Genomic DNA, 110822 nt, shown 5'->3' with positions numbered 1-110822 from the left:
TCTCGCCGTGGCGGAGGAGGATCAGCTTGTACGGTGCGTCGGCCATGCGTATGAGCGTAATCCAAGGGGTCGATCCCTTGTACGTCCGCTCGGCAGGCGGACGGTTGACGGGGATCTGTTAATTGGGTGGCCTGCGACGACACCGGGGTCGTAATGTGTGCTCGCCGCCTGAGCCGCTTACACCCGTTGCATCCGTGGGGGGATCCGCCATGTCCGTCGCCGCCCTGAGACGTGCCACCCGTGAGACCGTCTCCGGCCTCCCCCGCGAGTTCTGGTGGCTGTGGACCAGCACGCTCGTCAACCGGCTCGGCGCGTTCGTGGCCACGTTCATGGCTCTCTATCTCACCCTTGACCGCGGGTACTCCGCCACCTACGCCGGGCTCGTCGCCTCGCTGCACGGCCTGGGTGGGGTCATCTCCTCCCTCGTCGGTGGCGTGATGGCCGACCGGATCGGGCGGCGGCCCACGCTGCTCGTCGCCCAGACGTCCACCGCGGCCTCCGTGGCCCTGCTCGGGTTCGTGCACCACCCCCTCGCGATCGCCGGCGTCGCCTTCCTCGTCGGGATGGCCTCCAACGCCTCACGGCCGGCCGTGCAGGCGATGATGGCGGACATCGTGCGGCCCGAGGACCGGGTGCGGGCCTTCTCGTTGAACTACTGGGCCATCAACCTCGGGTTCGCCGTCTCCTCCATGGGCGCCGGGTTCATCGCCGAGGTCAGTTATCGCGCGGGCTTTCTCATCGAGGCGGGGATGACGGCCGTCTGCGCGGTCGTGGTGTTCCTGAAGCTTCCGGAGTCGCGGCCCACCGCGCAGAAGAGCGAGGCCGAGTCGACCGTCGACGTCGGCCTCGGCACCGTCCTGCGCGACGGGCGCTTCATGAGCGTCGTCGGGCTGTCCTTCCTCGTCGCGCTGATCTTCCAGCAGGGCGCGGTCGGCCTCCCGGTGGCCATGGGCGAGGCCGGGTTCACACCCGCCGACTACGGCCTGGCGATCGCCGTCAACGGCGTGCTGATCGTCGTGCTGCAGATCCCCGTCACCCGGTTCATCGAACACCGGGACGCCAAGCGGCTGCTGGTCGTCTCGTCTCTGCTCGCCGGATACGGCTTCGGGCTGACCGCCTTCGCCGGGTCGATCGGCGTCTTCGCCCTCACGGTGTGCGTGTGGACACTGGGCGAGATGATCAACGCGCCGACGCAGACGGGTCTCGTCGTCCGGTTGTCGCCGGTCCACGGCCGAGGGCGCTACCAGGGCATGTACACCCTGTCCTGGGCCCTCGCCGCCCTGATCGCCCCCCTGATGTCCGGCGTCGTCATCGACCACTTCGGCGCCGAGTGGCTGTGGGGGCTGTGCGCGGTCGTCGGGACGGTCGCCGCGGTGGGGTTCGGGACGCTGATGCGGCGGCTGCCTGCACCGGACACGGCGAAGAACGGGGTCCTGACGGATTCAAGAGCGGAGGCGCAGACCACCTGATCCCGGGGCACGTCCGCCCTGCCACCCGCTTCGCCGACTTACCCCTGTCCCGCGGTGCCGCACGGTATACAGGAAGCAGCGGTGAGGGGCCGCTGGGGTGGGAGACGCGTATGACCGACAGTTCCACAAGTACCGAAGGCTCCGCGGGGTCCGAGCGAATCTTCGTCAGTCATGCGGGACCGGACAGCCAGTGGGCCGAGTGGGTCGCGTGGCATCTCGTAGAGGCCGGGTACGAGGTCGAGCTCGACGTGTGGGACTGGCCCACCGGCGCCGACTTCGTGAGGCGGATGAGCGACGCATTGGAGCGGGCCTCCGCCGTCGTCGCCCTGTTCTCCCCGGACTACTTCGCCGCCGGCCGCTACACCGAGGAGGAGTGGACCGCCGTTGTGGCCCGTCGCGGCCGGTTCCTTCCGCTGGTCGTCCGGGAGGTGACGAAGGACCAACTGCCCGCGATTCTCGTGCCGCGCATCCGCACGGACCTGCACGAGCTCAAGGACGAGAGCGCCGCCGTCCAGGCCCTTCTGCAGGCCGCACGAGGGCCTGCACGCCCCGTCAGCAAGCCGGACTACCCCCTGGCACCGACCACGCCGGCGCCGAGAACCCCGCACGGTCCCCAACCCCGTTTCCCGTCCGGCACCGACTGGCCGGCGGTGTGGGACGTACGACGGCGGCGGAACCCGCACTTCACCGGCCGCGACGTCGTCATCGAAGAGGTACGGCGCACCCTGCTGGCTGAGCGCCAAGCTGCCGTCCGTGCCCTGCACGGCACCGGTGGCATCGGCAAGACCCAGGTGGCGTTGGAGTACGCCTACCGCTTCGCCGGCCAATACGACGTGGTCTGGTGGGTCGACGCAGAACAGGGCGAGCAGGTCCCCGCCCGCTACGCGGAACTCGCCGCCGAGGTGGGAGTGGCCAGGCCGGGCGCGGGCGTCGAGGCCAACGCGCGGTACGCCCTGGAGTACCTGCGCGCCCACGACCGCTGGCTGGTCGTGCTGGACAACGCGGAGGACCCGCAACAGCTGCGGACCTGGCTGCCCGAAGGTCCCGGTCATCTGCTGGTCACCGCCCGCAACCCGGCCTGGACGAAGATGGTGCCGGGACTGCGGCTCGGCGTCTTCAGCCGGACGGAATCGCTGGCCTACCTGACCGGCCAGCTACCGACGCTGACCGGCGAGCAGGCGGGCTCGCTGGCCGAGGCCCTAGGCGACCTGCCGCTGGCGCTGGCGCAGGCCGCGGGTGTGCTCGGCGACGGCATGCCGCACGACCGGTACCTCTGGCTTCTCGAAGCGAACACCCCCCAGCTCCTTGACCACGGGGAAGTGCACGACTACCCGGTCACGCTGGCCGCAACGGTCACCATCGCAACGGAACGGCTCGACGCCGACCAGCCTGAGGCGACGGCCGTATTGCGACTGGCGGCATTCCTGGGGCCCGAGCCGATTCCGACGGCCTGGCTGATCGCCGGGCGCACGGCCCTGCGTACCGTGCCAGGGGACCCGGGCGACTTCCGCTGGCCGGGCAACGCGCTGCAGCCGCTCGCCCGTTACGGACTGGCCGTCGTGGAACCGGACGCGTTCCAGGTGCACCGCCTGACCCAGGCGGTACTGCGGCACAAAGCGGGCAGCGACTTCGCGGCCACGGTGCGGGACGACGTGGCGGCTCTGCTCACCGCGGTCGATCCCGGTGACCCCGACCTGCCCGAGTCATGGCCGCAATGGGCGTCGCTCACCCCGCATCTGACGGCGGCGCTGCCTGCCCTTCTCGACCGTCCCGAGCTGCGGCGCGCCCTGCTGAACGCTGCCAGGTACCTCGTCCGCAGAGTTCAGTACCAGGCGGCCCGAGCCCTGGCCGAGACTCTGCACGAGACGTGGGCCGCCTCTCTCGGCGAGGACCACCCCGACACCCTCCACGCCATGCACATGGTGACCTGGGTCCTGGACGGCCTGGGGGCTTATCAAGAGGTCCTGCCTCTGGTCGAGGACCTTCTGGAGCGACGCCGCAGGGTACTGGGCGAAGATGATCCCGACACTCTGCGCTCCGCCCACGACCTCGCCATCACGATGAGCAATCTGGAACGCTGGTCCGCGGCGTACACCTTGCAACAGAACGTCCTGGAACGACGCCGGGCAGCACTGGGCGAGGACCATGCCGACACCCTCAACTCCGGCGCCGTCCTCGCGGGTATGCTCAGCGATCTCGATCAGAACGAAGCAGCTCAGCAGGTCATCACGGATGTCCTGGAACGGCGGCGTAAGACACTGGGGAACAATCACCCGGACACCCTGGACAGCATCCGCATCTTCGGACGCGTGCTGCAGGGCGTCGGCCGGTTCGAGGAGGCTCGCCGGCTCCTGGTGGACGTACTGGAACGACAACGACAACTGCTGGGCGACCATCCCCACACTTTCAATACGGCCGCAGTTCTCGCAGAGGTGCTGCTCCGGCTCCGCCGTTACTCCGAGGCGGAGCAGCTCGCGAGGAGCACGAGGGCTCGCATGCGCAGTCTCGTCAGCAACAACCACCGCGTGAGCAGGGGCATCGACGAGATCCTGGCCTCCACGCTCAAAGCCCAGGGAAAAAAGCACGAAGCCCAAAAGCTGACGTCGAAGAAGAACACCAAGAAGCCGGCGTCCGGCAAGAAGAAGAAGCGCCGCCGCTGACCCTCACGGATGCATCCGCGCCCCCTTCACCACCTTGTCCACCGCGTTCCGCGGCCCGTACACCGCAAGCCCCACCAGATCCAGCTCCCCCGTCGACACCGCCCGCACCGCCGCCCGGTTGTCCCGGTCGTTCCCCGTCGAGAAGAGGTCGGACGTGAACAGCGCCCGCGGCAGCGCGCGGGACAGCACGCGCGCGTGGGCTGCTGTCAGGGTCTCCTTCGTGGCCTCGAAGACCATGACGGGCTGGCGGAACATCGGCAGGTAGGGCACGCCTTCGGCGTCCTCGTACGGTTCGCCGATCACCTCGGGGACCTGTGTGCCCAGGCCGCTGACCAGGAACGCGGTGACGTTCAGGCGTTGCCAGGGCTCCAGGTCCTCCCGCAGCAGGACGGCGATCTTGGTGTCGAATCGGATCGGCGGGGTGGGTTCGGTGCTCATGCAGCGAGACTGCCGAACGTCGTACGACACCGTCTTGTACGTTTTTTGCATGGCCACTCAACAGGCCCAGCCGGCTCGGCGCGACGTCTCCGCCTGGCGCCCGGCCGTCCCGGGCGTCGTGGAGGTCTTCCACGCCCATTTCACGGAGTACGCGTATCCGATGCACGTCCATGAGGCGTGGACGCTGCTCATCGTGGACGACGGGGCCGTACGGTACGACCTCGACCGGCATGAGCACGGGACGCCGCACGACACGGTGTCGCTGTTGCCGCCGCATGTGCCGCACAACGGCTCCCCCGCGACTGCGGACGGTTTCCGCAAGCGGGTGCTCTACCTCGACGGGACGCATCTCACCGACGACCTCATCGGGGCCGCCGTCGACGGGCCCGACCTGCGCGATCCCGTGCTGCGTCGGCGGGTCGGGCAGTTGCACTCCGTGCTCGTGCGGCCCGGCGAGGAGCTGGAGGCGGAGAGCAGGCTGACGCTGATCGGCGATCGGCTGCGGGACCTGTTGCGGCCCCGGCTGGTGACGGAGCCCGCGCGCCACGACCCCGTCCTGGCCGGCAGGCTGCGGGAACTCCTCGACGAGCGGGTCGTCGAGGGGCTCTCGCTGAAGGAGGCCGCGGGGCTCGTCCAGGCTCATCCGGCCCATCTGGTCCGGGCGTTCAGCGCCGCCTACGGCATCGCACCGCACCAGTACCTGAACTCCCGTCGCGTCGACCGGGCCCGCCGCCTGCTGCTGGAGGGACGACCGCCGGGCGAGGTGTCGGCGGCGACCGGTTTCTTCGACCAGTCCCATCTCACCCGGCACTTCCGGAAGTTGGTGGGAGTCACTCCGGGCCGCTATGCACGGAAGCCGCCCGTCCGCTGATCGCCTGCGGTTAGCGTCACCTCATGGATGACACGGAGAACACGCAAAACTCACAGGAACAGCAGATTTCTCACAACTTATCCACCACGCATCGCTCTCTACGGCTCAGACGCGTCTCGGCCGCCGTCGCGGGTGCGGCCACCCTCGTGGCCCTCAGCGTCGGTGTCGCCCTCGCGGCGACCTCGGAGGACGGGCCCAGCCCGGTGCCGACCTGGTCGGAGACCCTGCCGCCGGGCACGGATCCCGGCGACGGCAGCACCGACGGCAGCACGGGCGGGGTTTCAGGCGGGACCTCGGGCACCACCGACGGCGGCAGCACCGGCGGGACCGACCCGAGCCCGACCTCCACGTCTCCGGACGACCCCACCGACGAGCCCTCCCCGCCGAGCGACCTGGACGAGCTGAACCGGCGTATCACCGAACTCGACCAGAAGGTCGACCAGTTGCCCACCAAGAAGGAACTGGCGGACGCCCTCCGCGCCTTCGCCGACGAGCTCGACAAGTCAGGCACGCCCGAGTCCTAGAACGACGCCCGGGACCCGGGGTCAGTCGGCGGGGCGCTGCGTCAGATGCGCGAACGCGTCCAGGTTGCGGGTCGGCTCGCCCCGGGACACCCGCCACTCGTACTCCTTGCGGATGGCGCTCGCGAAACCGAGCTCCAGGAGGGTGTTGAAGCTGCCGTCGGCCGCTTCCAGGACCTGGCCGAGGATGCGGTCGATCTCCTCGGCGGTGACCGCGGGCAGGGGCAGTTTGCCGGTGACGTAGACGTCGCCGAGGGAGTCGACGGCGTAACTCACGCCGTACAGCTTGAGGTTGCGTTCGAGGAGCCAGCGGTGGACGCCGGACTCGTTCTCGTCGGGGTGGCGGATGACGAAGGCGTTCAGCGAGAGAGAGTGGCGACCCACGAGCAGGGACACCGTCGTCGACAGCTTGCGGGTGCCGGGGAGCTTCACGACGAAGTTGCCGGGTGCGGGGCTCTCCCATTCGAGTTCGGCGTCCTTCAGCACGCCCTCGATGACCTGTGCTGCCTTCTGTGCATCAGCCATGGTGGGAGCGTACGCGACGTCGATGGGCCACGGCCGCGGCCGTGTAGACCTCCGCCGTCGCGGCGGCCGCGGTGTCCCAGCCGAAGGACTGGGCGTGCCGGGCGGCGGCCGCACCCATCCGGGGGGACAGGTGCGGGTCGTCGGCGAAGCCGGCCAGCACGCGCGCGTAGTCGGCGGGGTTGTGACCCTGTACGAGGATCCCCGTCCGCCCGTCGTTCACGGCCACCGGCAGCCCGCCGACCGCGGCCGCGATCACCGGCGTGCCGGCCGCCTGGGCCTCTATGGCGACCAGGCCGAACGACTCGCTGTAGGACGGCATCACGAGTACGGACGCGGCCCGGAACCAGTCGGCGAGCTGCTCCTGGCCGACGGGCGGGTGGAACCGTACGACGTCGGCGATGCCGAGGCGTGCGGCCAGCTTCTGCAGACCCTCCGGCTTGGCGAGGCCGCTGCCGCTGAGGCCGCCGACGACCGGCACGAGGAGGCGGGAGCGCAGCTCGGGGCGCTCCTCCAGCAGCACGGCCACCGCCCGCAGGAGGACGTCCGGGGCCTTGAGGGGCTGGATGCGGCCCGCGAAGAGCGGGATCAGGGCGTCCTGCGGGAGGTCCAGGCGGGCGCGGGCGGCGGCGCGGCCGTCGGCGGGGCGGAAGCGGTCGAGGTTCACGCCGGGGTGGACGACGGCGACCTTGTCGCGCTCGGCCGCGTAGTGCCGTACGAGTTGCTCGGCCTCCTCGGCCGTGTTCGCGATCAGGCGGTCGGCGGCGGCGACGATCTGGGTCTCGCCGATCACACGGGCGGCGGGTTCGGGGGTGTCGCCGTCGGCCAGGTTGGCGTTCTTGACCTTGGCCATGGTGTGCATGGCGTGCACCAGGGGGGCGCCCCAGCGTTGCGCGGCGAGCCAGCCGACGTGTCCGGAGAGCCAGTAGTGGGAGTGGACGAGGTCGTAGTGGCCGGGGCGGTGGCCGGCCCACGCCTGCATCACACCGTGCGTGAAGGCGCACAGCTGGGCGGGGAGCTCCTCCTTGGCGAGGCCCTCGTAGGGGCCGGCGTCGATGTGCCGGACCAGGACGCCCGGCGCGAGTTCCACGGTCGGCGGCAGGGCGGCGGTCGTGGACCGCGTGAAGATCTCCACCTCGATGTTGATCGCGGCGAGGCGCTGCGCGAGCTCCACGATGTACACGTTCATGCCGCCCGCGTCCCCGGTGCCCGGCTGGTGGAGCGGTGAGGTGTGCACGGAGAGCATGGCGACCCGGCGGGGCCTGCGGTGCAGGCGGAGCCGGGAGGGTGCGGCCGACGAGCGCCGCCCGAGCCTGCTGACGTACTGGCTCACGGGGCGTTCCTCCTCGCTGCGGGCATGCCTGACGGAGGGTGTGGGGCGCCCTCCAAGGTGATGCAACGCCGGAGGGGCCCACTCCATTTCCTCCGGGCCGGGATTTGCCGAATCATTACCGGGGATCGCTCAACCGTTCGAGGTCGGGCTGCGTAGCGCCACCAGGGGGCGTGCCGCCTACCACTCCGAATGCCCGCATACCCTCGTACGCATGACTCCCCGCGCCGCCACCCGCCCCGTGGGCACGGTGACGCGCGGGACGACCAACCCCAACCGGCTGCGGCGCATGGACCGCTGGATCGCGGCGACGCACGGCGCCGAGCTGCGCCGGGCGGCGGACCCCGTCGCCGTCGACCTCGGGTACGGCGCCGCTCCCTGGACGGCCGTGGAACTGCTGCACCGCCTCCGTACGGTCGCGCCACGCGCGGGCGTGGTGGGCGTCGAGATAGAACCGGCGCGGGTCGCGGCGGCGAAGCCGTACGAGCGTGACGGACTCGTCTTCCGGCACGGCGGCTTCGAGATCCCGGTCCCCGGGCGGTTCCATCTCGTCCGTGCCGCCAACGTCCTGCGGCAGTACGACGAAGGCGAGGTGGCCGCCGTCTGGGAGCGGCTGTGTTCCCGCCTCGCCCCCGCGGCCGGAAGCTCCCGCGGCGGACTGCTCGTCGAGGGGACCTGCGACGAGATCGGGCGCCGGCACGTGTGGGTCGCGCTCGGCCCGGAGGGGCCGCGCACGGTCACCTTCGCGACCCGGCTGGGCTCGCTGGAGCGGCCCTCGGACCTCGCCGAGCGGCTGCCGAAGGCGCTCATCCACCGCAATGTGCCGGGCGAGCCGGTGCACGCCTTCCTGCGTGACTTCGACCGCGCGTGGGCCGCTGCCGCGCCCTACGCGTCGTACGGCGCCCGCCAGCGGTGGATCCGGGCGGTGCGGGACCTCGGCGCCGACTGGCCGGTGACGGACGGGCCGGTGCGGTGGCGGCAGGGGGAAGTGACAGTGCCGTGGGGGGCGTTGGCGCCGCGGGTGTGAGCTCTTCGCGCTCCCGCCACCTGCCCTCTGCGCTCCCGCCACGGGGAACGATCTCGGTGAGTCGTTCGTCACACCGGCGGGGAGATCGTTCACGCCGGGGGTGGAGGGGTGGGAAGGGGGGAAGCACTGGGTCTGTCGACGCGTGCGGCGACCTCTGTCGCTTTGCGTGGGTACGTGGCACGATCCCCCAGACATCCGTAAGTTACTGACGGTTAATCAGTTGTGGGGGCAGGGGTATGGGGACGGGCAAGCGTGGCCTGATCGCGTCGGGCGTGACCGTGGTCTGCGCGGTCACCGTGCTGGCGGCACCGGGCACGGCGTTCGCGAGCCCGGCACCGACACCGACACCGACAGCCGGTGCGAGCGCGTCCTCGACCGCCATGCCCACCAAGGACCTTGAGGCCGTACGCGAGAGGCTCGACAAGCTCTACCGCGAGGCGGCCGCCGCCACGGACGCGTACAACGCGGCCGAGGAGAAGGCCCAGAAGCAGTCCGCCGAGCTCGTGGAACTGGCGAAGAAGATCGTCCAGGGCAAGGAAGAACTGGCCGAGTTGAAGGACCGCGCCGGCGCCGCGGCCCGGGCCCAGTACCGCAGCGGCGGACTGCCGGACGAGGCCCACCTGATGCTCAGCGACGACCCGCAGGAGTTCCTCGACGGCGCGGGCCGGGTGCTCCAGGGCCAGCACGCCACCAAGGGCCTGATCGCGGCGATGACCCGCACCCAGCAGGACTTGGAGCAGTACGCCGAGGACGCCTCCGCCCAGTGGAAGAAGCTGGAGGCGGGCCGCAAGGCCAAGGCCTCGGCCAAGAAGAAGATCGAGAAGCGGATCGCGACCGCCGAGGAACTCGAGTCCCAGCTGGAGGAGAGCGAGAAGAAACGCCTTGCCGAGCTGGAGAAGCAGGCCGCGCTCAAGGCACAGACCGCCTGGCTCGACTCCGGCGTCCTCGACGAGATCAGCGGCAAGGCGACCGAACAGGGCAAGAAAGCGGTGGAGTACGCGACCGCGCAGATCGGCAAACCGTACGAATGGGGCGCCGAGGGCCCGAAGACCTACGACTGCTCCGGCCTGACCTCACAGGCCTGGGCGAGCGCCGGCAGCCCCATCCCGCGCACCTCGCAGCAACAGTGGCAGCAGCTCAGCCGGGTCGACGTCAAGGACATGCGCCCCGGCGACCTGATCATCTACTTCGACGACGCCAGCCATGTCGCCCTGTACGTGGGCGACGGCACCATCGTCCACGCCCCGCGACCGGGCCGGACCGTGACGCTCGCGGGGGCGGGGTCGATGCCGATACTCGGGGTGGTGCGGCCGGGGGCCTGAGGTGTGCGGGGGTGCGGGGCGGCTCCGCGAGGGACGGACGCGCGGCGGTGCGGCGCCTGAGTGCCGCCGCCCGGTGGCCCGTGACCCGCGCCACGTGACCTGGCCCACCCTCAACACTCCCCCAAACGCCCTACGGACGTGACGTTCGTCATCCCCGGTCCGGGACCGGCCTGTCCAACTGCGGTAGGGATCGCGGCATATGACAGCGGCGAGCGGCCACACGGCGTGTCTCACGCCATTCCGTTGCGGTGCCGACTACCGCTATGGTCCCCGTCGGTAGGTCGAGGCCCCTCGCCCTGCCGTGCCCTCGGGGGGAGGGAAGGAACCCAACACGATGCCCGTACCCGTACCGCGGCAGAGAGCGATCCCGGCCGTGGAGAGTGGTCAGGCGCAGGCCGCGTCCCCAGGCGGCGGCCCCTCCAAGGCAGGGGCCCCGCGCCAGGCGGACCCGACCGGGAACACGACGGCCGGGGACACCGGACGTACCGCTGCCACCCACACGAACGGCGTGACCGCCGCAAGCGCCGGTGCCAGCGACTCGCACGGCACCTCCGGCTCTCCTCTCACCCTCCTGGTGATCGAGGACGACCCCGGCGGTTCCACCGTCGTGCCCGAGCTGCTCGACTCCGCCGGCAAGCCCATCCGCGTCCGCACCGCCCGCAACCTCACCGAGGCCGCGCGGCTGCTCACCGACGACGTCCAGTGCATCCTGCTCGACCTCGCGCTGCCCGCCACGGGCCGCCCCGGCGACGACGAGGAGCTCGCCGTGCTCAAGCACGTGCTGGAGCTCGCGCCCCGGCACGCCGTGATCGCGCTCACCACGTCCGGCGACGCCCAGCGCGGCACCGAGGCGGTGCGCGTCGGCGCCCAGGACTATCTCTTCCGCGACGAGCTGGACAGCCGGCTGCTGAGCCGGGCGATCCGGTACGCGGTGGAGCGGAAACGTTCGGACACGGCCGAGCGACGGCTCGCCGAGGGCCGGATGCGCGCGCAGGAGAACCGCCGTCTGGAACGCGGCCTGCTGCCCACCCCCCTGCTCGAGGGCTCCTCGCTCCGCTTCGCCGCCCGCTACCGCCCCGGCCGCTCGCGCGCGCTGCTCGGCGGCGACTTCTACGACACCGTCCGCACTCCGGACGGCACCGTCCACGCCATGATCGGCGACGTCTGCGGCCACGGCCCGGACGAGGCTGCGCTCGGCGTGGAGCTGCGCATCGCCTGGCGCGCGCTGACACTGGCGGGCCTGTGCGGCGACCAGTTGCTCGGCACGCTCCAGCAGGTCCTGGAGCACGAGCGCTCCGACGAGGAGATCTTCGCGACGCTGTGCACGGTCGACATCGCGCCCGACGGCCGCCGCGCCGGCCTCTGCCTGGCCGGCCACCCGTCCCCGCTGGTCGCCCGCCCGGGCCGGCCGGCACAACTGCTGCCGTACGACAACAACGGCCCCGCCCTCGGTCTGCTGCCGGGCGCCCGCTGGCCGCGGATGCAGGTGGAGCTGGGTGCCGAGTGGAGCCTGATGCTCTACACCGACGGTCTGATCGAGGGCCGCGTCGGCGACAGCGGCGAGCGGCTCGGCCAGGACGGCATGGTGAGGATGGTCCGGCGCCAGCTCTCCGAGGGCCTGCGCGGCGAGCAGTTGCTGCGGGCGGCGGTGAACGAGGTCCGCGACCTCAACGGGGGCGAACTGACGGACGACGTGGCGGTCGTGCTGCTGGACCGGATGCCGTAGGGGCCCTGCGGGGTCAGCGTCCGCCGTTGTACGGGCCGTAGGGGCCGTCGCTGCTGGAGCCGCCCCGTCGGCTGCGGCCGCCGCCCGGCAGACCGCGCAGGGCGGGCCGTACGTCGACCATGTACACGATCGTCGCGATGAGGCCGATGATCGGCAGGAACGACAGGATGTTGAAGATCAGGTTCACCACGAAGGCCAGGGCGAGGACGATCAGCCAGAACGGCTTGGTCTTCTTGTCGGCCGCACGATAGGCGTCCTCGCGGCGCGTGGCGGCGTCGATCAGCGCGAAGCCGCTGAACACGATCAACGCCATGCTCAGCAGCCACATGAAGCCTGCGAACCCCTGCATCAGCACTACGTCCACCACCAGACTCGGCTCGTCGTCACGCGGTCACCGTACCCGTTCCCGCATGCGCCTTACCCGCACAACGGGCCGGGCACTCCGAGAGTGCCCGACCCGTGATCCCTGCCGCGATGAGCTACTTCGCGGGCGGCGTGGTCTTCTTGGCGGTGGTCTTGCGGGCGGCCGGGGCCTTCTTGGCCGCGGTCTTCTTCTCCGCGGCGGGCTCGGGCTTGATCTCGGCGGGCGTCGGCACCGCCTTGACCTGGACCGGCTCCGACGCCGGCTCGGCCTTCGGCTCGACGGCGATCGCCAGTTCCTCGATCTCCTCGGCGGCCTCGCCGCGCCAGGTCTTCACGGTCTGCTCGCCGTGCTCGGCGACCTTCTCGTAGGTCTCGCGGGCCTTGACGGCGTACTCGGCGGCGACGCCGACGCTGCGGAGGGCGAAGTCCTGGGCGGTCTCGCCCAGCTTCTTCAGGTCCGCGTCGAGGGTGCTGCCGATCTTCTTCAGGTCACCGTCGAGGGTGCCGATGAACTCGCCGACCTTGGTCTGGATGCTCTCCTGAGCCTCCTTGGCCTTGGCGCTGGCCTCCTTGGCGCGCGCCTGGGCCTTCTCCTGCACGGTCTTCGGGTCGGTGTTGCGCACGGCGTCGATCCGCGCGGGGGCCTCGGCGCGCAGCTGCTCCACCAGGCCGGGCACCTTCTTGGCCTGCTGCAGAGCCAGGTCGGCGGTGCCGGCGGCGAAGTAGAGCGGAGTCGGGTCGCTGAAGGTCTTGCGCAGGTCGTCGGTGATGGCCATGGTGATGGTCCTCCCGGATTCGCTTTCGGCTGAGGGTTTTGTGGTCCGCAGTCAGGCGGCCGGTGCCCTGGTCCGGCTCAACTGGCCGTCTGCTGCGGGTCGGCGTCATTGCCGCCGGTCGTGCGGGTGGTGCGGGTACGGCGTGCGGCGGGCTTGCGCCCACCTTCCGCGCGGGTTTCCCGTACGGCGGTCTCGCCGTCCTGGGCGTCTATGGCTCCGTCGGTCCGTGCACCGGTGACGGCCGCGTCGGGCGTCTCCGTCTCGTCACCCGCCGCGTCGATCCCGAATCCGTTCTCCTTGCGGAAGGACTCGTAGATCTGGAGCAGCACCTGCTTCTGCCGCTCGTTCAGCGTGGGATCGGCGAGGATGACGGCACGCGTCTCCACCTCGTCGAGCTCCCGCTCGGCGTCGAGGATCCCGGCCCGCACATACAGCGTCTCGGCGGAGATCCGCAGCGCCTTGGCGACCTGCTGCAGCACCTCCGCGCTCGGCTTGCGCAGTCCGCGCTCGATCTGGCTCAGATACGGATTGGACACCCCGGCGGCATCGGCGAGCTGCCTGAGCGACAGCTGCGCGTTGCGCCGCTGCTCGCGCAGGTACTCACCGAGATTGCCGACGTTGAGCGTTGCCATGCCTCCACCTTGCCCCACTCCCGCTAACTATTGCAAGCACCTGCTTGCAAAAGTGTGCCGCGCCACGCCGCGGGGTCAGGATGTGGGGCCACGACCCGGCGCCACGGTAGCGAGGTCACGGTGCGGGGTCACGCCGCCCCGCCTGCCGCCCTCCCCGACCGCGCGCTCAGCCGGCCGCAGCGCCGAACCACTGGGGCAGGCGGCTGAGCAGATCCTGCTGGTCCTCACCGACCCACGCCACGTGGCCGTCCGGTCGCAGCAGCACCGCGGGCACGTCCAGTTCCTCGCTGAAGTCGACGACGTGGTCGACCCGATCCCCCCAGCCCGCCACCGAGAGCCGGCCGGTCCCGTCGAGCAGCAGGCCGCGGGCGCCGTGCATCAACTCGTAGAGGCGCCCCTGCTTCAGCCTCACGTCGCGCAGCCGCCGGCCGAGCAGGTCATGGCCCTCGCCGAAGTCGTAGCGGACCCCGACCGCGGTGATCATCCCGGTCACGTACCGGTTCACCTCCTCGAAGTCCATCAGCGTCGTGAACAGCTCGCGCAGCGCGGTCGCGCCCGGATCGGTTCCCAGGAGCGTGATCTGCGCGCGGGTGTTGTCCAGTACGCGGGCGCCCACCGGGTGCCGTTCGGCGTGGTAGCTGTCCAGCAGTCCCTCCGGTGCCCAGCCGTTGACCGCGGCGGCCAGCTTCCAGCCGAGGTTGAACGCGTCCTGCACGCCGAGGTTGAGCCCCTGTCCACCCGTCGGCGGGTGGATGTGCGCCGCGTCGCCGGCCAGCAGCACCCGGCCGACCCGGTAGCGCTCGGCCTGTCGGGTGGCGTCGCCGAACCGGGACAGCCAGCGCGGCGAGTGCACGCCGAAGTCGGTGCCCGCGACCGCCCGCAACCGCTTCTTGAAGTCCTCCAGGGTCGGCGCGGTCCCACGGTCCTCGGCCACACCCTCGGCGGGTACGACGACGCGGTACGCCCCCTCCCCCTGGGGGACGACACCGAACCGCAGCTGGGTCTTGCGGACTTCCTCGACGACGGCGGCGATCGTGGCCGGATCCTCGGTCGCCTTCATGTCGCCCAGCAGGGTCTCGACCTTGGCGGGCTCGCCGGGGAAACCGACGCCTATCAGCTTGCGCACCACACTGCGTCCGCCGTCGCAGCCGACGAGGTAGCGCGAGCGCAGGTGCGTGCCGTCGGCCAGCTCGACGGTCACCCCGTCCTCGGCCTGGCTCAGCCCGACCACCTCGCAGCCGCGCCGGATGTCGGTGCCGAGTTCGAGGGCGCGTTCGTTGAGGAGCCGCTCCGTGACCGGCTGCGGGGTGGCGAGGCCGTACGGGTGTGACGTGTCCAGACGGTCGGGCCACGGCTTGGCGATGCCGCCGAAGAGACCGCCTACCTGGAACTTCTCACTGACCGCGAGGAACCGGTCCAGCAGGCCGCGCTGGTCCATGATCTCGACACTGCGCGCGTGCAGGCCCTGGCCACGGGACTGCTCGGTCGGCTCGGTCAGCTTCTCCAGCACGACCACCCGCACATCGGCCAGCCGCAGCTCACTGGCCAGCATCAAGCCGGTCGGTCCGCCGCCGACCACGATCACGTCCATCATCAAAGCGCCCCCATGTGCCGAGAGATACGACGCCAAGCCGACGTTTCCGCAGGTCCTGGCCCTGGCCGACGATTCTGCGGCACGACCCGGGCCTTGCCGCAAGCCCTCAGCTGCGCTATACGTTGAGCATGGCAAGGAGTGGGCGCACCGGCCGTGCGATGCTGGTCCGGTGACGCTTGTGGACCTGGCTCGGCTCCGCCGGGCCCGCGACCAGATGGACCGCGACTACGCGGAGCCCCTCGACGTCCCCGCACTCGCCCGCGCGGCCCACATGTCGGCCGGCCACTTCTCCCGCAGCTTCCGCGCCGCCTTCGGGGAGACCCCGTACAGCTATCTGATGACGCGCAGGATCGAGCGGGCCAAGGCACTGCTGCGGCGCGGCGACCTGTCGGTCACCGAGGTCTGCTTCGCCGTCGGGTGCACCTCGCTCGGGTCGTTCAGCTCGCGGTTCACCGAGCTGGTGGGCGAGAGCCCGAGCGCGTACCGGGCGCGCCGGCACGACCAGGGCGCGGCCATCCCGGCCTGCGTCGCCAAGATCTTCACGCGACCGGTCAGGAACGCGGAAGCGGCCAGGAAGCCGGCAGCGGTCAGACACGCGGCACCGGCAGGGAACGCGGAAACTTTCACGAACGCCGAACCGGTGGGAACCGCGGAAACGGGCAAGAACGCGGATCCGCAGGGCACCGTGGAAACGGTCGACAACGCGGAACCGGCGGGCATCGCGGAACCTGTCAGAAACGAAGAAGCGAAGGACGCCGCCCGCCCGTAGCGTGGCCGCATGGACGTCAAACTTTCACAATGCTTCATCGCCGTCGACGACCACGACGAGGCGCTCGCCTTCTATCGGGACGTGCTCGGACTCGAGGTCCGCAACGACGTCGGGTTCGAGGGAATGCGCTGGGTGACCCTCGGCTCGCCGTCGCAGCCCGACGTGGAGATCGTCCTCGAGCCGCCGCTCGCGGACCCGAACGCCTCGCCTGCGGACCGGCAGGCCATGGCGGAGCTGCTGGCCAAGGGCATGCTGCGGGGCGTCATCTTCTCGACCGACGACTGCGACGCTACATTCGAGCGCATCCAGGCCTCGGGCGCCGAGGTGCTGCAGGAACCGTTCGACCAGCCGTACGGGGTGCGCGACTGTGCCTTCCGCGACCCCGCGGGCAACATGCTGCGCTTCAACCAGCGCCCCGCCGAGTGAGCCTGCGGCAGGCCGGCCACCACACCGGCGATCGCACCCGCCAGAGACCGCGCAGACGCCCCGCCCGACAGATGGAGGATCGATGAGCACGGTCACGAGGACGGACACGCAGCCGCCGGCGCTGCACGTCGCCGACAGCCACGATCTGATCCGCGTGCGGGGCGCGCGCGTGAACAACCTCAAGGACGTCAGCCTCGAGATCCCGAAGCGCCGGCTGACGGTGTTCACCGGCGTCTCCGGCTCGGGCAAGAGCTCTCTGGTCTTCAGCACGCTCGCCGCGGAGTCGCAGCGGATGATCAACGAGACCTACAGCACCTTCGTGCAGGGCTTCATGCCGACGCTGGCGCGTCCCGAGGTCGACGTACTCGAAGGGCTGACGACGGCGATCATCGTCGACCAGCAGCGGATGGGCGCCGACCCCCGCTCCACGGTCGGCACCGCCACCGACGTCAACGCCCTGCTGCGCATCCTCTTCAGCCGGCTCGGGAAGCCGCACATCGGCCCGCCCAGCGCGTACTCCTTCAACACCGCCTCGGTCCGGGCGAGCGGCGCCATCACCGTCGAGCGCGGCGCCAAGAAGGCGGTGAAGGCGACGTACAACCGCACCGGCGGCATGTGTACACGCTGCGAGGGCCGGGGCACGGTCTCCGACATCGACCTCACCCAGCTCTACGACGACTCCAAGTCGCTCAACGAGGGTGCGCTCACGATCCCCGGCTACAGCATGGACGGCTGGTACGGCCGCATCTTCGCCGGCTGCGGTTTCTTCGACCCGGACAAGCCGATCCGCACGTACACGAAGAGGCAGCTGCACGACCTCCTCCACAAGGAGCCGACCAAGATCAAGGTCGACGGCATCAACCTGACGTACGAGGGTCTGATCCCGAAGATCCAGAAGTCGATGCTGTCCAAGGACATCGAAGCGCTGCAGCCGCACATCCGCGCGTTCGTGGAGCGGGCGACGACGTTCGCCGTGTGCCCGGAGTGCGACGGCACCCGGCTCAGCGAGGGGGCCCGGTCCTCGAAGATCGGGAAGATCTCCATCGCCGACGCCTGTGCGATGGAGATCAGGGACCTGGCCGCCTGGCTGCGCGATCTCGACGAGCCGTCGGTGGCGCCGCTGATCGCCGCGCTGCAGCACAGCCTCGACTCGTTCGTGGAGATCGGTCTCGGCTATCTCTCGCTGGAGCGGCCGTCGGGCACGCTGTCGGGCGGCGAGGCGCAGCGCGTCAAGATGATCCGCCATCTCGGCTCCTCGCTCACCGACGTCACCTACGTCTTCGACGAGCCCACCATCGGGCTGCACCCGCATGACATCCAGCGGATGAACAACCTGCTGCTGCGGCTGCGGGACAAGGGCAACACGGTGCTCGTCGTGGAGCACAAGCCGGAGACGATCGCGATCGCCGACCACGTCGTCGACCTCGGTCCCGGTGCCGGTACGGGAGGCGGCACCGTCTGCTTCGAGGGCACCGTCGAAGGGCTGCGGACCAGCGGCACCATCACAGGCCGCCATTTCGACGACCGGGCCTCCCTCAAGGAGACGGTGCGCAAGCCCACCGGCACGCTGGAGATCCGCGGCGCGTCGGCGAACAACCTGCGCGACGTCGACGTCGACATCCCGCTCGGGGTGCTTGCCGTCGTCACCGGCGTCGCCGGCTCCGGCAAGAGCTCGCTGATCCACGGGTCGATCCCGGCCGGCGAGGGCGTGGTGTCGATCGACCAGAGCGCGATCCGCGGCTCGCGACGGAGCAACCCGGCGACGTACACCGGACTGCTCGACCCGATCCGCAAGGCGTTCGCGAAGGTCAACGGCGTGAAGCCGGCCCTGTTCAGCGCCAACTCCGAGGGCGCCTGCCCGACCTGCAACGGCGCCGGCGTCATCTACACCGACCTGGCGATGATGGCCGGCGTGGCCACCACCTGCGAGGACTGCGAGGGCAAGCGGTTCGAGGCGTCGGTCCTCGACCACCACCTCGGCGGCCGCGACATCAGCGAGGTGCTCGCGATGTCGGTGACCGAGGCCGAGGAGTTCTTCAGCACCGGTGAGGCGCGCACGCCGGCCGCCCACCGCATCCTCGACCGGCTCGCCGACGTCGGGCTCGGCTACCTCAGCCTCGGCCAGCCGCTCACTACGCTGTCCGGCGGCGAGCGGCAACGGCTCAAGCTGGCCACCCACATGGCCGAGAAGGGCGGCGACCGGCTCGTCTACGTGCTCGACGAGCCGACCACCGGCCTCCACCTCGCCGACGTCGAGCAGTTGCTCGGCCTGCTCGACCGGCTCGTCGACTCCGGCAGGTCGGTCATCGTCATCGAGCACCACCAGGCGGTCATGGCGCACGCCGACTGGATCATCGACCTCGGCCCCGGCGCCGGCCACGACGGCGGCGAGATCGTCTTCGAGGGCACGCCCGCCGAGCTCGTCGCCGCCCGCTCCACCCTCACCGGCGAGCACCTCGCGGCCTACGTCGGCACCTGACCGGCCCCCTCGCGGGCAGCGGGCGAGCCACGGCGGTCGGGCCGCCCGCGCCGACGCCCCCGCGAGGGCCGGACGTAGCTGAGACGGGGCGCCAAGTACCCACTTTTTTGTGGGTACTTGGCAGCTCCGGCGGCACGGACGAGGCTGGTGGTGGCCGGACAGCCGTCGGCCGTCAAAGGGCCGCCAGCTTCTCCAGGCGACGGTGGCCCCAGTCGGAAAGGGGGGCCAGTGCCTCGGAGAGTTCACGGCCGAATTCGGTCAGGGAGTACTCGGTCCTGAGCGGCAGCACGTCGTGCACCTCCCGGTGCACCAAGCCGTCCTCCTCCATCTCGCGCAGCGCCTGAGTCAGCACCTTCTCGCTGAGCCCGGGCAGCCGTCGCCGCAGCTCACCCGGCCGGTACGGGCCGGACTCCAGCAGCCACAGCAGCGCGGTCTTCCACTTGCCGTCGATCACCGAGATCGCGGCGGTCACTCCACACACGTTCAGGTCCCGGGCACGCGCGCGCGTCATCCTCGCCCCATTCCTCACGAATCGTCACTTTTACGCATCGTCACTGTTCTCAAAGGAGTTCAAGCATGTCCAAGTCCACCGACCAGTCTGCCGTCACCGTCCTCGGACTGGGGCCGATGGGCCGTGCCCTCGCCGGCGCGTTACTGGACGCGGGGCTGCGGGTCACGGTCTGGAACCGCACGCCGGGGAGGGACCGGGAGCTCGTCGACCAGGGGGCCGTGGACGCGCGGTCGGCGGCGGAGGCGGTCGCCGCGAGCGCGCTGACCGTCGTCTGCGTGGTGAACTACGACGCGGCCGACGCCGTCCTGCGGGACGAGGCGGTCACCGACGCCCTCAAGGGCCGCACCGTCGTGAACCTGACCGCCGACACCCCCGACCGCGCCCGGAACACGGCCGGCTGGGCGGCCGACCACGGCATCCGCTATCTCGACGGCGCGATCATGACGCCGACCACGACCATCGGGACACCCGAGGCGGTGTTCCTCCACAGCGGCCCCGAAGAGCTCTACCGGGAGCACCGGGCCGTGCTGGACGCGCTGGGCGGCACCCACACCCACCTCGGTGAGGACATCGGCCGGGCCGCCTCCTACGACATCGCCCTGCTCGACATCTTCTGGACGGCGATGGCGGGTTACGCGCACGCCCTGGCGGTGGCAGGGGCGGAGGGCATCACCGCCCGGGAGCTCGCCCCCTTCGCCCAGGGCATCGCCGCGATCCTCCCGCCGCTCTTCGAGGAGTTCGCGCGGGACGTCGACAGCGGCACCTTCTCCGGCGAGCTCAACCCGATCACCTCGGCTGCGTCGTCGATGGAGCACATCGTCCGGGCCTCCGAGTCCCACGGCATCGACGCGAACGTGATGCGCGCGACCGAGGGACTGGCCCGCCGAGTCATCGCACTCGGCCACGGCACGGACGGGTTCATGCGGGTCACGGAACTGCTGAGCCGTCGCTGAGGGGTTCCGCCGAGGGCTCCGGCCACACTCGATGGCGGCAGTCATGCGCGGGGCCGCTACCCGTGCCCCCCATGACTGCCGGGTCGGCCTCGAGCCGCGAGCAAGTCAGGTGCCCGGCCTCCGAGTGACGTCGTGGTGGGCCAGGGCCCGCCTGGAGGACAGGGACCCGGCCGCCGCGGTGGGCCAGGGCCCCGCCCGGAGGACACGGACCCGGCCGCCGCGGTGGGCCAGGGCCCCGCCCGGAGGACACGGACCCTGCCGCCGCGGTGGGCCAGGGCCCCGCCCGGAGGACACGGACCCGGCCGCCGCCCACGTCGCGAGGCCGAGCGCCCGGCGGCGGGGCTGAAGGCCCATCCGACGTACGAGGAGGAGAAGTAGCTCCCGCTTCCCTACGCGTCAGGGGTAAGCGGCGGGCGTCTAGAACGGCAGCGGCCGTCCGTGCACCACCTCCAGCCGGGACACGGCCCGCGTAAGCACCACGTACAGCCGGTGCAACCCCCGCTCCTCCGCCTCCGCGACGGCGGCGGGCTCGACGGCGACGACATGGTCGTACTCGAGGCCCTTGACGAGGGTCGCGGGGACGACGCTCACGCGGGCGGCCGGCGCGTCCGGGCCCGCGGCCGGGATCCCGGCCGCGTCAAGCGCCCCTCGCACCCGGTCGACGTCCGCGTCGGCCGCGATCACCCCGACGGACCCCTCGTGCGCCGACGCGTCCCGTACGGCGTCCACGACCGCGCCGAGCAGGTCACCGGCCGGAACCGGGCGGATCCGCAACTCCCCGTCCCCGCGCAGCGACTCCCCCGCCGGGACGTCCACGTCCAGCCTCGCCAGCAGCCGGTTGGCGAGGGCCACCACGGCCTTCGGCACGCGGAAGCCGGTCGTCAGCGGTACGACGGCCGCGTCCGGTTTCCCCAGGTGGCGCAGGGTCGTGAGCCAGGACCGGGCAGCCCAGGGCGTGGTGCCCTGCGCGAGGTCGCCGAGGACCGTGAGCGAGCCGAAGGAAGCCCGGCGGGCGATCGCCCGGCACTCCATCGGGGAGAGGTCCTGCGCCTCGTCGACGACGAGATGGCCGTAGGCCCGCGGATGCTCGACGAGCCCGGCCACCTCGTCGAGCAGGACGAGGTCGGCGGCCGACCAGCGGGCCGACTTCCACGAGCGCGGTGGCCTCGCCCACAGCAGGGCCTTCTGCTCGTCGGCGTCCAGCAGCCCGTCGGCGGCGGCCGCCAACACCTCGCGGTCGGTGAGGAGTTCGGCCACCACCTCCTCGGGCCGGACCCGCGGCCACACGGCGTCGACGTACCCCCCGACCGCCCGCGACCGCGAGATCCGCTGCACCCAGGCGGCGCTCTGCGGCCCCGCCCGCCGTTCGGCCCGCAGCTGCACACTCCGCACGACCCGGCTGCGCACCCGCTCCCGCCCGACGCCGTACGGCGGCTCCTCCGCCCGTACCCCGTCCAGGATCCGCGCGAGTTCACCCGCGGCCACCCGCCACCGGGACGACCCGTCGGGCACCGCGAGATCCCCGGCCGCCCCCTCCCCCGACACCCGTGCGTACAGCGCCCGCCGCAGCACCCGCGCCATCCGGACGTCGTGCTTGACGACGGCCGTCCGCTCGTCGTCGGCCCCGCCGACCGGGTGCCGGGCGATCTCCTCCAGGAGCGTGGACTGCCTCACGCCCGTCTCGCCCAGGGCGGGCAGCACCGCCGCGATGTACGACAGGAAGGTGCGGTTGGGCCCGAGGATCAGCAGTCCGCCGCGCCGGATGCGCTGCGGGTGGGTGTAGAGCAGGTAGGCGGCCCGGTGCAGGCCGACCGCGGTCTTGCCGGTGCCCGGGGCGCCCTGCACGCACACCGACATGGCCAGGTCCCCTCGTACGAGATCGTCCTGCTCGGGCTGGATGGTCGCGGCGATGTCCCGCATGGGGCCGACGCGGGGACGCTCGATCTCCCGGGCGACGATGTCGCTCGCCCGGCTCTCTCCCCTGCCGAGGTGCTCGTCCTCCAGCCCCGTGAGGTCGGCGGAGTCGCCCAGGCTGCCGGGCGCCCAGCCGAAGCGGCGGCGGACGGCGACGCCCTGCGGGTCACCGGCGCTCGCCTGGTAGAAGGCACGGGAGACGGGGGCGCGCCAGTCGACGACGAGGGGCGGCGCGGCGGGGTGCTCGCTGATCCGCAGCCGCCCGAGGTGATACTCCTGCCCGGCGTGCTCACCGTCCGCGAAGTCCAGCCGCCCGAAGAACAAAGGCCCTTCGGGCAGTTCCCGCATCTCCTTGGCCCGGCTGCGCAGCCGGTACCCGAGGACCTCGGCGTCGGCACCGGAGGCGGAGACGTCCTCGCCGGTGACGACGTGTTCGCCGGCCCCGTCGACCATGGCGGTCAGGGCGGCGCGGCAGCGGTCGTGGTGGGCGCGTTCGCGGCGGAGGGAGTCCCGGAGGGAGGGGTCGGGTGACGTCATTCCAGCGAGCGTAGCGGAATAACGTAACCGAGTTAATTTTTTTACCGAGACTCGAAAGGCGCGAGCCCCTCTCTTATGCCAAGTGCGGCAACCCCGCCTCCAGCACCCCGAACGCACGCTCCGCCGCGGCCACCGCGTCCCCCCTCACGTCCGCCACCCGCTCCCCGTCCGCGATCCGCCGCCAGTTCTCGAGCGCGAGGATCCGCTGTACGGCCACGATCTGCCCGGCTGCCAGACGCGCGTCCAGGTCACCGCCGAGCGCCCCGGCCAGCGCGGCCTCCGACCGCTCCTGGTACCCGTACAGCCGGGCGACCAGCGCGGGCGTCCCGTAGAGCAGCGCGTGGAAGGCGAGCACCTGGGGATGGTCATTGAGCCCGGTGACGGGGTCGTCCCGCTCCAGCCCGGCGAGGAAGTGCCGCCGCAGCGCCACGAGAGGCGGCGCCTCCTCCCGCTCCACCACCCGCGCGGCCTCCCCCTCGTGATCGGCGAACCGGTACAGCACGAGGTCCTCCTTCGCCGGGAAGTACCGGAAGAGGGTCGGCTTCGAGATCTCCGCCGCGGCCGCGACCTCGGCGACGGAGACCGCGTCGAACCCCTTCTCCAGGAACAGCCGGATCGCGAGGTCCGACACGACCTGGTACATCCGCTGCTTCTTGCGCTCGCGCAGTCCCACGTTGCCGGTACTCATGACTGCGCAGCGTAGCTCCGGCGCCAGCGCGTCAAGGCGACCGCCGTCTCCCACGGAGTCGGTACCGCGGACAGACCGAGCGGCTCGGCGCCGGCTCGCAGAACCCTGCGCAGCCGTGGCACCGTGGCTCTGAGCGTGGCGCCGTTGCCCAGGTCGACCGCCGCTCTGATGACGTCCGTGAAGACGGACTGCGCCCGCTTGAAGGCGAGGATGCGCGGCAGATCGGCCTGCCAGCCGCGGGAGGCACCCGCGAGCGTGGACTCGATCGACCGCGCCCAGCGTTCGGCGACGTGGCGGTGCTGGTACTCGGGGTAGCGCATCAGGTACAGGTGCGTCGCAAGGTCGTACAACGGGTCGCCGAACACGGCCAGCTCCCAGTCGATGGCCCACAGCCGGGCGCCAGGATCGATGATCAGGTTTTCTCGGTGCAGATCCCCGTGCAGAAGGTGGAACGGACGCTCGGAGACTCCCGCCACACACATGCGCAGCCGCCTGAACGCGTCCGCGCCGATTCCGAGGTCCCGGAAGAGGCTGCCGAACCTGTGCTCATTGCGGGCGTACACGCCCTCCTCGGCGAAGAGCACCAGTCGCTCGATGAAGCCCTGGCTGTCACCGTCGACGTTCTCCTCGGCCAGACACCGGACGGGCAGGGAGTCGGGGCGTATCGCGGCCAGCTCCGCCACCAGTTCCAGGAGCTGCGACACGACAGCGGCCGGTACCCGAGTGCCCGGCTGGAACCGGGAGCCGAGCGTCTCGCCCTCGATGTATCTCTGGAGGACCACCGACCCGACGCGGATCACCTCCGGAACGCCTCCGACCCGGCCGGCCAGGGCATGCAGGAGTTCCTCCTCGTCCGCGAAACTCCGCCGGTCGAACCAGATCAGGTTCGGCCGCGGTTCCCGCACCTTCCACCGGCCCCGGCCGGTGTCCGACCCGTTCGGCGGCAGGAGGAAGGCGTACATCTCATGGTGGTAGCCCTCAAGGGGACCAAGCAGGGGCTGGCCCCCGGCCACCTCGCTCGCACGCCGACGGGCGCGTCCAGCGGTATCAGGTGCCGCGTCGTCACCTCTCATCAAGCCAAACAGCATACGAGTTGAGCACCACCGGGGCCCCTGCACCGCGCAATTCCGACTCCTTGTGGCTGTTGCGCCCGAACCCGATGAAGCGGACTCCCGCCCGCCGGGCCGCGTTCACGTCGGCCGGCGAGTCGCCGATCATCACGGCTTCCTCGCGGCGCAGCCCCAGGCTCCGCAAGGCACGGACGACGACGTCGGGATGCGGTTTCATGAGGTCGAGGTCGCGGGTACGTCCGTGCACCACGTCGAAACAGCCCTGCAGACCGTGGGATTCGAGGTAGGAGGAGGCCGCCCGGGCCGAGTTGTTGGTGACCACGGCGAGCCGCAGTCCACGCTGGGAGAGTCGCCGGATCAACTCGGCCGCGCCGGGCGTGGGCCACGCCTTGTGGGCGGCGGCCACCTCCCTCACACTCACGTGCTCCTCCAGCGCGTCGACCAGATCCTCGCGCTCCGGGCTCGCCCGGTGCACGGCTCGCAGGACCGCATGGGGGTCCTTGCCCTGTTCCTCGCGTGCCGTCAGCAGTTGCTTGGCGCCCGCCCTCGCCAGCAGCGCCCTGAGTTCGTCGGCGACGGGCAGCGACGACCCGTTCGGAAAGAGCCGGCAGACCGGACCGTCGAAGTCGAACAGAACCCCGCGGACCCCCGAGAGCAGTGCTCCGCCACCCCTTACCGCGTCGACCTCAACAGCCATGCCTCTCCAGGCCTTCCACCAGTAGCTCCCCGACATCGACGGCCGATTCCTGCACCTGCGGCCTGCGCAGTCTCCGGGCGGTTCCTCTGGGGTGATCGGCGTCCGGACACCGCCGGCCGACGGCCCGCGCGGGACGCGCCCGGTCGGCCCGACCGAAGAAACCCCGGTCGGTTGCGTCCGCGCGGTCCTTCTCGTGCCACTCGCGCACCGCCTCGGCGGCCGTCGACTCGTCCACGGGTTCGCCCTTCAGCCCGAGCGGCGCCCAGGCTCTTCCCAGGGCACCGCACACCCGCTCCGCCGCCTGCGCGAAGTCCTCGGCCGCGGGATCGTCAGGCAGGGCGAGCGCCGCCCGCATCACGTCGGGGAACACGGACTGCACGTATTCGAAGCCCAAGTAGTGGTCGAGATCCTGGTCGATGCCCGCCGTCTTGTCCCCGTGGCCCGCCTCCCGCATCGCGTCGGTCCACAGTCCGACCATGAGCTCGTGCTCGCTGCGGTCGTAGTCCATTCGGACGAGATGGGTCGCGAGGTCGTGGAGTGGATCCCCGTAGAGCGTCAGTTCCCAGTCGATGACGGAGAGCTGCTCGCCCTCGTCCGTCGGCGTCACCACCACATTGGCCCGATGGACGTCCGTGTGCAGAAACGCGAACGGCCGTGGTGTGAGTTCGGGTACGGACCGCAGAAACTGGCTCACCATGTCGCGCGGCACGCCCACCGCATCGAACAACCGCCCGAAACGCGGCCGATTGGCCAGGTGAACCTGGTGCTCCGTGAACCGCGCCAGGCGGTGCAGGAAGCCGATGCTGTCACCACTTCCGGGCCAATCGGACGGAGGATGCGGCAGAGCGTCGTGCGGCACACCGACAAGGCGGGCGAAGAACTCCGCCAGCGCCGACAGCCGGCCGACGCCGACCGGCCCTTTCGGCGTCTCGTCGGCCAGCGCCTGCCCCGCGAGGTAGGCCTGCAGCGACCAGGCTCCGAAGTCCGCCAGACAGCGCGGAACCTCACCCACCCGCGGACTCATCGCCCGTAGTACCTCCGACTCGCTCCACAGCCGCGGTACGACCTCCACCGTTTCGACGGGCACCCGGAACTTGGCACGGATCTGTCCGGAATCCATACCCAGCAAATACGCGAGCGGTTGCCCAAGGGGCAAAATGTGGTTTCTGTTGTGGTGGCCGATGACCACTTCGCCGCCGGAGCGACGCCGTTGCAGCTCCGCGAAGAGGCGAACCAGTGCCTGGTGCGCTCCGCGGGGCAGAGGGGACGACATGGGCGCAGAGAGTAGCGGTTCGTGTGATCCTTCTCACCGATAGCCACTATTTGGACACCTTTCCTGTCGGGATTGAAGGAGGGCGTCACCACCTGCGGATTTCAGCCGCGATCAGCCGCTACCGGGCGCTCAGATTCCAGCGACTGTCGAACCACTCTCGGTAGTCGCCGTACTGCGAGTCGTCCTCGGGCCCCTCGACACGCCTCTTGTAGTGGTGGAGGTTGACCCCCACGCCCTTGACATCTATGGCCCCGTTGACGCTCGTGCCGTCGTCGAGCCTGATGGGGCCCACGACCGGGGAGTAGAGGCCCACCAGGGCGTCGGTGTCGTTGAGGAGAATCAGCTTGAACTGCGGGGTCCACGGCCTTCTGCGGATCTCGAGATCGGTTTCGACCCCCTTCGCCCTCAACCGGTCACAGAAGTCCCCCATCTCCGCCGCGTGTCGGCGCACCCTGTTCCGCCACCGCTGACGGACGCGGTCGTCCTGCGGATCCAGAGCCCGGGGATACTCCAGGTCCGCCTCCTCGGACGGGAGCAGCATCCGCACACTCACGCGCTGCGGAGTGAGCCGTCCCGCCTCGACCAGTTCCGTCTGCGAGTTGAAGTGCCCGATGAAGGACTCCGCAGTCAGCGCCACCACTTCCAGTGACACCTCGGACTCCTTGAAGGCCTCGCCGATGTACTCGTAGAGCGTGGGCCGCACCTGCGCGTCATCGCCCTGCACGGCACCGTCCACGGGCCGTTTGACGACCCTGCTCCCGCTGCCCCGCTTGGAAACGATCCAGCCCTCTTGGGCGAGGTCCTTGAGCGCCCTCTGCACGACGTCCCTGGAAACCTGGAAGTCGATCTCGAGGTCACGCTGCGTCGGCAGCACGTCGCCGACCCGGTACGTCCCGTCCACCAGCCTCAGCCAAAGGGCGTTGTACACGCGGCTGTACTTCCGCCCGCCACCTTCGCGCCTCTCCGGAACAGTCACATACCGAACCTACCGCCTTGCGGGTTCGATGACACCACCACGAGCCAATAAACCTCTTCTTTGGACGGGCAGTTAGCCGATCAAGCATCCAGGGAACAGTCAACTTGCCAGGCTAAGCAGTCCAATTGACAGGCAAGTTGACAGAACGGGGGGCGCCATGAAGGCCAAGGAGGAGCTGGAGCTGCTGGGGGGTGTGACCTTGATCGTCGTGGAAACGACAGTGCAGGGCGCGTACGGCGCCTTGGGGGCCGTAGGTTTTCTGCTCCTGGTAATTGGGCTGAAAGCGGCCAACACCACGTGCGCCGCCACGGGCGCCGTCCTCCTGCTCCTCCTCATGACCCAGGCCTAGCCGGACACCTTCGGGATCGGCCTGACGGAGATCAGGAATGCTCACGCACAACAGACAGCAGCGGCTCCAACGAGCGCAGGACGTTCTGGGCCCCAGCCTTACGCAACTGCTGCTCCCTGGCGGACGTACGCGCGTAGCCCAGGAAGGGGACACCCGCGGATTGCGCGGCGGCGTGATCCGAGACGGTGTCACCGATCATCAGCGAGCTCTCCGGAGGCGCCCCCATCGCTCGCAACGCCCGATTAAGGGTTTCGGGATGCGGCTTGAGCAGGCTCAGATCCTGTGTCCGGCCGTATATGTGCGGGGCGAAACAGGCAATGAGCCCTCTCCCGTTCAAGTAGGAGTGCACCGTACGGGCCGAGTTGTTGGTCGCTATGGCGAGTCGCACGCCGACGGCGACCCAGGTACGGATCAGCGGGTCCGCCCAGGCTGTGGGCATGGCATCGCGTATGGCCTTCAACTCGTGCTGGGTGAGCTGCTCTTCGAGTTCGACCACCAGGTCGCTGTCCGGGGGCTGACGACGAGCGACCGTGCTCAGCACGCCGTGTGGGTCCGGGCGCACCCGCTCCTCCTCGGTCAGCACCGCGTACAGCCCGCGCTTCCTCAGCCATTCCACCTGGTCCCGCGCGATGGCCTCCGCCGAACTGCCGGGGAACAGACGACAAATCGGACCGTCGAAGTCGAAGAGGACATACCGTGCTTGAGCGACCAACTCCTGCAGGCTCTCGAACTCGCTTTCCATCACGTCGGTCTGTCCGGTCTCAGCAGTCACTAAGCGAGTGTCGGCGAATCCGCGATCGATTCCCAGAGGGCGTCGAACCATTTCCGGGTCTCCGCCACGAACGCCGGGTCGCGCCGGACGAACAGCGGCGAACTGAGACCTCGCACGTCACGGACGTCGATCTGGCCGACGCCCTGGACCTCCTTCGGATAGGTGTCGATGTGGTACAGGCCTTCGAGCACCGTCGTGCCGTTCAGGATGTACCTCTTTGTCAGGGGCGTGTTCCTGATCCGGCGGAAGGCCGCGCCGGCATCCAGTCCGTGCACCTCACGCAGGGAACGGAAGGCGCCTCGCATGATGCGGATCTGGTGATCGATCTGGAGCATCACCTCCCGCTGCACCGCCTCCCTGTGCTCCGGCTGACTCACCGGGACCGGAAACGTCAGTTCGCTGTCCGGGCTCGGGAGCAGGCACCGCACCCTGACCGAGCGGGGGCTCACCTTCCCGTCCTCTATGACCGTGCGCATGTGGTTCAACCCGTGCATGAGCGTCTCGGCGGTGAAGCAAAGTGCGTCGATCTGCACGTCGGGAAATTCGGGATCGGTGAACGCCGCCTCCAGATGAGGCCCCAGGGACACCAGGGCCGCTCTGGGCCCCTGCACGTCCTCTGCGGGCTCCGCCACTCGCGCGCGACTTCCCCTGCCCCGGTGATCCAACAGACCGTCCGCCTGGAGCGCTTCCAACGCCTGACGGACCGCACCGCGTTCCACGCCGAACTCCTCGGCGAGTTCAGCCTGGGTGGGCAGGCGCTCCCCCGGCTTGAGAACGCTTGCCCTGATGCGCTTACGAAGCTCCGCGGCGATCTCCTGGGGCGAGGCTTTACGGCTGACGTTCACTGTCGCGTTCTCCGGGTTCACGGTCGGGCTCCGCTCGGTGCTACGGCTGCCGAGGGCTGCCTGCGACATCCGTCAGAAGAGTGTCAGGTCCGTAGTAATGGTTTCCCAGAGGGCGTCGAACCACTTCTGGGACTCCTCCACGAACGCGGCGTCGCGTTGGCCGGCCCGTGTCTCGAAGGAGAAGAGCAGGGCCTCGGTGCCGATGACGTCGTACATGTCGATCGTTCCCCGGTCCGAGGACTCCTCCCTGCGCGTGATCATGTAGTACGCGATCAGGGCCTCCTCCTGGTTGAGGAGATACAGCTTCACCGGCGGCGTGAACGGCAGCGCGCGGAACGTGACGCGGACATCGATGCCGTGCGAGGAGCGCAGGGCATGCAGGTTGTGGCGCAGGACGTGGCCCTGGGCGTTGCGCATCTCCAGCCAGCGCTGGTGTACCGGATCGTCGTCACCGCGCCCCTCCACGGGCACCGGAAAAGCCAGGTTGATGTCCCGGGAGGGCAGCAGAATGCGGACATCGATCGACTGGGGGTGGATGCGACCCTCGTGGATGAGGCGGAGCGGCTCGCTCATGCCCACCAGGAGGGTCTCAGCGGTCAGGCAGGCAGCGTCGACCCGGACGTGCGGCACCGCAAAGGCTTCTGCCAGGCGAGGAGCCAGGCCCACCATCGTCGGCTGAGGATCCGTCCTGGCGGGTGCCGGTTCCGCGATCCGCGGCGGACTCCCCTTGCTCACGTTGCTGAGCAGCCCGTCCTCCTGGAGTACCCGCAGGGCCTGTCGCACGGTGCCCCGCTCCACGCTGAACTCGTCGGCGAGTTCCGCCTGGGTGGGGAGGCGTTGGCCCGCCTTGAGGTCACCCACGCGGATGCGTTCGCGCAGGATGTCGGCGATTTCCTGAGGGGAGAGCCTTCTGCTGCCGTTCACTGCCACGTTCTCCTGGGTCACGACCAAACGCTACAACTTCGATCCATCTGTGGGGAGTTGTTTGAAAGTTGTTTATGGATAGCTGCCAAGTGGGGACAACATAACCATAGTTGGTTGCCAACTTGGTCGAGTTGGCGGAAGTTTTGCCTCCTGATCCGTCCCGCCCCGGAAGCCCGAAGGGGGAACCACCGTGCCTGTCCTCGCCCTCCTCTGCGCCGTGTTCGTCGTCGGCGTCGAGCAGACCGTCCAGTGGAAGTACGGCATGGCCGGCATCATCGGCCTGCTGCTGCTCACCGTAGGCATCAAGGCCAAGAGCCCGGCCGTCAGCTCCGTCGGGGCGGTCATGCTCGCACTGCTGGTCACACGGCCCGCCCTGTGACCGACCGGTGTCCTCGTCCGAGCGACCGGTGCCCCGATCAGCCACTGTGGGAGACATCAGCTCGTGAGCAACAGCTCCGAACTGATCGTCTCCCACAGTGCGTTGAACCACAGGTGGGACTGTTCCACGAACGTCGTGTCGCGCAGGCCGGCGCCCTGCGCGAAGGCGAACAGCATCGACCGGGTGCCCTCGGCGTCGTACATCTCCAGCTGCTCGTGGTCGAACTCCGCCGCGCGCCGGGTCAGCGTGTAGTACGCGAAGAGGGCCTCCTCTCCGTTGAGCAGGTACAGCTTCACGGGTGGGGTGAAGGGCAGCGCTCGGAAGGAGACACGCACGTCGATGCCGTGGGTGGAGCGCAGGGCCAGCAGGTTGTGCTTCAGCACCTGCCCCTGGGCGTTGCGGTGGGCCAGCCAGCGCTGCTGGACCGGGGGCCCGTAGCCGTGGTCCTCGACCGGGACCGGGAAGGCGAGGTCGATGTCCCGGCTCGGCAGCAGCACCCGGACGTCGATCTTGGCCGGTTTCAGCTCCCCGGCGTGAATCCGGCGCAGCGGCTCACCGATGGCCAGGGTGAGGGAGACCGAGGTCAGGCAGAGGGCGTCGATCTCGACGTGCGGGGCCGCGAAGGCGGCCGCGATACGGGGGGCGAGGGCCGCCGTGGTGGGAAGCGGCGGGGCCCCGGGACCGGCCGGCGGCCCGCTCAGGCCCAGGTCGGGAGCCACGGTCGCCGGGCTTCCCTTGGAAACGTTGGTCAGCAGGTGCTCCGACTGCAGGATGTACAGAGCCTGCCGTATGACCCCCCGCTCGACCCCGAACTCGTCGGCCAGCCTGGCCTGGGTGGGCATGCGCTGGCCCGGCCGCAGTGTCCCGGACCGGATCCGGGCACGCAGCTCGTCGGCCACCTCGCGATGTGTCCTCTGTGGCCGCTGTGACCTCTTCCGCCCATTGACGGCGGGGTGTTTCGGGTCCACGACCAAACACTACAACTTCCCGCCATCTTTGGGCAGTTCAAGGGAAGGTGGTTATGAGTCGCTTCCAAGTGGAGAGAAGTACAGTGAAGTTGGTAGCCAACTTGAGCAACATGGTCAAACTTCCACAAGGTTGGCCACCGTCCCGAAAACAAGGGGGACCGCCATGCCGCTCATCGCCCTCGTCATCGCCGCCCTCGCGGTCGGCTTCGAAGCGCTCGTCCAGTGGAAGCTGGGCGCGATGGGCATCGTCGCCTTCGTCGCTCTCACCGTCGGCGTCAAGACCAAGAGCGCCGCGATCGGCGGCATCGGCGCAGTGATCCTCGTGATGCTGCTCGCCCAGTCCGGCTGATCGGGCTCCCTTCCGGAGGGGAGCCGGGAGCCCGGTCGGTCTGCACAGCCACAACTGAACACCGTCACCACCGAGCCCAGCCACAACTGAACATCGTCAGCACCGTCAGCACAGTCACAACTTCACAGCTCGCTACGGATACCGCACAGCCACAACTGAACAGCTCGCTACGGATGCAGAGCAAGCACCAATGAGCAAGCAGCGATCAGCACTGTCGTCGGCAGAAAGGAGGTCTCAGAACATGTCCGGGCACCAAGGCCGCCTGGACGTACGCAGCAGGGCGTCGGCCAACCGGCCGGCGCCCGCTCGTCCTTCCCGGACCCTGCCCAGCGCCGCCAGCCGCACCGCGGACTCGTCGCCCAGCCACAGAGCCGACAGGTCGCCGACGTCGAGCGTGAGGTCGGCGTTCCGCTGTGTCGGCGTGCAGGAGGCACCCGCCTCCGACGCGTCCAGCCGGTACCGCCCGCCGGTCAGCCCACCGCCGTCGACCACCTCGAGCACGAGCGAACCCTCCCCCGCGTACGTCCGCGCCTCCAGCGCTCGTACGACGTCCAGGATCCGCACCCACAGCCAGTCGCCCTGCGTGGTGGCCGTGGCCGCCCTGGGGTTCGGCAGGACGAAGGGGAGCAGGTCGTCGGGGGCCCGCCAGCCGCTCTTCACCTTCGTGACCCAGTCGATCGAGCAGAGGTAGCGCCACAGGGCGCGTTCGGCCGCCGGGGTCTCCGCGAGCAGCCACTGCACGGACACCGTGTCGTGCGGCAGCTTGCCGTGCCAGTTGTCGTCGGCCGCGTACGCGACCAGACCCTCGACCTCGCCGTTCGCCGAGCGGTACACCGCGTAGTACGGCTCCTTCCATGACGGGTCGAACCGTAGGACACCGGTGTTGACCCGCCACCACGTCTCGTCGCGGCTGACCGCGCCGGGCTGGGCGCGGCGCACCCGCTCGTGGAGTTCGGGGCCGAGCTTGCGGACGTCCTCGCCGTCCACGAGGTCGATACGGCCGCCGTCCTCGGGGCTGCCGGAGCGGCGGGGGTCCAGGCCGGTGCGCGCGACGTCGACCGTCCACTCGGTCATCCAGGTGGCGGGGCCGAAGCCGTAGCGGCCGTAGATCTGGTACTCGGCGGCGATCAGGGTGGCGACGACGTCACCGCGCTCCTTCGCTGCCGCCAGGTCCTGGGCCATCATGCGGGTGAGCAGGCCGCGACGGCGGTGGGTGGCGGTGACGGTGACGCCGGTGACGGCGTCGGCGGGAACGGCCCCGCCGCCGACGGCCGTGAGTTCCTGACTGAAGGACTTGAAGGTGGCGACGCAGCGGCCGTTGTCGAAGGCACCCAGGTAGCGCCCGGCCTCGCCGGTTTCGAACTGGGCGCGACGGGCTTCGAGCTCGATCTCGGAGGGGATGGGCTCGCGCAGGAAGCCGGTGTTCACCGCGCGGATCCAGTCGGGGAACTCGGACTCGGTGATGGGTCGGACGTCGATGGCGGGGTGCGGGCGCGTCATGAAGTCACGGTAGGCGCCCGTCTGTGAGGTGTCTCGGGATTTCCTCGCCGCCTCGGGAGACTCCGCCCGGGAAGACTCCCGAGGCGGCGGGGACTCCCCGCCCGGGAAGATTCCCGAGGCGGCGGAGGCTCCGCCCGGAAACCTCCCAGGAGGAGGAGACCCCGCCTCGGGAGAGACAGCCGCGCCCCGTCAGAAGGCCGCCCGGATCTCCCCCACCACCCGGCCCCCGCCCTCCAGCGGCGCCCGCCCGATCCGCCGCACCACCGGCGAATCCACCCCCAGCAGTTCCAGCGCCCGCGCCAGTACCGGACCCAGTGCCCGGCCGCCGCCGTCCTCCACCTTGAAGGCGAGGGCGCGTCCGTCCGGAAGGGCGACCGCCTGTACCGCCTCCGCGCCCATCTTGGAGAGGGTGCCGGGCAGCTCGCGCATCAGCCAGGTGTCGGGGCGGCGGGTGCCGGCGACGTACTCGGGGTGGGCGCGCATGGCGTCCGCGACCCGGCGTTCCGCCGTGCCGGGGTCGGCGTGGACGAAGGTGCGGTAGGCGCGGGCCAGGCCGGTCAGGCTGATCGCCATCAGGGGCGCCCCGCAGCCGTCCGTGCCGACCGCGGCCACCTCCTCGCCGGACGCCTCCTCCACAACCCCGTGGATGAGCCGCTGCAACGGATGATCGGCCGCGAGGTACGTCTCCGGCGGCCAGCCGCGCAGCGCGCACACCGCCAGCATCGCCGTGTGCTTGCCGGAGCAGTTCATGGTCACGCGGGAGCGCACCGCGCCCGACGCGAGGTAGGTCTCCCGCTCCTCGGCGTCCAGCGGCAGGTCCGGCGGGCACTGGAGCGAGTCCTCGCTCAGCCCGTGCTCGTCCAGCATCTTCTGGACCAGGTCGCGGTGGAAGGGCTCCCCGGAGTGGCTGGCCGCGGCCAGCGCCAGGCGCTCGCCCGCGAGGTCCAGGCCCGCCCGCAGTACGCCCGCCGCCTGCATGGGCTTGTTGGAGGAACGCGGGAAGACCGGGGACGTCACGTCGCCGAGTGCCAGTTCCACCGACCCGTCCGCGTCCAGCAGGACCAGACTGCCCCGGTGCCGCCCTTCGACGAACCCGGAGCGCACGACCTCGGCGAGGACGGGGGGTATGGCGGGCAGGGCAGCGGAACGGGACGCGGACATCGGCGGTGGCCTCCGGAGATCGGGTGACCCGCCCCGACAGCGGGCCCCGGGATCGCCGGTACGGCCACCGCCTCAGGTGAGCAGGTCGTCGACTTGAGCTTCCCCCTCACGGTACCTGCGGGCGATCTCCGCACTGCAGTCGTCGGCCGTGCGCTGCAGCCGCTGCCGGCGCCGGGACACCTGCTGCTCGTGCCGCACCAGCCGGCCCATCGCGGTGTTCAGCTCCAGGTCGGTGCGCGCGTCCAGGTCCGACAGCTCGACCTCGGCGAGCATCTCCGCGGCCAGCAGCCGGTACTCCTCGCTGTGCGGGGTGCCCAGCGTCACATGACGGGCGGAGGAGCGGTGCCGGGCCGGCGCGTCGGTGAGGATCTCCGACAGCCGGTCGAAGACGGCCGCAGCCCCCGCGGGAGACCGCCGGGCAAGCTCCGCCCGCAGGATGTCGATACGGCCCTGGAGCAGCCGCCGCAGGTAGCTGAGGTCGGCCTCGTCCCGCTGGGCGTCCCGGCGCAGGGTGCGCAGCTCGGGCAGGCTCAGCAGCGACAGGTCGGGTTCGGTGGGGTCCGCGGGCAGCAGCGGGCTGCCTGTGCGTTGGACGGGCGGCCGCTGAGTTCCCAGCCACCCCTCGATACTCGATGTGCTCATGTGTCTCTACCGTCCCCTCGACCGGATGTGGAAGCATCGTGCCACCCCAAGTGGCCGCTATGTGAACGAGTGCCCCCGAACGGCCCCAGATGGGCGGTTAAGGAACAGAAAACGGCACGTGCGGAGCACTGGCCGCCGCCCGGCATGATGGTCGTATGCGTGCAGTGGTGCAGAGGGTGGACGGCGCGAGCGTCGTCGTGGACGGCGAGACGGTCGGGGAGATCGACGGCGAGGGACTGTGCGTCCTGGTCGGCGTGACCCACGAGGACACCAAGGAGAAGGCGGCCCAGCTCGCCCGCAAGCTGTGGTCGATCCGCATGCTGGCCGACGAGAGGTCGTGCAGCGACATCGACGCCCCGCTCCTCGTCATCAGCCAGTTCACCCTTTACGGCGACGCCCGCAAGGGCCGCCGCCCCACCTGGAACGCGGCCGCCCCCGGCGACGTCGCCGAGCCGCTCGTGGACGAGGTGGTCGCCCAACTGCGTTCCCTCGGCGCGACGGTGGAGACGGGCCGCTTCGGCGCGAAGATGCGGGTGTCGCTGACGAACGACGGCCCGTTCACCGTGCAGATCGAGATCTGAGGCCCGAAGAACCAGAGCTCGAACCAGATCTCGAATCAGAGCTCGGAGTAGGGCTCGAACTAGGGTTCTACGACGACTTCCTGGGCCGCGGCCGTCGTGTCGGCCATCAGTCGCGCGTCCACCGGCACGTTCCGCTTCACCAGTGCCAGCGCGACCGGCCCCAGCTCGTGGTGGCGTACGGACGTCGTGATGAAGCCGATCTTGCGGCCGTCGGGGCCCTCGTCCGCGAGGCGGATGTCCGTGCCGGCCACCGGGAGGTGGACCTCGCTGCCGTCGAGGTGGAGGAAGACGAGCCTCCTCGGCGGCTTCCCGAGGTTCTGCACCCGGGCCACCGTCTCCTGGCCGCGGTAGCAGCCCTTCTGGAGGTGCACCGCGGTGCCGATCCAGCCCAGCTCGTGCGGGATGGTGCGGTGGTCGGTCTCGAAGCCGAGACGGGGGCGGTGCTGCTCGACGCGCAGCGCCTCGTACGCCAGGATCCCGGCCGCGGGGCCGGTCTTCTCGGCGTACGACTCCAGGTCCTCGCGCGGCAGGAACAGATCACGGCCGTACGCCGTCTCACGGACCACGACGCCCTCGGGCACCCCGGCGATGGAACCGGCCGGCAGGTGGACGACCGCGAAGTCGGCGGTGCGGTCGGCGACCTCGACCCGGTTGAAGAACTTCATCGACTCCAGATAGGCGACCAGCGCGTCCTGGGTACCGGGCTCGACGTGCGCCCAGACCGTCACACCGTCGTCCACCAGGTACAGGGCGTGCTCGATGTGGCCGTGCGCGGACAGGATCAGCGCCTCGGCGGCCTGCCCGGTGGGCAGGTCGCTGACGTGCTGGGTGAGCAGCAGGTGCAGCCAGCTCAGCCGGTCCTCACCGGTGACGGTGACGACCCCGCGGTGCGAGAGATCGACGAAACCGGTGCCGCCGGCGAGGGCGCGCTGTTCGCGGAACAGGTCGCCGTAGTGGGCGGCGACGCCTTCGTCCACACCCTCGGCGGGGACGGCGCCGGACAGGGACAGCAGGGGGCTCTTCATACGGCTAAGCCTACGACTCGGTAGTTGAACCCTTGAGCGCAGAACTCTGGGCTGCCTTGCGGGAACAGTCGTTGCACCGGCCGAAGATCGCGAAGTGCTTCATGTCGGTCTCGAAGCCGAACTCCTTGCGGAGCTTGGCGGTGAACTCGGCCGCCACCGAGATGTCGGCCTCGATGACGTTCGTGCAGTCGCGGCAGACCAGGTGGATGTGGTGGTGCCGGTCCGCGAGGTGGTACGTCGGCGCGCCGTGCCCGAGGTGGGCATGGCTGACCAGCCCGAGCTCCTCCAGGAGCTCCAGCGTCCGGTACACGGTCGAAATGTTGACCCCCGACGCGGTCTTCCTCACCTCGATGAGGATGTCGTCGGGGGTCGCGTGTTCCAGCGTGTCCACGGCTTCGAGCACGAGTTGCCGCTGCGGCGTCAGCCGGTAGCCGCGCTGCCTGAGGTCGCTCTTCCAGTCGGTGCTCACCACACCAGAGAGTCTAGGACCAATGGCGAACGCGATTCCTACTGGAGAACTCCTACTTGAAGAACGCGATGCCGTCGTCCGGCATGTCGTCGGGGAGGGCCTTGGCCCAGCGCTCGACGTCCTCGGGGGTGACGACCTTCTTCAGGTGGGCCGACATGTAGGGGCGCAGCTCGACCTCGGGGGTCTGCTTCTCGCCGACCCACATGAGGTCGCTGTTGACATAGCCGTACAGCCGCTTGCCGCCGGTGTAGGGGCCCGAGGCGGCCGTCCGGGCCACGGCGTCCGTGACCAGGTCGATCTGCGGCTTCTTGGCGGCCAGGTCGCCGTACCAGACCTCGACGACACCGTCGTCGCGGACCATGGTGACCTCGACCTTGCGGTCGGCGTCGATCCGCCAGAAGCCGGACTCGGACTCCAGCGGCCTGACCTTGTTGCCGTCGTTGTCGAGCACCCAGGTGTGGGAGTGGTACTCCAGGAAGTCCCGACCGTCGTGCGTGAAGGTGACCTCCTGTCCGAAGTTGCACTTCTCGGAACCGGGGAAGTCGTGCACGCCCGCGCCCGCCCAGTTTCCGAGCAGGAAGACGAGGGGGACCAGGTCCTTGTGGAGGTCGGACGGGATCTCGATCATGAGCAGCAGTTCCTAGACGTGGGTCAGCGCTGGCCCTGGTACAGCTTCTTCACCGTCAGTCCGGCGAAGGCGAGCACGCCGACGCAGACCAGGATCAGCAGGGCTTCGAAGAAAACCTCAAGCACGGAGTGCTCCTCGGACGATCGTGGATGGCAGTACACAGTGGGATGGCAGTACACAAAAGCCGGGCCCCAGCTTACGCGGCCGGGGCCCGGCCCTCTCCGTGAGGTGTGCCCTCACCGAGGTCACCCCAGCAGCTGGCTCTGCAGGGTCACCGTCTGCTGGAACGGAACGGCCTTCGCCGTGCCCTTCCGGGACTGGATGATCACGGCGAGGACGTCACCGGCGGCCAGGTACGCCTGCCGGACCTGCTCGGCGCCGTACGGCTTCGCCTCCGTGTACACCGAGCGCTGGACGTCGTCGACGCGGGCCGACTCCGGGAAGTCCTCGTCGAAGACGGAGGAGCCCGCACCGCGCAACAGGCGGCCGGGGCTGCTGTACGGGGCGATGTCCGCGGAGAACGCCTCGTCCACGACGGCCGCGGTGTCGAAGTGCAGGAGGTAGATCCGCGTGTGCGTGCCCTCCTCGGTGGTCCACCCGCGGGCCGCGATGTGCCGCAGTCCGTCGTCGACGAGCTCCTGCTGGAACTCCTCGCGATCCTCCGGCTCGTACTCGGCCAGGAAGTCCTTCGTCGCCAGCCAGCCGTCCGAGCCGCGCAGCGCCTTGTCCTGCGTGGCCCCCGCGGGGGCGGGCAGCAGCAGGGCACGCAGGTCGGCGTAGTGCGCGCCGGCCTTGTTCGCCTCGTCGAAGGGCTCCGGGCTGCCCGACGGCAGCGGCGGCTTCACCAGCTCCGGGTAGTCCCACCGCCCGTCCGACTCCGTCGCCAGACCCGGTACGTCCGTCCGCTCCATCCGCGTGATGCCGTACGCGGCCGACGCCCCGACCGCCGCGAAGACCACGACGGCCGCGGTCCAGCGCAGGACGGCACGCAGGACGCGGCGGTCCTTGGGGGCGGGGGGTGCGAGGGATACGAGGGGTGCCTGGAGGGGCGGGTCGGTGGGCGGCGGGGGCGGAGGCGGGGACAGGACCGACTGCGGGTGGGTCGCTGTCGGCTCCGCGACCGTCGCCGGCTCTGTGACCTGCGGCTGCTCGGTCATACCGCCTCCCCCGGCTCGGCTATGCGGTCGAGCTGCTCGCTCAGCAGCATCGCGACCCCCTTGGTGTCGAGTGGCTTGACGCCGTCCGCGGTGGCGGTGACCAGGACGTCGCCCTGGTAGGCGGAGCAGTACATGGTGTCGAGGTCCGTGTCGTCGTCCTCGGGCGGCAGGAAGCACTCGGCGTTCTTGTGGCCCTTGACCTCGGGGCCCTTGCGGAAGACGTCCAGGGCGTCGAGGAACTCGTTCTGGAACGTGGCCATGTCGCGGACGGCCGCACGGCTCTCCATCTGCGCCAGCACGATGCTCACCGCGAAGGTGCCCTCGTTCTCGCTGAGGGCGCTGGCGTCCGAGCTGAGGTAGCTGCGCATCGCCATGCCCTTGATGCGCTGCCGGTCGATCTCCTTCTCCAGCTTCCTGCGCTGGCTGCGGGGCAGGCCGCTCAGCGACTCCTTGCGCAGGGCGGTCGCCTGGGCGCCGCTGAGCTCCGCGTCGGAGCCGTACTCGCCGAGGTCGGGGCCACGGCTCCAGCCGTCGGTGCCGTACGGCACGAGGACGCCGGCGAGGCCCTTGGCGGTGGCCGCCTTCTTGTCCTCGGCCGTGGTCTTCGGGAGCTTCCAGACCGGGGCGCCGGCGTCACGGTCTGCGTCGTTCACGGTCACGACGGTCTGGCCGACACCGGCGACCACGGCACCGACGAGGACGAGGGATCCGGCCACAGCGGCGATACGGCGACGCGGGAAGGCTTTCTTGGCGGGCGGCGGCGGGACGGGCACGCCGTAGGCGTCGAACGCGGCGGGCACCGAAGACTGCCCGGACTCGACCGGCTCGCTCTGGACCGGCTCGCTCTGGACCGGCTCGCTCTGGACCGGCTCGTTCTGGTTCTCGGTCACAGCCGCTCCAACTGCCGCTCGGCCAGGCCCATGATCTTCTTCTTGGAGATCGGCTTGGTGTCGTAGATCCAGATCTCCATGACGATGTCGCCGCGCCAGGCGTGGGCCTCCGCGCTGTAGAGCGGCAGGTACCCGGCCTCGCGCTCGGGCTTTGTGTGGACGTACGCCATGCCGTTGCCGGTGCCGGGGACGGTCCAGCTCTCGGTGGCCGCCTCGGCGTCCGCCCAGTACTGGCTGTCGTCCACCATGTCGGCGGCCGCGGGGGCCTCCTCCTGGCGGAACTGGATCAGCCGGATCTCCAGGGTGGTCGTGCCGGACTCCCAGCCGGTGACGGCCGCGCGGCGGAACTCGTCGCCGACGAGGTCGCCGAAGATCTCGTCCGGCGACTTGTACAGGTCGGCGTAGGCGGCCAGGTCCATCCAGCCGTCGGTGCCGGACAGCCAGTCGGCGTTCTTCGCGCCGCCCGGCTTCTTCAGCAGCAGCTTGCGCAGGTCGCCGTCGGTCCGCACGCGGCGGTCCTGGGCGGCGGACAGCGGCTCGGGGCCCTTGCCCTTCGCCTGCGCCAGCGTCGGCTGGGAGAGCGAGGGCAGTTTCGTCGGCTCGCGGTCGGCCTGCACCACGTAGCCGGCGCAGGTGCCGGCGACCAGGCCTAGGACGGCGGCACCGGCGATCAGCAGCGCGGTACGCCCGCGCCGGCGGGGCCGGGGCGCGACCATCGGGTTTACCGGAGCAACCGGGGCGACTGGGGCGTCGGCTACTTCTTCGGGTACTTCCAAGACGTCCCCCCACAGAACGTGAAGTGCGCATTCCGTATGCGCGCTCACAGGAGACTCATGGTCGGAGCACCGAGTTGTAGCGGCGTTGATTACGATTCGACCATGGCAAAAAAGCTCGTGATCAAGGTGACGGCCGGGGCGGATGCCCCCGAGCGGTGCTCGCAGGCGTTCACGGTGGCGGCGGTGGCCGTGGCCAGCGGCGTCGACGTCTCCCTGTGGCTGACCGGCGAGTCCGCGTGGTTCGCCCTCCCGGGCCGTGCCGCCGAGTTCGACCTGCCCCACGCGGCCCCCCTCCCCGACCTCCTCGACTCGATCCTCACAGCAGGCCGCGTCACCCTGTGCACCCAGTGCGCGGCCCGCCGGGACATCACGGAGAACGACGTCATCAAGGGCGTACGCATCGCGGGAGCCCAGGTGTTCGTCCAGGAGGCACTGGGGGACGAGACGCAGGCGCTCGTCTACTGAGACGGCACGTCCAGGCCCGCACCGACGCCGGTCGGCATCGGTCCCGGCTTCCTACTGCCGCCGCCTCTTCCCGTCCAGCTCGTCCCACCAGTCGTCGGACTTCGGGTCGCCGGAGGGGTCGTCCCACCAGCGGTCGTCGGGTCCTCGGCGGTTGGCGACCATGGCGGCGAGCGGGGGGATGACCATGGCCACCACACACATGCCCACCGCCACGGGGATCGACCAGAGGCGCACGACCCCCCAGGCCAGGACGAAGAGGCCGATGCAGGTCCCCATCATGGCGAAGTACACGTGCCGGCGCCGTGCGTACATGGCACCAGGGTAGATCCGCCACGGCGCACCTGGGCCGGCCCTGCGCCCGGCGCCCGCACGCCGCGGCGCCGGAGTGGCCGGCGTGGCCGGCGGCCGCGGACCCGACCGGCGGGCTCACGCCGAAGGGCCGCACCCCCCGGTGTCCAACCCGTGGGGTGCGGCCCTTCAGTCGTCAGGTCTGTCTCAGACCGCGATCGCGACCTCCGCGAGGCCGCCCTTCTGGGCGACGACCGTGCGGTCGGCGGTGCCGCCGGGCACGAGGGCGCGGACAGTCCAGGTGCCCTCGGCCGCGTAGAAGCGGAACTGGCCCGTCGCGGACGTCGGGACCTCCGCGGTGAACTCTCCGGTCGAGTCCAGCAGCCGGACGTAGCCGGTCACCGGCTCGCCGTCGCGGGTCACCTGACCCTGAATCGTGGTCTCACCGGGCTTGATCGTCGAGGCGTCCGGGCCGCCGGCCTTCGCTCCACACATGTCTGTCTCCAGAGGTCGTTCAGGTCGGATTACTTGTTGGCGCCGAGCTCGATCGGCACGCCCACGAGGGAGCCGTACTCGGTCCAGGAACCGTCGTAGTTCTTGACGTTCTCCACGCCGAGCAGCTCGTGCAGGACGAACCAGGTCAGCGCGGAGCGCTCACCGATGCGGCAGTACGCGATGGTGTCCTTGGCGAGGTCGACCTGCTCCTCGGCGTAGAGCTCCTTGAGCTCCTCGTCCGACTTGAAGGTGCCGTCGTCGTTGGCGTTCTTCGACCACGGGATGTTGCGCGCGGACGGGACGTGACCCGGGCGCTGCGACTGCTCCTGCGGCAGGTGGGCGGGGGCCAGCAGCTTGCCGGAGAACTCGTCGGGCGAACGGACGTCGACCAGGTTCTGCGAGCCGATCGCGGCGACGACGTCGTCGCGGAAGGCACGGATGGCCTTGTTCTGCGGCTTGGCCTTGTAGTCGGTCGCGGGGCGCTCGGGCACGTCCTCGACCAGCTCGCGGGCGTCCAGCTCCCACTTCTTGCGGCCGCCGTCGAGAAGCTTGACGTTCTCGTGGCCGTACAGCTTGAAGTACCAGTAGGCGTACGACGCGAACCAGTTGTTGTTGCCGCCGTAGAGGATCACCAGCGTGTCGTTGGCGATGCCCTTCGCGGAGAGGAGCTTCTCGAAGCCCTCCTGGTCGACGAAGTCACGGCGGACCGGGTCCTGGAGGTCGTCGGTCCAGTCGATGCGGATCGCGTTGCGGATGTGGTTCTTCTCGTAGGCGGACGTGTCCTCGTCCACCTCGACGATGGCGATGCTGGGGTTGTCGAGGTTGGCCTCGACCCAGTCGGCATCGACCAGGACGTCGCTGCGGCTCATGCTCTTTCTCCTCCGGGGCAGTTACGGCGGGGCGTGCAAGTGAGAGGCGTGCGCGTGCAGCCGTCGGAAGGCGCGTGCGCACGAATGCCCTGGGCAGGGCGGGGGGATGCGGAGGGCTGCGCTTCCGCTCAGAAAGTGCGACAGAGCATGGCGGAGACGCGGCACAGGTCCACTGCCCGCCGCTTCGTGAGATCCGCCTGTCGCTTCATGGCCTCGATCGTAGGGACGGACAGGCGCGCGTGTCACCGGTGTGTCGTATTTTGAGACGCGATCGTCCGCGATGTGAGAACAGATGTCCGCCCGGGCCGTGGGGGCACGGTTCCCGGGCGGATGTATCCGTCGTCACATCTACGGTACGGACGGCAGCGTCTCGCTTGCCGGACAGCCCCGTCTCATGCCTGTCCTGTGCCTGTCCCAGGCCCGTCCCGCGAGCCCTGGCCTGTTTACCCGGCCAGCCGGACGTTCGAACCCTTCACCGTGATCTCCACACCGTTCTGCGCCGCCTGCACCTTGTCGAGCTGGATGCCACCGGGCAGTCCGTCGATCTTCTGCTCGAAGTCGGTGACCGTGCGGGCGCGGCTCTCGGCGAGGTCGACGCCGCCGAAGGAGGGCAGCTTGTCGGCGTGCACCTTCACGACGTCGCCCTCGGCGGTGACCGTGCTGAGGACGTAGACCGGCTCCGGCAGCTTGGTGCCGAGCACCGTCGCCTCGATCTCGACCTTGATCTTGCCGTTGCCGCCGTCGGAGAGGCCGACGACGTTGGCGGTGACGCCGGGGGCGACCTGGGTGGGCTCGGACTTGGCGGTCTTGAGCAGTTCGTCGTACGTGATGGACGCGGTGCCGGTGGCGCTGTTCGCGGTGGCGGAACTGTAGTCGCCGGAGAACTCGACGCCCCTCATGTTCGCCTTGAGGTCGTCGATACGGATCGTCTGGTCGCCGTTGCCGGTGTCCGCCTCGTAGTCCTTGATGCCGACCTCGATGTCGTCGAGCTCACCGCCGACGACCTGGGTGAGGAACGGGAAGCCCTTGATGGAGACATCGGGGGTGACGGCCAGACCCTCGGTGGTCTTCAGCTTGCCGGCCGCCTCGTCCTCCGCGAAGTTGACCGCGAGGCGGTCGGCGAGGACGAACAGGCCGCCGAAGATGACGACGAGGATCAGAAGTATTCGCAGTGCGCGCATGCGGTGTCCCCCACGACGGCGGTCAGACGACGGTCGGTTGACGGACCGGGTGGCCGTCGAGCGTGAGACTAACCCCGCACCGTGCGGGGCTGGAAAACTGTCGATCACCTGTGACAGGAGGGCAGGGGCCGGTGCCGCACAGGAGCCGGGCCGCCAACTCGGCACCCTCCCCAGCGACACGACGGCCCGCGCGCTGACCCGACGCGAGCTGAGCCGCAGGCGAATGGCAGGCGAATGGCGCAGGCTGTCCGAGACGCGTGCGGGCGGGCCGGTGCCCCGGCGCCACAGCGAGCGGGCGCCGGCTGCCCTCGGCCGGCGCAGGCGACCGGGCGCCGCTGCCCGGGCCCAAGCGGCCGGGTGCGGAGACATGCGGACCACCGCCCGCTCGCCCACCCCTGTCGCCCCGGCGCCACACCGCCCGCACACCGAGGGCGCGAGCCGAGGCGCCGGCGGACAACGCCGAGTACCGGTGGGGCGGGCAGGCGACGACATCGGCTGCCACAACTCTGACGGGCCGACGGCAACCGCCCTCGGCTCGCACCGGCGGGTGCGGCAGACCGCGGCTCGCGGCCCACCGTCCGACCGCGCCTTACCCCAGCGCCCGGCCCAGCACGTAAACCGCCGGGGCGGCCGTTGCCAGGGGCAGGGCCACGCCCGCCGTGAAGTGCACGAAGCGCGACGGGTAGTCGTAACTCGCGACCCGGTGGCCGATCAGCGCGCACACCGCCGCGCCCGCGCCGAGCAGCGCGCCCTGCGGGCCGAGCCCGGTCATGGCGCCGACGGCGACGCCCGCGCCCGCCGCGGCGAGCAGGGAGACGATCACGGAGGCCGGGGTCGGCAGGGGCAGTGCGCGGGCGAGGACGGCGACGGCCACCGCGGCCGCGCCGACCGCGACCGCGTCCGGGTCGGCGGCGAGGTGGCCGGCCGCGACGATCGCCAGGGCCGCGGAGGCGACCGTGGCCATCAGGCCGTACATCCGCTCGTCCGGGTCGGCGTGCGAGCGGAGTTGGAGGACGAGGGACAGGAGGACCCAGACGCCCAGCGTGCCGAGGATCGCGGCGGGCCCGTTCTCACGGCCGGCGGCGAGCAGTACGGCGTCCGCGACCAGCGCCCCCAGGAAGGCGAGGGCGATGCCCTGCCGGGCGGGCCACATGCCGTTGAGCCGGAACCAGCCCGCCGCCGTGACCGCCTGGAGGACGACGAGCGGCACGAGGAGGGCGTACGACCCGATGGCCGCCGTACCGGACAGGAGCAGGCCGAGCAGCGCGGTGAGCGCGGCGGGCTGCATGCCGGGCTCGATGATCGGGGAACGTCCCTCGAGGCGGGCCCGCTGCGCGTCGCTGATCCGGGCGTTCCCGGCGACGGTGGCGGGGCCGTAGCCGGCAGCCGGTTCCGGGGACGCCGAGGCCTGAGCCTGCGCCTGCGGAACCTGGGGATGCTGGGCCTGGGGCTGCGGAACCTGGGGCTGGTGAGCCTGACGCTGCTGGGGCGCCGGCTGAGGCGCCTGCAGGGCCCCGTAGGCGTCGTACGTCGGCTGCACAGGTGCCTGCTGCGGCAGATACGCCGTCTCCGCGGCCGACACCGGCTGCTGCACCTGCGTCTCCCAGGTCTGCCCCTGCCACTCCTGCGTGGACTGCTGGGCGGCCTGCTGGTCCTCGTAGGCCTGCTGCCAGTAGGGGTCGTATCCCTCGTACCCCTGCTGGGGCCGGTACGGAGTACCGCCCTCGTACGGCTGGTCGCTCATCGTCACCCTCCTGCGAACGGCGGCAGCACCTCGACCGTGCCGCCGTCGGCCAGCCGTACCGTCTCATGTGCGCGAGTGCCGACGGGGTCGCCGTCGACGAGGAACGAGCATCGCTGCAGGACGCGCACGAGCTCGCCGGAGTGTCGCCCGCGCACGGCGTCGAGCGCCTCGGCGAGCGTGGCCGCGTCGAACGGCTCCTCGGCGATCCCGGCCGCGGCCTTCGCGGCGGCCCAGTAGCGCACCGTGACCTTTGGCATCGGTTCCTCAATCGATCGGCGGTGTACACGGTCAGGCTAGCCCGGCCGCGAGACCGCCCAGTCCCCGATCCGGGCCAGCAGCTCGTCGGTGGCCGCGTGCTCCGCGTGCCCCATGCCGGGCTCCAGCCAGAGTTCGCCCTGGTCACCGGCGGCGGTGGCCAGCATGCGGGGGTGGTCGAGGGGGAAGTAGCCGTCCCGGTCGCCGTGGACGATGAGCAGGGGCCTCGGGGCGATCCTCGGCACCGCCTCCACCGGGGACAGCGGTACCGGGCTCCACTCCCGGTGATGGATCCGCGTCCGGAGTCCGTAGCGGCCCACCAGACGGCCCTCGGGGCGCGTCACCAGCCAGTGCAGGCGACGCATGGGGGCCGTGCCCCGGTAGTACCAGCGGGCGGGAGCGCTCACCGAAACGACCGCGTCCGTATGCGCTGCCGTATGCGCTTCCGTGCGCCCCTCGCGCCCCTCGCGTTCGTCGCGTTCGTCGCGCCCCCATCCTCCCGGCGGGTGCAGCGCCGCGTGCCGCAGTACCACCGAGCCGCCCATGGAGAAGCCGACGGTGGCCACACGCGCGTGCCCGAAGGAACGTGCCCACTGCACCGCGGCGGCGAGATCGAGCACCTCGCGGTCGCCGACCGTGGAGCGCCCGCCGGAGGCGCCGTGGCCGCGGAAGGAGAACGTGACCACGGCGCCGTACCGGGCGAAGGCACTCGCGATCCGGCGTACGTGCGGGCGGTCCACATCGCCGGTGAAACCGTGCGCGATCACGAACACGAGGTCACGGGAAGATGGCCTTCCGGCGTCGTATACGGCCGCACCCCGGTCGTATACGGAATCAATGGAAATGCCGTCGGCCGTGTGCAGAAACGTCCGGATAGGTGCGCGTCTGCTCGTCTCGGAGTGCGGACGAATGGTGGAACGCGCCACATGACCTGCCCGACCAGTGCTCATGTGGGCTATTCTCCTAGGCAGAGGACTCGGGCAGCGTAGCCCCCGGGTCCTTTTGTGCTTTCGGACGCGTCGTATACGAAGCGGAAAACCGCAGGTGTACGAGGCCCCGGGAATGCAGAGCAGTCCGCAGTGCCGCAGTGCCGCAAACGTCCTCGCAGGGACCGAGGAGGAACCAGACGTATGAGTTCTCTGCTGCTCCTGACCAATGCCCTCCAGCCGTCGACGGAGGTGCTTCCCGCCCTCGGCCTGCTCCTGCACAACGTGCGAGTGGCTCCGGCCGAAGGCCCCGCCCTCGTCGACACCCCGGGCGCCGACGTCATCCTCATCGACGGGCGACGCGACCTCCCGCAGGTCCGCAGCCTGTGCCAGCTGCTGCGGTCCACCGGGCCCGGCTGTCCGCTCATCCTCGTCGTGACCGAGGGCGGTCTCGCCGCCGTCACCGCCGACTGGGGCATCGACGACGTGCTCCTCGACACCGCCGGACCGGCGGAGGTCGAGGCCCGCCTGCGACTGGCCATGGGCCGGCAGCAGATCGTCAACGACGACTCCCCCATGGAGATCCGCAACGGCGACCTGTCGGTCGACGAGGCGACCTACTCCGCCAAGCTCAAGGGCCGCGTCCTCGACCTCACCTTCAAGGAGTTCGAGCTCCTGAAGTACCTCGCCCAGCACCCGGGCCGCGTCTTCACGCGCGCCCAGCTGCTCCAGGAGGTCTGGGGCTACGACTACTTCGGCGGCACCCGCACGGTCGACGTCCACGTACGACGCCTGCGCGCCAAGCTCGGACCCGAGCACGAGTCGCTGATCGGGACCGTCCGGAACGTCGGTTATCGATTCGTTACTCCCGAGAAGGGTGACCGCGCCACCGACGAGGCGAAGGCCAAGGCGGCCCAGTCAAAGCCGGAGGATGCGGACGAGGCGGCCGCCCTGGACGGTGCGGAGATCCCCGCAGAGGCATAGCGGACGCCCGAACGCTCGGGCCGGGCGCCGTTTCCGCACAGGGAGCCTGCTTGATGCCCTGCCCAGAGCGGGTCCATCCGCGTAGACTCCGCCCGTGGCCAAGGTAACCAGGGATGACGTAGCACGACTGGCAGGGACGTCCACTGCCGTCGTCAGCTATGTCATCAACAACGGACCCCGGCCGGTTGCCCCGGCCACGCGCGAGCGTGTCCTCGCCGCGATCAAGGAACTGGGGTACCGGCCGGACCGCGTCGCTCAGGCGATGGCGTCCCGGCGCACGGACCTCATAGGCCTGATCGTGCCGGACGCGCGCCAGCCCTTCTTCGGGGAGATGGCGCACGCGGTCGAACAGGCCGCGTCCGAGCGCGGAAAAATGGTGCTCGTCGGCAACTCCGACTACATCGGCGAGCGCGAGGTCCACTACCTGCGCGCCTTCCTCGGAATGCGCGTGTCTGGACTCATCCTCGTCAGCCACGCGCTGAACGACAACGCCGCCGCCGAGATCGAGGCCTGGGACGCCAGGGTCGTGCTGCTGCACGAGCGGCCCGAGGCCATCGACGACGTCGCCGTCGTCACGGACGACCTGGGCGGCGCCCAGGCCGCCGTGACCCACCTGCTGGACCACGGCTACGCGTACGTCGCCTGTATGGGCGGCATAGCCGAGACCCCGTCCGTCGGCGACCCGGTCTCCGACCACGTGGAAGGCTGGCGGCGCGCGATGGCCGAGGCCGGGATCCCCACCGAGGGCCGGCTCTTCGAGGCCCTGTACAACCGCTACGACGCCTACCAGGCCGCCCTCAAGATCCTCGCCGGGCCCAACCGCCCGCCCGCGATCTTCTGCTCCACCGACGACCAGGCGATCGGCCTGCTGCGCGCGGCGCGCGAACTGCGTATAGACGTACCCGGCGAGCTGGCCGTGGTCGGCTTCGACGACATCAAGGAAGCGGCCCTCGCCGACCCGCCCCTGACGACGATCGCGTCGGACCGCTCCGCGATGGCGCGGGCCGCCGTGGACCTCGTACTCGACGACGGGTTGCGGGTGGCGGGCTCCCGTCGGGAGCGGCTGAAGGTGTTTCCCTCGCGGCTGGTGGTACGGCAGTCCTGCGGCTGCGCGTAAGGCCCCGGCGGCCTTTGTGAGAGCTCTCTGAGAGACATCGCCGAGCTGCGAGAGACGTCTTTATATCGGACGTACGAGGTTCTGCCGGGGTTCTCAGGGAGCGCTCAGGGAGCTCTCATGGTCGGCGGACAAGCTACGTGTCATGACCGAGAGCTTCCGCCGCAGCGGCGAGTACGAGAACCCCCAGGGTCACGGCGACCAGTCTTCCGACCCCCTGCAGTCGGCGTACCCCCAGCAGCAGGCCTCCGCCTCCCCCGTGAACCCGGAGTGGCCGCCCCCGCCGGCGCACCAGCCCGGGCAGCCGGTCACCGTCGAGCCGGGCACCACTGTCTGGCCGTCCCAGGCCTCACAGGCGTCCGCACCGACCGGATTCGCGGCCGGAGGCGCCTACGGAGGCGCCTACGGAGGCGGTGCCGGCAACGGCGGTGGTCCGGGCGTGATGACGGGCGTGCCCGCCGAGCCCGCGGCGCCGACTCCGGCTCCGGCTCCCAAGAAGCGCACCCGCGGCCCGCTCGCCCTGCTCGCCGCCGTGGCGATCGTCGCCGCGGCCATAGGCGGCGGTACCGCGTACGGCATCCAGGAGCTGACCGGCAACGACACGGTCGCCACCAGCAGCACCAGCACCAACGTGATCCCGTCCGCCGCCAAGGGCACGGTCGCCGGGGTGGCCAAGGCGGTCAGCCCGAGCATCGTCGAGATCAACGCCACCTCCAACGCCGGCGAGTCCACCGGCTCCGGCGTGATCATCACCAGCGACGGCGAGATCATCACCAACAACCACGTCGTGTCCGGCGCCTCCTCGATCAAGGTGAGCACCAGCGACGGCAAGACGTACACCGCGAAGATCGTCGGCACCGACAGCAAGAAGGACCTCGCCCTGATCAAGCTGGAGGACGCCTCCGGCCTGACCGTGGCCACCCTCGGCGACTCCAGCGGCGTCCAGGTCGGCGACACGGTCGTGGCGATCGGCTCCCCCGAGGGTCTGACCGGCACCGTCACCAGCGGCATCGTCTCCGCCCTGAACCGTGACGTGACCGTCTCGACCGACGAGAGCCAGGGTCAGCAGCAGGACGGCAGCGGCCAGTGGCCGTTCGAGTTCGGCGGCCAGCAGTTCAACGGCGACACCGGTTCGTCGACGACCACGTACAAGGCGCTCCAGACCGACGCCTCGCTGAACCCCGGCAACTCCGGCGGCGCGCTCATCGACATGAACGGCAACATCATCGGCATCAACTCCGCGATGTACTCGGCCGCCGACGCCACCAGCTCGTCGAGCGCCGGCAGCGTGGGCCTCGGCTTCGCCATCCCGATCAACACCGTCAAGTCCGACCTGGCCTCGCTGCGGGCCGGCGGTTCCGACAGCTGAGCCCGACCCGACCCAGTCCGTAGGGAGTACGTCATGATCAAGCAGGTTTCGCACCCGGCGACCGGCATCGACCCGGCCGGCTTCACCCTGGCCCTAGAGGTGGCGTACGAGCTGCACGCGCCGGTGACGCGGGCGCCCGAGGTGGCCGCCGTCGCCCATGGCGCGGGCCGCCGCGCGAGTGCCGCGCGCAGCCGCCGCCGTACGGTCCGGGGCTGATCCCACCCGACTCGGCCCACAGCGCCGGCCGGGAACCATGCGAGGCTGAAAGCGTTCAGAGACTTCAGCCCTACTGTCCCAACGCACCCGAGGAATCCACGCCCATGAGCCCCGCCGATGGCGACCGTGACACCCAGCGCATCCTGATCGTCGACGACGAGCCGGCGGTGCGCGAAGCACTCCAGCGCAGCCTCGCCTTCGAGGGCTACGACACGGAGGTCGCGGTCGACGGCGCGGACGCCCTGGAGAAGGCGACCGCGTACCAGCCCGACCTGGTCGTCCTGGACATCCAGATGCCCCGCATGGACGGCCTGACCGCCGCCCGCCGGATCCGCGGCGCGGGCGACACGACCCCCATCCTGATGCTCACGGCCCGCGACACGGTCGGCGACCGGGTGACGGGGCTGGACGCGGGCGCGGACGACTACCTGGTCAAGCCCTTCGAACTCGACGAGTTGTTCGCCCGCGTCCGTGCGCTGCTGCGCCGCAGCTCGTACGCGGCGGCGGCCGGGGCGGGCGCGGTCGAGGAGGACGAGGCGCTGACCTTCGCGGATCTGCGCATGGACCTCGCGACGCGGGAAGTCACCCGTGCCGGGCGGCCCGTGGAGCTGACCCGTACGGAGTTCACGCTGCTGGAGATGTTCATGGCGCACCCGCGCCAGGTGCTGACCCGTGAGCAGATCCTCAAGGCGGTCTGGGGCTTCGACTTCGAGCCGAGCTCCAACTCCCTCGACGTGTACGTCATGTACCTGCGCCGCAAGACCGAGGCGGGCGGCGAGCCGCGGCTCGTGCACACGGTTCGGGGCGTGGGGTATGTGCTGAGGCAGGGCGGGGCGGAGTGAACAAGGTCGCACGCCGGTTCCGGTCACTGCCGATCCGGTCGCGGCTGGCGATGCTGGTGGCGGCGGCGGTGGCGTTCGCGGTGGCGGCGGTTTCGGTCACCTGCTGGTTCATCGTGCAGGGGAAGTTGTACGAGCAGCTCAACAGCGACCTGCAGAGGGGCATGAAGGGGCCGGGCCAGATCCAACAGGCCCAGGCCGCCCTCGCCAACTGCTCCGCCACCCCGCAGGGCAATGGTTTCTTCCGGAACAACTACTCCCAGGTGGTCACGGAGACCGGAAAGGTCTGTGTCACCGACGACTCCACGGGCACGGTCAAGGTCACGCAGTCCGACAAGGACAAGATCAAGGCCGGCGACATCAGTCGGATCTACTTCCGCAACGGCACCGACGAGGACGGCAACGAAGTCCGCGTGATGACCCGGCCGATGGGTCCCACCACCACCGTCACCGGGGAGGCCGGCCCCAACGTCGGGCTCATCGTCGCCGTCCCGCTGAAGAGCACTCAGTCCACCCTCAACGAACTCGCCCTGATCCTGCTCCTCGTTTCCGGTGTGGGAGTCGTCGGCGCGGGAGCTGCCGGCCTCATGGTCGCCCGTGCCGGCCTCCGTCCCGTCGACAAGCTGACCGAAGCCGTCGAACGCGTGGCCCGCACGGAGGACTTGAACATCCGCATCCCCGTGGACGAGGACAGAGAGGACGAGGTCGCCCGTCTCTCCCGCTCCTTCAACTCGATGACGTCCTCCCTCGCCAACTCCCGCGAGCTCCAGCAGCAGCTCATCGCCGACGCCGGTCACGAGCTCCGCACCCCCCTCACCTCCCTCCGCACCAACATCGAACTCCTCACCCGCAGCGAGGAAACCGGCCGTCCCATCCCCGAGGCCGACCGCAAGGCACTCCTCGCCTCCGTCAAGGCGCAGATGACCGAGCTGGCCGCCCTCATAGGCGACCTGCAGGAGCTGTCCCGTTCGGAGGGGCAGCGGGGTGAGCGTCTGCAAGTCGTCGCGTTGGAGGACGCCGTCGAGTCGGCCCTGCGCCGGGCGCGGCTCCGTGGGCCGGAGCTGACCATCACGGCCGATCTCCAGCCCTGGTTCGTCCGCGCGGAACCGGCCGCGCTGGAGCGCGCGGTCGTCAACATCCTGGACAACGCGGTGAAGTTCAGTCCCGAGGGCGGCACCGTGGAGGTGCAGCTCGCCGACGGCGTGCTCACCGTCCGCGACCACGGCCCCGGCATCCCCTCCGAGGAGCTCCCGCACGTCTTCGACCGCTTCTGGCGCTCCCCCAGCGCCCGCGCCCTGCCCGGTTCGGGCCTCGGCCTGTCGATCGTCGCCCGGACGGTGGAACAGGCCGGTGGCGAGGTCACCCTGGCCCGAGCGGAGGGCGGCGGCACGGTGGCGACCGTACGACTGCCGGGGGCGCCGACGCCTCCGCCCGCCGAGCCGGTAGCGGCCCCGCTCCCGTAGGGTGCCCGGATGATCCCGGTACCGGAGACGTTCGTACGGTGCACTACAGAGCGCGAGGGCGAGGCGGGGGCGGCGTGGATCGCCGCACTCCCCGACCTCGTCGACCAGTTGCTGGACCGCTGGGACTGCGTACCGGACGGCGAGGTGCTGCACGGGGGCGTCGGCGTGATCGTCCCCGTGCTGCAGAGGCAGGGCGATGGGGCGGGCGCCGTACTGAAGGTGTCGTTCCCGCATCCCGGCAACGTCCATGAGCCGGACGCGTTCGCCACGTGGGACGGGCGGGGGGCCGTCCTGCCGTACGCCCGCGACGACGAGCGGTTCGCGATGCTGCTTGAGCGGGTCGGGACGCGGACCCTGGGGGAGGTCGAGGACGGTGACGAGGACGGGATCGTGACCGTCGCGGGGCGGCTCAACCGGCGGTTGGCCGTTCCGGCGCCGGCCGGGCTGCCCCGCCTGCGGGAGCGGGCCGACGGCTGGGAGGAAGAGCTGCGCCGGGACGCCGGGGAACTGGAACACGGTCTGCCGGGCCGCGTGCTGGATGCCGCCGTCGCGACCGTCCGTGAACTGGGGCGCGTCCAGCCGGACACCCTGATCCACGGTGACCTGCACGCCCGGAACATCCTGCGCGCCGACCGTGAGCCGTGGCTGGCCGTCGACCCCAAGGGGTACGCGGGGGATCCCGCCTACGACGGCGGCACCCTGCTCAAGTCGCGCGCCCTGGCCCTGCTGGCGGCCGACGACCTGTCCAAGGCCGTGCACCGCGCCCTGGACGTCTTCACCGAGGCGGCGGAGCTCGACCGTGAACGGGTGCGGCGGTGGGCTCAGTTCCACGCGGTCCAGACCGCGTTCCACGGGCGTCGGCACGGGTTCCGGGTCGCTCGCGGAGGTCCGCGTCGAGACTGGTTCGTGCACTTCGCGGAAGGGCTCGCTGAGTTGCTCACGTGACTTGCTCACGTAAGCGGGCAAAAACCGACAGGTGGCGCCGCTTCCCTGTCAATGTCCTGTCATTCCTCACGCAATTCCGACCCTACTCGTGAGTTCTCTGCAATCTTCCTGGGCTGTCAGACAGGTGCCCCACGCACCTGTGCACAGCACCCAGGAATGAGCCACCCCCCATGCGACTCATCCGCACATCACGTGGCAAGGCGCGCAAAGCTCTCAAGAAGAGCGCCCTGGTCACCGCCTCCGCCGCCCTCGCCCTGACCGGCCTGCTGGCCGGCACCGGCTCCGCGCAGGCGGCCGGCAGCGGTCCGGGCGGCGCGACGAACATCCGGGGCACCGACCCCGGGAACACCGACCTGATGATCGAGCGGCTCTGTGAGCAGGAGGGAAGCCTGACGGGCGTCTACGGCGCACTCAACGTCGACACCGGCGAGTTCAAGACCCGCGACGAGTACCTGCGGGACGTGGTTCCGCTGTGGATACCCGCCGGGCCGTGGGAGGTCTTCCGCGGCTGGTGCGGGTACGCGCAGGCCTCGACCTGGTCCACCAAGGGCGAGCCGGTCCGCGTCTCCCCCTGGATCGGCAACCGGGGCTCGAAGGACGACAAGGAGACCTTCGTCAGCAGCTACAGCACCAAGACGTTCGCCAAGAAGAGCGTCGGCGCCTCGATCAGCCTCTCCCTCGCCAAGAGCATCTTCTCTGGCACCGCCGGCGGCAGCGCCGGCTACGAGTGGGGCTGGGAGAAGACCTCGTCCTTCGAGCGCCGCAGCGAGAAGACGATCCCGCCGTGCACCCAGGTCGCCGTGACCTGGACGCCGTACCAGCGCGTGGTGCGCGTCAACCCGATCTTCTACGTCGAGGACTACGAGTGGGACAAGGGCGACGGACGGAAGACCGTGCACAGTTGGCGTGACCGTGGGTACAACACGGTCTACTCCTACGGCTACTACATCGACGGCACCTCCGACAAGCTCCTGCCCAACGGCCAGCCCGACGGCCGTGAGGACAAGTGGGAGCAGAAGCTGGACCCGAAGACCTGCGCGTGAGGTTTTTGATCCGGACCTGACGCGTTTGATCCGGACCTGAGGCCACCGATCCGCACCGGCGCGGCAACCTTTCCCCCACCGGCTCCGACAAGCAAGTGACGTGATCCCCCTGTCACTCGACTCGATCGGAAACCGCCGTGAGTGAAACCCGCAGCAAGCCCCGCCACCGCAGAAGGAAGACCGCGCTGGCGGTCGGCGTCCCCCTGGCGCTGACCGCCGCCGGCACTCTCGCCTACGGCACGGACCTCGGCGTCTTCGGCGCGGACGCTCAGCGAACGGCCTCCGCGGCCACCGCCGCCCCTGCCTGGGCGACCGCCACCGCCGACGGCTTCGCCTCCGTCAACTCCCTGGGCCAGAACGGCACGTACGGCGGCCGGGACGGCAAGACGGTCACCGTGAAGACGCTCGCCGACCTGGAGAAGTACGCCACCGCCGCCGAGCCGTACGTCATCGTCGTGGCCGCCACCATCAACATGAACCCGGTCGGCAAGGAGATCAAGGTCGCCTCCGACAAGACGATCGTCGGCGCCGGGACCTCCGGGCACATCGTCGGCGGCGGGTTCTTCCTCGGCTCCGGCGTCCACAACGTGATCATCCGGAACCTGACGATCCGGGACGCGTACCAGGGTGTCTGGAACGACAAGGACCACGACTTCGACGCGATCCAGATGGACGGCGCCCACCACGTCTGGATCGACCACAACGACCTGCGGAACATGGCCGACGGGCTGATCGACGTCCGCAAGGACACCACGAACGTGACCGTGTCCTGGAACAAGCTCAGCCAGGACAACAAGGCCTTCGGCATCGGCTGGACCGAGAACGTCGTCACCGACATCACGATCCACCACAACTGGATCCGCGAGACCGAGCAGCGCAACCCGTCCACGGACAACGCGGCCCACGCGCACCTCTACAACAACTTCCTGGAGGACGTCGCCGGCACCGACATCAACTCCTCCTACGGCAACTACTCGCGCGGCGCGACCAAGATGGTCCTGGAGAACTCCTACTTCCAGGGCATGAAGAACCCCGTCATCAAGGACAGCACCGCGAGCATCGTCCAGAAGGGCAACACCTTCGTCGGGACCAGCGGGCGCAACGAGAGCGGCGGTACGGCCTTCGACCCGAAGACGTACTACGCGTACACGGCGGACAAGACGGCGGACGTGCCGTCGCTGCTCAAGTCCGGGGTGGGACCGCGCAGTTCGATCGGTACGGCGACCGCCTCGACGACCGCCGCGGCCGCCACCACCCTCACCGTCGCCAAGGACGGCAGCGGGCAGTACTCGACCGTGCAGGCCGCGGTGAACGCCGTTCCGGCGAACAACCCCTCGCGGGTCGTGATCTCCGTCAAGCCGGGAACGTACCGCGAGCTCGTCAAGGTCCCCGCCAACAAGCCGCACGTCACCATCCAGGGCACGGGCGGCAGCCGCAAGGACACGGTGATCGTCTACAACAACGCGTCCGGGACGCCGAAGCCGGACGGTTCCGGCACCTACGGCACCGGGGGCAGCGCCACCATGGCCGTCGAGGCGGACGACTTCCAGGCCCGCAACCTGACCGTCTCCAACGACTTCGACGAGGCCGCCAACCAGTCCCTCTCCGGCCACCAGGCCGTCGCCCTGCGCACCGCGGCCGACAAGGTCTTCCTGGACTCCGTCATCGTCAGCGGCGACCAGGACACCCTGCTGGTGGACACCGCGTCGAAGGACAAGCTGGGCCGCGTCTACATGGCGAACTCCTACGTCATCGGCAACGTCGACTTCATCTTCGGCCGGGCGACCGCGGTGATCGACCGGTCGGTCATCACCCTCAAGAAGCGCTGGAACGGCACCTCGGCCGGCTACGTCACCGCCCCGAGCACGGTGGCGGGCCGCAAGGGCATCCTGATCGCCAACTCCACGGTCAACGGCGACGTCTCCGACCGCACCTTCTACCTCGGTCGCCCCTGGCACGCGGGCGGCGACGCCTCCCTCGACCCGCAGACCACGGTCCGCAACACCAACCTCAGCGCGGCGATCCGGACCACCCCCTGGACCGACATGAGCGGCTTCTCGTGGAAGGACGACCGCTTCGCCGAGTACAAGAACACCGGCGCGGGCGCGGGCGCCGCGAGCACCGACCGCCCCCTCCTGACCGACGCGCAGGCCGCCGGCCAGGAGGTCGCGGACTGGCTGGGCGACTGGACGCCTTCGGCTTCCTGAGGTCCGCCGCCCTCCTCACTCCCGGCTGTCCTCTGCGGGGGTGAGGAGGTTGCGCTCAGTTCACTGCCAGAAGATTTCTTCCACCACGAGCTGCGGATCATCTACGCGCCGAATGAAGGCGTAGATCAGCCAACCGTGGCCGTTGTCGAAGAAGAAGATGCGGCGGCCCTTCGGATCAGTGGAACGGACCGGCTGGACCTTCATGCCATGGGGAAGGTTCGCGTCGGTGTCGACGCCCCGGAAATAGGGGTCCTCCGCCGTGACCAGTTCGGCGCGCACAGCGTCGACCATCTTCCGCACCTGCTCGGGCAACGCGTCACGGGCTGCCTGAGCCTTGAGTGTCCAGTCCATTTGCCACGGCGGCCCCATGAATCCTCCGCTGGTCACTGACCGGGCTCCAGCCGCTGCGCTTGGTGACGGATGTTGGACGTCTCCTCGATGAGCGCCTTGGCCTCGACGAGGTCGCTGGACTCTGCCGCACGGTGGTGGAGATCGGTCACGTGGGCGTCGAGCTTCGGATCACGGGCGATCGCGTACTCGACCCACCACCGGGCCATGAACGCGGGCACGGTGCTGATGTCGTACGCGTCAGCGACAGCCCACGTCCAGTGCTCGTCGAAGTCGGGCAAGAGCTGCGGGGCGTGCTGAGCAATGGCTTCACGCAGCGCCTTCGGGGTCCGCTCGGGCATGGGGGGGATGGCCGACTGGGGTTCCACAGCGTGGACGGGCATGATCAATACGCTCCTTCGACGCACCACACGTACGACGATAGTCCGCTTCCCAGCCCCGGCGTGAGCTGATCGCCCGGGTGCGGGGCTGGGTTACGCGCTGCGCGCCGCGTGGGTGAGGAAGGCCGACCAGGCGGCCGTACCGAAGACGAGCGCCCGGCCGTCCGGGACCTTGCTGTCGCGGACGGGCACGAGGTCGGGGTAGCCGTCGGCGACCTCTAGGCAGTTCGTGCCACCCCCGTCGCTGTAGGACGACTTGCGCCACACAGCGGTGCTGAGGTTGGGGGTTCGCTTCATGATCCGCACTCCTCCAGAAGGCGCTTGATGAACGCCGTCGACTCCACGGGAGTCAGCGCCGCGTCCCTGACGAGATCGTAGGACAAACGGAAGGACAGGACTCTGTCCGGATCGTCGATCAGTTCGCCGATGCCGTTGCCTTCGGCGTAGGCAACAGGGTCGCCGACTCTGCCAAAGGAGCCACAGGTGACTGTCCATGAGGTCGTGAACACCAGCTGCGTACGGCAGTACCTGGACCGCGACATTCGGAAGCTCAGCCGCGTCCACCAAGTGTGACAGCTGATCCCTCCACACCTTCGCGTCGGGAACCGGGCGCCGCAACGCCCCCTCGTCCAGCAGCACGCGCACGCTCGGCGCCGGATCGCGGTACAGCAGCTCCTGCCGTCCCATGCGCAAGGCCACCTGCTCCTCGACCTCCTCGCCGTTGCCAGCCGTTGTCTGCGCGCCAGACAACCCTGACAACACCGCACGGGCGTAGTCCTCGGTCTGCAACAGGCCCGGAACCCGCAACTGGAACATCCACATGACCCGCGCCGTCGCCTCAAGGTCCATGAACGCCTTGTACTTGTCCTTGACGACCTCCCTGCGCGCGCCCCGCCAGAGGCGAACCAGCAGGTCACCAGCCCCGTAGTACCCGTCAAGGTCCTCCATGACCGTCACCTTGGACAGCCGCTCGCCCGACTCCAGGCGGCTCAGGTAGCTCTTGTCGTAGCCGGTCTCGTCGGCCAACTGCCCCAGGGACTTGCCCTCCTTCTCACGCAGCAACCGAAGCGTCCGCCCAAGCGCCGCGCGCCCCGACTCGCCTTGCACGTCAACCTGTTCGGCCATGTCACCCCTCACCGTTGCCTGGGGCCGCAGACAACACCAACCCCCTTCCGCAGCGTACGTGCGGGCAGTGACGATCGAGGCACGAACGGTAATCACCGCTCGTCAGACGCTGAGGGAGCATCGACATGAGGGAACGCATCGCTGAGTTCTGCGCGTTGCTACTGCTGGCAATCATCCGGGCGCTACTCCCTGCCAGGGGCCGCCATCGAGCCGTCCCACCGCACCCCCGCCCCCACACCCCTGAACTGGCGTTGGCGCCCGCCCCTGCTGCGGCAGCACACGCCGACAGCTTCGAGCCCGACGACCAGCCGCTCGTACGCCCGTACCTCCTCACCCCGGCAGAACGCCACGAGCGCAGGCTCCAACGGCAGCGACGCCGCGCCCTGTGGCTCGCCGTCCACGGCATCGACGTAGGGCCGCGTCACATCCACGGGATGGAGGTCTCCGCGTGAGTACCTCCGAGGACGCACCGCCGACCGGCAGCCTCCGTCTGCTGCCCTGGACCACGCCCGAAGGCAACCCCTGCTACCTCAGCTCCGACAGCGACCACAGCAGGCTCTCCCGGCTCGCCGACGACCTGGAGGCGGCCCAGCTGGAATCCGGTGAACAGGTGCTCGCGGGGGCCAAGGCCGTGCTGGCCGACACCACCGCGGGAGAGCGAGCCGTGCGCTTCGCGCTGACCAGGGCGGCGGAATGCCTGGCGGACCTCCTCCGTATCGCGGTCAGCCGCGGCGAACGCATCCGCCGGAGCGGCCCGTGAACATCGGTCTCACCACGTCATCACCCTCATCCTTGGGCACTCCGCACCCGGCAAGCTCTACCGTGGATGTCCGGTCACCACGTCCGGTCACCACACGTCGTCCTGCCGGAGAAGAGAAACCGATCATGGCTCATGAGGTGGATCCCCACTCCTGCGAGAGAACTCCCGAGGCGATCCGAGCCGCTCTGCAACGGCGACCCGACTGGTTGCAGGGCTTCGAGCAGGACTGGCTCAGCGCGGCCGCCGACTTCGATCAGTCGGCGCTCGACGCCGTGACCGACAAGTGGTTCCCCTTCGCCTGCGCCTGCGCGACGCCTGGCTATCTGGACGAGGTCGAGCAGACGGTCAAGCGCATGACCGAGGGCGACACCGAGGGCCTGGTCTTCCGGGACGCGGACGGCAACGCCTACGACGCCGAGAACCGGCCGATCGACGCGGGCAGGTCCGGGTGAGTGCCTACGCGATCAGGTACGTCGACCGCGCTGCTCACCGAAAGGCCGCCCTGAAGGCGCCCCAGCGCGCTTCCCTGGAAGAGCTCGAAAAGCGGCTCAGCCTCAATCCCTTCGGCCCGCCCGCGATCAGCAACCGTGACAACAGCTGGTCGGCCGCCTTCCAGGACGGCTTCATCACGTACGTGGTGTCCAACCGCCACGTGGTCATCAACGTCATCGACGTGGTCGCTCTCTGACCAGCCGGCCCGCCGTCTCACAGCCGCAGCACCATCGTGTCCTCCGCCCTCCCCTCCGCCACCTCCGGCATCGGCCCCGCCAGCCGGGCATACGTCCCGCCCCGCGCCACCAGCTCCGCGTGCGTACCTGTCTCCACCAGCCGTCCCTCGTCGACGACCAGGATGCGGTCGGCGTCCGGGGCCAGGCTCAGGTCGTGGGTGATCATGATGGTCGTGCGGCCGGACATCAGGCGGCGTAGGGGGCGGACGACCTGGCGGGCGGCGACCGAGTCGAGGCCTGCTGTCGGTTCGTCCAGGACCAGGACCGGGGCGGCTCGGAGCATGGCGCGGGCGATGGTGATGCGCTTGAGCTGGCCGCCGGAGAGGGCCGCCGTGCCGGGGGCGATGGCGGTGTCGTAGCCCTCGGGGAGCGCGGTGATGAAGTCGTGGGCTGCGGCGGACCTCGCGGCGCGTTCGATGTCCGCGTCGGTGGCGCCCGGGCGGCCGCACTCGATGTTGTCGCGGATGGTGCCGTTGAGGATCAGGGTTTCCTGGGGCAGGAGGGCCACCTGCTCGCGCAGGAAGTCCAGGGGTACGTCCGTGAGCGGGACGCCGTCCAGGGTGATCACGCCGGCCGAGGGGTCGTAGAAGCGGGTGAGGAGTTTGGAAAGGGTGGACTTGCCCGCACCGCTCGCGCCGGTGATGAGGACCAGTTCGCCGGGGGTGGCCGTGAAGGTGACGTCGTCGAGGGAATCGCGGGTCGCGGTCGGGTAGCGGAAGGACACTCCGTGGAAGCCGACCCAGCCTCGGACGGGCCAGGCGCGGACGGGGTCGGCGGGGTCCGCGACGGAGGGCTCGGCGTCGAGGATCTCGTTCAGGCGCTGGGCGCCCGCCGTCGCCGCGGTGAGGGTGAGGCCGAGTTGGCCGAGGTTGCGGACCGGGGGGTAGAGGTAGCCGATGAAGGCGGCGAAGGCGAGGAGTTGACCGAGGGTCATGCGGTCGGCCGAGATCTCCCAGACGCCGAGGCCGATGACGGTGAGGACGCACACCGTCTCGACGACCTCGACGAACTGCTCGTACATCTCGCTCAGTCGGGCGCCGCGGACCGATGCCTTCATCCACGCGCGGGCCTCGCGGTCGAGGCGGCGGGCCTCGTCGCTCTGCCGGTTGTACGCCTGGGTCAGGACGACGTTGCCGAGGGACTCCTCGACCACCGACGTGATCGCGCCGTCGGCGACCCGTTCGTCCTGGGATGCCTCCTTGATGCGGCCGGAGAAGCGGCGGGCGGCGAGGAGGAAGAGAGGGGCGAGGACGAAGGTGACGAGGGCCAGGTCCCAGCGGAGCCAGAAGGCGGCCACCGCGTAGAAGACGGCGGAGAAGGCGGCCGACACCGTGCCCACGACCCCGGACACGACCATCTGCTCTATGGCCTCCACGTCTCCGGTGAGGCGCTCGACCAGGTCGCCCTGACGGTGCTTCTGGAAGAAGTGCGGGGGGAGGTCCTGGACGTGCCGGAAGACGCCCGCCCGCAGGCGCAGGACGAATCTCTCGGCCGTCCAGGTGGCGAGCGAGTTGCCGAGGTAGCCGACCAGCGCGCCCAGCGCGGCCACGGCCAGCCAGGCTCCGGCCGGGCCCCAGAAGGCGTCGAGCGAGCCGTCCTCCAGGGCGTTGTCGGTGAGCCGCGCGAACAGCAGGATCGAGGCGGTCTCGGCGAGCGCGGACACCACCACGCAGCCGATGATCGCCAGCAGCCACTTGCGGTCGCCGCGCGTCAGCGGCCAGAAACGGCGGAAGGCCTCGCGGACTTCGCTCATGGTCGACTCTCCCTGTTCCTACGGCGGACAACGGGTTATGGCGGAGTACGGGCTACGGGCGGGACAACGGGCTACGGCTGACCACGGCGGATCGCGGCGGACATGGCCGAGGCGGGGCCCCCGGCGCGAGTCGTGCTCGCCCACCGGTGGCCCCGCCTCGCGGCCTTGCGCCTCAGCCCTTGTGCGCCACCGGGCGACGCTTCGGGGCGGCCTTCTTCGGCGCGGCCTTCTTGTGCGCGGCCTTCTTGGGCGCCGGGGCAGCCTTGCGGGTCTTCTTCATGGGGGCGATCTTGTGGAAGCTCATGCCTGTGTTCCTTTCTGCTGCGGTTCTGCAACAGTCCTTCTACCGATCTGCTGCAATCACCTTTGAATTACTGTTATTTACCTTGGTGAATTCTTTGTCAGCCCTTGCGGGCGACCGGCCGGCGCTTCGGCGCGGACTTCTTGGGTGCGGCCTTCTTGGGCTTCGGGGCGGTCTTGCAGGTCTTCTTCACCGAGGCGATCTTGTGGAAGCTCATGCGGCTCTCCTTCTTTCCGTCTTTCCGTCTTCGCTTTCGTGTCGTTCGCTGTCGACATGGAAAACATTACTGGACACCCGGACCGGAAAAAGCCAATTCCGCTGAGAGATCGATGAATTGCGCCTAAAAGCATTTTCAGGAGGCGTGCGGAACCAAAGCAGAACTCACACAGGCTTTAATACGGCCTCAGTCGCCGAAGGCCAGTCCCTGCCCCGCCAGCCGGACCCTGATCCCGTCCTTCTCCACCCGTACGTCCCGCAGCCGCAGCTCGCCCCGGGGCAACTCGGGCAGCTGGAAGCCGAGGGAGAGCTGGTCGGAGAGGACCGGGCGGGTGAGCCGGGAGAGGGCGTCGAGGAGCGCCGGGTCGAAGCCGAGGCGGTCGAGCACCTCGGGGTGGGCCAGCGTCAGGTCGAGGAGGTTGACCCGCATGGCCTGGTGGACGAAGTCGCGGGAACCGGTCAGTCCGGCGAGCTTGTCGTCGTTGCGCAGTGCCTCGCGGACGGTCGTGTCCGGTACCCCCATGGTCCGTACGACCGACGGCACGCCCAGCAGCGCGCGCACCTTGCGGGTCTCACGAGCCAGCCCGGCGGCCGACTTGGGCGTCAGGTGCAGGCCCTCCGAGGCGCGGACGCCGGGCCGGTACGTCGCCAGGTCTCCCACGTTCAGGCGCATTCCGCCGATCGTCGTGGCGATGCCCTGGTCGCCGTCGCGCCCGATGCGGACGTCGGCCCGCAGCCGCAGATCGTGTCCGGCGACCGGCAGCGTGCCGCGCGCCAGGATCCGGTCGCGGTCGGCGCCCGTGAACGTCACCTGGGACGCGCCGAGTTCACGGTTCATGTCGGCGAAGGAGAGCAGCACGTCACCGCGCAGCTCGGGAATGCGGGCCCCGCTCACGGAGGTCGGCCCGTCGCCTTCGAGGGTGACGTCCTGGGCCGTCGCCGAGACCGAGGCCAGCGTGACCCGGTCGGCCGCCACGTCAGGGACGGTCACCTTCACCGAGTCCAGGCGCCCACCGACGAGTTGGGACAGGAAGGGGAAGCCGCCGATCTTCACCTCGGGTGCCGCGGACAGCTTCATACGGTCCTTGAGGGCGTCCGCCGCCCGCTGCTCGGCGTAGAGCACGGCCCAGCGGTCACCGAGGGCGAGGAAGGCGGCTAGCACCGACAGGCCCACCACCGCCTTCAGCGCGAACGGCAGTCCGGCGAAGCGGCCGCGCCGACGGCGCCTGCCGCCCCGGCGGTGCTGGGGCGGGGACCATGACTCGTCCTCGCCCAGCGCCTCGGGCACTTCAGGAACTGCAGGAACTGCAGGAACTGCATACGGGTCTGCGTAGGGCTGGGTCGATATGTGGTGGGGGGCGCGCATCGATCCATCCGACCATGCGTGTGCCCCCCACCCGCAACCTCAACCCGAGGTATGCGACTCAGCTCACGATCACCGCGCGGCCTCCTGGGCCATCTACCGCGCGACCGATTGCGCGACCTACTGCACGACCGTGATCCGGTTCGTCACCGGCGGCGCGATCGGGTTCGCCGCCGAGGAGTTGGCCTTCAGGTACTTCTCCAGGGCCGCCAGGTCGTCTCCGCCGACGAGGTCGTTGGTGCCCTGGCCCAGCGTGAGGATGCCGTCGCCGCCGCCCGCGAGGAAGCTGTTCGTCGCGACGCGGTAGGTGGCCGCCGGGTCGATGGCCGTGCCGTTGAGCTTGACGGTGTCGGCGACCACGCGGTCGGCGCCGGTCTTCGTCAGGTCGAGCGTGTACGTCAGGCCGGTCGACGGCAGCAGGATCTTCGGCGCGGCCGTGTTCGTGCCGCTCACCTGCTCCTTGAGAATCTGGATCAGCTGGGTGCCGGTGAAGTCCTGCAGGTTCACGGTGTTGGAGAAGGGCTGCACGGTGAAGCCCTCGGCGTAGGTCACCACGCCGTCGCCCTCGGCCCCCTTGGCCGCGTAGGTGAGGCCCGCCCGGACTCCGCCCGGGTTCATCAGCGCGAGGTCCGTCTCCGGGTCGAGCTCCTTGCCGTACGCGAGTTGCGCGTCGGCGATCAGGTCGCCCATCGGGGACTCGGTGCCGGCGCTCGGTATGTCGGCGGAGATGTAGCCGATCGCCTGGTTGCCGATGGGCGCCGCGAGGGTGTTCCACTTGCTGATCAGCTCGGTCATGTCCGTCGCCTTGGGGACGGTCCGGGTGACCACGTGGTTGGCGGACGCCACGGCCGTACGGGCGATGTCACCCGTCCAACGGTCGTACGTCAGCGTGGTGTCCGTGTACAGGCGGCCGAAGGACGCGGCCGAGGTGACCGTGCGCGGCTTGCCCGACGGGTCGTTGATCGTGCACGCGTACGCGGCGTGGGTGTGGCCCGTGACCAGCGCGTCCACCTGCGGGGTGATGTTCTTGGCGATGTCGACGATCGGGCCGGAGATGCCGTCACCGGCGCCCGGGGAGTCGCAGTCGTAGTTGTACGACGCCGAGGCGGGCAGGCCGCCCTCGTGGATGAGCGCGACGATCGACTTGACGCCCTGCTTCTGCAGCACCTTGGCGTACTTGTTGATCGTCTCGACCTCGTCCTTGAACTTGAGGCCCTTGACGCCCTCGGCGGAGACGACGCCCGGGGTGTCCTCCAGGGTCACGCCGATGAAGCCGACCTTGACGTCCTTCTTCTTCCACACCCAGTAGGGCTTGAGGATCGGCTTGCCGGTCTTCTCGTTCAGCACGTTCGCCGCGAGGTACGGGAAGTCGGCGCCCTCGAACTCCTCGTCCGTGTAGCAGCCGGCGGTCGGGTGGCAGCCACCGTTCTGCAGGCGGCCCAGCTCCCTGGCGCCCTCGTCGAACTCGTGGTTGCCGACGCTCGTCACATCGAGGTCGAGCTTGTTCAGCGCCTCGATGGTGGGCTCGTCGTGGAAGAGACCCGAGATCAGCGGGGAGGCACCGACCATGTCGCCGCCGGCCGCCGTGATGGAGTACTTGTTGCCCTCGCGGGCCTGGCGCAGGTGGGTGGCGAGGTACTCGACACCACCGGCGTCGATCGTCTTGGTGGTGCCGTCCGCCTGGAGTTCGGTGACCCGGCCGGAAGAGCCGGACGGCGGCTCCAGGTTGCCGTGCAGGTCGTTGAACGACAGCAGCTGTACGTCCTGGTAGCGGCCCGGCGCCTGACCGCCGGGCTTGCCCTTGCTCTCGCCCGCGCTCGCCGTCGACGGCAGCGCGGCCGCCAGCGCGCCGACCGTGGCGAGACCGGCGGCCGCGGCCACCAGACGGTACGTACGACGTCTGCGGTGCTGATGCGACTGGGATGTGGCTGGCATACGCCCCCCTGAGTTTCTGGTGAGGAAGTGGGTGAGGAAGTGGCCCCGTCCCGGCGCAGCCTAGGGTCAACGCGCGTAGCGCGACAGAGGTTTCGTGGTTACATCCTGGTTGCTTCTTTGCCGCCACTTTGCCGGTACCTCCCCTTACCCTCATACGCATGACCAGCGACGACACCGCACTCCCCGGCAGCTCCCGCTCGATCGAAACCCACTCCGCGCTCCCCCCGGACCGGACCGAGGCCGTGCTCGGGCTGCTCGCGGAGGCCGCCCGCAACGACGGGCAGCAGGCGGTGTCCGAACAAGGGCGGTTGCAGTTGCGGGGCGGTCCGCGCGAGGGCGTGTCCCATTTGCTGCTGTCTGTGGGGGCCGAACTGGTCGGCTACGCGCAACTGGAGGACACCGACCCGGTGGAGGCGCCGGCCGCCGAACTCGTCGTCCATCCCGCGCACCGCGGCCACGGTCACGGGCGGGCGCTGGGCTCGGCGCTCCTCGCCGCGTCCGGCAAGCGGCTGCGGGTGTGGGCGCACGGTGGCCACTCCGCCGCGCGGCATCTGGCGCAGGTCCTCGGTCTCACCCTCTTCCGCGAACTGCGCCAGATGCGGCGGACATTGACCGACCTGGACCTTCCGGAACCGGTGCTTCCCGAGGGCGTGACCGTCCGCACCTTCGTCCCCGGCGCCGACGACAGCGCCTGGCTCGCGGCCAACGCGGCCGCCTTCGCCCACCATCCCGAGCAGGGTTCCCTCACCCAACGCGACCTCGACGACCGCAAGGCCGAGTCGTGGTTCGACCCCTCCGGGTTCTTCCTCGCCTTCCGCGGCGACGAACTGGTCGGCTTCCACTGGACGAAGGTCCACACGGAGGAACCGCTCGGCGAGGTGTACGTCGTGGGCGTACGGCCCGGTGCCCAGGGCGGGGGGCTGGGCAAGGCTCTTACGGCGATCGGGTTGCGGCACCTTGCGGGGAGGGGGTTGCCTGTCGCGATGCTGTATGTCGACGCCGACAACAAGGCGGCGGTGTCGGTGTACGAGCGGCTGGGGTTCGCGACGTACGAAACGGACCTGATGTACCGCACGGAGACCTGACCGGGCATGGGGGGGGCGAGCATGGGTGACTGGGTCGTGATCGCGGAGTACCGCAGTGGTGACTACGACGAGAGTGAGTTCTACGCCGCGGGAGACACGAAGGACCGGGCGCTGGAGGAACTGCAGCGCCTCCTCCACACGTATCTGCCGCGGCCCGGGATCAACGAGAAGTGGCGCCGGGTCTACCGGCTCGCCGACCGCGAGTCGTACGTGGTGATGATCAAGGGGTCGATGACTCTGTGGCACTGCACCCTGCGGGTCGCGGAGTTCGTGTCCGACTCGGCCGACCCGGCCGTGGCCGCGAGGGCGCAGGCCGAGGACGCGGCAGCGGAATCCGCTGCCGCGCCCCAGGACCGGATCCCGCCCGGCCACGGCTAGGACGGGCCTGTCCGGAGCGAGGCCTCGCCCTCACCCGCCCGTCGGCCCCGCCACCGCGGAGCGGCGACGCAGTCGCCCCCGCCGTAGCGGCTCCGGCCCGCACGCCCCCCACACCAGCGCCGCCGCGGCCAGGATCAGCGCCCAGCGTTCGTGGGCGGCCTGCCACTGCGGGTCGCCGGTCGGTACGAACAGGGACCAGCGTTCCGGCCACATCAGCCGGGCCAGGATCGCCGTAACCAAGATCGCGGCGGCCACGGACGGTCCCGGCTCGGGCTCGTTCGCGAAGCGCACGGCCGTCGCGGCGGCGGCCAGTGCGAGGGCGGCGGTCGCCGCGGCCTCCACGGTGACGGCGCCGACCGGGGGCCGTACCTCGTGCGGCACCAGGGCCAGTACGGCCGTCCACCACAGCACGGCCACCGGCGCGACCCACGCCACCCGCAGCCCCGCCCGCACCCAGCGCCGGGTGGTGACGGGTGCGGTGAGGTGCCGGGCGGGGTCGTCCAGCAGGAACGACAGGCCGAGGGCGAAGGCGAGGGCCGCGGCCCGCAGCAGGTTGAGGGCCAGCCAGGCGTCCGGCGGGCCGTCGGCCAGCCGCGGCAGCCCGACGAGCAGCAGCCCTACGACGGCCCCCGCGCCCAGCGCCCGCCAGGGGACGGTACGCCCGACAGCCCACACCAAGTCCCCGCGCACGCCGCGCCCTTGCCGGTCCCCCTCGACACCCCGCATCACCATGCCCCCTCCAGCGCCCCTCATCGCCCGCCCCACTCGCAACCCCGATCCCGCATCGCCGTGCCCCCTCCAGCGCCCCTCATCGCCCACCCCCCTCGCAACCCCGGCCCCGCATCCCCGCTCCCGCTCCTCCTCACTCCTCACACTCGTCGTCCCCCTTGGGCACCTCGGCGCCCAGCAGCCGAGCCGCCTGAGCCGTGGTCACCCCTGGAGCCGTCAGCTCACTCCAGTGCTCCTTGACCGCGGCGGTGACCTCGTCCCGCGGACGCTTCAGCAGTTCCACCGTCACCGACGTCTGTCCGGCGGACATGGACAGCGGGTGGGTGGGCGTCAGGACGATCGCCGAGCCGCTGAGGCTGTCATCGAGGCGGACGTTGCGCAGGTCGGTCGTGGGGTCGGCGGCGCCCCCCAGGGCCAGCCACATCACGGTCACCATCCGTCCGTCGCACAGTTCGCCGCCCTTGGTCTCGTCGCCCGCGACCAGCACGGAGGCGACGGCCGCCGCGAACTCCGGGACGCGGTTGCCGCCCCAGCGCGTGCCGACGGTGACCTGGTGGGGCGTGGTGGCCGGGGTGATCGTGCTGTCGGAGGTGTAGCCGTAGGTGGCGTCGATCCGCTGCCGCACCAGCAACCGCTGCTCGGCGGCCGGGCCGGCCGCGAGGGACTGGACCCGGTCGACGACACCGGCCCAGGTGTCCGCCCGGCCGGTCCACTCCGGGAACGCGCAGTACGTCGAGGCGCCGTGCCGGGTGCAGGACTGTTGCTTCTCGGGGCTGAGGGTGGCCCGCTCCCGGGCCGCGGCCAGCTCGGCCGAGACGCCCCCGGACTGGGCGACCGCGCCGGTCACCGTGAGGGCGAGTGCGCCCGCGAGGCCCGCCTTGAGGGGCCAGGCCCGGCCGCCGCCGGCCAGTACGGCAGCCGTGGCCAGGAACAGGACGAGGCCGATCAGGTAGAGGGCGTGCCAGGCGGCGGGCCGCCCGATCAGGTCGGACGGCAGTGTCTTGGAGCTGTTCTCGCCGACGACCGGCGACAGCCAGCGGCTCCACTCGGCGCCGCCCGTGCCGGCGGAGATGAACGTGGCGAGGGTGAACAGGCCGAGCACGAGGATCGGCGCGGCGAACACGGTCGGCACCAGGCGGGCGATCAGCACACCGAGGGCGCCGCACAGCAGCACGTACAGGGGCCCGACGGCGAGTTCGGCGACCGATCCGTGGCCCACCGCGCCCGGCCTGAGCGCCTGCCAGGTGAACTCGCCCAGCACGACCAGCGCGGTGAGCACGGCGAACGGCAGAACCGACAGGACGTGCGCGACCGTACGCCGCCACGGCTCCATCACCAGCACGTCGAAGTGCCGGTCGGTGCCGTGCCGGCGGGAGCGCAGCGCTCCCCGGTTGACGCAGACCAGCAGCGCGATGCCGAGGAGCAGGGGCGCGGTCTGCGTGCCGCGGTCGGTGTCCTGGAGCGCGGGGAAGGCGTCCATGCCCTCGCGTTCGGACAGCAGCGTGTAGAGGGTATAGCCGACGTAGACGAAGAGGGTGACCAGGACCGGGATGTAGCGCAGGAGGTCGCGTGCCTCGAAGCGGGCGAGGGCGACCACGGCCGCCCAGGGCCGGCGTGGCTCACTGTGCACGACGGGCGGGACCGTTGCTTCCATGACCGTGTTCACGCTGCCGCCACCTCCGCGTCCGCGCCGTCGAGGGTGAGCAGGTAGCCGTCCTCCAGGGTGGGTTCGACGAGGTCGGCTCCCGGCGGCGGATCGCCGACGTTGCGGAAGGAGCCGGTGCCGGTACGCCAGCCGGCCAGTGCGCCGGGGTCGCGTTCCGTGCTGCTCCACACCCGGCCCGCGGCCCGCGCGGTCAGTTCGGCCGGGGTGCCGTCGAAACGGACCCGGCCGGCGGCCAGGACGACGACCCGGTTGCAGAGCATGGCCACGTCCTCCGTCTGGTGGGTGGACAGCAGCACGGTCCGCCCCTCTCCCGCCTGGGCGATCAGCTCCCTGAAGCGCATGCGCTGTTCGGGGTCGAGGCCGACGGTCGGCTCGTCGAGGACGAGGAAGCCGGGGTCGCCGACGAGCGCGGCCGCCAGCGCGACCCGCTGCCGCATGCCGCCGGACAGCCTTTTGATGCGCCGGCCGCGTACGTCACCCAGGTCGACCTCCTGCAACACCCGCCTGACCTCCCGGTGGCGGGCGCCCCGGTCGTTCAGCTCCTTCAGGATCGCCACGTAGTCGACGAACTCGAAGGCCGTGAAGTCCGGGTGGAAGCCGGGGGTCTGCGGCAGATAGCCGAGCGAGCGCCGTACGTCCTGCCGTCCGCGTGAGGTGCCCGGGTCGTTCCCGAGCACGGTGAACGCCCCGTGGTCCGGCGGCACGGCCGTCGCCAGCACCCGCAACAGGGTGGTCTTGCCCGCTCCGTTGGGCCCGAGCAGCCCGGTGACGCCCCGGGTCAGCCGCAGCGACACGTCGTCGAGGGCGCGGGTACCGCCGTAGCGGAGGCTCAGCCCGGAGGCGGAGACGGTGGGGGTCATACGGAACTCCCGTTGAAGAGGTCGAAACGGTCACGAAGAAGGAAGAGCAGCCCGGCGGCGAGCGCGGCGACCGCCGCGGCCGCGCCCTGCCCGGCCGCGGTGAACGGTGCGAGCGGATCGCCCTCGGCCGCCTGCCAGGCGTGCGCCGTCAGCAGCAGCGCGACCCAGGACCCGCCGACCAGGGCCGGCGCGAGCACCGGTCCCAGCCTCGGGGTGAGCGCCAGGCCGGTCGCGGTGAGGGCGAGGGCGGGCAGCAGCCAGGCGAGGGCGCGCAGCCCGTATCCGGGGAGCGCGAGCGTCGCGAGGCCGTTGAGGCCGAGCCCGGTGACGAGTACGGCGACGGTACGGATCATCAGCAGCCGGAAGCCGTGCGTCGGCGAGACGACGGCCATCTCGTACGTCGGGTCCAGCGCGGGTCCGTACGACAGCGCGACCCCGGCGAGCGGCAGCAGCGGCGCGAGCGCGAGGAAGAGCGTGGGGGTTCCGGCGTCCGGGCGTGAGTTGGCCACGAGGACGGTCATCACCAGGACGGCGACGACGGAACCGAGCCAGGAGCCGCGCAGCACCGGTGTGGCCGTGAGCAGCCGCGCGATGTGGTCGGGGACCCCGATCCGGACGAGCAGGGACTCGAAGAGCCCCGGTCGGGGGGCGTCGAGTTCGGCGTCGAGCCGCTCCCAGCCCGCGTCGAGGGCGACCGGGTCGCTGACGTCGGCGAGCTGCCCCCGGCAGTGGGCGCAGGCGGTGAGATGCGCGTCGGCGGACCAGAGGGCCGGGGGCGCCAACTCACCCTGTGCGTAGGCGCGCAGATCCTCCTCGGACACATGCCAGGTCATGCCGCCACCTCCCGCGCTCGTCGATTCGTCCTCATGCCAGCGCCTCCCGCAACTGCTTCCGGGCCCGCATCGCCCGCGTCTTGACCGTGCCCGGCGGGATGCCGAGGAGGACGGCCGCCTCCCGGGTGGTCAGTCCGTCGATGACCGTCGCCTGCAGCACGGCGCGCAACTCCGGTGAGAGCCGGACCAGGGCGCCCGCGAGGTCCCCGTGCTCCACCCCCGCGAGCACGCGTTCCTCCGCGGACGCCTCGTCCCGGTGCCGCAGCCGCGCCAGCGCCTGCCGCAGCCGCCCCCGTGCCCCGTCGCCGCGCAGCGCGTCGACCAGCCGCCGCGAGCCGATGCGCCACAGCCATCCGGCGACATCGCCCTCCGCGTGGTAGCGGGCGGTCCCCCGCCACACCGCCAGGAACGTCTCCTGTACGACGTCGTCGACGATCCCGGCGTCGGAGCACCGGCCGCGCAGTCGTGCGGTGAGCCACGGCGCGAAGCGCCGGTACAGCTCTTCGAAGGCGCGCCGGTCCCCGTCCGCCGCGATGGCCCGCAGCAGCTCCCCGTCGCTTCTCGTTTCGCTCACGTCTCCTCATCGGACGAGCCCGGTCGATCGGTTCACGCAATCACGCTTGACTTTCCGGCACACCTTCCACCACCCTTTCACTACTCAATTAGTGAAAGGGGGGAACGCGTGGTCGAGTACCGCATCGACCGGCACAGCGGCGTGGCCACCTACGTCCAGATCGTCCAGCAGACCAAGCAGGCACTCCGCCTCGGCCTCCTCGAACCCGGCGACAAACTGCCCACGGCCCGCGAGGTCGTCGAAGCCACCGCCATCAACCCGAACACCGTGCTCAAGGCCTACCGCGAGCTGGAGCGGGAGGGCCTGGTCGAGGCACGGCGCGGACTGGGCACCTTCGTCCAGCGCACGCTGGGCACCGGACCGGCCGACTCCCCCCTGCACGGCGAGCTGGACACCTGGGCGGCCAAGGCCCGCGAGGCCGGGCTGGCCCGCGAGGACGTGGCCGCACTGTTCACCGCCGTACTCGAGAAACACTTCCAAGGAGACCCGTCATGACCGACACGGCGATGGCCGCGGCCGCGCTGGGCAAGCGCTTCGGCCGCCGAGGCGGCTGGGCCCTGCAGTCGTGCACCTTCCGGCTGCCCGCCGGCCGCGTCTGCGCGGTCGTCGGCCCCAACGGGGCGGGCAAGTCCACCCTGCTCGCCCTCGCCGCCGGCCTGCTGGCGCCCAGCGAGGGCACGGTGACCGTCCTCGGGACAACGCCGGGCGAGGCACGCGCACGCGTGGGTTTCGTCGGCCAGGACAAGCCGCTGTACCCACAGCTCAGTGTCGCCGAGACGCTGCGGATGGGCGCCGACCTCAACCCCGGCCGCTGGGACGCGGCCGGGGCCGAACGCATCGTGGCCGACGGCGAGCTGAACCCCAAGTCCCGCATACGCTCCCTCTCCGGCGGCCAGCGCACCCGCGTCGCGCTCGCCCTGGCCCTGGCCAAGCGCCCCGAACTGCTGCTCCTGGACGAGCCGATGGCCGACCTCGACCCGCTGGCCCGGCACGAGCTGATGGGCGTCCTGATGGCGCGGGCCGCCGAGCACGGCACCACGATCGTGATGTCCTCGCACGTGGTCGCCGAACTGGAGGACTCCTGCGACCACCTGCTGCTGATCGGCGGCGGCCGGGTCCGCCTCTCCGGCGAGATCGACGAACTCCTCGCCGCCCACGCGCGTGTGTCCGCCCCCGCGGAGACCGACCTCGCCCCGCACACCGTCGTCGAGTCCCGCACCACCGGCCGCCAGCTCACCGCCCTGATCCGCCCGGCGGGCCCGCTCCCCGACGACTGGCGCACCGGCGGCCGCCTCTCCCTGGAGGAGCTGGTCCTCGCCCACCTGCGCAACCCCGAGGCGCCGGCCCTGACCCCGGCCGAACTCGAGGAGAAGGCCGCGTGAGCACTGTGACCGCCCCCACCCCCGCCGCCGTGCCGGACCCCGCCACCCCGCCGCCCGCCCCCACCGCACCACCGCGCCAGTTCCGCTGGCTGCTGCGCCTGCACCGCCCGGCCCTGTACGCCTGGACGGGCCTGGTCGTCGCCCTCGCCGCCCTGCTGCTGTGGCTCGGGGGTCCGCTCACCGACGCGTCGGCGGCCGGCTGGCAGCAGTACGACGCCTGCGGGATGGACGTGGCGTGCGCGTACGACCAGGAGGCGATCCTCCTCTACAAGGACGTCTCCCTCTACACGAGCTTCGCCGTCCTGGCGGTGCCGTTCCTCGTCGCCGCCTGGGCAGGCGCCTCGCTGATCGGCCGCGAACTGGAGAGCGGCACCGCCCGGCTCGCCTGGACGCAGGGCGTGACGCCCACCCGCTGGCTGGCCGCCAAACTGGCCCTGCCCGCGGCCCTGATCACCACCGGCACCGCCCTCGCGGCCCTGCTGCACCACCTGGCGTGGTCGGCGGGCCGGGGCCGCGTCGACAACGCCAAGCCCTGGTACAGCGTCGAGAGCCTCTACGCGAGCGGCCCCATGGTCGTCGCCCTCGCCCTGGCGGGCCTGGCCGCCGGTGCCCTCCTGGGCCTGCTGCTGCGCCGGTCGCTCGCCGCCCTGATCGGCGCGGTCTGCGCCACGGGCGTCCTGTGGATCGCGACGTTCCTGGCCCTGCCCCACCTCTGGCCGACCGCCACCCACGTCAGCAGCCTGCGGGACGGCCCCTCGGGCTCCGGCATGGGCGTCGCCGAGGGCCTGCTCACCGCCGACGGCGACCGGCTCGACATCCCCCGGTACTGCGGCAGCAGCATCGACCCCTCGTGCGGCACGCTCTTCGACCGCCTCGACGCCGTCAGCTTCTACAAGGACTACCACCCCGAGTCGCACTACTGGCCCCTCCAGCTCATGGCGACCGCCGTCCTCCTCGCCGTCACCGCGCTGCTGACCGTGCTGGCGTTCCGGGTGCTGCGGCACCGGACCGGCGTCCGCAAGGGAGCCGCCGTATGACCGCCCTGGGAGGGCTGCCGCGCACGGTGCTGCGCCTGCACCGCACGGCGGGGATCGTGTGGGTGCTCTTCGTCCTCGCAGCCGTCGCCTGGCTGGTGTGGCTGAACGAGGTCACCGCGGACTCGGCGCGCGCCGCGCTGGACAGCTGCCCCAGGAACGCCGGCATCTGCGACGCCGTCTGGGCCAGCCTCGACTACAGCGAGCCGACGGGCTGGATCAGCACGCTCATGTACTACAGCTTCTGGGCCGTCGCCGCCTGGGCGGGCGGCTCGCTGATCGGCCGCGAACTGGAGAGCGGCACCGCCCGGCTCGCCTGGACGCAGGGGGTCACGCCCACCCGCTGGCTGGCCGTCAAACTCGCGGTGCCGGCCCTGCTGATCATCCTCAGCGGCGCGGTCTTCGTCCCCGTCTACCGGTGGGCCTGGTCGGCGAACCGGGACCTGATGGGCGACGACTGGAGCTTCTCCGACGTGTTCGCCGCCCACGGCCCGGCAGTGGTGGCGTACGGCCTGTGCGCCCTCGCCGTCGGCACACTCACCGCGCTCCTGCTGCGCCGCTCGCTGCCCGCGCTCGGGGTCTCCGTCGCCGTGATGGTGGTGCTCAACCAGTACCTGGAACGGCAGCGGGAGGATTTCTGGCCGACGGTGACCGGCGGCTCCGGCCGGCCCAAGGTGACCAACGAGTGGTGGCACGTGGGCGACGGCACCTACCACCCCCCGTCCCACTTCTGGCCCCTGCACCTCGTCGAGACCGGCATCCTCCTCGCCGTCACCGCCGCGGCCACCACCGCCGCCTTCTGGCTGCTGCGCCGCCGCACCCGCTGAACGGACCGTACGTCCCTCCACGGGGGGGCGGGACGTACGGTCGAGGCGTCCCTCGCCGCGCGCGGACGCCCGTGAGCCGTTCCCCGGTGTCCCACACGCCATGTCGCCGTAACCACTGGTTCAGACAGGCTTGCGAGGCTCAGTGGATGAAGCCCGTCGTGCCAGAGCCCGCGCCGCCCCCCGAGGGGACAGCGGGGAACGGGGAGGCCCGTGTCGCCCCCCCGCTCCCGCCCGCCCTGTCCGACGCGCCTGTATCGCTCGTGGCGCGGAAGAATGGGTCCATGAGCCAGCCAAACGCCCAGGCACAGGTCCAGCACGCACAGCCCTCCGTGGGTTCCATCGCCGCGCACCGCCCGCACACCGTGTCGGCCGCCGTCTCCGACCTGGAACCCGACATCGACGCCGACCTCGACGCGTACGAGGAGGCACCGTTCGACGGGCCCCAGCTCCCGCAGGGCCGCTTCCTCGACCGGGAACGCAGTTGGCTCGCGTTCAACGAGCGGGTCCTCGAACTCGCCGAGGACCCGAACACCCCGCTGCTGGAGCGCGCGAACTTCCTCGCGATCTTCGCCAGCAACCTGGACGAGTTCTTCATGGTCCGGGTGGCCGGCCTGAAGCGCCGGATCGCCACCGGGGTCGCGACCAGGTCCGCGTCCGGTCTCCAGCCCCGCGAGGTCCTGGAGATGATCTGGGCCCGCTCCCGCGAACTCATGGCCCGGCACGCCGCCTGCTACCACGAGGACGTCGCCCCCACCCTCGCCGAAGAGGGCGTCCACCTGGTGCGCTGGAGCGAGCTGCAGGAAAAGGAACAGGCCCGCCTGTTCACTCTCTTCCGCCACCAGATCTTCCCCGTGCTGACCCCGCTGGCGGTCGACCCCGCGCACCCCTTCCCGTACATCTCCGGGCTGTCCCTCAATCTGGCCGTCGTCGTACGCAACCCCGTCACCGGGCACCGCCACTTCGCCCGCGTCAAGGTGCCGCCGCTGCTGTCCCGCTTCCTGGAGAGCTCCCCGGGCCGCTACGTCCCCATCGAGGACGTCATCGCCGCCCACCTGGAGGAGCTGTTCCCGGGCATGGAGGTCCTGGAGCACCACGCCTTCCGCCTCACCCGCAACGAGGACCTGGAGGTCGAGGAGGACGACGCCGAGAACCTCCTCCAGGCCCTGGAGAAGGAGCTCATGCGGCGCCGCTTCGGGCCGCCGGTGCGCCTGGAGGTGGAGGAGTCGATCGACCGCGAGGTCCTCGACCTCCTCGTCCGCGAGCTGAAGATCAGCGAGGCGGAGGTGTACCCGCTCCCCGGTCCCCTGGACCTCACGGGCCTCTTCCGCATCGCCTCCCTCGACCGGCCCGAGCTGAAGTACAAGAAGTTCATCGCCGGCGTCCACCGCGACCTGGCCGAGGTCGAGTCGGCGTCCGCGGCCGACATCTTCGCCGCCCTGCGCACCCGGGACGTGCTGCTGCACCACCCGTACGACTCCTTCTCGACGTCGGTGCAGGCGTTCCTGCAGCAGGCCGCCGACGACCCGGACGTCCTCGCCATCAAGCAGACCCTGTACCGCACCTCCGGCGACTCCCCCATAGTCGACGCGCTCATCGACGCCGCCGAGGCCGGCAAGCAGGTCCTCGTCCTGGTGGAGATCAAGGCCCGCTTCGACGAGCACGCCAACATCAAGTGGGCGCGCAAGCTGGAGGAGGCCGGCTGCCACGTCGTCTACGGCCTGGTCGGCCTGAAGACCCACTGCAAGCTGTCCCTGGTGGTCCGTCAGGAGGGCGACACGCTACGGCGGTACAGCCACGTCGGCACGGGCAACTACCACCCGAAGACGGCGAGGCTGTACGAGGACCTGGGCCTGCTGACGGCGGACCCGCAGGTCGGCGCGGACCTCTCGGACCTCTTCAACCGCCTCTCGGGCTACTCCCGCCGCGAGACGTACCGCCGCCTCCTGGTCGCCCCCAAGTCCCTGCGGGACGGCCTGATCGCGCGGATCAACAAGGAAGTCCAGCACCACCGTGCCGGACGCCCCGCCTTCGTCCGCATCAAGGTCAACTCGATGGTGGACGAGGCGATCATCGACGCCATGTACCGGGCGTCCCAGGCAGGCGTGCCGTGCGACGTGTGGGTGCGCGGCATCTGCGCGGTCCGCCCCGGCGTCACGGGCATGTCCGAGAACATCCGGGTCCGCTCGATCCTCGGCCGCTTCCTCGAACACTCCCGGGTGTTCGCCTTCGGCAACGGGGGCGAGCCGGAGGTGTGGTTCGGCAGCGCCGACATGATGCACCGCAACCTCGACCGCCGTATCGAGGCACTGGTGAGGGTCACCGACCCGGCCCACCGGGCGGCCCTCAACCGGCTGCTGGAGACAGGCATGTCGGACACCACCGCCTCCTGGCACCTCGGCCCGGACGGCGAGTGGACCCGGCACGCGACCGACCAGGACGGCCAGCCCCTGCGCAACGTCCAGGAGATGCTCATAGACGCCCGGAGGCGCCGGCGTGGCACAGCAACACCTTGACCCGACGGATCCCCAGTCCGGGCACGCCGGGCCCGTGACGGGGGACGCCCTCGCGGGCTACCTGCGGTCCCAGGCCACGGAGTTCCTCCGCGCGCTACGGCTGCACCGCGAAACCGGCGGTACGACGGCCGGCGCGAACGGCGCGGAGGGCTCCGTCGACGCGGCCCGGGCGCTGCGCCGCTCGGTCCGCCGCATCAGCGGCAGCCTGCACACCTTCCGCCCCCTACTCGACACCGAGTGGTCGGACGCGATGCGCCCCGAACTGGCCTGGCTGTCGGGGACATTGGCGATGGAACACGCGTACGAGGCCCGACTCGACCGCCTCCTCCTGGCACTGCACCGGCTGTCGGGAGCGGTGTTCCCGGCCCAGCCGGCGGTCGCGACGGGAACCTTCGGCCCAGCCACGGGCCGCGCTGCGGAGGGCCCGAGGGGCGGCGACGCTTCCGGGGGGTCGGGCGCGGGCGGCTCGACCGGGTCGGCCGCGGGCGGCGCAGGCGGCTCCGCGGCCGGTAGGACTTCCGAGGGGACCGCTGCGGCCAGTGCCTCAGCGGGCGGAGGGGCGGGCCGCCCTTCGGGCGGCTCCGCCCAGGCCCTCAAGGCACTGGGGGCGGCAGCCGGCACCGCCGGCCCCCCGACCCGCCCGGCGCCCGCACCGGACCGCGGCAACCTCACCGTGGGCGCGGCAAAGGCGGGCGCCCTGCTCGAACGCCAGCTCACCCTCGCCCGGACCCGAGCGCACAGCACCGCCCTCCAGGCCCTCGGCTCCTCCCGCTTCCACGCGGTCGCCGACAACATCGCCTTACTCGCCAGCGAGGTCCCTCTCACCCCCACGGCGACCACCACCGGCCTGCACTCCTTCGCCGCCGCCGCCCAGGACCGCCTCACCGACGCGATCGCCGCCCTCCCCCTCTTCACCGCCGGCAGCCCCTACAACGCGGAGGCCCTGATCCACGGCCTCTCCCCCGACCCGGCCCCGCACCCCCAGGACGCCCCCTGGCACCAGGTCCGTCTCCTTCTGCGCCTGCACCGCTACGCCCGCGAGGTCCTCGACGGCGAGCCGGCGCCCGTCGACGTCCGGCTGCTCACCGCGGGCCAGGCCCTCGACCGTCACCGCGACGCCTCGGAGGCCGCGGCGGCAGCGGCCCAGGCGGCCCGTACCCCCCGTATCGCCCCGGCGACGGCGTACGCCCTCGGCGTGCTCCACGCCGACCAGCGGCACGAGGTGGAGGCGGCACGTTTCGCCTTCCAGCAGTCCTGGCAGAGGCGGGCGGTCGGCACGCCCTGACCCATCCTCGTGGAGGCGGTGACACCGATGCCCCGAGCGAACGAAGCCGCGGAACCCCCCGTCCAGGCGGCCGGCTGCGTCCTGTGGCGTCACTCCCCGGTCGACGGCGAGCTGGAGGTCTGTCTCGTGCACCGGCCGAAGTACGACGACTGGTCGCACCCCAAGGGCAAGCTGAAACGCGGCGAGACCCACCTGTCCGGCGCCCTGCGTGAGGTCGAGGAGGAGACTGGTCACCGGGCCGTGGCCGGCACCCGCCTGCCCACCGTCCGCTACCTGGTGAGCGGCCGCCCCAAGGAGGTCCGCTACTGGGCGGCCGAGGCCACAGCCGGCGTCTTCACCCCGAACGAGGAGGTGGACCGCATCCTGTGGCTCCCACCCACGGCGGCCCGAAACCGCCTGACCCAGCCGAGGGACCGCGCCCTCGTCGACGCCCTTCTCCAGGCTCTTCACCTGAGATAGTCGGCGGACATCACTCCGTGTCCTCGACGTGAGCGTTCCGTTACCTCACCGCACCGTCCTCAGGGGTTCACCCCCCGTTCACTCACGACCTTCGGCGCCTTCACCTGTTCTGCCTAATTTCAGCCGTACAAACTTCGCACGCCGCCGGTTCAGGACGGCGGCTCTCGGAAGGAACTCCCTCAAGTGAAGCTTCAGCGCATGAACCGGCGGGCCCTCACCCTCGGTGCTCTCGCCGTCTCCGGCGCCCTGGCCCTCACGGCGTGCGGCTCGGACGACACCGGCAACAGCGACGGCGGCGGCGCCACGTCGACAGCGGCGGCCGGCAACATCAAGTGCGACGACGCCAAGGGCCAGCTCCTGGCCGACGGCTCCTCCGCGCAGAAGAACGCGATCGACGCCTGGGTCAAGCAGTTCTCCGCCGCCTGTGGCGTGCAGATCAACTACAAGGGCGGCGGCTCGGGCGCCGGCGTCACCGCGTTCACCCAGGGCCAGGTCGCCTTCGCCGGTTCGGACTCCGCGCTGAAGCCCGAAGAGGTCACGGCCTCCAAGCAGGTCTGCTCCGGCGGCCAGGGCATCGACCTCCCGATGGTCGGCGGCCCGATCGCCGTGGGTTACAACGTTCCGGGTGTCGACAAGCTGGTCCTGGACGCCGCGACGCTCGCCAAGATCTTCGACAGCAAGATCACCAACTGGAACGACGCGGCGATCAAGAAGCTGAACCCCGACGCGCAGCTTCCCGACCTCAAGATCCAGGCGTTCCACCGCTCGGACGAGTCCGGCACCACGGACAACTTCACCAAGTACCTGATCGCCTCGTCCCCCGCCAACTGGAAGTACGAGGGCGGCAAGGCCTGGCAGGCCAAGGGCGGCCAGTCCGCCTCCGGCTCCTCCGGTGTCGCCCAGCAGGTCAAGCAGACCTCCGGCGCCATCAGCTACATGGAGCTGTCGTACGCCAAGGACGGCATCAACGCGGTCTCCATCGACACCGGCGCCTCCGCCCCGGTCGACGCCACCGTCGAGAACGCCACCAAGGCCATCGGCGCCGCCAAGGTCGTCGGCACGGGCAAGGACCTCTCGCTCAAGCTGGACTACGCGACCAAGGCCGAGGGCGCCTACCCGATCACCCTGGTCACGTACGAGATCGTCTGCGACAAGGGCAACAAGGCGGACACCCTGCCCGCCACCAAGGCGTTCCTGCGCTACATCGCCTCCGAGGACGGCCAGGCCGTCCTCGCGGACAGCGGCTACGCCCCCATCCCCGACGACATCATCACCAAGGTCCGCACCACCATCGAGGGCCTGAGCTGATCCGAGTGCGGTCCGGTCCAGGGCCTGACAGTCCGGGACCGGACCGCATCGTCCGGTGCACCGCCGCCAGGAGCCGTCGCACATCGCGTCCGGCTCCACTGGGCCGTACGGCACGTACGGTCCCGCAGACCGGAGAACCCGATGGACATAACCACGAAGAACACCGAAGCCCCGCCCCCGGCTCCCGAGCCACCGACCCTGACCGAGCAGAAGCGCGCCGCCCGCGGCGCCACCCGACCCGGTGACCGGATCTTCCTCGGTCTCTCCCGCGGGTCGGGCATCCTGCTGTTGGTGATCATGGCCGCGATCGCGGTCTTCCTCACCTATCGCGCGGTCCTCGCGATCAACAAGGACGACGCCAACTTCCTCACCACCTTCGAGTGGAACACCGGCATCATCCCGCCGAAGTTCGGCATCGCGGTCCTCGCCTTCGGCACGATCGTCTCCTCGATCGTCGCCATGGTCATCGCGGTCCCGATCGCCGTCGCCATCGCGCTGTTCCTCACGCACTACGCCCCGCGCAGGCTCAGCGGCCCCATCGGGTACGTGATCGACTTGCTCGCCGCCGTGCCGTCCATCGTCTACGGCCTGTGGGGCGCGCTGATCCTCGTACCGCAGATGGACGGCCTCTTCGGCTGGCTGAACGACTACCTCGGCTGGACCGGCATCTTCTCCTGGGAGGGCGGCGCCCCCCGTTCGATGCTCACGGTCGGCATCCTGCTCGCGATCATGATCCTGCCGGTCATCACCAACGTGAGCCGCGAGGTCTTCCGCCAGGCCCCGCAGATGATCGAGGAGGCGGCTCTCGCCCTCGGCGCCACCCGCTGGGAGGTCATCCGCATGGCCGTCCTGCCGTTCGGCCGCTCCGGCGTGATCTCCGCCTCGATGCTCGGCCTCGGCCGCGCCCTCGGCGAGACGATGGCCGTCGCCACCGTGCTCTCCCCCACCTTCGACATCCAGGCCAGCCTGCTCGACCCGGGCGGCGGCACCTTCGCCCAGAACATCGCCAGCAAGTTCGGCGAGGCCACCGAGTTCGGCCGTGACGCGCTCATCGCCTCCGGTCTGGTCCTGTTCGTCATCACCCTGCTGGTCAACGGCGCGGCCCGCGCGATCATCGCCCGCCGCAAGGAGTACTCGGGGGCCAACGCATGAGCACCGCCATCGCCGACAAGCCCAGCACCCTGCAGGGCGCCCGCCTCCCGAAGTGGTCCCCGTACGCCATCGCCGGCGGCTCCCTCGCCGTGGCGATCGGCATCGGCCTCGCCGCCGGCCTTCACAGCCGCGTGCAGTGGGGCCTGATCGCCGCGATCCTCTTCGTCGTCGGTTCGTACGTCATCGCCTCCCGCGTCGAGGGCAGCCGCCAGGCCAAGGACCGCCTCGTGACCTCGCTGGTCTGGGTGGCCTTCCTGCTCGCCGTGGTGCCGCTGGTCTCCCTGGTCTGGGTGACCGTCGCCCGCGGCGTGAAGGTCCTCGACGTCTACTTCCTGACCCACTCCATGGGCGTGGTCGCCGACACCGAGCCGGGCGGCGGCATCTACGCCGCCATCCTCGGCAGCCTGGAACAGGTCGGCCTCGCCGCGCTGATCGCCGCGCCGGTCGGCGTGCTCACCGCGGTCTACCTCGTGGAGTACGGGCGGGGCAACCTGTCCCGGGCCATCACGTTCTTCGTCGACGTGATGACCGGTATCCCGTCGATCGTCGCCGGTCTGTTCATCCTCAGCCTGATGCTGCAGTTCGACATGCAGCCCTTCGGCTTCGCCGGCTCGCTCGCACTCGCGATCCTGATGATGCCGGTCGTCGTCCGCTCCACGGAGGAGATGCTCAAGCTCGTCCCGAACGAGCTGCGCGAGGCGTCCCTGGCGCTCGGCGTCCCGAAGTGGCGCACGATCCTGAAGGTGGTCCTGCCGACCTCGCTCGGCGGCATCATCACCGGCGTGATGCTGGCGGTCGCCCGTATCGCGGGCGAGACGGCACCCGTGCTGCTCCTGGTATGGGGGAACCCGTTCATCAACGCCAACCCCTTCGAGGGTGCGCAGGCGTCGCTGCCGCTGTACATCTATCAGCAGTACGCGAACAGCGCGGGCTCCGGAGCGGCGTACGACCGTGCCTGGGCGGCGTCACTGACGCTGATCGCCTTCGTGATGATCCTCAACCTGGTGGCCCGCGGGATCGCCCGCTGGAAGGCCCCGAAGACCGGTCGCTGACGCGGCCATACGGCGACTGATCCTGGAAGTGAAGTAGAGACATGGCCAAGCGAATCGACGTAAGCGGGCTCACCGCCTACTACAGCGCCCACAAGGCGATCGAGGACATCTCGATGACGGTCGAGCCGCGCTCGGTGACGGCCTTCATCGGCCCCTCCGGCTGCGGCAAGTCGACGTTCCTGCGCACGCTGAACCGGATGCACGAGGTCACCTCGGGCGGCCGCGTCGAGGGCAAGGTGCTGCTGGACGACGAGGACCTCTACGGCCACGGCATCGACCCCGTGTCGGTGCGCCGCGAGGTCGGCATGGTGTTCCAGCGTCCCAACCCCTTCCCCACGATGTCGATCTTCGACAACGTGGCGGCGGGCCTGCGCCTGAACGGCTCGTACAAGAAGTCGGAACTGAGCGACGTCGTCGAGAAGTCCCTCAAGGGTGCGAACCTCTGGAACGAGGTGAAGGACCGCCTCAACAAGCCCGGCTCGGGCCTCTCCGGCGGTCAGCAGCAGCGTCTGTGCATCGCGCGGGCGATCGCGGTGGAGCCGAACGTGCTCCTGATGGACGAGCCCTGCTCGGCGCTCGACCCGATCTCCACCCTCGCCATCGAGGACCTGATCGGCGAGCTCAAGGAACGCTTCACGATCGTCATCGTCACGCACAACATGCAGCAGGCGGCCCGCGTCTCCGACCGCACGGCCTTCTTCAACCTCTCGGCGGTCGGCCAGCCCGGCCGGCTGATCGAGATAGACGACACGGAGCGCATCTTCTCCAACCCGTCGGTCCAGGCCACGGAGGACTACATCTCCGGCCGCTTCGGCTAGACCGCCACCCCCAAGACCCTCGCGGTGCTGCATGGCGGTGCCACCGCGAGGACGAAAGGGCCCGCCCCCTGGATTCCAGGGGGCGGGCCCGTCTGCTGCTCCGGTCAGTCGCCGTTGGCGCGTACGGAATTCCAGGCGCTGCAGGTACTTTCCTTGAAGTCACCATTGTCTTGAAGGCAGACCCGGAGGTAGACGGTGGCCGACTCGGCGAACTCGTAGTTGCGCCACTCGCACCCACCGCTCAGACCGTTACCGTTGTAGATCTTGGTGACGTCGCCCCCGCTGCCGATCTTCCAGTATCCGCCGACCCCAGCGCCGTCGCCCCGGTTGTCGCAGACCTCGATCTTGTCGCCGTCAGCGTGGAAGTCCTCTGTCCCGGCCATGTACGCGTAGTCACCCGACGCCTTGGTACGGACACGCAGGTCGGAATCGGCCGCGGCGGCGGGACCCGCCGCGAGGAGCACGGACGCGGCCACAGCCGCCCCCGTACCGATGCCGTACGCGAGACGCTTGCGCAAGGCCATGTCTCCCCATGTATTGAGTGCGAGCTCGAACGTTTGAATGTCGAACGAGCACACGCTGTCGGGGGAGAGATCTACAGGAACGCCAAATTCACAATCCAGAACGAGCACGCGGCCACCGCCGCCGCCGCCGGCATCGTGATGAACCAGCCCAGGATGATGTTCTTGGCGACACCCCACCGCACCGCGTTCACCCGCTTCGTGGCGCCGACGCCCATGATCGCGGACGTGATGACGTGGGTGGTGGAGATGGGGGCCTGGAAGATGAACGCCGTGGTGAACATGATCGACGCGCCGGTGGTCTCGGCCGCGAACCCCTGCGGTGGGTCCAGCTCGATGATCTTCCGGCCGAGCGTGCGCATGATGCGCCAGCCGCCCGCATACGTACCGAGCGAGAGCATGAGCGCACAGGCGACCTTGACCCAGATCGGGATGGGGTCCCCCGCCTGCTCGACATCGGCGATGACCAGGGCCATCACCACGATGCCCATCGTCTTCTGGGCGTCCTGGAGACCGTGGCCGAGGGCCATGCCCGCCGCCGACACGGTCTGGGCTATGCGGAAGCCGCGCTTGGCCTTGTGCGGGTTGGACTTGCGGAACATCCACAGGATCGCGCACATCACCAGGTAACCGGCGATCAAACCGACGACCGGGGAGATGAACATCGGGATGACGACCTTCTCCAGGACGCCGGACCAGATGACGCCGATGCCGCCGGCGAGCGCCGCGCCCACCATGCCGCCGAACAGCGCGTGCGAGGAGGACGAGGGCAGACCGAAGTACCAGGTGACGAGGTTCCACACGATCGCGCCCACCAGGGCGGCGAAGAGGATCCACATGCCCCTGTTGCCGTGCGGTGTCTCGATCAGGCCTTCGCTGACGGTCTTGGCGACCCCGCTGCCGAGGAACGCGCCGGCGAGGTTCATCACCGCGGCCATCGCGAGCGCCGCCCGCGGGGTGAGCGCGCGTGTGGAGACGGAGGTGGCGATGGCGTTCGCCGAGTCGTGGAAGCCGTTGGTGTAGGTGAATCCGAGCGCGACCCCGATGGTCACGATCAACGCAAAGGTGTCCATGAAAAGGTCAGGACTCCTTGACGGCGATGGTCTCCACCGTGTTCGCCACGTGCTCGAACGCGTCGGCCGCTTCCTCCAGCACATCCACGATCTGCTTGAGCTTCAGCACCTCGATGGCTTCGTACTTGCCGTTGAAGAGCATGGCGAGCAGCTTGCGGTGGATCTGGTCGGCCTGGTTCTCCAGCCGGTTGACCTCGATCCAGTACTCGGTGAGGTTGTCCATGGTGCGCAGGTTCGGCATGGCCTCGGCGGTCAGCTCGGCCGCCCGTGCCAGTACCTCGATCTGCTGCTCGACGCCCTTGGGCAGTTCCTCCACGTTGTAGAGGACGACCAGGTCGACGGCCTCCTCCATGAAGTCCATGATGTCGTCGAGGGACGACGCGAGGTTGTAGATGTCCTCGCGGTCGAACGGCGTGATGAACGAGGAGTTCAGCTGGTGGAAGATCGCGTGCGTGGCATCGTCACCCGCGTGTTCCGCGGCCCGCATACGCTCCGCGATCTCGGCCCGGCCGGCGGTGTCCGCTCCGAGCAGTTCCATGAGGAGCTTCGAGCCCGTGACGATGTTGTCCGCGGATGCGGCGAACATGTCATAGAAGCTCGTCTCCCTGGGGGTCAGACGAAAGCGCACTAGGGATCCTCGGGGTGCATCGGTTTCGGTCAGGCTGATGCTAGGCGCATCATCCGGCCACGGCTAACGGGCCGTCCCCCAGTGTCGCCCATCAGGCAGAGTGTTCGACACGGGGGCCGCCCGCAGGCCACATACCCCGCAAAGTTCGGTACCATATACCCAGTAGGGGTATATGTCTGCCCATGATGTGGAGGACGCGATGACGACCACCGAGGCCGGCGCGGAAGCGCCCTCCGCCACCGCTGAGCCGGAAGCCGTGACGGACCACGACCGCGGTGTGCACGGGTACCACAAGCAGAAGGACGAACACCTCAAGCGTCTGCGCCGCATCGAGGGCCAGATCAGGGGCCTGCAGCGGATGGTCGACGAGGACACCTACTGCATCGACATACTCACGCAGGTCTCCGCCTCCACCAAGGCCCTGCAGTCCTTCGCCCTCCAACTCCTGGAGGAACACCTGCGCCACTGCGTCGCCGACGCGGCCGTCAAGGGCGGCGCCGAGATCGACGCGAAGGTGGAAGAGGCGACCAAGGCGATCGCCCGCCTGCTGCGGACGTGACAGCCGGCCTCTGTGTGAGGCCCGGGACAGGGGCGCCTCCGGCTAGTAGCCGGAGGCGTTCGCGCGTTCTTCGGCCACTTTCAGCACCTCGTCGATGCTCTCCAGGCTGAGCCGGTCCTCGTCGGCGGCCGAGGCCGCGATGATCAGCTCCCCGCACAACTCGATCTCGGCGAGGGCCACGTGGTCCTGAACTGCCGTACCGCCGACCGGAGCCACGCGCATCACCTCTTCTCTGCCGTCACCGACTTCCTAGAGTAGGGAGCGGCACACACACCGCGCATGGCACGGAAGGGCTAGTTCTTGACGCCCGTCACGGGCCCGCGCCCATGGCCGAACCGGCCCTCACTCCTCAGCGATCCTGCCCGCGTAGATGTCACCGGCGGCCGGCAGCCGCACGTCGGTGGCGACCCCGAAGTCGTACAACAGCGTCGTCGAAGCGACCGCCACGGTCCCCTTCTGCTGCCCGTTCAGGAAGCTGAACCGGTGCCGGATCTTGCGGATGCGCCCCTCGTCGTCGAGATAGACGTCGAACGGGACGCGGGCCGTGGCGAACCCTTTCGCCGCCGCCGCGAGCGGCCCCTTGTTCCCGGCGGACGCGTGGTGCGCCGCCCGCCCGAGATCCGCGGTCCCCCGGTAATGCCGTACGGCGGTCCCCGCGACCTCGGTCCTCCCCACGTACGTCGCCGTCCGCGTCCCGCGCAGCACCTCGGCGGCGGCGAACGGATCCGTGGCCCCGCCGGTCACGAGGTTCCCGTCGGTCAGCGTGGCGGTGTCGACCCGCACCCACTTGTCGGCGGGCACCCCGGCGCCCCGGTTCTTCATGAACAGCGCGCCAGGAGCGAGCAGTTCGGTGATGGGCCGATGCTTGCTGGTCCCCGCCGGATCCTGCGGCAGCATCACCTTCAACCGGCCCAGCTGCCGCCGGTAGTCGTACACACCCCGGCCGCGAATGGTGACCCGGGTCCCCCCGGTGGCCATCTCCATGGACGTACGGGCTTTCGAACTCCCCGCCTCCACGAGAGTGTCGGCGGCCCGGTGCAAGGTCTCGACCGGATCCCCGGCCCGCGCGTCCTGGTCGAGGGCGGCCCCGCTCCCGGAACACCCCGCGGCCCCGAAGCACACGGCCAAGATCCCCACCGCGACGACCACACCACGCACCCGACCGTGCTGCCGCTCCGCCATCGCCTGTCTACCCCCAGCCGGTACGCCGTCACGGGCCCCCTGTCGTTCCGCCTAACGACGAGCAGAGGGGGGTCGTCACGCGCGTACCCACCCTTTACCCGGCCTGGGTAACGTTGTCGGCGTGGCGCAGCAGGACAGGATCCCCCCATCCGCCGGTCGACCGGCCCACCGCACGACGACAGTCGAACAGGGCCGCTTCTGCACGGCCCACTGCACCTGCGGCTGGCGCGGCCCGGCCCGCAGAGCAAGAAGCTCGGCAAGAGCAGACGCGGAGGCCCACCTGCCCAACTGACCCCACCAAGCTGCGGGCAGTCGTGCCGCGGGGCGCACCCCAGCCACCGCCAGCCGACCCCGTCCAGCTGCGGGCAGTCGTGCCGCTGGGGCGGCACGGGTGGGCGCAGGCGGCACCCCGCAGCGCCGGGCCGCGCAACCCACCCCCGGCACCAGGCACCCGGCACCCGGCACCGCACCCCGGCCGGACATCCCACCCCCGCCCCCCAACGCCCCGCACCATGGAACCCCCACCCCCGATCCCCCGTCTCGTTCCACGAAGGCCCGACGAAAGGCACAGGCACGGACATGGAACGGCGCACACTCATCGTCGCCGGCGCAGCCACCCTCACCGCCGCGGCCACAGCGTGCAAGGCCGGCGACGCGGGGCCGGACAACGGCACACGGACGACAACATCACGGCCCCCCTCCCAACCCGCGTTCAAGTCGACCTCGGCCACCACCCCCGCCAACTGGTCCGCCCTCGCCCGCACCCTCGACGGCCCCCTCGTCCGCCCCGGCGACCGCGCCTGGCCGTCAGCCCGCCAGCTCTACAACACCCGCTTCGACGCCCTGAAACCGGCCGCCGTCGCCTACGTCGCACACCCCGACGACATCCGCACGGCCCTCTCCTACGCCCGAGCCCACACCCTCCACGTAGCGATCCGCAACGGCGGCCACTCCTACGCCGGCTGGTCCTCGGGCAACGGCCGCCTGATCATCGACGTCTCGAAACTCAACCGGGTCCGCGCCGGCGGCAACACGGCAGTCGTCGGTGCCGGCGCCAAGCTGATCGACGTCTACCGTGCCCTCGCCGCGAAGGGCGTGACCATCCCCGCGGGCTCCTGCCCGACCGTGGGCGTCTCCGGCCTCACCCTCGGCGGCGGCCACGGAGTCGTCTCCCGCGCCTACGGCCTGACCTGCGACAGCCTCACCCAGGCCACCCTGATCACCGCGGACGGCAGGCAGCTCACCGCGAACGCCACCGACCACAAGGACCTCTTCTGGGCCCTACGAGGCGCGGGCAACGGCAACTTCGGCGTCGTGACGGAACTGCACTTCAGGACCCACCCGGCCCCGCAGGCAGTGACGGCGTACCTGTCCTGGCCGTGGTCGAGGGCCGCGGCGGTCGTCAGGGCATGGCAGGAGTGGGGCCCGGCCCAGCCGGACGAGATCTGGTCGTCCCTGCACCTGGCGGGCACGAGCGGCGGCCACGCCACCGTCTCGGTCGCCGCCTTCTCCCTCGGCACGTACGGCGAACTCCAGAACGCGGTCGACCGCCTCGCGGACAAGGTGGGCGCCCCGGCAAGCAGCGTCTCCCTCCGCCGCCGTGGCTACGAGGAGGCCATGGAGATCTACGCGGGCTGCTCGTCCTTCTCGACGGACGCGATGTGCCACCTGCCCGGCACGACCCCCGGCCGCTCCCGGCAGGGAGCGCTGAGCCGGGAGACATACGCCGCAAGGTCGGACTTCTTCGACAAGTCGCTCTCCGTCGCCGCGATCCAGACCCTCCTCAAGCAGCTGAAGTCCGTCCGCGGCGGCTCGGGCAGCATCGCGTTCACGGCCCTCGGCGGAGCCGTCAACCGCGTCTCCCCCACGGCGACGGCGTTCGTCCACCGCCGCTCCCGGATGCTGGCCCAGTACATCGCGTCCTGGCGGGCCGGCACGAGCGGCTCGACGGCCGAGTCCTGGCTGACCGGGGCCCACGCGGCGATAAAGCCGTACGCCTCGGGCGCGGCCTACCAGAACTACACGGACCCGACCCTCAAGGACTGGCGGAAGGCGTACTACGGCGATGCGGCGACCCGCCTGGCACGGCTGAAGAAGCAGTACGACCCGAACCGCTTCTTCACCTACCCCCAGGCGCTGTAGGACACCGGAAGGCCTGGGAGAACGCGCCTACGCGGCCAGATCCCGCTCCTCGGCCCCCGCCTCACGCCGGGCCTCCGAGATCACCGCGTCCTGCCCGTCGTACGACCGCCCCCGCGCCCGGACCAGCAACCCGGCCCGCGGCGACCGCTCGACGGCCTTGACCACCGGCGTCAGCAGGGCCATGGCCACGGGCGAGAGCAGCAGCGCGACGGCCGTACCGAGCGCGAACCCACCGACCACGTCCGTCGGATAGTGCACACCCATGTAGATCCGGCAGAACCCTTCGAGCAGCGCGAGCCCGAGCCCGAAGAGCCCGAACTTCCGGTTGGCGACGAAGAGCCCGACACCCATGGCCATGGTGATGGTGGCGTGGTCGCTCACGAAGGAGTAGTCGGTCTTGCCGGAGACGAGGACGTCCAGCCCTTGATGGGTGAGGAAGGGCCGGGGCCGCTCCACGAACCCTCGTATCGGCACGTTCACCAGTACCGCGATCCCGGCGGCGAGCGGCGCCCAGACCAGGGCGGCCACCGACGACGCCGCGTCCTCACCACCCCGCCGCCGCACGGACCACCAGCACCACACCACGAGCAGCACCATGGCGAGCAGCAGCCCGTACTCACCGACGTACTCCATGGCCCGGTCGAACCAGGCCGGCGCGTCCTTGGCGAGGCCGTTGATGTCGTACAGCAGATCGACGTCAGGGTTCGACCCGGATTCTGCGAGTCCAGCCATGGCGCACGGCCCCTTCGTCGTCTCTCCCGGCGCACCTTTGCGTGCACCGCTGCCGCCCACCCCCGTGGTGTGTAGATCCGCACACGCCGACTGTGACGTCCGTCGTCCGCTCAGCTACGTCATCAGGAACGCACGACTCCCGTTGATACGTTCCACACTCCACCGAATGATCACTCAGACGTTATCGAAGAGAGACTCATCACTGCAGCTCAGGGGGCAGGTTCACGCTCGGTTCACACCGTCGTGGGCAGCGCTTTCGCGCCATCTTCGGTGACCCGGGTGGCTCCGAAGTAGTCGGGGGTGTCGATCGGGTCGAACCGGATCACAGCACCCGTTCTCGGCGCATCGATCATGTACCCGCCACCCACATAAATCCCGACATGGCGGATGGCCCGCGAGTCGGTCAGGTCGTCCGAGAAGAACACCAGGTCCCCGGGCATCAGCTCGCTCCTGGCCGGATGCGGTCCCGCGTTGTACTGATCATTGGCGACCCGCGGCAGCGTGATCCCCACCGTCTCGTACGCGGCCTGCGTCAGCCCCGAACAGTCGAACCGTCCACCCTGCTCTGCGGTACCGGTACCGCCCCACAGATAGGGCGTGCCCAGCTTCTTCTGCGCGTAGTAGATGGCACCGGCGGCCTGCTTCGACGGATCGACCCGACTGACGGGAGCGGCGAAGCTCTCCTCCAGGGAGCGGATCCTTTTGACGTAGTTCTGCGTCTCGCTGATGGCCGGAACCCCACCTGCCTTTATGACGCGGTAGGCGCCCGCGTTGTAGGCGGCCAGCATGTTGTTCGTGGTGTCGCCGGGCACGTCCTTGACGTACTTCGCGAGCTCGCAGTCGTAGGACGCGGCCGATGGAATCGCGTCACTCGGGTCCCAGATGTCGCGGTCGCCGTCACCGTCGCCGTCGATTCCGTGCGTGGCCCAGGTACTGGGGATGAACTGGGCGATGCCGCGCGCGTCGGCGTGGCTGGTCACGTCCGGATTCCAACCGCTCTCCTGGTACAGCTGGGCGGCGAGCAGTGCCGGGTTGATGGCGCCGCAGAGGTTGCCCCACTTCTGGACGAGGGTCTGATAGACAGCGGGCACCGACCCCTTGGCCAACGCCTTGGTCCCCCCGCTCACCCCGTTCACGAGGTTCCCGGCCACGACGTACACACCGACCACGAGCAGCATCACGAAGCTCAGGCCGAGCCCGACAGAGACACCACCGATCACCCAGACTTTGCGCACGGCTCAACCCTCCCCCATATCGCCGCTGTTCAAGGCCATTTCAGGTGAGAGTGGCGTCATTTCACCGTGAAGCCGTCACACATGATGCTGGTGTAGTCGTCGGGCGTGCGGATGTGGTGGAACTCCACGGTCCAGTCACCGGGGTCGTTGGCGAGCGGGATGGAGGGCTGTGGCTTGCCCTTGATCCAGGAGTGGAAGTCGTCCGGGTAGGTGACGTACTTCCAACTCGTCGGATCGCTGCCGCTGTGGATGTCGACGGGCTTGCTCAGGTAACCGATGTTCGGGTTGTCGCTCAGGATCCCCTCGATGGGCTTACCGGTGTCCGGGTCGATGTCGTGCGGCGGCTTCACGCTGACGGTCACGTAGTACGGCTCCTTGGCCCCGGCCGTGTCGCCGACCCGGAACCCAAGTTGAACCTTGTTCCCGAAGGCGTGGGTCTCCGAGGTCTCGCTGGGGGCATCGGGATCGCTGATGGACCCCATGAAACCCTCGACCGCCCTCTCCCCAGGGGGCAACTGGCATTCGCCGGTGGCCGAGCTCCACAGCACACGGTCGATCTTGTCCCCTACGTACGCGGGCGCACCCTCCGCCGGCTCCGACGCCGCCGGTGACTCGGCCGACTTCGAGGCGGACGGAGACACAGCCGCACCGCCCCCCGCCTTCGAGCCGTCGTCCTTCTTGTCGTCCGGCGCAAACAGCATGAACGCCGTCCCCGCCCCCACGGCGACCACCACGGCCCCCACCGAGAGCCACAGCACGCCCCGGCGGCGGCCGGCCTGCGTCGGCCGGCTCAGCTCCGTGGGCGTATAGCCGTACCCCGCCCCGGCAGTCGGCAAGTCGTGCGGGCTCGCCGGTGCGTAGGCGGGAGGCGCCACCGGCCCGGCGACCGACTGCACGGTGGGCGTCTGCGGCACCGCCCCCGCCCGGCCCGCCGCCGGCGTCTGCGGTACCGCCTCCGCCAACTGCGCGAGCCCGGCGTAGAACGGATCCTCCACGAGCGCCGCCCGCACCCCGCACCGGGCGATCACCTCACCGAGCCCCGGCCGCGCCGCCGGGTCCTTGGCCACGCACGCCTCGATGAGCGCGGCCAGCCCAGGCTCCACGCCGAGGACGTCGACGGGCTCGTGGACGGCCCGGTAGCTCACCCCCGCGGCCTCGCCCATGCCGAAGGGCGGCCTGCCGGTCGCCGCGTACGCGAGCGTCGCTCCCAGCGCGAAGACGTCCGCCGCCGGTCCGACCTCGTTCCGCAGCAACACCTCGGGCGCGGTGTATCCGGGTGTGCCGGGCGCGAACCCGGCCTCGGTGAGCGCGGTCTGGCCCGCGCCCCGCGCGATCCCGAAGTCGATGAGCTGCGGCCCCTGCGCGGCGAGGATCACGTTCTGCGGCTTGAGGTCCCGGTGCGTGACCCCGTGCGTGTGCACCGCGGCGAGCCCCTCGGCCAGCGCGGCGAACACCCTACGGCACGTCTCGGGAGGCAACGCCCCCCGCTCCCCCACCGCCTGACTCAACGTCGGACCCGACACGAACTCCGTCGCCAGCCAGTACGGCGCCGCTTCCAGCGAGGCGTCGATCAGGTTCGCCGTGTACGCGCTGCGCACGGCCCGAACCGTCTCCACCTCCCGCCGGAACCGCGCCAGCGCCTCCGGATGGTCGGTGATCTCGTCCCGGATCACCTTGATCGCGACCAGCCGCCCACCGGGCGACCGAGCGAGGTAGACCTGCCCCATCCCACCGGCGCCGAGCCGTGCGAGCAGCATGTACGCGCCTATGTGCGCCGGGTCCCGATCCTTCAGTGCATCCACCGAACTGACCCTGCCACAGAGATCAGTTCGCCGCAGGACCCTTGGTCGCGGACCGGTACAGCGAGGCCGCCTCCGCCCCCAGAACCACGCTGTACGACACGTCCGCCGTGGCCCCGCCCGCCTGGTGCCCGCCCAGCACACCCACCACCTCCCCGTCCCCATTCACCCATGGACTGCCGCTGGTCCCCCCGCTGAACCCGGGACAGGCGATGCGCTGCTGTGTACGACTGTGCGGCGTCGGCCTGTTGGTGCAGCGGACCGGCACCTCACGGGAGTCCGGATATCCGGTGACGGTCACCGCGGTCGCCCCGGTCCCCCTCCCGACGGCGAGCCGGTTCCCGCCCCCGACGACATCCTCGACCCCTCGCCCACCCCGCTCGGCGACGACGGCGAAGGCGACATCACTGTCCTCGTCCTCCCCCTCGGCCCACCCGCCGGGCAGATACCGCCGCCGCACCCGCCACGCCCCGTAGGGTGCGTGGCCGTCCCGGTACCCGGGCACGAACGCGAGGTTCTCCGATCCCCCGTCAAGGCAGTGCGCGGCGGTGACGACGAGGTCCCGACCCGGGCTGTCCACGACGGACGCGGTGCAGAAATGCCGGCCTGCGGCGAACAGGGCCCCCACTCGGGCGGTCAGGGGGGTCGCCACGGCGACGGCGGTCACCCCGAGGGGGCCGGCACCGTCGTCGGCGGCCGCCTCGGAGGCCGAGGTGACGGCGAGCAGCAGGGCGACGGCGTAGAGGACGGGACGTGGCGTGCGCTTCATCGCAGCACAGCGTTCCGCACGAAGGTGAGAGCCCCGTCAGGCCTACCCGCACTCCGCCCACAACAACTTCCCACCCTGCGAAGCCCCCGACTCCCGCAACACGGACGCACCCCACGAGTCCGCGCACGCCCGCACCAGGTGCAGCCCTCGGCCGCCTTCCGCGGAGTCGGGCGGTACGGCGTCCAAGGCGTCGTGGCCCCGCGTGAACCCGGCCGGAACACGCGGATCGCCGTCCCACACGGCGACGCGGAGCCGCCCGGGTTCCATCGCGCGCAGACGGAGGGCGTAGGGGCCGCGGGTGTGGAGGTGGGCGTTGGTGAGCAGTTCGGAGGCGAGGAGTTCGGCGGTGGGGACGAGGGCGGTGAGGTCGTGCGCGGCGAGGACGGTACGGAGGGTTGAGCGGGCGATGCCCGGTGCGCGGGGATCGTGCGGGAGGTGAAGGGTGTAGGCCCAGGACGGGGATACGGTGGCCATGGAAGTCTCCGATCACGGACGGGAGTTGGGTACATGCGTACGGTTGCCCAGTGGCATGCCGGTCCGTCGAACGGTGCGCTTCTGGGCCTGAGGGCGCCGCCATCAAAGTAGCGGCAGGGAATATATTCTTCATCCCAGTTGGAGCGAGAATTGCTGCAACCACTCCCGTGGGTGACAGGTAGTACGGAGGAGCGACGGGCATGCCCGTGAGGACCAACCCGACGGCACGACAACTCCGTTTCGGCGCCGAGCTGCGCAAGCTCCGCGAACGCGCGGGACTGACGTCGACGGAAGCGTCCCGCCTCCTCGGCATCAAGCAGGCCCAGGTCAGTAACATGGAGACCGGCCGCCTCGCGGTGAGCGCCGACCGGGTGCGCACCATGGCCTGCCAGTACGAGTGCCCCGACAAGGAACTGGTCGAGGCCATCGCCGGGATGACCGGCGAACGCAAGCGGGGCTGGTGGGAGGAGTACCGGGAGATCCTGCCGTCAGGGCTGCTGGACCTGGCCGAGCTGGAGTCTCACGGCACCGCCCTGCGCACGGCCCACACCTCGGGCATCCCGGGCCTGCTGCAGACGCCGGAGCACGCCCGCGCGGTGTTCCACCAGGTCGTGCCGGAGCTCTCGCCCGACGAGATCGAGCACCGCGCGTCCTTTCGCAGCAAGCGCCAGGCGGCGCTCTTCCGTGAAGCGCCGGTCCCCTATCAGGCGGTGATCCACGAGGCAGCCCTGCGCATGAGGTTCGGCGGGCGGGATGTCACCAGGCAGCAGCTCGAGCACTTGCTCGAGATGAGCGACCACTCCCACATCTCGATCCACGTCATCCCGTTCGACGCCGGCGGCTACCCGGGCGCGGGCCAGCCCGTCTACTACGTCCACGGGACCGTGCCGCAACTCGACACCGTCCAGCTCGACCAGTCCCACGGCATCGCCCTGCTGAACGCCGAGGCACAACTCGACAAATACCGCCGGGTACTCGACCGGCTGATGACCCTCAGCCTGAACGAACCCGAATCGCGAGCCCTCATCAACAACATCGTCCGGACCCTCTGAGAGGCAGACATGTCCCACGCCACCTGGCAGAAGTCCTCCTACTGCGGCGAGGGCGAGTCCTGCGTCCACGTCGCCGCATCCGAGGGAACGATTCACCTCACCGAAAGCGCGGACCCTCGCGGGGCGATACTCGACGCCCACCCGGTCACCTTCGACGCCCTCCTCGCCGCACTCAAGAAGGAAACCCACCGTTGAGCGACCTCCCGCCCGACCTCACCTGGACCCGCGCCGCCCCGCCCGACGCGACCGGCCCCGGCCCCTGGATCGAGATCGCCTTCGGCGAGGGCGACGACGGTGACGCCCCCGTCCACCTCCGCGAGACCAGCGCCCCGGACAACGTGGTCACCACGAACCGCCGCAAGTGGGACGCCTTCGTACTCGGCGTACGGGCAGGCGAGTTCGACCACTTCGTGGACGGGTCGGACGGCGAGCAGCCCGATGCATAGAAGCCGCGTCTACGCGATCCTGATCGACACGCCCGAGCAGGAGGCCGCCCAGGCGGCGGAGTTCTGGTCGGCTGCACTCGGGGCCGACGCCCGGCCGGACCCGTCGGAGGACCAGTTCACGATGCTGCACGGGGCGATCCCCGGAATCGTCACCGCGATCCAGGCCGTCGACGACGCACCCCGCTACCACGTGGACATCGAGACAGACGACGTGAAGGCAGAGACCGCCCGCCTCCTCGGCCTGGGCGCGACCCAGATCGCGCAGTGGCTGGAGTGCCACGTACTACGCGCCCCCGGCGGCCACTTGGTGTGCGTGATCCCCGTGCACAGCGACCCGGAGTACTTCGCGTCGCAGGCGCGGAGCTGGCCGTGACCCGGACCGTCAGCTCGCGAAAAGCTGTGCACAGGCTGTGCATCCACTGTGTACCGAGTCAAGGCGCACCCATCCCCCCTTCATCGCCCCGCCATTGATCAGCAATCCCCCCACCCCTTTCGGTATGGCGGAAGTCAGGATTCCGCAGCCCACCTTGTTGTCACGTACCCAACAAGCAACAGTCGTCGGCGGGCCGCCGCCCGCCGCCGGGGACCACGTACCGGTGGCATCAGCACCCGCACTGCCCCTGTCAACCACTCTCAGGAGGCTGTACGTTGCGTACGACACCCCCCAACACCCCCGCCACTCGCCGCAGATGGACCCGCACCGCATCCGCCGCCGTGGCCACCGCCGCGCTCGTGTTCGCCGGACTCGGCACCGCGGCCGCCCAGGCGAGCGCCACCACCGAAGCCACCACCGCCGCCAAGACCACCTCCTCCAAGGTCACCTGGTCGGCCACCCCCTGTGCCACGCCCAAGAAAAAGGGCGAACTGGCCTGCAACTCCCTCCGCGTCACCGGCGGACTCACCGCCTTCCAGAAGCGCGAAGCCACGGAGGACGGCGTCACCCCGAAGGCCGCCGACGCCTCCACCCCCTCCGGTTACGGCCCGTCCGACCTCCAGTCCGCCTACGGCCTGACCTCCGCCGCCTCCTCCAAGGGTTCCGGCGAGACCATCGCGATCGTCGACGCCTACGACGACCCGAACGCCGAGGCCGACCTCGCGAAGTACCGCTCGTACTACGGCCTCACCTCCTGCACCACCGCCAACGGCTGCTTCAAGAAGGTCAGCCAGACCGGCTCCACGACCTCCCTCCCCACCGCCGACAGTGGCTGGGCCGAGGAGATCTCCCTCGACCTCGACATGGCCAGCGCCACCTGCCCGAACTGCAGCATCACGCTCGTCGAGGCAACCTCCGCCAGCATGGCCAACCTCGGCACGGCCGTGAACGAGGCCGTCAAGCTCGGCGCCAAGTTCGTCTCCAACAGCTACGGCGGCTCGGAGTCCTCCACGGACACGTCGTACGACTCCTCGTACTTCAACCACCCCGGCGTCGCCATCACCGTCAGCGCCGGTGACTCCGCCTACGGCGCCGAATACCCGGCCGCCTCCAAGTACGTCACCTCCGTCGGCGGCACCAAGCTCTCCACCTCCTCCACCACCCGCGGCTGGACCGAGAGCGTGTGGAAGACCAGCACCACCGAGGGCACCGGCTCCGGCTGCTCGAAGTACGACGCCAAGCCGAGCTGGCAGACCGACACCGGCTGCACCAAGCGCATGATCTCGGACGTGTCGGCCGTCGCCGACCCGGCGACCGGCGTCTCGGTCTACGACTCCTACGGCGTCACCGCCGGCTGGTACACCTTCGGCGGCACCAGCGCCTCGTCGCCCATCATCGCGGCCGTCTACGCCCTCGCCGGCACGCCGTCCAGCAGCTCCTACCCGGCCCAGTTCCCGTACAAGGCCGCCGGCACCTCGGCGCTCAACGACGTGACCTCCGGCAACAACGGCAGCTGCTCCACGAGCTACTTCTGCACCGCCGGCTCCGGCTACGACGGACCGACCGGCTTGGGCACCCCGGAGGGAACCGGCGCCTTCACCGGCTGATCCCCCGTCACCAGAACTCGCCGGACCGGGCCGTGGGGGCCCACCGGCGGCACGGGGCCGAACGGGCCGCGGCATCCAGCCGCGGCCCGTTCGCCATGAGAACATTCTTCCCGACCACTCACCCGACTGGCCGTCACCCACCGTGTCCGGTCGTGAAAGGGGTCAACGACGGAACCACACGACAGGTTCCGCTCAGGCCTCATTGCCCGGCGTGACCTGCCGTGATACACAGAGTGACGATACGATTCCTCGTATACCGTCCCGCACCCGTCCGAGGGACCCTCGCGGGCCGGTGACAAGGTATTCGTACGAAAACCGCCAACCGATGACGCCAAGTCGACATACGGCAGCGACATCGTCGGCGAGAATGATGCCTGACCTCTGCGTCCATGCAGGGGACGCGGACTACCCACCAGGGGCGGTGACTTACATGCTCTTTGCGGCCGACGAGGGAGACATCAACACCATCATCGGAGGGATCGCTCCGGACTGGGGCCCCTTCGGCAGCCTGGGCAACGAGGCGAAGGTGATGATCGAGGTCGTGATGGCGGTGGCCATCCTGCTCTGCCTCGGCATCGCCATCTGGGGCGCGGCCAAACAGCGCATCGGCGCCACCGCCCTGCGCGACACCTTCAGCGCGGAGCAGGGCAAGGGCCTCATCATCGCGGGCCTCACCGGAGTCTTCATCATCGGCTCCCTCGGCACGCTCTTCACCATCGTGTACGGCATGGCCGTGTAGGCACCGCGTCCGGTCGACGCACCTCCGGTCCGGCCGGGCGCGCCCGGTTTCCCCCTACCCCACCCGTCCGTCGTGCCCACCGGCTGAGGTTGCGTTTCCCTGATGTCGAGTCACCACACCGCGCCCGCGCGGGAACCAGCACGGCTACCGTCGTACTCCTACGTGTTTCCGCACGACGTCGAGGGGGCGTACGCGGCATGACTCTCGGGGACGACCACGAGGCGGGGGCCTCCGGCGGCTACGGCGGTACCGGCCAGACCCGCACCACCCGCCTGCCCGACCGCGACCACGACGTCTACGGCGGCGCCAGACGAGGCGGCCGCTCCTCCTCCCGAAGCCTGGTCACGGTCGTCGGCGTCATCGTCCTCCTCATCGCCGCGATCGCCTTCGCGAACCGCGGAAAAGACGATTCCGCAACGGCGGACGGGGAGGCCTCCCAGCCGGAGGCCGCGTCGACGGCGGCGAGCGGGAACCGTCCGGTGACGACGAAGGCGGGCGGGATTCCGACGGGGTTCGCGCAGGATGAAGAGGGTGCGCAGAGTGCGGCGACGAATTACGCGGTGACGCTGGGCTCGACAGGCATGTTCAACAAGGCCACCCGGCACTCCATCGTCGACGGCATCTACACACCCGCCGCGGCAGCCAAGCTGCAGAGCGCCATGGATCAGGCGTATTCCGCGGACTTCCTCAGCAAGATGGGCCTCGACGCGAACGGCAGCGCCCCCGAGGGAAGCACTTTCGTGTCCCGCACGGTTCCGGTGGGCACCAAGATCGAGCGGTTCAGCGACACCAGCGCCAAGGTGGCGGTCTGGTACATGGGCCTCATCGGCATGTCCGGCCAAGGTTCCACCGACCCGGTCAGCTCGACGTGGAAGACCTGGACCTTCGACCTGCAATGGGCCGACAAAGACTGGAAGATCACCGCGGACACCCAGACGGACGGACCCGCGCCGGTCCCAGGAGACGACAGGGCCGCCAGCTCGGACGAAATCAGCAAGGCCATCGAGGAGTACGGAGGGTTCACGTATGCCCGGTAACCCGAGTCGCGTACTCAAGCTCACCGGCCTGGTGGCCGCCGTACAGACGACCGTCGTCCTGCTGGCAACCCGTGCCGTCGCGGCGCCCACACCTACACCCACACCCACACCCACGACGAGCGACAACCCCTGTGACCTCCTGATCGGCCCCGCCAAGCAGTACTGCGAGGACGACAGCGGATCCAGTCGTTCCGGCCGCTCCGGCACCCTGGACCCCACCAGCACCCTCGACCCCCTCTCCTCCCTCGCCAAGGGCTGCGCCGACGCCGCTGCCTGGACCGTCGACAAGCTCAGCGAAGCCGTCAAGGAAACCGCGAACGTCGACTTCACGAACCCGAAGTTCCTCCAGCAGTACGCCGTGGTCTTCGCCGCGTCGACGATCCTCACGCTGCTGCTGTGGCTGCTGGCCGTGGCCAAGCGAGCCGTCAGGGGCGTGCCCCTCACCACCGCCATCTCCGAGGCGATCGGGTTCCTCTGGCTGACCGTCCTGGCGTCCGCCTTCACGCCACTGATCCTCTACACGGTCGTATCGGCGACGGACGGCGTCTCGGAGGTCCTCGCGAAGACGACCGGCGATCAGACCGACGCCTTCTTCGGCACGTTCTCCGGCGCCCTCAGCAAGGGCGAGGACATCGGCGGCGGCCCCATCATGCTGATCGTCGTGTCGCTGGTCAGCATCCTGGCCGCCGGAGTGCTGTGGCTGGAGCTGGTCATCAGGGCCGCGCTCCTCTACGTCGGCGCCCTCCTCGGCACCGTCGTCTACGCCGGCCTGGTCGACAAGAACCTGTGGGGCCACGTCCGCCGCTGGGCGGGCATCATGATCGCCGTCATCCTCGTCAAGCCGGTCATCGTCATCGTGCTCGGTCTGGCCGGCGCGCTCTCCGCGGAGGACGGCCCCGACGCCTTCTCCGCCGTCGTCTCCGGCCTCGCCATCATCCTGCTCGCGATCTTCGCCAGCGCGATGATCTACCGCTTCGTCCCCGGCTTCGGCGACGAGATCGCGAACTCCCGCAGCAACCGCATCATGCAGGGCGCGGAGGGCAAGGCGGCGGCCGCCATCAGCTCTCCCGCCACCCTCGTCGCCCAGGGCATCAAGACGCACAGCGCCCGCGCCGACAACGGCGGCGGCGGCGGGAGCAACTCCGGCGGTGCCCGCCCGAGCAACCCCGTATCCGGCGGGGTCGCCGCGCACAGCACACGCACTCCGAACGGAGGCGGCGGATCTGTCCCCTCCGCCGCACCCGCTCCCCGCGCCGGCAGCCCTGTGAACACCCCGCACGCCAGCAACACACGCAACAGCAGTACCAACCGCACGGGAGGTGAAGGGCGTTGACGACCGAGTCCCACGTGTCCCATCCGGTCACGCCCCGCCGTACATATCTGATCGGCCGCGCCCGGCCGAACGCGATCGTCGGCAGAAATCGTGAGACCGGCGAGATCGCGCTCATCATCGGCGGCGCGTTCCTCGGCATGATGTGCGGGCTCCTCGTCCCGGTACTGTCCCTGCGCATCGTGCTGCTGATGGGCTTCCCCATGGTCGCGCTGGCGGCGGTCTACGTGCCGTACAAGCGCCGCACCTTCTACAAGTGGTTCGAGATCAACCGCAGCTACAAGCGCACCCTCAAGCAGGGCACCGCCTACCGCTCCGGTGTGATGGAGGCCGGCACCCACCTCGACGGCCGCGAGGTGGAGATCGGCCCGCCGCCCGGCATCGGCCGCATCAACTGGCTGGCCGCCCCGTTCGGCCCCGACGAGATCGCCGTACTGCTGCACGCGGACCGCCGCACGGTCACCGCCGCGATCGAGATCGAGGGGCCCGGCGTCGGCCTGCGCGACTCCGAGGACCAGGAAGCCCTCGTCGACCGCTTCGGCACCCTCCTCAAGCACGTGGCCAACGGCGACGGCTTCGTCACCCGGCTGCAGATGCTCGCCCGCACACTGCCCGCCGACCCGGACGCCCACGCCAAGGACGTCGCCATGCGCGGGGACGAGAAGTCCCTGGGGTGGCTGCAGCAGTCGTACGACCAGCTGCAGTCCATGGTGTCCACCAGCAGCGAGCAGCACCGCGCGTACCTGGTCGCCTGCATGCACTACACCCGCGAACTCGCCGCCGAGGCCCAGGCCATGGCCCGCGCCGCGCGCCCGCACAGCGGCCGCAAGCTGGACCGGGACGCGGGCCTCGCGGTCGTCATGGCCCGCGAGCTGACCGACATCTGCTCGCGCCTCCAGGAGGCCGACATCCGCGTACGGCAGCCGCTGGGCCAGGGCCGCCTCGCCTCGCTCATCCACTCCATGTACGACCCCGACCACCCGATCGACCACATCCAGGCGATGACCCAGCGCAACGCCTGGCCGGCCGAACTGGACGCCATGGATCCCAACTTCCTCCAGGCGAAGACCCGGGAGTCCTCGACCCGCGCCCCCTGGTGCCACGCCACGGCGTGGGTGAAGGAGTGGCCGATGACGCCGGTCGGCGTCAACTTCCTGGCCCCGCTCCTCGTCCACACCCCGGACGTCATCCGCACGGTCGCCGTCACCATGGACCTCGAACCCACCGAGGTCGCCATCGAGCGCATGCTCACCGAGAAGACCAACGACGAGGCCGAGGCGTCCCGCGCCGCCAAGATGAACCGCACCGTCGACCCGCGCGACATCGCCGCCCACAACCGCCTCGACCAGCGCGGCGAGGACCTCGCGAGCGGCGCGGCCGGCGTGAACCTGGTCGGCTGGATCACCGTCTCCTCCCGCAATCCCGAGGCCCTGGCCCGCGACAAGCGGACCATCCGGGCCTCGGCCGGAAAGTCGTACCTGAAGCTGGAGTGGTGCGATCGCGAGCACCATCGCGCCTTCGTGAACACCCTTCCGTTCGCCACCGGCATTCGAAGGTAGAGGGGCAGCCGCATGCGGGATCCGATGACCATCCTCACCGACGCCTTCACGTCCTTCCTCTTCGGCAAGGTCGAGACGACCCGCCTGCCGGTACGCACCTCCACGGGCCAGGCCCAGGCGGTCTACCTCCCGACCGCCGCCCCGGGTCTCGGCGACTCGGGCGTCATCATCGGCCGCGAGGTCTACTCCGGGAAGGGGTACATCTACGACCCCTTCCAGCTGTACGGCCAGCAGCTCCCCGCCCCGCACTGGCTGGTCCTGGGAGAGTCCGGCAACGGCAAGTCGGCGCTGGAGAAGACCTACGTCCTGCGCCAACTGCGCTTCCGCGACCGCCAGGTCGTCGTCCTCGACGCACAGGGCGAGGACGGGGTGGGCGAATGGAACCTCATCGCGCAGGAGCTGGGGATAACTCCCATCCGGCTGGACCCGATGGCGGCCCTGGACATGGGGATCCGGCTCAACCCGCTCGACCCGGCGATCACGACGACCGGGCAGCTCGCCCTGCTGAGGACCATCATCGAGGTCGCGCTGGGCCACGGCCTCGACGAGCGCTCCGGCTTCGCGCTCAAGGTCGCCCACGCCTACGTCAACGAGACGATCGTCGAACGCCAGCCGGTCCTGACGGACATCGTCGAGCAGCTACGGCACCCCGAGCCGGAGTCCGCCGAGGCGATGAACGTCGACCTGGACGACGTACGGGCATGGGGCCTGGACGTGGCGCTGGTCCTCGACCGCCTGGTCGACGGCGACCTGCGGGGCATGTTCGACGGCCCGACGACGGTCGGCATCGACCTGGACGCCCCGCTGATCGTCTTCGACCTGTCCCACATCGACCGGAACTCCATCGCCATGCCCATCCTCATGGCGATCGTCGGCGTGTGGCTGGAGCACACCTGGATCCGCCCCGACCGGAAGAAGCGCATCTTCCTGGTCGAGGAGGCCTGGCACATCATCAACAGCCCGTTCGTGGCCCAGCTCTTCCAGCGGCTGCTGAAGTTCGGCCGCCGACTGGGTCTGTCGTTCGTGGCGGTGGTGCACCACCTGAGCGACGTGGTGGACGGGGCGGCGGCGAAGGAGGCCGCGGCCATCCTGAAGATGGCCTCGACACGGACGATCTACGCCCAGAAGGCCGACGAGGCGAGGGCGACGGGCCGGGTGCTCGGCCTGCCGCGCTGGGCGGTGGAGATCATCCCGTCCCTCACTCCCGGCATCGCCGTATGGGACGTCAACGGCAACGTCCAGGTCGTCAAACACCTGATCACCGAGACCGAACGCCCCCTGGTCTTCACCGACCGCGCGATGACCGAGTCCTCCGCCGACCATCGCGAACTGGCCGACGACGCCCTGCGCGCCGCCGAACTGGAGGCCGAGGAACGCGCGGCGGCCTTCGTGGAACAGCACCTCGGCGACTCCGAGTCGACGGTGGCGTAGGAGAGGCCATGAGACCGGCTGACGAGCGCGACCGTCGACAGGACGGCCAGGGAGGCATCCCCGACGGCCTCCTGGTCGGCATACTCGCCTTCCTCCTCGGCATGACCCTGCTGGTGTGGTCCGCCACGGGCCTGTCCGCCCTGTTCGCCCACGGCGCCTGGCCCGACGGCGTCACCTTCACCCGCACTCCCCTGGCCATCCGCCATCTCGTCGCCCGACCGCACGACATGCCCGGCGCCTGGCCCGACGCCCCCGGGTCCGACCTCTCCGGCTACGGCCTCTTCTGGGGCCTGTTCATCGGCCAGGTCATGATCCTGATCGTCCTGACGGTGTTCGTGCTGGGCACGGTGGTGCGGTGGCGGGCGGTGCGGGCGCGGAGGCGGATGCAGCTGGTGGAGCCGGTGCCGGAACCCGCGGTGCATGAGGTCGCCGAGTTCCCGGTGCCACGCGCCGAGCCGGAGCCGGAGCCCGCCGAAGTACTGCGGGAAACGACACCGGTGGAGTCGACTCCCCTGCCGAGCCCTTCGAGGAACGGCGAACGGGCGAGTGGATGGGAAACAAACCGCACCGAGGGCCCGGTGCTCTACGGCCCCCCGGAAACCCGCCGAACGACCGCGACCCAAGCCGTACGCGACGCGGAGGGCCCAGCCCTCGTCGTCACCTCGAACCCCGGCATCTGGCAGGACACCAAGGACGCCCGCGCCAAACTCGGCCCGGTCCACGTCTACGACCCCACCCACCGCTGCGACACCCCGGCCCGCCTCCACTGGTCCCCCACCTCGGGCTGCGAGGACAAGCAGACAGCGACAAAGAGAGCCGTCGCACTCCTCACCCCGGTCCGCCCCACCGCCCGGCTCGACCAAGCGGTCAGCGACACCGCCGAAACGCTCCTGCGCAGCTACCTGCACGCCGCCGCCATCGACGGCCGCACCATCCGCCACGTCCACCGCTGGGCCCAGGGCGCCCAGATCCAGGACGCCGTACGCACCCTCCGTACCAACCCCAAGGCGGCTCCGGGCTCCGCGGGCGAACTCGAGGCCGCCCTCACCGCCCACACCGAACGCCGGGACATCGCCCAGGAGTTGACGAGCAGGGCCCTCTCCGCTCTCTTCACGCTCAACATCCGTGAGGCCTGCACTCCCAACCGAACTGATGCCCTCTCCCTGGATTCCTTCGTCGACGAAGGGGGCACGCTTTATGTGGTCGGTGAATCCATCGAGGACCCCCGGACCAACCCGGGCGCGATGCCTCTGCTCACCGCCCTCGCCGCAAGCGTGGTCGAGCGCGGCCGGCGCATGGCCGAACGGTCATCCTCCGGTCGCCTCGACCCACCACTGACACTCGTCCTGGACGACGTCGCCGCCGTGGCTCCGCTCCCCCAGCTCCCGGAACTGCTGGCCGCCGGGACGGACCGGGGCCTGCCGACCCTGGCCCTGCTCCGCTCCCGCGAACAGGCCCGCACGCGCTGGCCGGACGCGGAACTCCCGGTGTAACCCCCTCAGTCGGACACGCGGTCCAGGACGAACTCCAGCTCCCGCTCGTCCCCCAACGGCACGGTCACCCCGCTCGGCACGAAGCCCACCTTCCGGTAGAAGCGCTGGGCCCGCCCGTTCTCCTCGTGCACGATGAGCCGCACCCGCTCGGCGCCCCGCTCCCACGACCACTCCAGCGCCGCGTCGAACAACACCTCGGTCAGCCCGTTCCCCCGCTCCTCGGGCCGCACGAACACCCCGACGAGATGCCCCTGCTTCCGCTCCACCGCGAAGCCGGCCCAGTCCGTCGACCCGGGCTCCTCGACCAGCACGGTCAGCGTTCCGACCCACCGCCCGTCCGGCCCCTCGGCGATGATCTGCTGCGCCCCGTCCGCGCCCTCGGCGGACCCGGCCACCCGCTCCTTCCAGAAGGAGTCCGGCTTGGCCGCCGCCTCCTCGTACGTCTCCAGGAAGGCGAGATGCGCCACGGGATCCCGCAACGCGGCCAGCCGCAACTCCTTCACGGCAGGCCACTCGTCAGCGCGCACGGACCGGATCACATAGCTGCTCATGCCAGCCACCGTAATACCCGGGTACTACGCCCCTCACCTCGAATACTGCCCCCGGTCCGACGCCCGCCGCCCCCGCCCGGACGAGCATCGAAGCATGATTACGGCACAGGACCTCACCAAACGCTACGGCGACAAGACCGTCGTCACCGATCTCTCCTTCACCGTCCGCCCCGGCACCGTCACCGGCTTCCTCGGCCCGAACGGCGCCGGCAAGTCCACGACCATGCGCATGATCCTCGGCCTGGACGCCCCCACCCACGGCCACGCCACCGTCGGCGGCCGCGCCTACGCCGCCCATCCCGCGCCCCTCCAGGAGGTAGGCGCCCTCCTGGAGGCCCGCTCGGTCCACCCCGGCCGCACCGCCCACCACCACCTGCGCGCCCTCGCCCACACCCACGGCATCCCCACCTCCCGCGTCGACCACGTCCTGGACCTCACCGGCCTGACCGAAGTCGCCCACCGCCGCGTCAAGGGCTTCTCCCTCGGCATGGGCCAACGCCTCGGCATCGCCGCCGCGTTGCTGGGCGACCCGGCCACCCTCGTCCTCGACGAACCGGTCAACGGCCTCGACCCCGAGGGCGTCCTGTGGATCCGCAACCTCCTCAAGTCCCTCGCCGCGGAAGGCCGTACGGTCTTCGTCTCCTCGCACCTGATGAGCGAGACGGCCCTCACCGCCGAACACCTGGTCATCATCGGCCGCGGCCGCCTCCTCGCCGACACCACGGTCGCCGACTTCGTACGACAGTCAGGAGCAGGCACCGTCAAGGTCGTCACCCCGGCCGCGGAGACCCTCGTACGACTCCTCTCCGCACCCGGCATCGACCTCACCACCCCCGCCCCGGGAACCCTCGAAGTCCGCGGCACGGACGCCGAACACATCGGCCGCACCGCCGCCGCCCACGCCATCCCCCTCTTCGAACTCACCCCGAACACCGCCTCGCTGGAAGAGGCCTTCATGGACCTCACGCACGACGCGGTGGAGTTCACCGCGACCCTGGAAGGAGCCGCGGCATGAGCACCACCGCACCTCTGGCGACGTACCGCGTGACCCCGTCCCGAGTACTGCGCTCGGAGTGGCACAAGCTCTGGACCCTGCGCTCCACCTGGATCACCCTCGTCGCGACGAGCGCCCTGACCCTCACCATGGGCGCGGGCATCAGCGCGGCCTACGACGGCAGCGGCGAGGCCGAGCTCGACACGGTCGTCCTCGTCCTCCTCGGCACCCAGTTCGCCCAGGTCAACCTCGGTGTCCTCGGCATCCTCGCGACCGCCGGCGAGTACTCGACCGGCCAGATCCGCGCCACCATGACAGCGGTCCCGAGCCGCCTGCCCGTCCTGTGGTCCAAGGCCGCCGTCCTGGCCGCGGTCGCCTTCGTCCTCACCCTGTGGACGAACCTGCTCACCTTCCCCCTCGCCCAGTCCTTCCTCGCCGGCACCGACCACGCCGCCTCCCTCGGCGACCCGGGAATCCTGCGCGCTCTCGTCGGCAACGCGGCCGGCCTCACCCTTCTCACCGTCCTGGCCCTCGGCATCGGCGCCCTGGCCCGCTCGGTCCCGATCGCCACCGGCGCGTTCATCGGCCTCGTGATGATCGTGCCGGAAGTGCTCGCCATGCTCCCGTACGACCTCGTCGACGACGCCGTCCGCTACTTCCCGGGCCGCGCCCTGGAGACCCTCACCACCGCCCAGCCGATGCCCGGCTCGGCCTCACCGGGCACGGCCCTGCTGGCGATGCTCCTGTGGACGACGGCAACCCTCGCGGCAGCCGCGGCGGTCCTGAAACGACGGGACGTGTGACGACAGGACAGGAAGCCCGCACCATGGACCCCGTGGCGGAAGAACGAGCGGCGGAAGAACGAACGGTGGAACCCCTCACCGAGTACGTCCAACGCGTCAGCCGTCGAGTACGCGCCTTCGACCGGCGCCACCCTCTGACCTGGGACCTCCACCTCACCGGCTTCTGGGTGACGGCCGCGCTGATCGACTACTCCGGCGGCTGGCTCAACGTCACCCGCAACCCCGACACCCCGGGCTGGCTCGTCCTCACCATGAGCCTCGGCTTCTCGGTCCCCCTCCTGTGGCGCCGCACCCACCCCCAGGCCGTGCTCCTCACCATCGCCCCGGTCGCCCTGGTCAACGCCTGGACGGGCACAGCCCTCCAGGCCTCCCTGCTCCAGCTGCTGGTCATCTTCCACATCGCCCTGCGCCGACCACCGCGCACCCTGTGGTGGGCGGGAGCCCTCGTTCTCACGGCGGCGGCCGTGACCGCCACCCGCCACCCCAAGGGGAGCCCCGACCAGGACATCGTTCCCATGCTGATGTCCATCGTCGTCGCAGCGGCCATCGGCATCACGGTCCGCACCCGCCGCGCCTACACCGAGGCCCTGGAGGACCGCGCCCGGCGCCTGGAGACCGAACGCGACCAGCAGGCACGCCTCGCCGCCGCCGCCGAACGCGCCCGCATAGCCCGCGAGATGCACGACATCATCGGCCACAACCTCTCCGTCATCACCGGTCTCGCCGACGGCGGCCGCTACGCCGCCGGCAAGTCCCCCGAGCGGGCCACCCAGGCCCTCACGGCCATCTCCACCACCAGCCGCCAGGCCCTCACCGAGCTCCGCCGCCTCCTGGACGTCCTACGCGACGACGAAGGGGAACCGGCACCGGAACTGACCCCCCAGCCCGCCCTCACCGACCTCGACCACCTCATCGACGGCGTACGCTCCGCCGGCCTCCCCGTCCGCACCACCGTCCACGGCACCCCGACGCTCCCCCCGGGCCGCCAGCTCACCGTCTACCGCGTCATCCAGGAAGCCCTCACCAACACCCTCAAACACGCGGGCCCGGGAGCCACGGCACGGATAGAGATCTCGCACGAGGAGAAGGCCGCCGTCACCGTCACGGTGACCGACACCGGCCGCGGCGGCGAGACGGACGCCACCGGCAACGGTCGCGGCCTGCCCGGAATGCGCGAGCGAACAGCCCTGTACGGCGGCACACTTGAGGCCGGCCCACGCCCCCACCCCGAACAGGGCTGGCGCGTCCACCTTCACCTCCCGGAGGAATCCCCGCAGTGACCACGGTCCTCATCGCCGACGACCAGCCCCTGCAACGCTTCGGCTTCCGCATGCTCCTGGAGAGCCAGGACGACATGACGGTGCTGGGCGAGGCGACCAACGGCGCCGAGGCGACCCGCCTGACCGCCGAGCTCCACCCCGACGTCGTCCTGATGGACGTCCGCATGCCCGGCCTGGACGGCATCGAGGCCACCCGCCGCATCGTCGCAGCCGGCGCCCGCACCCGCGTCCTCATCCTCACGACCTTCGACCTGGACGAGTACGCCTACGCCGGCCTGCGCGCAGGCGCCTCCGGTTTCCTGGTCAAGGACGCCCAGCCCGAGGATCTCCTCTCCGGCATCCGCGCGGTGGCCTCGGGCAACGCGGTGGTGGCCCCCGGCCTGACCCGCCGCCTCCTGGACGCCTACGCCCACCACCTCCCCACCGGAATCCCCACGGACGACCCGGACCAGAAGGAGAACGACCCCCGCCTCACCTCCCTCACGGACCGCGAACGCGAGATCCTCACGGTCATCGGCCACGGCTGGACGAACACCGAGATAGCCACCCGCCTCCACCTGGCCGAATCCACGGTGAAAACCCACGTGGGCCGCGTCCTCGCGAAGACGGCCTGCCGGGACCGCGTGCAGGCGGTGATCCTGGCGTACGACACGGGACTGGTAAAGCCGGCTTGATAAGCCGCCCGGAAACATAAAAAAGGCCCACACCGTGAGGTGTGGGCCTTTCTCAAAAATTGTTCGGCGGCGTCCTACTCTCCCACAGGGTCCCCCCTGCAGTACCATCGGCG

The 110822-nt window shown here is 70.3% G+C and carries 116 protein-coding genes and 3 pseudogenes (1 of these 119 running past the window's edge); 59 read left to right on the top strand and 60 right to left on the bottom strand.

Annotated elements, in window-relative coordinates:
- Positions 1–46 carry the 5' portion of a phosphoglyceromutase gene (locus ACFWWR_RS26605; protein ID WP_384305669.1) on the bottom strand. 716 nt of this gene lie to the left of the window's left edge, so 46 of the gene's 762 nt are visible here — the first part of the coding sequence; the start codon lies at positions 44–46; the stop codon falls past the left edge of the window.
- A 163-nt stretch (positions 47–209) separates the two neighbouring features.
- On the opposite strand from ACFWWR_RS26605, the gene ACFWWR_RS26600 reads away from it, so the two are divergent.
- Positions 210–1469, top strand: a complete 1260-nt coding sequence (locus ACFWWR_RS26600) for an MDR family MFS transporter (RefSeq protein ID WP_384305667.1) — start codon at positions 210–212, stop codon at positions 1467–1469.
- A 110-nt stretch (positions 1470–1579) separates the two neighbouring features.
- Positions 1580–4129, top strand: coding sequence for an FxSxx-COOH system tetratricopeptide repeat protein (gene fxsT, locus ACFWWR_RS26595; RefSeq protein ID WP_384305664.1), 2550 nt, complete (start codon positions 1580–1582; stop codon positions 4127–4129).
- A gap of 3 nt (positions 4130–4132) precedes the next feature.
- On the opposite strand, the gene ACFWWR_RS26590 is transcribed toward fxsT, so the two are convergent.
- Positions 4133–4567, bottom strand: coding sequence for a DUF2000 family protein (locus ACFWWR_RS26590; protein WP_383866589.1), 435 nt, complete (start codon positions 4565–4567; stop codon positions 4133–4135).
- Positions 4568–4616: 49 nt separating this feature from the next.
- Here ACFWWR_RS26590 and ACFWWR_RS26585 point away from each other — a divergent pair, with 49 nt between their 5' ends.
- Both ACFWWR_RS26585 and ACFWWR_RS26580 read left to right on the top strand, forming a co-directional pair.
- Positions 4617–5438 (top strand): AraC family transcriptional regulator, encoded by an 822-nt coding sequence (locus ACFWWR_RS26585; protein WP_383866591.1) that lies wholly within the window; start codon positions 4617–4619, stop codon positions 5436–5438.
- A 146-nt stretch (positions 5439–5584) separates the two neighbouring features.
- Positions 5585–5962 carry a hypothetical protein gene (locus ACFWWR_RS26580; RefSeq protein ID WP_383866593.1) on the top strand — a complete coding sequence of 126 codons (378 nt, stop codon included), beginning with the start codon at positions 5585–5587 and terminating at the stop codon, positions 5960–5962.
- A 21-nt stretch (positions 5963–5983) separates the two neighbouring features.
- On the opposite strand, the gene ACFWWR_RS26575 is transcribed toward ACFWWR_RS26580, so the two are convergent.
- Together ACFWWR_RS26575 and mshA are read right to left on the bottom strand one after the other, a co-directional pair.
- Positions 5984–6484, bottom strand: coding sequence for a YbjN domain-containing protein (locus ACFWWR_RS26575; protein WP_383866595.1), 501 nt, complete (start codon positions 6482–6484; stop codon positions 5984–5986).
- A complete protein-coding gene (gene mshA / locus ACFWWR_RS26570) occupies positions 6477–7814 on the bottom strand; it encodes a D-inositol-3-phosphate glycosyltransferase (RefSeq protein ID WP_383866597.1) in 1338 nt (445 codons plus the stop codon). Before mshA ends, ACFWWR_RS26575 begins: the two co-directional genes overlap by 8 nt.
- A gap of 211 nt (positions 7815–8025) precedes the next feature.
- On the opposite strand from mshA, the gene ACFWWR_RS26565 reads away from it, so the two are divergent.
- From ACFWWR_RS26565 to ACFWWR_RS26555, 3 genes are all read left to right on the top strand, one after another.
- Complete coding sequence (locus ACFWWR_RS26565; RefSeq protein ID WP_384305661.1) at positions 8026–8838, top strand: class I SAM-dependent methyltransferase; 813 nt, start codon at positions 8026–8028, stop codon at positions 8836–8838.
- Between the two features lie 236 nt (positions 8839–9074).
- Positions 9075–10160 carry an NlpC/P60 family protein gene (locus ACFWWR_RS26560; protein WP_384305659.1) on the top strand — a complete coding sequence of 362 codons (1086 nt, stop codon included), beginning with the start codon at positions 9075–9077 and terminating at the stop codon, positions 10158–10160.
- Positions 10161–10494: 334 nt separating this feature from the next.
- Entirely contained in the window at positions 10495–11886 is a 1392-nt protein-coding gene (locus ACFWWR_RS26555) for a PP2C family protein-serine/threonine phosphatase (protein WP_383866603.1), read from the top strand.
- Between the two features lie 13 nt (positions 11887–11899).
- Here the strand turns inward: ACFWWR_RS26555 and ACFWWR_RS26550 are convergent, their stop codons facing one another.
- The 4 genes from ACFWWR_RS26550 to rox all read right to left on the bottom strand — a co-directional run bounded on the left by ACFWWR_RS26550 (position 11900) and on the right by rox (position 15251).
- On the bottom strand, positions 11900–12235 hold the full coding sequence (locus ACFWWR_RS26550) for a DUF2516 family protein (protein WP_383866789.1): 336 nt from the start codon (positions 12233–12235) through the stop codon (positions 11900–11902).
- A 130-nt stretch (positions 12236–12365) separates the two neighbouring features.
- Complete coding sequence (locus ACFWWR_RS26545) at positions 12366–13025, bottom strand: hypothetical protein (protein ID WP_383866605.1); 660 nt, start codon at positions 13023–13025, stop codon at positions 12366–12368.
- Between the two features lie 77 nt (positions 13026–13102).
- A complete protein-coding gene (locus ACFWWR_RS26540; RefSeq protein WP_383866607.1) occupies positions 13103–13657 on the bottom strand; it encodes a helix-turn-helix domain-containing protein in 555 nt (184 codons plus the stop codon).
- Between the two features lie 166 nt (positions 13658–13823).
- The gene (gene rox, locus ACFWWR_RS26535; protein WP_384305656.1) at positions 13824–15251 is read right to left on the bottom strand and encodes a rifampin monooxygenase; all 1428 of its coding nucleotides are present in this window, start codon (positions 15249–15251) and stop codon (positions 13824–13826) included.
- Between the two features lie 169 nt (positions 15252–15420).
- Here rox and ACFWWR_RS26530 point away from each other — a divergent pair.
- From ACFWWR_RS26530 to ACFWWR_RS26520, 3 genes and pseudogenes are all read left to right on the top strand, one after another.
- Positions 15421–15837, top strand: a pseudogene (locus ACFWWR_RS26530) (helix-turn-helix domain-containing protein); the annotation flags it as partial.
- Between the two features lie 192 nt (positions 15838–16029).
- Complete coding sequence (locus tag ACFWWR_RS26525; protein WP_384305654.1) at positions 16030–16446, top strand: VOC family protein; 417 nt, start codon at positions 16030–16032, stop codon at positions 16444–16446.
- An 82-nt stretch (positions 16447–16528) separates the two neighbouring features.
- The gene (locus ACFWWR_RS26520) at positions 16529–18925 is read left to right on the top strand and encodes an ATP-binding cassette domain-containing protein (RefSeq protein ID WP_384305651.1); all 2397 of its coding nucleotides are present in this window, start codon (positions 16529–16531) and stop codon (positions 18923–18925) included.
- A gap of 172 nt (positions 18926–19097) precedes the next feature.
- Here the strand turns inward: ACFWWR_RS26520 and ACFWWR_RS26515 are convergent, their stop codons facing one another.
- A complete protein-coding gene (locus ACFWWR_RS26515) occupies positions 19098–19436 on the bottom strand; it encodes a winged helix-turn-helix transcriptional regulator (protein WP_383866614.1) in 339 nt (112 codons plus the stop codon).
- A gap of 20 nt (positions 19437–19456) precedes the next feature.
- Here ACFWWR_RS26515 and ACFWWR_RS26510 point away from each other — a divergent pair, with 20 nt between their 5' ends.
- Positions 19457–20389: an NAD(P)-dependent oxidoreductase gene (locus ACFWWR_RS26510; RefSeq protein ID WP_383866791.1), complete on the top strand. Its 933-nt coding sequence runs from the start codon at positions 19457–19459 to the stop codon at positions 20387–20389.
- A 417-nt stretch (positions 20390–20806) separates the two neighbouring features.
- On the opposite strand, the gene ACFWWR_RS26505 is transcribed toward ACFWWR_RS26510, so the two are convergent.
- The 6 genes from ACFWWR_RS26505 to ACFWWR_RS26480 form a co-directional block, all read right to left on the bottom strand.
- The gene (locus ACFWWR_RS26505; protein ID WP_383866616.1) at positions 20807–22840 is read right to left on the bottom strand and encodes a HelD family protein; all 2034 of its coding nucleotides are present in this window, start codon (positions 22838–22840) and stop codon (positions 20807–20809) included.
- 73 nt (positions 22841–22913) lie between these two features.
- Positions 22914–23528: a TetR family transcriptional regulator gene (locus ACFWWR_RS26500; RefSeq protein WP_384305649.1), complete on the bottom strand. Its 615-nt coding sequence runs from the start codon at positions 23526–23528 to the stop codon at positions 22914–22916.
- A complete protein-coding gene (locus ACFWWR_RS26495; protein WP_383866620.1) occupies positions 23525–24490 on the bottom strand; it encodes a phosphotransferase in 966 nt (321 codons plus the stop codon). The genes ACFWWR_RS26500 and ACFWWR_RS26495 overlap by 4 nt, the downstream gene beginning before the upstream one ends.
- Positions 24491–24590: 100 nt before the next feature.
- A complete protein-coding gene (locus ACFWWR_RS26490; RefSeq protein ID WP_384305646.1) occupies positions 24591–25295 on the bottom strand; it encodes an HAD family hydrolase in 705 nt (234 codons plus the stop codon).
- Positions 25285–26484: a phosphotransferase family protein gene (locus tag ACFWWR_RS26485; RefSeq protein ID WP_384305644.1), complete on the bottom strand. Its 1200-nt coding sequence runs from the start codon at positions 26482–26484 to the stop codon at positions 25285–25287. The genes ACFWWR_RS26490 and ACFWWR_RS26485 overlap by 11 nt, the downstream gene beginning before the upstream one ends.
- A gap of 202 nt (positions 26485–26686) precedes the next feature.
- Entirely contained in the window at positions 26687–27496 is an 810-nt protein-coding gene (locus tag ACFWWR_RS26480) for a winged helix-turn-helix domain-containing protein (protein ID WP_383866626.1), read from the bottom strand.
- A 205-nt stretch (positions 27497–27701) separates the two neighbouring features.
- On the opposite strand from ACFWWR_RS26480, the gene ACFWWR_RS26475 reads away from it, so the two are divergent.
- A complete protein-coding gene (locus ACFWWR_RS26475) occupies positions 27702–27893 on the top strand; it encodes a hypothetical protein (protein ID WP_383866628.1) in 192 nt (63 codons plus the stop codon).
- 31 nt (positions 27894–27924) lie between these two features.
- On the opposite strand, the gene ACFWWR_RS26470 is transcribed toward ACFWWR_RS26475, so the two are convergent.
- The 3 genes from ACFWWR_RS26470 to ACFWWR_RS26460 are packed head-to-tail and all read right to left on the bottom strand — an operon-like array spanning position 27925 to position 30461.
- Positions 27925–28665 (bottom strand): HAD family hydrolase, encoded by a 741-nt coding sequence (locus ACFWWR_RS26470; protein WP_383866629.1) that lies wholly within the window; start codon positions 28663–28665, stop codon positions 27925–27927.
- Positions 28665–29579, bottom strand: a complete 915-nt coding sequence (locus ACFWWR_RS26465; RefSeq protein WP_383866631.1) for a winged helix-turn-helix domain-containing protein — start codon at positions 29577–29579, stop codon at positions 28665–28667. Before ACFWWR_RS26465 ends, ACFWWR_RS26470 begins: the two co-directional genes overlap by 1 nt.
- A 3-nt stretch (positions 29580–29582) precedes the next feature.
- Positions 29583–30461 (bottom strand): GntR family transcriptional regulator, encoded by an 879-nt coding sequence (locus ACFWWR_RS26460; RefSeq protein WP_383866633.1) that lies wholly within the window; start codon positions 30459–30461, stop codon positions 29583–29585.
- 163 nt (positions 30462–30624) lie between these two features.
- Here ACFWWR_RS26460 and ACFWWR_RS26455 point away from each other — a divergent pair, with 163 nt between their 5' ends.
- Positions 30625–30813 (top strand): hypothetical protein, encoded by a 189-nt coding sequence (locus ACFWWR_RS26455; protein ID WP_383866634.1) that lies wholly within the window; start codon positions 30625–30627, stop codon positions 30811–30813.
- A 56-nt stretch (positions 30814–30869) separates the two neighbouring features.
- Here the strand turns inward: ACFWWR_RS26455 and ACFWWR_RS26450 are convergent, their stop codons facing one another.
- Entirely contained in the window at positions 30870–31787 is a 918-nt protein-coding gene (locus tag ACFWWR_RS26450; protein ID WP_384305642.1) for a winged helix-turn-helix domain-containing protein, read from the bottom strand.
- 157 nt (positions 31788–31944) lie between these two features.
- Here ACFWWR_RS26450 and ACFWWR_RS26445 point away from each other — a divergent pair, with 157 nt between their 5' ends.
- Entirely contained in the window at positions 31945–32130 is a 186-nt protein-coding gene (locus tag ACFWWR_RS26445; protein WP_217237023.1) for a hypothetical protein, read from the top strand.
- Positions 32131–32364: 234 nt separating this feature from the next.
- Here ACFWWR_RS26445 and ACFWWR_RS26440 read toward each other — a convergent pair whose 3' ends face one another.
- The 3 genes from ACFWWR_RS26440 to ACFWWR_RS26430 form a co-directional block, all read right to left on the bottom strand.
- Entirely contained in the window at positions 32365–33630 is a 1266-nt protein-coding gene (locus tag ACFWWR_RS26440) for a GNAT family N-acetyltransferase (RefSeq protein WP_384305639.1), read from the bottom strand.
- A gap of 189 nt (positions 33631–33819) precedes the next feature.
- Complete coding sequence (locus tag ACFWWR_RS26435) at positions 33820–34791, bottom strand: asparaginase (protein ID WP_383866640.1); 972 nt, start codon at positions 34789–34791, stop codon at positions 33820–33822.
- Positions 34792–34863: 72 nt separating this feature from the next.
- Positions 34864–35433 (bottom strand): aerial mycelium formation protein, encoded by a 570-nt coding sequence (locus ACFWWR_RS26430; protein WP_383866642.1) that lies wholly within the window; start codon positions 35431–35433, stop codon positions 34864–34866.
- A 155-nt stretch (positions 35434–35588) separates the two neighbouring features.
- Here ACFWWR_RS26430 and dtd point away from each other — a divergent pair, with 155 nt between their 5' ends.
- Positions 35589–36014: a D-aminoacyl-tRNA deacylase gene (gene dtd, locus ACFWWR_RS26425; protein ID WP_383866644.1), complete on the top strand. Its 426-nt coding sequence runs from the start codon at positions 35589–35591 to the stop codon at positions 36012–36014.
- Positions 36015–36073: 59 nt separating this feature from the next.
- Here dtd and ACFWWR_RS26420 read toward each other — a convergent pair whose 3' ends face one another.
- The 6 genes from ACFWWR_RS26420 to ACFWWR_RS26395 all read right to left on the bottom strand — a co-directional run bounded on the left by ACFWWR_RS26420 (position 36074) and on the right by ACFWWR_RS26395 (position 40899).
- Complete coding sequence (locus ACFWWR_RS26420) at positions 36074–37039, bottom strand: YgfZ/GcvT domain-containing protein (protein ID WP_383866646.1); 966 nt, start codon at positions 37037–37039, stop codon at positions 36074–36076.
- A 10-nt stretch (positions 37040–37049) separates the two neighbouring features.
- Entirely contained in the window at positions 37050–37511 is a 462-nt protein-coding gene (locus ACFWWR_RS26415) for a Fur family transcriptional regulator (RefSeq protein WP_383866648.1), read from the bottom strand.
- Between the two features lie 49 nt (positions 37512–37560).
- The gene (locus ACFWWR_RS26410; protein WP_217237030.1) at positions 37561–38136 is read right to left on the bottom strand and encodes an FABP family protein; all 576 of its coding nucleotides are present in this window, start codon (positions 38134–38136) and stop codon (positions 37561–37563) included.
- A gap of 245 nt (positions 38137–38381) precedes the next feature.
- Positions 38382–39293, bottom strand: coding sequence for a hypothetical protein (locus ACFWWR_RS26405; RefSeq protein ID WP_384305637.1), 912 nt, complete (start codon positions 39291–39293; stop codon positions 38382–38384).
- Positions 39290–40183, bottom strand: coding sequence for a hypothetical protein (locus ACFWWR_RS26400; RefSeq protein WP_384305635.1), 894 nt, complete (start codon positions 40181–40183; stop codon positions 39290–39292). The genes ACFWWR_RS26405 and ACFWWR_RS26400 overlap by 4 nt, the downstream gene beginning before the upstream one ends.
- Positions 40180–40899 (bottom strand): hypothetical protein, encoded by a 720-nt coding sequence (locus ACFWWR_RS26395; RefSeq protein WP_383866654.1) that lies wholly within the window; start codon positions 40897–40899, stop codon positions 40180–40182. The genes ACFWWR_RS26400 and ACFWWR_RS26395 overlap by 4 nt, the downstream gene beginning before the upstream one ends.
- 162 nt (positions 40900–41061) lie before the next feature.
- On the opposite strand from ACFWWR_RS26395, the gene ACFWWR_RS26390 reads away from it, so the two are divergent.
- Positions 41062–41424, top strand: coding sequence for a DsrE family protein (locus ACFWWR_RS26390; protein ID WP_383866656.1), 363 nt, complete (start codon positions 41062–41064; stop codon positions 41422–41424).
- Between the two features lie 51 nt (positions 41425–41475).
- Here the strand turns inward: ACFWWR_RS26390 and ACFWWR_RS26385 are convergent, their stop codons facing one another.
- From ACFWWR_RS26385 to ACFWWR_RS26350, 8 genes are all read right to left on the bottom strand, one after another.
- Complete coding sequence (locus tag ACFWWR_RS26385; RefSeq protein WP_383866658.1) at positions 41476–41736, bottom strand: DUF3099 domain-containing protein; 261 nt, start codon at positions 41734–41736, stop codon at positions 41476–41478.
- Between the two features lie 183 nt (positions 41737–41919).
- Positions 41920–42207: a DUF1416 domain-containing protein gene (locus ACFWWR_RS26380; protein ID WP_009189358.1), complete on the bottom strand. Its 288-nt coding sequence runs from the start codon at positions 42205–42207 to the stop codon at positions 41920–41922.
- Between the two features lie 29 nt (positions 42208–42236).
- A complete protein-coding gene (locus tag ACFWWR_RS26375; protein WP_383866660.1) occupies positions 42237–43076 on the bottom strand; it encodes a sulfurtransferase in 840 nt (279 codons plus the stop codon).
- A 128-nt stretch (positions 43077–43204) separates the two neighbouring features.
- A complete protein-coding gene (locus ACFWWR_RS26370; RefSeq protein WP_373464534.1) occupies positions 43205–43285 on the bottom strand; it encodes a putative leader peptide in 81 nt (26 codons plus the stop codon).
- A 234-nt stretch (positions 43286–43519) separates the two neighbouring features.
- Positions 43520–44257 carry a DUF2993 domain-containing protein gene (locus ACFWWR_RS26365; RefSeq protein ID WP_383866662.1) on the bottom strand — a complete coding sequence of 246 codons (738 nt, stop codon included), beginning with the start codon at positions 44255–44257 and terminating at the stop codon, positions 43520–43522.
- A 589-nt stretch (positions 44258–44846) separates the two neighbouring features.
- Entirely contained in the window at positions 44847–46001 is a 1155-nt protein-coding gene (locus ACFWWR_RS26360; protein ID WP_384305633.1) for a hypothetical protein, read from the bottom strand.
- 2 nt (positions 46002–46003) lie between these two features.
- Positions 46004–46258, bottom strand: coding sequence for a MoaD/ThiS family protein (locus tag ACFWWR_RS26355; protein ID WP_383866666.1), 255 nt, complete (start codon positions 46256–46258; stop codon positions 46004–46006).
- Between the two features lie 36 nt (positions 46259–46294).
- Complete coding sequence (locus ACFWWR_RS26350) at positions 46295–47206, bottom strand: alpha/beta hydrolase (protein WP_384305631.1); 912 nt, start codon at positions 47204–47206, stop codon at positions 46295–46297.
- 180 nt (positions 47207–47386) lie between these two features.
- On the opposite strand from ACFWWR_RS26350, the gene ACFWWR_RS26345 reads away from it, so the two are divergent.
- The 9 genes from ACFWWR_RS26345 to ACFWWR_RS26305 all read left to right on the top strand — a co-directional run bounded on the left by ACFWWR_RS26345 (position 47387) and on the right by ACFWWR_RS26305 (position 57362).
- Positions 47387–48166 carry a response regulator transcription factor gene (locus ACFWWR_RS26345; RefSeq protein ID WP_217237040.1) on the top strand — a complete coding sequence of 260 codons (780 nt, stop codon included), beginning with the start codon at positions 47387–47389 and terminating at the stop codon, positions 48164–48166.
- A gap of 94 nt (positions 48167–48260) precedes the next feature.
- Positions 48261–49283 carry a LacI family DNA-binding transcriptional regulator gene (locus ACFWWR_RS26340; protein ID WP_383866671.1) on the top strand — a complete coding sequence of 341 codons (1023 nt, stop codon included), beginning with the start codon at positions 48261–48263 and terminating at the stop codon, positions 49281–49283.
- A gap of 142 nt (positions 49284–49425) precedes the next feature.
- A complete protein-coding gene (locus ACFWWR_RS26335; protein WP_384305627.1) occupies positions 49426–50649 on the top strand; it encodes a S1C family serine protease in 1224 nt (407 codons plus the stop codon).
- Between the two features lie 33 nt (positions 50650–50682).
- Positions 50683–50865, top strand: a complete 183-nt coding sequence (locus tag ACFWWR_RS26330; RefSeq protein ID WP_384305624.1) for a hypothetical protein — start codon at positions 50683–50685, stop codon at positions 50863–50865.
- 104 nt (positions 50866–50969) lie between these two features.
- Positions 50970–51707, top strand: coding sequence for a response regulator transcription factor (locus tag ACFWWR_RS26325; RefSeq protein WP_384305622.1), 738 nt, complete (start codon positions 50970–50972; stop codon positions 51705–51707).
- Complete coding sequence (locus tag ACFWWR_RS26320) at positions 51704–53167, top strand: ATP-binding protein (RefSeq protein ID WP_384305620.1); 1464 nt, start codon at positions 51704–51706, stop codon at positions 53165–53167. The genes ACFWWR_RS26325 and ACFWWR_RS26320 overlap by 4 nt, the downstream gene beginning before the upstream one ends.
- Before the next feature lie 9 nt (positions 53168–53176).
- Entirely contained in the window at positions 53177–54112 is a 936-nt protein-coding gene (locus ACFWWR_RS26315; protein ID WP_384305617.1) for an aminoglycoside phosphotransferase family protein, read from the top strand.
- Between the two features lie 170 nt (positions 54113–54282).
- Positions 54283–55155, top strand: coding sequence for a hypothetical protein (locus tag ACFWWR_RS26310; protein WP_383866683.1), 873 nt, complete (start codon positions 54283–54285; stop codon positions 55153–55155).
- Positions 55156–55292: 137 nt separating this feature from the next.
- Positions 55293–57362, top strand: coding sequence for a pectinesterase family protein (locus ACFWWR_RS26305; RefSeq protein ID WP_384305614.1), 2070 nt, complete (start codon positions 55293–55295; stop codon positions 57360–57362).
- Between the two features lie 60 nt (positions 57363–57422).
- On the opposite strand, the gene ACFWWR_RS26300 is transcribed toward ACFWWR_RS26305, so the two are convergent.
- From ACFWWR_RS26300 to ACFWWR_RS26285, 4 genes and pseudogenes are all read right to left on the bottom strand, one after another.
- Complete coding sequence (locus ACFWWR_RS26300; RefSeq protein ID WP_383866687.1) at positions 57423–57749, bottom strand: hypothetical protein; 327 nt, start codon at positions 57747–57749, stop codon at positions 57423–57425.
- A complete protein-coding gene (locus tag ACFWWR_RS26295) occupies positions 57746–58093 on the bottom strand; it encodes a hypothetical protein (RefSeq protein WP_383866689.1) in 348 nt (115 codons plus the stop codon). Before ACFWWR_RS26295 ends, ACFWWR_RS26300 begins: the two co-directional genes overlap by 4 nt.
- Positions 58094–58183: 90 nt before the next feature.
- Positions 58184–58348: pseudogene (locus ACFWWR_RS26290) on the bottom strand (DUF397 domain-containing protein); the annotation flags it as partial.
- 35 nt (positions 58349–58383) lie between these two features.
- Positions 58384–59215 (bottom strand): annotated as a pseudogene (locus ACFWWR_RS26285) (helix-turn-helix domain-containing protein).
- A gap of 125 nt (positions 59216–59340) precedes the next feature.
- On the opposite strand from ACFWWR_RS26285, the gene ACFWWR_RS26280 reads away from it, so the two are divergent.
- The 4 genes from ACFWWR_RS26280 (at position 59341) to ACFWWR_RS26265 (ending at position 60663) form a co-directional block, all read left to right on the top strand.
- Complete coding sequence (locus ACFWWR_RS26280) at positions 59341–59667, top strand: hypothetical protein (protein ID WP_384305612.1); 327 nt, start codon at positions 59341–59343, stop codon at positions 59665–59667.
- The gene (locus ACFWWR_RS26275) at positions 59664–59975 is read left to right on the top strand and encodes a hypothetical protein (protein WP_383866697.1); all 312 of its coding nucleotides are present in this window, start codon (positions 59664–59666) and stop codon (positions 59973–59975) included. The genes ACFWWR_RS26280 and ACFWWR_RS26275 overlap by 4 nt, the downstream gene beginning before the upstream one ends.
- A 125-nt stretch (positions 59976–60100) precedes the next feature.
- Positions 60101–60427 (top strand): DUF6247 family protein, encoded by a 327-nt coding sequence (locus tag ACFWWR_RS26270; RefSeq protein ID WP_383866699.1) that lies wholly within the window; start codon positions 60101–60103, stop codon positions 60425–60427.
- Positions 60424–60663 (top strand): hypothetical protein, encoded by a 240-nt coding sequence (locus ACFWWR_RS26265; RefSeq protein WP_384305609.1) that lies wholly within the window; start codon positions 60424–60426, stop codon positions 60661–60663. Before ACFWWR_RS26270 ends, ACFWWR_RS26265 begins: the two co-directional genes overlap by 4 nt.
- A gap of 17 nt (positions 60664–60680) precedes the next feature.
- On the opposite strand, the gene ACFWWR_RS26260 is transcribed toward ACFWWR_RS26265, so the two are convergent.
- From ACFWWR_RS26260 to ACFWWR_RS26245, 4 genes are all read right to left on the bottom strand, one after another.
- Positions 60681–62456 carry an ABC transporter ATP-binding protein gene (locus ACFWWR_RS26260; RefSeq protein WP_384305607.1) on the bottom strand — a complete coding sequence of 592 codons (1776 nt, stop codon included), beginning with the start codon at positions 62454–62456 and terminating at the stop codon, positions 60681–60683.
- 172 nt (positions 62457–62628) lie between these two features.
- Complete coding sequence (locus ACFWWR_RS26255; protein ID WP_384305605.1) at positions 62629–62760, bottom strand: hypothetical protein; 132 nt, start codon at positions 62758–62760, stop codon at positions 62629–62631.
- A 400-nt stretch (positions 62761–63160) separates the two neighbouring features.
- A complete protein-coding gene (locus tag ACFWWR_RS26250; protein ID WP_384305602.1) occupies positions 63161–64339 on the bottom strand; it encodes a DUF2993 domain-containing protein in 1179 nt (392 codons plus the stop codon).
- 117 nt (positions 64340–64456) lie between these two features.
- Positions 64457–66271 carry a bifunctional metallophosphatase/5'-nucleotidase gene (locus ACFWWR_RS26245; RefSeq protein ID WP_383866709.1) on the bottom strand — a complete coding sequence of 605 codons (1815 nt, stop codon included), beginning with the start codon at positions 66269–66271 and terminating at the stop codon, positions 64457–64459.
- 158 nt (positions 66272–66429) lie between these two features.
- Between ACFWWR_RS26245 and mshD the strand changes: the two genes are divergently transcribed.
- A complete protein-coding gene (gene mshD / locus ACFWWR_RS26240; protein ID WP_383866711.1) occupies positions 66430–67356 on the top strand; it encodes a mycothiol synthase in 927 nt (308 codons plus the stop codon).
- A gap of 21 nt (positions 67357–67377) precedes the next feature.
- A complete protein-coding gene (locus tag ACFWWR_RS26235) occupies positions 67378–67734 on the top strand; it encodes a hypothetical protein (RefSeq protein WP_383866713.1) in 357 nt (118 codons plus the stop codon).
- A gap of 30 nt (positions 67735–67764) precedes the next feature.
- Here the strand turns inward: ACFWWR_RS26235 and ACFWWR_RS26230 are convergent, their stop codons facing one another.
- From ACFWWR_RS26230 to ACFWWR_RS26210, 5 genes are all read right to left on the bottom strand, one after another.
- Complete coding sequence (locus ACFWWR_RS26230; RefSeq protein WP_383866793.1) at positions 67765–68460, bottom strand: ABC transporter; 696 nt, start codon at positions 68458–68460, stop codon at positions 67765–67767.
- A gap of 136 nt (positions 68461–68596) precedes the next feature.
- A complete protein-coding gene (locus ACFWWR_RS26225; protein ID WP_383866794.1) occupies positions 68597–70117 on the bottom strand; it encodes an ABC transporter permease in 1521 nt (506 codons plus the stop codon).
- A gap of 8 nt (positions 70118–70125) precedes the next feature.
- The gene (locus ACFWWR_RS26220; protein WP_383866714.1) at positions 70126–70989 is read right to left on the bottom strand and encodes an ABC transporter ATP-binding protein; all 864 of its coding nucleotides are present in this window, start codon (positions 70987–70989) and stop codon (positions 70126–70128) included.
- Positions 70986–71822 carry a zf-HC2 domain-containing protein gene (locus ACFWWR_RS26215; RefSeq protein WP_383866716.1) on the bottom strand — a complete coding sequence of 279 codons (837 nt, stop codon included), beginning with the start codon at positions 71820–71822 and terminating at the stop codon, positions 70986–70988. Before ACFWWR_RS26215 ends, ACFWWR_RS26220 begins: the two co-directional genes overlap by 4 nt.
- A gap of 31 nt (positions 71823–71853) precedes the next feature.
- Positions 71854–72396 (bottom strand): RNA polymerase sigma factor, encoded by a 543-nt coding sequence (locus ACFWWR_RS26210; protein ID WP_217241418.1) that lies wholly within the window; start codon positions 72394–72396, stop codon positions 71854–71856.
- 108 nt (positions 72397–72504) lie between these two features.
- Between ACFWWR_RS26210 and ACFWWR_RS26205 the strand changes: the two genes are divergently transcribed.
- The 11 genes from ACFWWR_RS26205 (at position 72505) to pstB (ending at position 84226) form a co-directional block, all read left to right on the top strand.
- A complete protein-coding gene (locus ACFWWR_RS26205; protein WP_383866718.1) occupies positions 72505–72891 on the top strand; it encodes a GntR family transcriptional regulator in 387 nt (128 codons plus the stop codon).
- Entirely contained in the window at positions 72888–73778 is an 891-nt protein-coding gene (locus ACFWWR_RS26200) for an ABC transporter ATP-binding protein (protein ID WP_384305600.1), read from the top strand. The genes ACFWWR_RS26205 and ACFWWR_RS26200 overlap by 4 nt, the downstream gene beginning before the upstream one ends.
- A complete protein-coding gene (locus ACFWWR_RS26195; protein WP_383866720.1) occupies positions 73775–74815 on the top strand; it encodes an ABC transporter permease subunit in 1041 nt (346 codons plus the stop codon). Before ACFWWR_RS26200 ends, ACFWWR_RS26195 begins: the two co-directional genes overlap by 4 nt.
- The gene (locus ACFWWR_RS26190) at positions 74812–75639 is read left to right on the top strand and encodes a hypothetical protein (RefSeq protein WP_383866722.1); all 828 of its coding nucleotides are present in this window, start codon (positions 74812–74814) and stop codon (positions 75637–75639) included. The genes ACFWWR_RS26195 and ACFWWR_RS26190 overlap by 4 nt, the downstream gene beginning before the upstream one ends.
- Before the next feature lie 146 nt (positions 75640–75785).
- Positions 75786–78152, top strand: a complete 2367-nt coding sequence (locus tag ACFWWR_RS26185; RefSeq protein WP_383866724.1) for an RNA degradosome polyphosphate kinase — start codon at positions 75786–75788, stop codon at positions 78150–78152.
- Positions 78133–79437: a CHAD domain-containing protein gene (locus tag ACFWWR_RS26180; protein WP_383866726.1), complete on the top strand. Its 1305-nt coding sequence runs from the start codon at positions 78133–78135 to the stop codon at positions 79435–79437. The genes ACFWWR_RS26185 and ACFWWR_RS26180 overlap by 20 nt, the downstream gene beginning before the upstream one ends.
- Before the next feature lie 27 nt (positions 79438–79464).
- The gene (locus ACFWWR_RS26175) at positions 79465–79896 is read left to right on the top strand and encodes an NUDIX hydrolase (RefSeq protein ID WP_383866728.1); all 432 of its coding nucleotides are present in this window, start codon (positions 79465–79467) and stop codon (positions 79894–79896) included.
- A 183-nt stretch (positions 79897–80079) separates the two neighbouring features.
- Positions 80080–81204: a phosphate ABC transporter substrate-binding protein PstS gene (gene pstS / locus ACFWWR_RS26170; protein ID WP_383866730.1), complete on the top strand. Its 1125-nt coding sequence runs from the start codon at positions 80080–80082 to the stop codon at positions 81202–81204.
- A gap of 141 nt (positions 81205–81345) precedes the next feature.
- The gene (gene pstC, locus ACFWWR_RS26165) at positions 81346–82356 is read left to right on the top strand and encodes a phosphate ABC transporter permease subunit PstC (RefSeq protein ID WP_383866732.1); all 1011 of its coding nucleotides are present in this window, start codon (positions 81346–81348) and stop codon (positions 82354–82356) included.
- The gene (pstA, locus tag ACFWWR_RS26160; RefSeq protein WP_383866734.1) at positions 82353–83408 is read left to right on the top strand and encodes a phosphate ABC transporter permease PstA; all 1056 of its coding nucleotides are present in this window, start codon (positions 82353–82355) and stop codon (positions 83406–83408) included. Before pstC ends, pstA begins: the two co-directional genes overlap by 4 nt.
- Before the next feature lie 41 nt (positions 83409–83449).
- A complete protein-coding gene (pstB, locus tag ACFWWR_RS26155; protein ID WP_383866736.1) occupies positions 83450–84226 on the top strand; it encodes a phosphate ABC transporter ATP-binding protein PstB in 777 nt (258 codons plus the stop codon).
- A gap of 104 nt (positions 84227–84330) precedes the next feature.
- Here the strand turns inward: pstB and ACFWWR_RS26150 are convergent, their stop codons facing one another.
- From ACFWWR_RS26150 to ACFWWR_RS26140, 3 genes are all read right to left on the bottom strand, one after another.
- On the bottom strand, positions 84331–84744 hold the full coding sequence (locus ACFWWR_RS26150; protein ID WP_384305598.1) for a hypothetical protein: 414 nt from the start codon (positions 84742–84744) through the stop codon (positions 84331–84333).
- 77 nt (positions 84745–84821) lie between these two features.
- Positions 84822–85820, bottom strand: a complete 999-nt coding sequence (locus tag ACFWWR_RS26145; RefSeq protein ID WP_383866740.1) for an anion permease — start codon at positions 85818–85820, stop codon at positions 84822–84824.
- 7 nt (positions 85821–85827) lie between these two features.
- Entirely contained in the window at positions 85828–86448 is a 621-nt protein-coding gene (locus ACFWWR_RS26140; protein WP_030043659.1) for a DUF47 domain-containing protein, read from the bottom strand.
- A 199-nt stretch (positions 86449–86647) separates the two neighbouring features.
- On the opposite strand from ACFWWR_RS26140, the gene ACFWWR_RS26135 reads away from it, so the two are divergent.
- Positions 86648–87007: a metal-sensitive transcriptional regulator gene (locus tag ACFWWR_RS26135; protein ID WP_383866742.1), complete on the top strand. Its 360-nt coding sequence runs from the start codon at positions 86648–86650 to the stop codon at positions 87005–87007.
- Between the two features lie 42 nt (positions 87008–87049).
- Here ACFWWR_RS26135 and ACFWWR_RS26130 read toward each other — a convergent pair whose 3' ends face one another.
- A complete protein-coding gene (locus ACFWWR_RS26130) occupies positions 87050–87229 on the bottom strand; it encodes a hypothetical protein (RefSeq protein WP_383866744.1) in 180 nt (59 codons plus the stop codon).
- 120 nt (positions 87230–87349) lie between these two features.
- Complete coding sequence (locus ACFWWR_RS26125) at positions 87350–88189, bottom strand: hypothetical protein (RefSeq protein WP_384305595.1); 840 nt, start codon at positions 88187–88189, stop codon at positions 87350–87352.
- A 579-nt stretch (positions 88190–88768) separates the two neighbouring features.
- On the opposite strand from ACFWWR_RS26125, the gene ACFWWR_RS26120 reads away from it, so the two are divergent.
- Positions 88769–90331 carry an FAD-binding oxidoreductase gene (locus ACFWWR_RS26120; protein ID WP_384305593.1) on the top strand — a complete coding sequence of 521 codons (1563 nt, stop codon included), beginning with the start codon at positions 88769–88771 and terminating at the stop codon, positions 90329–90331.
- Between the two features lie 27 nt (positions 90332–90358).
- On the opposite strand, the gene ACFWWR_RS26115 is transcribed toward ACFWWR_RS26120, so the two are convergent.
- From ACFWWR_RS26115 to ACFWWR_RS26095, 5 genes are all read right to left on the bottom strand, one after another.
- Complete coding sequence (locus ACFWWR_RS26115; protein WP_383866750.1) at positions 90359–91063, bottom strand: phosphatase PAP2 family protein; 705 nt, start codon at positions 91061–91063, stop codon at positions 90359–90361.
- A 233-nt stretch (positions 91064–91296) separates the two neighbouring features.
- Positions 91297–92241 (bottom strand): NlpC/P60 family protein, encoded by a 945-nt coding sequence (locus ACFWWR_RS26110; RefSeq protein WP_383866796.1) that lies wholly within the window; start codon positions 92239–92241, stop codon positions 91297–91299.
- Between the two features lie 113 nt (positions 92242–92354).
- Positions 92355–94100, bottom strand: a complete 1746-nt coding sequence (locus ACFWWR_RS26105) for a protein kinase (protein WP_384305590.1) — start codon at positions 94098–94100, stop codon at positions 92355–92357.
- Between the two features lie 22 nt (positions 94101–94122).
- The gene (locus ACFWWR_RS26100; protein ID WP_383866755.1) at positions 94123–94866 is read right to left on the bottom strand and encodes a trypsin-like serine peptidase; all 744 of its coding nucleotides are present in this window, start codon (positions 94864–94866) and stop codon (positions 94123–94125) included.
- A gap of 42 nt (positions 94867–94908) precedes the next feature.
- The gene (locus ACFWWR_RS26095; RefSeq protein ID WP_384305587.1) at positions 94909–95340 is read right to left on the bottom strand and encodes an ATP-binding protein; all 432 of its coding nucleotides are present in this window, start codon (positions 95338–95340) and stop codon (positions 94909–94911) included.
- 200 nt (positions 95341–95540) lie between these two features.
- On the opposite strand from ACFWWR_RS26095, the gene ACFWWR_RS26090 reads away from it, so the two are divergent.
- The 11 genes from ACFWWR_RS26090 to ACFWWR_RS26040 all read left to right on the top strand — a co-directional run bounded on the left by ACFWWR_RS26090 (position 95541) and on the right by ACFWWR_RS26040 (position 106407).
- On the top strand, positions 95541–96392 hold the full coding sequence (locus tag ACFWWR_RS26090; RefSeq protein ID WP_383866759.1) for a helix-turn-helix domain-containing protein: 852 nt from the start codon (positions 95541–95543) through the stop codon (positions 96390–96392).
- A gap of 9 nt (positions 96393–96401) precedes the next feature.
- Positions 96402–96587, top strand: coding sequence for a DUF397 domain-containing protein (locus ACFWWR_RS26085; RefSeq protein ID WP_383866761.1), 186 nt, complete (start codon positions 96402–96404; stop codon positions 96585–96587).
- Positions 96584–96838, top strand: a complete 255-nt coding sequence (locus ACFWWR_RS26080; protein WP_384305584.1) for a DUF397 domain-containing protein — start codon at positions 96584–96586, stop codon at positions 96836–96838. Before ACFWWR_RS26085 ends, ACFWWR_RS26080 begins: the two co-directional genes overlap by 4 nt.
- Positions 96831–97211 (top strand): VOC family protein, encoded by a 381-nt coding sequence (locus tag ACFWWR_RS26075; protein WP_383866765.1) that lies wholly within the window; start codon positions 96831–96833, stop codon positions 97209–97211. The genes ACFWWR_RS26080 and ACFWWR_RS26075 overlap by 8 nt, the downstream gene beginning before the upstream one ends.
- 275 nt (positions 97212–97486) lie before the next feature.
- Positions 97487–98818, top strand: coding sequence for a peptidase S8 (locus ACFWWR_RS26070; protein ID WP_384305581.1), 1332 nt, complete (start codon positions 97487–97489; stop codon positions 98816–98818).
- Between the two features lie 430 nt (positions 98819–99248).
- Positions 99249–99557 carry a hypothetical protein gene (locus ACFWWR_RS26065; RefSeq protein WP_019526682.1) on the top strand — a complete coding sequence of 103 codons (309 nt, stop codon included), beginning with the start codon at positions 99249–99251 and terminating at the stop codon, positions 99555–99557.
- 197 nt (positions 99558–99754) lie between these two features.
- Complete coding sequence (locus tag ACFWWR_RS26060; protein ID WP_384305578.1) at positions 99755–100594, top strand: hypothetical protein; 840 nt, start codon at positions 99755–99757, stop codon at positions 100592–100594.
- Positions 100584–101927, top strand: coding sequence for a hypothetical protein (locus ACFWWR_RS26055; protein ID WP_384305575.1), 1344 nt, complete (start codon positions 100584–100586; stop codon positions 101925–101927). The genes ACFWWR_RS26060 and ACFWWR_RS26055 overlap by 11 nt, the downstream gene beginning before the upstream one ends.
- Positions 101924–103483, top strand: a complete 1560-nt coding sequence (locus tag ACFWWR_RS26050; protein WP_383866774.1) for an SCO6880 family protein — start codon at positions 101924–101926, stop codon at positions 103481–103483. The genes ACFWWR_RS26055 and ACFWWR_RS26050 overlap by 4 nt, the downstream gene beginning before the upstream one ends.
- 12 nt (positions 103484–103495) lie before the next feature.
- Positions 103496–104914, top strand: coding sequence for an ATP-binding protein (locus tag ACFWWR_RS26045; RefSeq protein WP_383866776.1), 1419 nt, complete (start codon positions 103496–103498; stop codon positions 104912–104914).
- A gap of 8 nt (positions 104915–104922) precedes the next feature.
- Complete coding sequence (locus tag ACFWWR_RS26040; protein WP_384305572.1) at positions 104923–106407, top strand: type IV secretory system conjugative DNA transfer family protein; 1485 nt, start codon at positions 104923–104925, stop codon at positions 106405–106407.
- 5 nt (positions 106408–106412) lie between these two features.
- Here the strand turns inward: ACFWWR_RS26040 and ACFWWR_RS26035 are convergent, their stop codons facing one another.
- Positions 106413–106958 carry a GNAT family N-acetyltransferase gene (locus ACFWWR_RS26035; RefSeq protein WP_383866779.1) on the bottom strand — a complete coding sequence of 182 codons (546 nt, stop codon included), beginning with the start codon at positions 106956–106958 and terminating at the stop codon, positions 106413–106415.
- 94 nt (positions 106959–107052) lie between these two features.
- On the opposite strand from ACFWWR_RS26035, the gene ACFWWR_RS26030 reads away from it, so the two are divergent.
- From ACFWWR_RS26030 to ACFWWR_RS26015, 4 genes are read left to right on the top strand one after another with little or no spacing between them, the layout of a single operon-like run.
- Positions 107053–107973 carry an ABC transporter ATP-binding protein gene (locus ACFWWR_RS26030; protein WP_383866781.1) on the top strand — a complete coding sequence of 307 codons (921 nt, stop codon included), beginning with the start codon at positions 107053–107055 and terminating at the stop codon, positions 107971–107973.
- The gene (locus ACFWWR_RS26025) at positions 107970–108755 is read left to right on the top strand and encodes an ABC transporter permease (RefSeq protein ID WP_383866783.1); all 786 of its coding nucleotides are present in this window, start codon (positions 107970–107972) and stop codon (positions 108753–108755) included. Before ACFWWR_RS26030 ends, ACFWWR_RS26025 begins: the two co-directional genes overlap by 4 nt.
- Before the next feature lie 23 nt (positions 108756–108778).
- Positions 108779–110035: a sensor histidine kinase gene (locus ACFWWR_RS26020; protein WP_384305677.1), complete on the top strand. Its 1257-nt coding sequence runs from the start codon at positions 108779–108781 to the stop codon at positions 110033–110035.
- The gene (locus tag ACFWWR_RS26015; protein ID WP_383866787.1) at positions 110032–110709 is read left to right on the top strand and encodes a response regulator; all 678 of its coding nucleotides are present in this window, start codon (positions 110032–110034) and stop codon (positions 110707–110709) included. Before ACFWWR_RS26020 ends, ACFWWR_RS26015 begins: the two co-directional genes overlap by 4 nt.
- The last annotated feature ends 113 nt before the right edge of the window (positions 110710–110822 follow it).

It is taken from the genome of Streptomyces sp. NPDC058678 (genome assembly GCF_042714835.1).
Lineage (GTDB): Bacteria > Actinomycetota > Actinomycetes > Streptomycetales > Streptomycetaceae > Streptomyces.
Note: the sequence above shows the minus strand (reverse complement) of the source record. Positions and strands in the feature narration are given on the sequence as shown.

What these genes read in the sequence shown, in the direction of transcription:
- ACFWWR_RS26600 (WP_384305667.1), top strand. Translation starts at nt 210, where the DNA reads ATGTCCGTCGCCGCCCTGAGACGTGCCACCCGTGAGACCGTCTCCGGC.
- fxsT (WP_384305664.1), top strand. Translation starts at nt 1,580, where the DNA reads ATGACCGACAGTTCCACAAGTACCGAAGGCTCCGCGGGGTCCGAGCGA.
- ACFWWR_RS26590 (WP_383866589.1), bottom strand. Translation starts at nt 4,567, where the DNA reads ATGAGCACCGAACCCACCCCGCCGATCCGATTCGACACCAAGATCGCC.
- ACFWWR_RS26585 (WP_383866591.1), top strand. Translation starts at nt 4,617, where the DNA reads ATGGCCACTCAACAGGCCCAGCCGGCTCGGCGCGACGTCTCCGCCTGG.
- ACFWWR_RS26575 (WP_383866595.1), bottom strand. Translation starts at nt 6,484, where the DNA reads ATGGCTGATGCACAGAAGGCAGCACAGGTCATCGAGGGCGTGCTGAAG.
- ACFWWR_RS26565 (WP_384305661.1), top strand. Translation starts at nt 8,026, where the DNA reads ATGACTCCCCGCGCCGCCACCCGCCCCGTGGGCACGGTGACGCGCGGG.
- ACFWWR_RS26560 (WP_384305659.1), top strand. Translation starts at nt 9,075, where the DNA reads ATGGGGACGGGCAAGCGTGGCCTGATCGCGTCGGGCGTGACCGTGGTC.
- ACFWWR_RS26555 (WP_383866603.1), top strand. Translation starts at nt 10,495, where the DNA reads ATGCCCGTACCCGTACCGCGGCAGAGAGCGATCCCGGCCGTGGAGAGT.
- ACFWWR_RS26550 (WP_383866789.1), bottom strand. Translation starts at nt 12,235, where the DNA reads ATGCAGGGGTTCGCAGGCTTCATGTGGCTGCTGAGCATGGCGTTGATC.
- ACFWWR_RS26545 (WP_383866605.1), bottom strand. Translation starts at nt 13,025, where the DNA reads ATGGCCATCACCGACGACCTGCGCAAGACCTTCAGCGACCCGACTCCG.
- ACFWWR_RS26540 (WP_383866607.1), bottom strand. Translation starts at nt 13,657, where the DNA reads ATGGCAACGCTCAACGTCGGCAATCTCGGTGAGTACCTGCGCGAGCAG.
- rox (WP_384305656.1), bottom strand. Translation starts at nt 15,251, where the DNA reads ATGATGGACGTGATCGTGGTCGGCGGCGGACCGACCGGCTTGATGCTG.
- ACFWWR_RS26525 (WP_384305654.1), top strand. Translation starts at nt 16,030, where the DNA reads ATGGACGTCAAACTTTCACAATGCTTCATCGCCGTCGACGACCACGAC.
- ACFWWR_RS26520 (WP_384305651.1), top strand. Translation starts at nt 16,529, where the DNA reads ATGAGCACGGTCACGAGGACGGACACGCAGCCGCCGGCGCTGCACGTC.
- ACFWWR_RS26515 (WP_383866614.1), bottom strand. Translation starts at nt 19,436, where the DNA reads ATGACGCGCGCGCGTGCCCGGGACCTGAACGTGTGTGGAGTGACCGCC.
- ACFWWR_RS26505 (WP_383866616.1), bottom strand. Translation starts at nt 22,840, where the DNA reads ATGACGTCACCCGACCCCTCCCTCCGGGACTCCCTCCGCCGCGAACGC.
- ACFWWR_RS26500 (WP_384305649.1), bottom strand. Translation starts at nt 23,528, where the DNA reads ATGAGTACCGGCAACGTGGGACTGCGCGAGCGCAAGAAGCAGCGGATG.
- ACFWWR_RS26495 (WP_383866620.1), bottom strand. Translation starts at nt 24,490, where the DNA reads ATGTACGCCTTCCTCCTGCCGCCGAACGGGTCGGACACCGGCCGGGGC.
- ACFWWR_RS26490 (WP_384305646.1), bottom strand. Translation starts at nt 25,295, where the DNA reads ATGGCTGTTGAGGTCGACGCGGTAAGGGGTGGCGGAGCACTGCTCTCG.
- ACFWWR_RS26475 (WP_383866628.1), top strand. Translation starts at nt 27,702, where the DNA reads ATGAAGGCCAAGGAGGAGCTGGAGCTGCTGGGGGGTGTGACCTTGATC.
- ACFWWR_RS26465 (WP_383866631.1), bottom strand. Translation starts at nt 29,579, where the DNA reads ATGTCGCAGGCAGCCCTCGGCAGCCGTAGCACCGAGCGGAGCCCGACC.
- ACFWWR_RS26445 (WP_217237023.1), top strand. Translation starts at nt 31,945, where the DNA reads ATGCCGCTCATCGCCCTCGTCATCGCCGCCCTCGCGGTCGGCTTCGAA.
- ACFWWR_RS26440 (WP_384305639.1), bottom strand. Translation starts at nt 33,630, where the DNA reads ATGACGCGCCCGCACCCCGCCATCGACGTCCGACCCATCACCGAGTCC.
- ACFWWR_RS26435 (WP_383866640.1), bottom strand. Translation starts at nt 34,791, where the DNA reads ATGTCCGCGTCCCGTTCCGCTGCCCTGCCCGCCATACCCCCCGTCCTC.
- ACFWWR_RS26430 (WP_383866642.1), bottom strand. Translation starts at nt 35,433, where the DNA reads ATGAGCACATCGAGTATCGAGGGGTGGCTGGGAACTCAGCGGCCGCCC.
- dtd (WP_383866644.1), top strand. Translation starts at nt 35,589, where the DNA reads ATGCGTGCAGTGGTGCAGAGGGTGGACGGCGCGAGCGTCGTCGTGGAC.
- ACFWWR_RS26420 (WP_383866646.1), bottom strand. Translation starts at nt 37,039, where the DNA reads ATGAAGAGCCCCCTGCTGTCCCTGTCCGGCGCCGTCCCCGCCGAGGGT.
- ACFWWR_RS26410 (WP_217237030.1), bottom strand. Translation starts at nt 38,136, where the DNA reads ATGATCGAGATCCCGTCCGACCTCCACAAGGACCTGGTCCCCCTCGTC.
- ACFWWR_RS26405 (WP_384305637.1), bottom strand. Translation starts at nt 39,293, where the DNA reads ATGACCGAGCAGCCGCAGGTCACAGAGCCGGCGACGGTCGCGGAGCCG.
- ACFWWR_RS26395 (WP_383866654.1), bottom strand. Translation starts at nt 40,899, where the DNA reads ATGGTCGCGCCCCGGCCCCGCCGGCGCGGGCGTACCGCGCTGCTGATC.
- ACFWWR_RS26390 (WP_383866656.1), top strand. Translation starts at nt 41,062, where the DNA reads ATGGCAAAAAAGCTCGTGATCAAGGTGACGGCCGGGGCGGATGCCCCC.
- ACFWWR_RS26385 (WP_383866658.1), bottom strand. Translation starts at nt 41,736, where the DNA reads ATGTACGCACGGCGCCGGCACGTGTACTTCGCCATGATGGGGACCTGC.
- ACFWWR_RS26380 (WP_009189358.1), bottom strand. Translation starts at nt 42,207, where the DNA reads ATGTGTGGAGCGAAGGCCGGCGGCCCGGACGCCTCGACGATCAAGCCC.
- ACFWWR_RS26375 (WP_383866660.1), bottom strand. Translation starts at nt 43,076, where the DNA reads ATGAGCCGCAGCGACGTCCTGGTCGATGCCGACTGGGTCGAGGCCAAC.
- ACFWWR_RS26370 (WP_373464534.1), bottom strand. Translation starts at nt 43,285, where the DNA reads ATGAAGCGACAGGCGGATCTCACGAAGCGGCGGGCAGTGGACCTGTGC.
- ACFWWR_RS26365 (WP_383866662.1), bottom strand. Translation starts at nt 44,257, where the DNA reads ATGCGCGCACTGCGAATACTTCTGATCCTCGTCGTCATCTTCGGCGGC.
- ACFWWR_RS26360 (WP_384305633.1), bottom strand. Translation starts at nt 46,001, where the DNA reads ATGAGCGACCAGCCGTACGAGGGCGGTACTCCGTACCGGCCCCAGCAG.
- ACFWWR_RS26355 (WP_383866666.1), bottom strand. Translation starts at nt 46,258, where the DNA reads ATGCCAAAGGTCACGGTGCGCTACTGGGCCGCCGCGAAGGCCGCGGCC.
- ACFWWR_RS26350 (WP_384305631.1), bottom strand. Translation starts at nt 47,206, where the DNA reads ATGAGCACTGGTCGGGCAGGTCATGTGGCGCGTTCCACCATTCGTCCG.
- ACFWWR_RS26345 (WP_217237040.1), top strand. Translation starts at nt 47,387, where the DNA reads ATGAGTTCTCTGCTGCTCCTGACCAATGCCCTCCAGCCGTCGACGGAG.
- ACFWWR_RS26335 (WP_384305627.1), top strand. Translation starts at nt 49,426, where the DNA reads ATGACCGAGAGCTTCCGCCGCAGCGGCGAGTACGAGAACCCCCAGGGT.
- ACFWWR_RS26330 (WP_384305624.1), top strand. Translation starts at nt 50,683, where the DNA reads ATGATCAAGCAGGTTTCGCACCCGGCGACCGGCATCGACCCGGCCGGC.
- ACFWWR_RS26325 (WP_384305622.1), top strand. Translation starts at nt 50,970, where the DNA reads ATGAGCCCCGCCGATGGCGACCGTGACACCCAGCGCATCCTGATCGTC.
- ACFWWR_RS26315 (WP_384305617.1), top strand. Translation starts at nt 53,177, where the DNA reads ATGATCCCGGTACCGGAGACGTTCGTACGGTGCACTACAGAGCGCGAG.
- ACFWWR_RS26310 (WP_383866683.1), top strand. Translation starts at nt 54,283, where the DNA reads ATGCGACTCATCCGCACATCACGTGGCAAGGCGCGCAAAGCTCTCAAG.
- ACFWWR_RS26295 (WP_383866689.1), bottom strand. Translation starts at nt 58,093, where the DNA reads ATGCCCGTCCACGCTGTGGAACCCCAGTCGGCCATCCCCCCCATGCCC.
- ACFWWR_RS26280 (WP_384305612.1), top strand. Translation starts at nt 59,341, where the DNA reads ATGAGGGAACGCATCGCTGAGTTCTGCGCGTTGCTACTGCTGGCAATC.
- ACFWWR_RS26270 (WP_383866699.1), top strand. Translation starts at nt 60,101, where the DNA reads ATGGCTCATGAGGTGGATCCCCACTCCTGCGAGAGAACTCCCGAGGCG.
- ACFWWR_RS26260 (WP_384305607.1), bottom strand. Translation starts at nt 62,456, where the DNA reads ATGAGCGAAGTCCGCGAGGCCTTCCGCCGTTTCTGGCCGCTGACGCGC.
- ACFWWR_RS26255 (WP_384305605.1), bottom strand. Translation starts at nt 62,760, where the DNA reads ATGAGCTTCCACAAGATCGCCCCCATGAAGAAGACCCGCAAGGCTGCC.
- ACFWWR_RS26250 (WP_384305602.1), bottom strand. Translation starts at nt 64,339, where the DNA reads ATGCGCGCCCCCCACCACATATCGACCCAGCCCTACGCAGACCCGTAT.
- ACFWWR_RS26245 (WP_383866709.1), bottom strand. Translation starts at nt 66,271, where the DNA reads ATGCCAGCCACATCCCAGTCGCATCAGCACCGCAGACGTCGTACGTAC.
- mshD (WP_383866711.1), top strand. Translation starts at nt 66,430, where the DNA reads ATGACCAGCGACGACACCGCACTCCCCGGCAGCTCCCGCTCGATCGAA.
- ACFWWR_RS26235 (WP_383866713.1), top strand. Translation starts at nt 67,378, where the DNA reads ATGGGTGACTGGGTCGTGATCGCGGAGTACCGCAGTGGTGACTACGAC.
- ACFWWR_RS26230 (WP_383866793.1), bottom strand. Translation starts at nt 68,460, where the DNA reads ATGCGGGGTGTCGAGGGGGACCGGCAAGGGCGCGGCGTGCGCGGGGAC.
- ACFWWR_RS26225 (WP_383866794.1), bottom strand. Translation starts at nt 70,117, where the DNA reads ATGGAAGCAACGGTCCCGCCCGTCGTGCACAGTGAGCCACGCCGGCCC.
- ACFWWR_RS26220 (WP_383866714.1), bottom strand. Translation starts at nt 70,989, where the DNA reads ATGACCCCCACCGTCTCCGCCTCCGGGCTGAGCCTCCGCTACGGCGGT.
- ACFWWR_RS26215 (WP_383866716.1), bottom strand. Translation starts at nt 71,822, where the DNA reads ATGACCTGGCATGTGTCCGAGGAGGATCTGCGCGCCTACGCACAGGGT.
- ACFWWR_RS26200 (WP_384305600.1), top strand. Translation starts at nt 72,888, where the DNA reads ATGACCGACACGGCGATGGCCGCGGCCGCGCTGGGCAAGCGCTTCGGC.
- ACFWWR_RS26190 (WP_383866722.1), top strand. Translation starts at nt 74,812, where the DNA reads ATGACCGCCCTGGGAGGGCTGCCGCGCACGGTGCTGCGCCTGCACCGC.
- ACFWWR_RS26185 (WP_383866724.1), top strand. Translation starts at nt 75,786, where the DNA reads ATGAAGCCCGTCGTGCCAGAGCCCGCGCCGCCCCCCGAGGGGACAGCG.
- ACFWWR_RS26175 (WP_383866728.1), top strand. Translation starts at nt 79,465, where the DNA reads ATGCCCCGAGCGAACGAAGCCGCGGAACCCCCCGTCCAGGCGGCCGGC.
- pstC (WP_383866732.1), top strand. Translation starts at nt 81,346, where the DNA reads ATGGACATAACCACGAAGAACACCGAAGCCCCGCCCCCGGCTCCCGAG.
- pstA (WP_383866734.1), top strand. Translation starts at nt 82,353, where the DNA reads ATGAGCACCGCCATCGCCGACAAGCCCAGCACCCTGCAGGGCGCCCGC.
- pstB (WP_383866736.1), top strand. Translation starts at nt 83,450, where the DNA reads ATGGCCAAGCGAATCGACGTAAGCGGGCTCACCGCCTACTACAGCGCC.
- ACFWWR_RS26145 (WP_383866740.1), bottom strand. Translation starts at nt 85,820, where the DNA reads ATGGACACCTTTGCGTTGATCGTGACCATCGGGGTCGCGCTCGGATTC.
- ACFWWR_RS26135 (WP_383866742.1), top strand. Translation starts at nt 86,648, where the DNA reads ATGACGACCACCGAGGCCGGCGCGGAAGCGCCCTCCGCCACCGCTGAG.
- ACFWWR_RS26130 (WP_383866744.1), bottom strand. Translation starts at nt 87,229, where the DNA reads ATGCGCGTGGCTCCGGTCGGCGGTACGGCAGTTCAGGACCACGTGGCC.
- ACFWWR_RS26125 (WP_384305595.1), bottom strand. Translation starts at nt 88,189, where the DNA reads ATGGCGGAGCGGCAGCACGGTCGGGTGCGTGGTGTGGTCGTCGCGGTG.
- ACFWWR_RS26120 (WP_384305593.1), top strand. Translation starts at nt 88,769, where the DNA reads ATGGAACGGCGCACACTCATCGTCGCCGGCGCAGCCACCCTCACCGCC.
- ACFWWR_RS26115 (WP_383866750.1), bottom strand. Translation starts at nt 91,063, where the DNA reads ATGGCTGGACTCGCAGAATCCGGGTCGAACCCTGACGTCGATCTGCTG.
- ACFWWR_RS26110 (WP_383866796.1), bottom strand. Translation starts at nt 92,241, where the DNA reads ATGCTGCTCGTGGTCGGTGTGTACGTCGTGGCCGGGAACCTCGTGAAC.
- ACFWWR_RS26100 (WP_383866755.1), bottom strand. Translation starts at nt 94,866, where the DNA reads ATGAAGCGCACGCCACGTCCCGTCCTCTACGCCGTCGCCCTGCTGCTC.
- ACFWWR_RS26095 (WP_384305587.1), bottom strand. Translation starts at nt 95,340, where the DNA reads ATGGCCACCGTATCCCCGTCCTGGGCCTACACCCTTCACCTCCCGCAC.
- ACFWWR_RS26090 (WP_383866759.1), top strand. Translation starts at nt 95,541, where the DNA reads ATGCCCGTGAGGACCAACCCGACGGCACGACAACTCCGTTTCGGCGCC.
- ACFWWR_RS26085 (WP_383866761.1), top strand. Translation starts at nt 96,402, where the DNA reads ATGTCCCACGCCACCTGGCAGAAGTCCTCCTACTGCGGCGAGGGCGAG.
- ACFWWR_RS26075 (WP_383866765.1), top strand. Translation starts at nt 96,831, where the DNA reads ATGCATAGAAGCCGCGTCTACGCGATCCTGATCGACACGCCCGAGCAG.
- ACFWWR_RS26065 (WP_019526682.1), top strand. Translation starts at nt 99,249, where the DNA reads ATGCTCTTTGCGGCCGACGAGGGAGACATCAACACCATCATCGGAGGG.
- ACFWWR_RS26060 (WP_384305578.1), top strand. Translation starts at nt 99,755, where the DNA reads ATGACTCTCGGGGACGACCACGAGGCGGGGGCCTCCGGCGGCTACGGC.
- ACFWWR_RS26055 (WP_384305575.1), top strand. Translation starts at nt 100,584, where the DNA reads ATGCCCGGTAACCCGAGTCGCGTACTCAAGCTCACCGGCCTGGTGGCC.
- ACFWWR_RS26045 (WP_383866776.1), top strand. Translation starts at nt 103,496, where the DNA reads ATGCGGGATCCGATGACCATCCTCACCGACGCCTTCACGTCCTTCCTC.
- ACFWWR_RS26040 (WP_384305572.1), top strand. Translation starts at nt 104,923, where the DNA reads ATGAGACCGGCTGACGAGCGCGACCGTCGACAGGACGGCCAGGGAGGC.
- ACFWWR_RS26035 (WP_383866779.1), bottom strand. Translation starts at nt 106,958, where the DNA reads ATGAGCAGCTATGTGATCCGGTCCGTGCGCGCTGACGAGTGGCCTGCC.
- ACFWWR_RS26030 (WP_383866781.1), top strand. Translation starts at nt 107,053, where the DNA reads ATGATTACGGCACAGGACCTCACCAAACGCTACGGCGACAAGACCGTC.
- ACFWWR_RS26025 (WP_383866783.1), top strand. Translation starts at nt 107,970, where the DNA reads ATGAGCACCACCGCACCTCTGGCGACGTACCGCGTGACCCCGTCCCGA.
- ACFWWR_RS26020 (WP_384305677.1), top strand. Translation starts at nt 108,779, where the DNA reads ATGGACCCCGTGGCGGAAGAACGAGCGGCGGAAGAACGAACGGTGGAA.